Source organism: Brevundimonas nasdae, from assembly GCF_016654005.1.
GTDB classification, from domain to species: domain Bacteria; phylum Pseudomonadota; class Alphaproteobacteria; order Caulobacterales; family Caulobacteraceae; genus Brevundimonas; species Brevundimonas nasdae.
Genome location: NZ_JAEPWN010000001.1, coordinates 390,563 through 505,268, shown reverse-complemented (window position 1 = coordinate 505,268; position 114,706 = coordinate 390,563). Strand labels below are relative to the sequence as shown.

99 protein-coding genes (1 of these 99 only partly in view) are annotated in these 114,706 nt (G+C 65.9%); 50 read left to right on the top strand and 49 right to left on the bottom strand.

The features are described from left to right. From fliG to JKF87_RS02430, 6 genes are all read right to left on the bottom strand, one after another. Nucleotides 1–683, bottom strand: partial view of a flagellar motor switch protein FliG gene (fliG, locus tag JKF87_RS02455; RefSeq protein WP_201096936.1) — the 5' portion only. Its footprint begins 352 nt before the window's first position; only the first 683 of its 1,035 coding nucleotides appear in the window; the start codon lies at nt 681–683; its stop codon lies beyond the left edge, outside the window. Beyond that, entirely contained in the window at nt 683–2,314 is a 1,632-nt protein-coding gene (gene fliF / locus JKF87_RS02450; protein ID WP_201096934.1) for a flagellar basal-body MS-ring/collar protein FliF, read from the bottom strand. Before fliF ends, fliG begins: the two co-directional genes overlap by 1 nt. Nucleotides 2,315–2,486: 172 nt before the next feature. After that, the gene (locus tag JKF87_RS02445) at nt 2,487–3,572 is read right to left on the bottom strand and encodes a Glu/Leu/Phe/Val family dehydrogenase (RefSeq protein ID WP_201096932.1); all 1,086 of its coding nucleotides are present in this window, start codon (nt 3,570–3,572) and stop codon (nt 2,487–2,489) included. 180 nt (nt 3,573–3,752) lie between these two features. After that, on the bottom strand, nt 3,753–4,766 hold the full coding sequence (locus JKF87_RS02440; protein WP_201097237.1) for an alpha/beta fold hydrolase: 1,014 nt from the start codon (nt 4,764–4,766) through the stop codon (nt 3,753–3,755). A 2-nt stretch (nt 4,767–4,768) separates the two neighbouring features. Next, nucleotides 4,769–5,356 carry a uracil-DNA glycosylase family protein gene (locus tag JKF87_RS02435; protein WP_201096930.1) on the bottom strand — a complete coding sequence of 196 codons (588 nt, stop codon included), beginning with the start codon at nt 5,354–5,356 and terminating at the stop codon, nt 4,769–4,771. Then, nucleotides 5,346–5,651 (bottom strand): DUF3253 domain-containing protein, encoded by a 306-nt coding sequence (locus tag JKF87_RS02430; RefSeq protein ID WP_201096928.1) that lies wholly within the window; start codon nt 5,649–5,651, stop codon nt 5,346–5,348. The genes JKF87_RS02435 and JKF87_RS02430 overlap by 11 nt, the downstream gene beginning before the upstream one ends. Before the next feature lie 48 nt (nt 5,652–5,699). Here JKF87_RS02430 and JKF87_RS02425 point away from each other — a divergent pair, with 48 nt between their 5' ends. After that, entirely contained in the window at nt 5,700–6,131 is a 432-nt protein-coding gene (locus JKF87_RS02425) for a PaaI family thioesterase (RefSeq protein ID WP_201096926.1), read from the top strand. A gap of 6 nt (nt 6,132–6,137) precedes the next feature. Here the strand turns inward: JKF87_RS02425 and JKF87_RS02420 are convergent, their stop codons facing one another. The 7 genes from JKF87_RS02420 to JKF87_RS02390 form a co-directional block, all read right to left on the bottom strand. Next, entirely contained in the window at nt 6,138–6,668 is a 531-nt protein-coding gene (locus JKF87_RS02420) for a hypothetical protein (protein ID WP_201096924.1), read from the bottom strand. A 136-nt stretch (nt 6,669–6,804) separates the two neighbouring features. Further along, on the bottom strand, nt 6,805–8,166 hold the full coding sequence (locus JKF87_RS02415; protein ID WP_201096922.1) for a serine hydrolase: 1,362 nt from the start codon (nt 8,164–8,166) through the stop codon (nt 6,805–6,807). Nucleotides 8,167–8,279: 113 nt separating this feature from the next. Continuing rightward, on the bottom strand, nt 8,280–8,720 hold the full coding sequence (locus JKF87_RS02410; protein WP_201096920.1) for an acetyltransferase: 441 nt from the start codon (nt 8,718–8,720) through the stop codon (nt 8,280–8,282). 13 nt (nt 8,721–8,733) lie between these two features. Further along, nucleotides 8,734–9,348, bottom strand: a complete 615-nt coding sequence (locus tag JKF87_RS02405) for a glutathione S-transferase family protein (protein ID WP_201096918.1) — start codon at nt 9,346–9,348, stop codon at nt 8,734–8,736. Between the two features lie 28 nt (nt 9,349–9,376). Then, complete coding sequence (locus JKF87_RS02400; protein WP_201096916.1) at nt 9,377–10,651, bottom strand: NupC/NupG family nucleoside CNT transporter; 1,275 nt, start codon at nt 10,649–10,651, stop codon at nt 9,377–9,379. 77 nt (nt 10,652–10,728) lie between these two features. Further along, entirely contained in the window at nt 10,729–11,157 is a 429-nt protein-coding gene (locus JKF87_RS02395) for a CBS domain-containing protein (protein ID WP_201096913.1), read from the bottom strand. A 136-nt stretch (nt 11,158–11,293) separates the two neighbouring features. Beyond that, complete coding sequence (locus tag JKF87_RS02390) at nt 11,294–11,965, bottom strand: rhomboid family intramembrane serine protease (RefSeq protein WP_236261032.1); 672 nt, start codon at nt 11,963–11,965, stop codon at nt 11,294–11,296. Between the two features lie 120 nt (nt 11,966–12,085). Between JKF87_RS02390 and hfaA the strand changes: the two genes are divergently transcribed. The 3 genes from hfaA to hfaD are packed head-to-tail and all read left to right on the top strand — an operon-like array spanning nt 12,086 to nt 14,725. Continuing rightward, nucleotides 12,086–12,523: a holdfast anchoring protein HfaA gene (hfaA, locus tag JKF87_RS02385; protein WP_201096911.1), complete on the top strand. Its 438-nt coding sequence runs from the start codon at nt 12,086–12,088 to the stop codon at nt 12,521–12,523. Next, nucleotides 12,520–13,533, top strand: a complete 1,014-nt coding sequence (gene hfaB, locus JKF87_RS02380; RefSeq protein ID WP_201096909.1) for a holdfast anchoring protein HfaB — start codon at nt 12,520–12,522, stop codon at nt 13,531–13,533. The genes hfaA and hfaB overlap by 4 nt, the downstream gene beginning before the upstream one ends. Then, nucleotides 13,463–14,725 (top strand): holdfast anchor protein HfaD, encoded by a 1,263-nt coding sequence (gene hfaD / locus JKF87_RS02375; protein ID WP_236261031.1) that lies wholly within the window; start codon nt 13,463–13,465, stop codon nt 14,723–14,725. Before hfaB ends, hfaD begins: the two co-directional genes overlap by 71 nt. Before the next feature lie 12 nt (nt 14,726–14,737). Here hfaD and JKF87_RS02370 read toward each other — a convergent pair whose 3' ends face one another. Then, on the bottom strand, nt 14,738–15,358 hold the full coding sequence (locus tag JKF87_RS02370; RefSeq protein WP_201096907.1) for a DJ-1/PfpI family protein: 621 nt from the start codon (nt 15,356–15,358) through the stop codon (nt 14,738–14,740). Between the two features lie 215 nt (nt 15,359–15,573). On the opposite strand from JKF87_RS02370, the gene JKF87_RS02365 reads away from it, so the two are divergent. Further along, nucleotides 15,574–18,477 (top strand): M16 family metallopeptidase, encoded by a 2,904-nt coding sequence (locus JKF87_RS02365; protein WP_201096905.1) that lies wholly within the window; start codon nt 15,574–15,576, stop codon nt 18,475–18,477. 150 nt (nt 18,478–18,627) lie between these two features. Here the strand turns inward: JKF87_RS02365 and JKF87_RS18210 are convergent, their stop codons facing one another. Continuing rightward, entirely contained in the window at nt 18,628–19,716 is a 1,089-nt protein-coding gene (locus tag JKF87_RS18210; protein WP_236261030.1) for a hypothetical protein, read from the bottom strand. 296 nt (nt 19,717–20,012) lie between these two features. On the opposite strand from JKF87_RS18210, the gene ileS reads away from it, so the two are divergent. The 5 genes from ileS (at nt 20,013) to JKF87_RS02335 (ending at nt 26,220) form a co-directional block, all read left to right on the top strand. Next, the gene (gene ileS / locus JKF87_RS02355; protein ID WP_201096902.1) at nt 20,013–22,943 is read left to right on the top strand and encodes an isoleucine--tRNA ligase; all 2,931 of its coding nucleotides are present in this window, start codon (nt 20,013–20,015) and stop codon (nt 22,941–22,943) included. Nucleotides 22,944–23,230: 287 nt separating this feature from the next. Continuing rightward, nucleotides 23,231–24,499 carry a cation:proton antiporter domain-containing protein gene (locus JKF87_RS02350; protein WP_201096900.1) on the top strand — a complete coding sequence of 423 codons (1,269 nt, stop codon included), beginning with the start codon at nt 23,231–23,233 and terminating at the stop codon, nt 24,497–24,499. A gap of 42 nt (nt 24,500–24,541) precedes the next feature. Next, entirely contained in the window at nt 24,542–24,745 is a 204-nt protein-coding gene (locus JKF87_RS02345) for a DUF2093 domain-containing protein (protein WP_201096898.1), read from the top strand. After that, the gene (locus JKF87_RS02340; protein ID WP_201096896.1) at nt 24,742–25,608 is read left to right on the top strand and encodes a M23 family metallopeptidase; all 867 of its coding nucleotides are present in this window, start codon (nt 24,742–24,744) and stop codon (nt 25,606–25,608) included. The genes JKF87_RS02345 and JKF87_RS02340 overlap by 4 nt, the downstream gene beginning before the upstream one ends. 108 nt (nt 25,609–25,716) lie before the next feature. Further along, complete coding sequence (locus tag JKF87_RS02335) at nt 25,717–26,220, top strand: response regulator (RefSeq protein ID WP_201096894.1); 504 nt, start codon at nt 25,717–25,719, stop codon at nt 26,218–26,220. On the opposite strand, the gene JKF87_RS02330 is transcribed toward JKF87_RS02335, so the two are convergent. Beyond that, complete coding sequence (locus tag JKF87_RS02330; protein WP_370874274.1) at nt 26,169–27,137, bottom strand: lysophospholipid acyltransferase family protein; 969 nt, start codon at nt 27,135–27,137, stop codon at nt 26,169–26,171. The genes JKF87_RS02335 and JKF87_RS02330 overlap by 52 nt on opposite strands. Beyond that, nucleotides 27,127–27,897 (bottom strand): SDR family NAD(P)-dependent oxidoreductase, encoded by a 771-nt coding sequence (locus JKF87_RS02325; protein ID WP_201096892.1) that lies wholly within the window; start codon nt 27,895–27,897, stop codon nt 27,127–27,129. Before JKF87_RS02325 ends, JKF87_RS02330 begins: the two co-directional genes overlap by 11 nt. Before the next feature lie 110 nt (nt 27,898–28,007). Between JKF87_RS02325 and tipF the strand changes: the two genes are divergently transcribed. The 4 genes from tipF to JKF87_RS02305 all read left to right on the top strand — a co-directional run bounded on the left by tipF (nt 28,008) and on the right by JKF87_RS02305 (nt 31,688). After that, entirely contained in the window at nt 28,008–29,282 is a 1,275-nt protein-coding gene (gene tipF, locus JKF87_RS02320) for a flagella assembly cyclic-di-GMP phosphodiesterase TipF (RefSeq protein WP_201096891.1), read from the top strand. A 102-nt stretch (nt 29,283–29,384) separates the two neighbouring features. After that, complete coding sequence (locus JKF87_RS02315) at nt 29,385–30,254, top strand: TIGR01459 family HAD-type hydrolase (RefSeq protein ID WP_201096890.1); 870 nt, start codon at nt 29,385–29,387, stop codon at nt 30,252–30,254. Nucleotides 30,255–30,292: 38 nt separating this feature from the next. Next, nucleotides 30,293–30,754 carry a MaoC family dehydratase gene (locus JKF87_RS02310; protein ID WP_201096889.1) on the top strand — a complete coding sequence of 154 codons (462 nt, stop codon included), beginning with the start codon at nt 30,293–30,295 and terminating at the stop codon, nt 30,752–30,754. A gap of 1 nt (nt 30,755) precedes the next feature. Then, nucleotides 30,756–31,688: a bifunctional riboflavin kinase/FAD synthetase gene (locus tag JKF87_RS02305; protein ID WP_201097227.1), complete on the top strand. Its 933-nt coding sequence runs from the start codon at nt 30,756–30,758 to the stop codon at nt 31,686–31,688. 14 nt (nt 31,689–31,702) lie between these two features. Here the strand turns inward: JKF87_RS02305 and JKF87_RS02300 are convergent, their stop codons facing one another. Further along, entirely contained in the window at nt 31,703–32,230 is a 528-nt protein-coding gene (locus JKF87_RS02300; protein WP_201096888.1) for a gamma carbonic anhydrase family protein, read from the bottom strand. A gap of 307 nt (nt 32,231–32,537) precedes the next feature. On the opposite strand from JKF87_RS02300, the gene JKF87_RS02295 reads away from it, so the two are divergent. Continuing rightward, nucleotides 32,538–33,329: a PhoH family protein gene (locus tag JKF87_RS02295; RefSeq protein WP_201097225.1), complete on the top strand. Its 792-nt coding sequence runs from the start codon at nt 32,538–32,540 to the stop codon at nt 33,327–33,329. 46 nt (nt 33,330–33,375) lie between these two features. Here the strand turns inward: JKF87_RS02295 and JKF87_RS02290 are convergent, their stop codons facing one another. Genes JKF87_RS02290 through cysD form a run of 4 tightly spaced genes read right to left on the bottom strand, consistent with a single transcriptional unit; the run spans nt 33,376 to nt 36,645 of the window. Next, nucleotides 33,376–33,528 (bottom strand): hypothetical protein, encoded by a 153-nt coding sequence (locus tag JKF87_RS02290; protein WP_201096887.1) that lies wholly within the window; start codon nt 33,526–33,528, stop codon nt 33,376–33,378. Next, nucleotides 33,528–33,728, bottom strand: coding sequence for a hypothetical protein (locus tag JKF87_RS02285; RefSeq protein ID WP_201096885.1), 201 nt, complete (start codon nt 33,726–33,728; stop codon nt 33,528–33,530). The genes JKF87_RS02290 and JKF87_RS02285 overlap by 1 nt, the downstream gene beginning before the upstream one ends. A 53-nt stretch (nt 33,729–33,781) precedes the next feature. Continuing rightward, complete coding sequence (gene cysN, locus JKF87_RS02280; protein ID WP_201096883.1) at nt 33,782–35,695, bottom strand: sulfate adenylyltransferase subunit CysN; 1,914 nt, start codon at nt 35,693–35,695, stop codon at nt 33,782–33,784. Beyond that, nucleotides 35,695–36,645, bottom strand: coding sequence for a sulfate adenylyltransferase subunit CysD (gene cysD / locus JKF87_RS02275; protein ID WP_343772981.1), 951 nt, complete (start codon nt 36,643–36,645; stop codon nt 35,695–35,697). Before cysD ends, cysN begins: the two co-directional genes overlap by 1 nt. Nucleotides 36,646–37,136: 491 nt before the next feature. Here cysD and JKF87_RS02270 point away from each other — a divergent pair, with 491 nt between their 5' ends. The 16 genes from JKF87_RS02270 (at nt 37,137) to JKF87_RS02195 (ending at nt 59,510) form a co-directional block, all read left to right on the top strand. Next, nucleotides 37,137–39,398 (top strand): beta-glucosidase family protein, encoded by a 2,262-nt coding sequence (locus JKF87_RS02270; RefSeq protein ID WP_236261029.1) that lies wholly within the window; start codon nt 37,137–37,139, stop codon nt 39,396–39,398. A gap of 70 nt (nt 39,399–39,468) precedes the next feature. After that, nucleotides 39,469–42,612, top strand: coding sequence for a TonB-dependent receptor (locus JKF87_RS02265; RefSeq protein ID WP_201096880.1), 3,144 nt, complete (start codon nt 39,469–39,471; stop codon nt 42,610–42,612). 158 nt (nt 42,613–42,770) lie between these two features. Further along, nucleotides 42,771–44,303, top strand: coding sequence for a tryptophan halogenase family protein (locus JKF87_RS02260; RefSeq protein ID WP_201096879.1), 1,533 nt, complete (start codon nt 42,771–42,773; stop codon nt 44,301–44,303). 67 nt (nt 44,304–44,370) lie between these two features. Then, nucleotides 44,371–45,414 (top strand): LacI family DNA-binding transcriptional regulator, encoded by a 1,044-nt coding sequence (locus JKF87_RS02255; protein WP_275945209.1) that lies wholly within the window; start codon nt 44,371–44,373, stop codon nt 45,412–45,414. A 76-nt stretch (nt 45,415–45,490) separates the two neighbouring features. After that, nucleotides 45,491–46,195, top strand: a complete 705-nt coding sequence (locus tag JKF87_RS02250) for a helix-turn-helix domain-containing protein (protein WP_201096878.1) — start codon at nt 45,491–45,493, stop codon at nt 46,193–46,195. 53 nt (nt 46,196–46,248) lie between these two features. Beyond that, entirely contained in the window at nt 46,249–46,596 is a 348-nt protein-coding gene (locus JKF87_RS02245) for a hypothetical protein (protein WP_201096876.1), read from the top strand. Nucleotides 46,597–46,647: 51 nt separating this feature from the next. Next, nucleotides 46,648–47,118: a hypothetical protein gene (locus JKF87_RS02240; protein WP_201096874.1), complete on the top strand. Its 471-nt coding sequence runs from the start codon at nt 46,648–46,650 to the stop codon at nt 47,116–47,118. Nucleotides 47,119–47,281: 163 nt separating this feature from the next. Next, nucleotides 47,282–47,764, top strand: coding sequence for a hypothetical protein (locus JKF87_RS02235; RefSeq protein ID WP_201096873.1), 483 nt, complete (start codon nt 47,282–47,284; stop codon nt 47,762–47,764). A gap of 102 nt (nt 47,765–47,866) precedes the next feature. Next, a complete protein-coding gene (locus JKF87_RS02230; protein WP_201096872.1) occupies nt 47,867–49,177 on the top strand; it encodes an outer membrane beta-barrel protein in 1,311 nt (436 codons plus the stop codon). Between the two features lie 36 nt (nt 49,178–49,213). Next, the gene (locus JKF87_RS02225; protein WP_201096871.1) at nt 49,214–51,493 is read left to right on the top strand and encodes a GumC family protein; all 2,280 of its coding nucleotides are present in this window, start codon (nt 49,214–49,216) and stop codon (nt 51,491–51,493) included. Between the two features lie 10 nt (nt 51,494–51,503). Next, nucleotides 51,504–52,874, top strand: coding sequence for an O-antigen ligase family protein (locus tag JKF87_RS02220; protein WP_201096870.1), 1,371 nt, complete (start codon nt 51,504–51,506; stop codon nt 52,872–52,874). 92 nt (nt 52,875–52,966) lie between these two features. Further along, nucleotides 52,967–53,617, top strand: coding sequence for a peptide-methionine (S)-S-oxide reductase MsrA (msrA, locus tag JKF87_RS02215; protein ID WP_201096867.1), 651 nt, complete (start codon nt 52,967–52,969; stop codon nt 53,615–53,617). 88 nt (nt 53,618–53,705) lie between these two features. Then, entirely contained in the window at nt 53,706–55,034 is a 1,329-nt protein-coding gene (gene hglS / locus JKF87_RS02210) for a 2-oxoadipate dioxygenase/decarboxylase HglS (RefSeq protein WP_201096865.1), read from the top strand. An 83-nt stretch (nt 55,035–55,117) separates the two neighbouring features. Then, nucleotides 55,118–56,959 carry an acyltransferase family protein gene (locus JKF87_RS02205; protein WP_307417248.1) on the top strand — a complete coding sequence of 614 codons (1,842 nt, stop codon included), beginning with the start codon at nt 55,118–55,120 and terminating at the stop codon, nt 56,957–56,959. 150 nt (nt 56,960–57,109) lie between these two features. Continuing rightward, complete coding sequence (gene mdoH, locus JKF87_RS02200; RefSeq protein WP_201096862.1) at nt 57,110–59,062, top strand: glucans biosynthesis glucosyltransferase MdoH; 1,953 nt, start codon at nt 57,110–57,112, stop codon at nt 59,060–59,062. A 130-nt stretch (nt 59,063–59,192) separates the two neighbouring features. Further along, nucleotides 59,193–59,510: a hypothetical protein gene (locus JKF87_RS02195; RefSeq protein ID WP_201096861.1), complete on the top strand. Its 318-nt coding sequence runs from the start codon at nt 59,193–59,195 to the stop codon at nt 59,508–59,510. Between the two features lie 12 nt (nt 59,511–59,522). On the opposite strand, the gene JKF87_RS02190 is transcribed toward JKF87_RS02195, so the two are convergent. The 4 genes from JKF87_RS02190 to JKF87_RS02175 form a co-directional block, all read right to left on the bottom strand. Beyond that, the gene (locus JKF87_RS02190) at nt 59,523–59,807 is read right to left on the bottom strand and encodes a GNAT family N-acetyltransferase (protein WP_201096860.1); all 285 of its coding nucleotides are present in this window, start codon (nt 59,805–59,807) and stop codon (nt 59,523–59,525) included. Between the two features lie 60 nt (nt 59,808–59,867). Further along, nucleotides 59,868–60,647: a hypothetical protein gene (locus JKF87_RS02185; protein ID WP_201096858.1), complete on the bottom strand. Its 780-nt coding sequence runs from the start codon at nt 60,645–60,647 to the stop codon at nt 59,868–59,870. 88 nt (nt 60,648–60,735) lie between these two features. Next, nucleotides 60,736–61,134 carry a dihydroneopterin aldolase gene (folB, locus tag JKF87_RS02180; protein WP_201096856.1) on the bottom strand — a complete coding sequence of 133 codons (399 nt, stop codon included), beginning with the start codon at nt 61,132–61,134 and terminating at the stop codon, nt 60,736–60,738. A 4-nt stretch (nt 61,135–61,138) separates the two neighbouring features. Continuing rightward, complete coding sequence (locus JKF87_RS02175) at nt 61,139–61,891, bottom strand: SDR family oxidoreductase (RefSeq protein WP_201096853.1); 753 nt, start codon at nt 61,889–61,891, stop codon at nt 61,139–61,141. Nucleotides 61,892–62,045: 154 nt separating this feature from the next. Here JKF87_RS02175 and JKF87_RS02170 point away from each other — a divergent pair, with 154 nt between their 5' ends. Next, complete coding sequence (locus tag JKF87_RS02170) at nt 62,046–62,519, top strand: NUDIX domain-containing protein (RefSeq protein ID WP_201096851.1); 474 nt, start codon at nt 62,046–62,048, stop codon at nt 62,517–62,519. A 48-nt stretch (nt 62,520–62,567) separates the two neighbouring features. After that, nucleotides 62,568–64,475 carry an excinuclease ABC subunit UvrC gene (gene uvrC, locus JKF87_RS02165; RefSeq protein WP_236261028.1) on the top strand — a complete coding sequence of 636 codons (1,908 nt, stop codon included), beginning with the start codon at nt 62,568–62,570 and terminating at the stop codon, nt 64,473–64,475. 6 nt (nt 64,476–64,481) lie between these two features. On the opposite strand, the gene JKF87_RS02160 is transcribed toward uvrC, so the two are convergent. Both JKF87_RS02160 and JKF87_RS02155 read right to left on the bottom strand, forming a co-directional pair. Next, on the bottom strand, nt 64,482–64,868 hold the full coding sequence (locus JKF87_RS02160) for a PIN domain-containing protein (RefSeq protein WP_201096849.1): 387 nt from the start codon (nt 64,866–64,868) through the stop codon (nt 64,482–64,484). Between the two features lie 2 nt (nt 64,869–64,870). Further along, a complete protein-coding gene (locus tag JKF87_RS02155) occupies nt 64,871–65,107 on the bottom strand; it encodes an antitoxin (protein WP_201096847.1) in 237 nt (78 codons plus the stop codon). A gap of 70 nt (nt 65,108–65,177) precedes the next feature. Here JKF87_RS02155 and JKF87_RS02150 point away from each other — a divergent pair, with 70 nt between their 5' ends. Together JKF87_RS02150 and pgsA are read left to right on the top strand one after the other, a co-directional pair. After that, the gene (locus JKF87_RS02150; protein ID WP_201096845.1) at nt 65,178–65,798 is read left to right on the top strand and encodes a carbonic anhydrase; all 621 of its coding nucleotides are present in this window, start codon (nt 65,178–65,180) and stop codon (nt 65,796–65,798) included. 68 nt (nt 65,799–65,866) lie between these two features. Further along, nucleotides 65,867–66,511 carry a CDP-diacylglycerol--glycerol-3-phosphate 3-phosphatidyltransferase gene (gene pgsA, locus JKF87_RS02145; protein ID WP_201096844.1) on the top strand — a complete coding sequence of 215 codons (645 nt, stop codon included), beginning with the start codon at nt 65,867–65,869 and terminating at the stop codon, nt 66,509–66,511. A gap of 11 nt (nt 66,512–66,522) precedes the next feature. On the opposite strand, the gene JKF87_RS02140 is transcribed toward pgsA, so the two are convergent. After that, on the bottom strand, nt 66,523–67,059 hold the full coding sequence (locus JKF87_RS02140; RefSeq protein WP_201096842.1) for a retropepsin-like aspartic protease family protein: 537 nt from the start codon (nt 67,057–67,059) through the stop codon (nt 66,523–66,525). Nucleotides 67,060–67,150: 91 nt separating this feature from the next. Beyond that, nucleotides 67,151–67,366, bottom strand: coding sequence for a DUF1289 domain-containing protein (locus JKF87_RS02135; protein ID WP_201096841.1), 216 nt, complete (start codon nt 67,364–67,366; stop codon nt 67,151–67,153). 157 nt (nt 67,367–67,523) lie between these two features. Here JKF87_RS02135 and JKF87_RS02130 point away from each other — a divergent pair, with 157 nt between their 5' ends. Together JKF87_RS02130 and JKF87_RS02125 are read left to right on the top strand one after the other, a co-directional pair. Next, entirely contained in the window at nt 67,524–67,676 is a 153-nt protein-coding gene (locus JKF87_RS02130; RefSeq protein ID WP_201096840.1) for a hypothetical protein, read from the top strand. Nucleotides 67,677–67,792: 116 nt separating this feature from the next. Then, complete coding sequence (locus tag JKF87_RS02125; RefSeq protein ID WP_201096838.1) at nt 67,793–68,590, top strand: crotonase/enoyl-CoA hydratase family protein; 798 nt, start codon at nt 67,793–67,795, stop codon at nt 68,588–68,590. Here the strand turns inward: JKF87_RS02125 and JKF87_RS02120 are convergent. From JKF87_RS02120 to JKF87_RS02105, 4 genes are all read right to left on the bottom strand, one after another. Beyond that, the gene (locus tag JKF87_RS02120; protein ID WP_201096837.1) at nt 68,579–69,697 is read right to left on the bottom strand and encodes an MFS transporter; all 1,119 of its coding nucleotides are present in this window, start codon (nt 69,695–69,697) and stop codon (nt 68,579–68,581) included. The genes JKF87_RS02125 and JKF87_RS02120 overlap by 12 nt on opposite strands. A gap of 191 nt (nt 69,698–69,888) precedes the next feature. Beyond that, complete coding sequence (locus tag JKF87_RS02115; protein ID WP_201096836.1) at nt 69,889–70,893, bottom strand: HlyD family secretion protein; 1,005 nt, start codon at nt 70,891–70,893, stop codon at nt 69,889–69,891. 35 nt (nt 70,894–70,928) lie between these two features. Further along, nucleotides 70,929–71,684 (bottom strand): ABC transporter ATP-binding protein, encoded by a 756-nt coding sequence (locus JKF87_RS02110; RefSeq protein ID WP_201096835.1) that lies wholly within the window; start codon nt 71,682–71,684, stop codon nt 70,929–70,931. Next, on the bottom strand, nt 71,681–72,853 hold the full coding sequence (locus JKF87_RS02105; RefSeq protein ID WP_201096833.1) for an ABC transporter permease: 1,173 nt from the start codon (nt 72,851–72,853) through the stop codon (nt 71,681–71,683). Before JKF87_RS02105 ends, JKF87_RS02110 begins: the two co-directional genes overlap by 4 nt. A 216-nt stretch (nt 72,854–73,069) precedes the next feature. On the opposite strand from JKF87_RS02105, the gene JKF87_RS02100 reads away from it, so the two are divergent. The 6 genes from JKF87_RS02100 to JKF87_RS02075 all read left to right on the top strand — a co-directional run bounded on the left by JKF87_RS02100 (nt 73,070) and on the right by JKF87_RS02075 (nt 81,630). Continuing rightward, on the top strand, nt 73,070–75,163 hold the full coding sequence (locus JKF87_RS02100; protein WP_201096831.1) for a S46 family peptidase: 2,094 nt from the start codon (nt 73,070–73,072) through the stop codon (nt 75,161–75,163). 273 nt (nt 75,164–75,436) lie between these two features. Beyond that, the gene (locus JKF87_RS02095) at nt 75,437–77,554 is read left to right on the top strand and encodes a S46 family peptidase (RefSeq protein WP_201096829.1); all 2,118 of its coding nucleotides are present in this window, start codon (nt 75,437–75,439) and stop codon (nt 77,552–77,554) included. After that, entirely contained in the window at nt 77,551–78,063 is a 513-nt protein-coding gene (locus JKF87_RS02090) for a GNAT family N-acetyltransferase (RefSeq protein WP_201096828.1), read from the top strand. Before JKF87_RS02095 ends, JKF87_RS02090 begins: the two co-directional genes overlap by 4 nt. Before the next feature lie 202 nt (nt 78,064–78,265). After that, nucleotides 78,266–78,817 (top strand): TetR/AcrR family transcriptional regulator, encoded by a 552-nt coding sequence (locus JKF87_RS02085; protein WP_201096827.1) that lies wholly within the window; start codon nt 78,266–78,268, stop codon nt 78,815–78,817. Continuing rightward, nucleotides 78,817–80,514 (top strand): MFS transporter, encoded by a 1,698-nt coding sequence (locus JKF87_RS02080; protein WP_201096826.1) that lies wholly within the window; start codon nt 78,817–78,819, stop codon nt 80,512–80,514. The genes JKF87_RS02085 and JKF87_RS02080 overlap by 1 nt, the downstream gene beginning before the upstream one ends. A 9-nt stretch (nt 80,515–80,523) precedes the next feature. Next, nucleotides 80,524–81,630, top strand: a complete 1,107-nt coding sequence (locus JKF87_RS02075; RefSeq protein WP_201096825.1) for an HlyD family secretion protein — start codon at nt 80,524–80,526, stop codon at nt 81,628–81,630. Nucleotides 81,631–81,745: 115 nt separating this feature from the next. Here the strand turns inward: JKF87_RS02075 and JKF87_RS02070 are convergent, their stop codons facing one another. From JKF87_RS02070 to JKF87_RS02060, 3 genes are read right to left on the bottom strand one after another with little or no spacing between them, the layout of a single operon-like run. Beyond that, on the bottom strand, nt 81,746–83,179 hold the full coding sequence (locus JKF87_RS02070; protein ID WP_201096824.1) for an efflux transporter outer membrane subunit: 1,434 nt from the start codon (nt 83,177–83,179) through the stop codon (nt 81,746–81,748). Then, the gene (locus JKF87_RS02065; RefSeq protein WP_201096823.1) at nt 83,179–86,439 is read right to left on the bottom strand and encodes an efflux RND transporter permease subunit; all 3,261 of its coding nucleotides are present in this window, start codon (nt 86,437–86,439) and stop codon (nt 83,179–83,181) included. The genes JKF87_RS02070 and JKF87_RS02065 overlap by 1 nt, the downstream gene beginning before the upstream one ends. A 3-nt stretch (nt 86,440–86,442) precedes the next feature. Beyond that, a complete protein-coding gene (locus tag JKF87_RS02060) occupies nt 86,443–87,543 on the bottom strand; it encodes an efflux RND transporter periplasmic adaptor subunit (RefSeq protein ID WP_307417240.1) in 1,101 nt (366 codons plus the stop codon). Nucleotides 87,544–87,835: 292 nt separating this feature from the next. Here JKF87_RS02060 and JKF87_RS02055 point away from each other — a divergent pair, with 292 nt between their 5' ends. Further along, nucleotides 87,836–88,402: a TetR/AcrR family transcriptional regulator gene (locus tag JKF87_RS02055; RefSeq protein WP_236261027.1), complete on the top strand. Its 567-nt coding sequence runs from the start codon at nt 87,836–87,838 to the stop codon at nt 88,400–88,402. Nucleotides 88,403–88,545: 143 nt separating this feature from the next. Here the strand turns inward: JKF87_RS02055 and JKF87_RS02050 are convergent, their stop codons facing one another. Beyond that, nucleotides 88,546–91,350: a TonB-dependent receptor gene (locus JKF87_RS02050; RefSeq protein WP_201096820.1), complete on the bottom strand. Its 2,805-nt coding sequence runs from the start codon at nt 91,348–91,350 to the stop codon at nt 88,546–88,548. Nucleotides 91,351–91,637: 287 nt separating this feature from the next. On the opposite strand from JKF87_RS02050, the gene JKF87_RS02045 reads away from it, so the two are divergent. Then, nucleotides 91,638–93,440 (top strand): alpha-amylase family glycosyl hydrolase, encoded by a 1,803-nt coding sequence (locus JKF87_RS02045; protein ID WP_201096818.1) that lies wholly within the window; start codon nt 91,638–91,640, stop codon nt 93,438–93,440. Then, entirely contained in the window at nt 93,440–95,098 is a 1,659-nt protein-coding gene (locus tag JKF87_RS02040; protein WP_307417237.1) for an alpha-amylase family glycosyl hydrolase, read from the top strand. The genes JKF87_RS02045 and JKF87_RS02040 overlap by 1 nt, the downstream gene beginning before the upstream one ends. Nucleotides 95,099–95,103: 5 nt before the next feature. On the opposite strand, the gene JKF87_RS02035 is transcribed toward JKF87_RS02040, so the two are convergent. Next, nucleotides 95,104–96,129, bottom strand: a complete 1,026-nt coding sequence (locus JKF87_RS02035) for a LacI family DNA-binding transcriptional regulator (RefSeq protein ID WP_201096817.1) — start codon at nt 96,127–96,129, stop codon at nt 95,104–95,106. A 106-nt stretch (nt 96,130–96,235) separates the two neighbouring features. Here JKF87_RS02035 and JKF87_RS02030 point away from each other — a divergent pair, with 106 nt between their 5' ends. From JKF87_RS02030 to JKF87_RS02015, 4 genes are read left to right on the top strand one after another with little or no spacing between them, the layout of a single operon-like run. Beyond that, nucleotides 96,236–98,296, top strand: a complete 2,061-nt coding sequence (locus JKF87_RS02030) for a glycoside hydrolase family 97 protein (protein WP_236261026.1) — start codon at nt 96,236–96,238, stop codon at nt 98,294–98,296. Further along, nucleotides 98,293–99,828, top strand: a complete 1,536-nt coding sequence (locus JKF87_RS02025) for an MFS transporter (protein WP_201096815.1) — start codon at nt 98,293–98,295, stop codon at nt 99,826–99,828. The genes JKF87_RS02030 and JKF87_RS02025 overlap by 4 nt, the downstream gene beginning before the upstream one ends. Further along, complete coding sequence (locus tag JKF87_RS02020; RefSeq protein WP_201096814.1) at nt 99,825–100,763, top strand: alpha/beta hydrolase; 939 nt, start codon at nt 99,825–99,827, stop codon at nt 100,761–100,763. The genes JKF87_RS02025 and JKF87_RS02020 overlap by 4 nt, the downstream gene beginning before the upstream one ends. Before the next feature lie 7 nt (nt 100,764–100,770). Beyond that, nucleotides 100,771–103,140: a glucan 1,4-alpha-glucosidase gene (locus JKF87_RS02015; RefSeq protein ID WP_201096813.1), complete on the top strand. Its 2,370-nt coding sequence runs from the start codon at nt 100,771–100,773 to the stop codon at nt 103,138–103,140. 64 nt (nt 103,141–103,204) lie between these two features. Here JKF87_RS02015 and JKF87_RS02010 read toward each other — a convergent pair whose 3' ends face one another. The 10 genes from JKF87_RS02010 to ilvD all read right to left on the bottom strand — a co-directional run bounded on the left by JKF87_RS02010 (nt 103,205) and on the right by ilvD (nt 114,404). Further along, nucleotides 103,205–103,882, bottom strand: a complete 678-nt coding sequence (locus JKF87_RS02010; protein WP_201096811.1) for a TorF family putative porin — start codon at nt 103,880–103,882, stop codon at nt 103,205–103,207. 93 nt (nt 103,883–103,975) lie between these two features. Continuing rightward, the gene (locus JKF87_RS02005) at nt 103,976–105,319 is read right to left on the bottom strand and encodes an ammonium transporter (protein WP_201096809.1); all 1,344 of its coding nucleotides are present in this window, start codon (nt 105,317–105,319) and stop codon (nt 103,976–103,978) included. Nucleotides 105,320–105,537: 218 nt separating this feature from the next. Further along, a complete protein-coding gene (gene leuB / locus JKF87_RS02000; protein ID WP_201096807.1) occupies nt 105,538–106,644 on the bottom strand; it encodes a 3-isopropylmalate dehydrogenase in 1,107 nt (368 codons plus the stop codon). Continuing rightward, nucleotides 106,644–107,228, bottom strand: coding sequence for a 3-isopropylmalate dehydratase small subunit (gene leuD, locus JKF87_RS01995; RefSeq protein WP_201096805.1), 585 nt, complete (start codon nt 107,226–107,228; stop codon nt 106,644–106,646). Before leuD ends, leuB begins: the two co-directional genes overlap by 1 nt. Further along, nucleotides 107,221–108,636, bottom strand: coding sequence for a 3-isopropylmalate dehydratase large subunit (gene leuC / locus JKF87_RS01990; protein ID WP_201096803.1), 1,416 nt, complete (start codon nt 108,634–108,636; stop codon nt 107,221–107,223). The genes leuD and leuC overlap by 8 nt, the downstream gene beginning before the upstream one ends. After that, nucleotides 108,629–109,588 carry a branched-chain amino acid transaminase gene (locus JKF87_RS01985; RefSeq protein ID WP_201096801.1) on the bottom strand — a complete coding sequence of 320 codons (960 nt, stop codon included), beginning with the start codon at nt 109,586–109,588 and terminating at the stop codon, nt 108,629–108,631. The genes leuC and JKF87_RS01985 overlap by 8 nt, the downstream gene beginning before the upstream one ends. Before the next feature lie 61 nt (nt 109,589–109,649). Beyond that, nucleotides 109,650–109,901 (bottom strand): ACT domain-containing protein, encoded by a 252-nt coding sequence (locus JKF87_RS01980; RefSeq protein ID WP_201096799.1) that lies wholly within the window; start codon nt 109,899–109,901, stop codon nt 109,650–109,652. Further along, nucleotides 109,901–111,628, bottom strand: a complete 1,728-nt coding sequence (gene ilvG / locus JKF87_RS01975; RefSeq protein ID WP_201096797.1) for an acetolactate synthase 2 catalytic subunit — start codon at nt 111,626–111,628, stop codon at nt 109,901–109,903. Before ilvG ends, JKF87_RS01980 begins: the two co-directional genes overlap by 1 nt. A 19-nt stretch (nt 111,629–111,647) precedes the next feature. Continuing rightward, nucleotides 111,648–112,661: a ketol-acid reductoisomerase gene (gene ilvC / locus JKF87_RS01970; protein WP_201096795.1), complete on the bottom strand. Its 1,014-nt coding sequence runs from the start codon at nt 112,659–112,661 to the stop codon at nt 111,648–111,650. Between the two features lie 3 nt (nt 112,662–112,664). Further along, nucleotides 112,665–114,404: a dihydroxy-acid dehydratase gene (gene ilvD / locus JKF87_RS01965; protein WP_201096794.1), complete on the bottom strand. Its 1,740-nt coding sequence runs from the start codon at nt 114,402–114,404 to the stop codon at nt 112,665–112,667. Between the last annotated feature and the right edge of the window lie 302 nt (nt 114,405–114,706).

Below are 114,706 nucleotides of genomic sequence, written 5' to 3'. Positions count from 1 at the left end.
AGCGCGCCGATGAAGCGGGCCTCGGTCTGGCGGTCGAAGTTGTTGAAGATGTCGGCCATCATTTCGTGGCTGTCGCGCTTGGAGGTGCGGGCCAGGTTCGACATGAACTCGTTGCGCAGGGTCTGTTCGATCTTGTCCAGAATCTCGCGCTGCACCGGCTCCATGCGCAGCATCCGCTGCACGCATTCCAGGGCGAAGTCCTCCGGCAGGCTGGTCAACACGCGGGCGGCGTGGTCGGAACGCACCTTGGACAGGATCACCGCCACCGTCTGCGGGTATTCATTCTTCAGATAGTTGGCGAGGACCGCCTCATTCACATTGCCCAGCTTATCCCACATGGTGCGCCCGGCGGGACCGCGGATCTCCTCCATCAGCCCATCGACGCGGTCCTTGGGCAGGAAGGCGGACAGCATCCGCTGCGTCTGGTCATAGCTTCCCATGACCGAGCCGGAGCCCGACAGGCCCGACACAAACTCCAGCATCAGGCTCTCGACCACCTCGGCGCTGACCGTGCCCAGGGTGGACATGGCCTGCGAGACCTCCTTGACCTCTTCGTCGTCCAGCCGCTCCCACAGCGCCGTGTGCTCCTCGCCCAGCGCCAGCAGGATGACGGCCGCCTTTTCAGGCCCCGTCAGCTTCGCGGCGTCATCGACCGCAGCCTTTTTGTTGACCAGCTTCGCCATCAGCCTTCGGACACCCAGCCGCGCAGGATGCTCGTGGCCTCATCAGGATGGCTCTGCACGAAGTCGGCGACCTTCTTGACCGAGGACGCCTTCACCTGACCCTCGATGCGGGCGATGTCGATCTTGTGGTCCATCTCGCTGTGCGACGCCAGATGCGCCAGTTGCGGCTGGCCGTCCGGCCCGACCAGGGTGGTCTGCAGCGCCGTCACCGGCACGCCGTCACCCGCCAGGGCCGGCAGGTTCGAACCGCCGCCCACCGTCTTCAACAGCGGACGCAGAACGAAGAAGATCAGAAGCCCGGCGGTCAGCAGCAGCACCAGCAGCTCGATCCCGCGCATGATGTCGTTCTTGGAGAAGTTGAACATCGACGACGCGCCGTCCAGTCCGCCGCCCAACGCCGGGTCACGGTTGAAGCGGACGTTCAGCACCTCGATCTTGTCGCCGCGCGCTTCGTCCACACCGGCGGCGGCGGCCACCAGCGACTTGATCTGTGCGATCTCCTCGGCGGTGCGCGGCGCATAGGTCGGTTCGCCCTTGCCGTTCGCAGGCGGCGTCCAGCGTCCGTCGACGGCGACCGAGACGGACAGCTTCTTGACCTCGCCCGGCTCGCGCGTGGTCGTCGTTGTGGTGCTGGAGTTCTGGTAGTTGGTGATCTCGGCGTTCTGGCTGGACCGCTCGCCCGTCTGGATCGGATCGCCCGCCCCGCCCGGCATGTTGTTGGCGGCGGACACGGCGCCGTCAGGCTGGGCCTGATTGTTCTGCGACAGCGAACCGTTGGTCGAGGTCGACAGCACGACCTGGCCGTCGGGATCGTACTTCTGCTCTTGAGTGGTCGAACGGCTGCGGTCGATGTCGGCCGACACCTGAACGCGCGCGGCGCCCACGCCGACCACGCCTTCGACGATGTCCTTGATGCGCGCCTGAAGCTGGGCCTCGGTCGTGTTCTTGGTCTCCAGCGCCGAGGCGGACGAGAACTCGTCGCCCTCATTGCCGGCCGCCAGTGTGCGGTTGTTCTGGTCGGCGACCGTGACGCGCTCCGGCTTCAGGTTCGGCACGGACGAGGCCACCAGGTTGCGGATCGCCCGCACCTGATCGCCCGACAGGTCGCGCCCGCCCAGTCCCACCAGAACGGCGGCTGTGGGGTCAGAGGCGGCGGACGAGAACATCTCACGGCGCGGCAGGGTGATGTGGACGCGGGCGGCGGTGATGCCGCGCATCGACATGATGGTGCGCGACAACTCGCCCTGCAGGGCGCGCTGCTCGTTCAACTGCTGCTGGAACTCGGTCTGGCCCAGCACCGACTGGTTGTCGAAGATTTCGTAACCAACCGACCCCGTGGTCACCAGCCCCTTGCCGGCGACCAGCATCCGGGCCTCGCCGACCTGATCGCGGTTGACCATGATGGTCGAGCCGTCGCCCTTGGACGAATATTTGATGTTGGCCTGCTGGAGGGCGGCGGTGATTTCACCCGCTTCGCGCAGATCCAGATTGGAATACAGCAGCGCGTCCGGCGACTGCCCCATCCGCAGCATGACGGCGACCAGCACGGCGGCGACCCCCGCGGCGACGCCGAGCACCGCAGCCAGACGACCGATCCCGAACTTCTGCAACGCCTCGGTGAAACCGCCCACGCGTCCCCGCCCCAAAACTGGCGGGAGACCAACGCAGACCCGCTAGGCAGAAAATGCCGCCCATATGGTAAATGCCGCGTTAAGAGACGGTTACAAAGATCGCCTCAGGCGCCGAACATGCCCCAAACCGCCTTTCCCTCTCCCTGCGGGGAGGGAAAGGCTTCGGCGCGCGTTACGCCGCCTGCTTCAGCTTTTCATCAGCCGCCGCCGCGATGCGGGCTTCGGCGATGGCGTCGGCGATTTCGTGGGTCGGACGGTTTTCGACGGCCGAACGCTCCAGGATCTCGTCGAAGGTTTCGATCAGACGCGACAGCTTCTTCTCGACCCAGGCCGGATCAAAGGCGCCCTTGGTCTGACGAGCGTTCATTTCCGCCGCCACATTGATGATGCCGCCGCCGTTGACGACGTAATCGGGCGCATACAGCACGCCGCGCTCGAACAGGATGCGGCCGATTTCCGGCGTGGCCAGTTGGTTGTTGGCGGCGCCGACCACGGCCTTGGCGGTGATCCGGCCCAGCGTGTGCGGGTTCAGCGTCGCGCCCAGGGCGCACGGCGCATAGATGTCGGCCTTGACGTCATAGATGGCGTCGGGCGCAACGATCTCGGCGCCCGTGCGGGCGGCGACTTCGGCCAGGGTTGCGGTGTTGACGTCGGTCATCACCAGCTTGGCGCCTGCAGCCGCCAGCTTGTCGGCCAGGTATCCGCCGACGTGGCCCACGCCCTGCATGGCGATGGTCAGGCCGGTCAGATCATCCTGTTTGAACAGACGACGCGCGACCGCCAGGGTCGAGCGATAGACGCCCTCAGCCGTCACCGGGCTGGGGTCGCCCGAGGCTTCCGGCCCGTCCTTCAGGCCCAGGACGCGCGAGGTCGTCTTGCGCGCCTCGGCGATGTCGGCGACCGACACGCCCACGTCCTCGGCGGCGTAATAGACGCCGCCCAGCGTATCGACGGCGCGGCCAAAGGCGCGGAACAGCTCAGGCGTCTTCTGAGTGCGGCTGTCGCCGATGATCACCGACTTGCCGCCGCCCATTTCCAGGTCCGCGACCGCGTTCTTGTAGCTCATGCCCTTGGACAGACGCAGCACGTCCTCCAGCGCCTCGGCCGAGGACGCATAGTTCCACATTCGCGTGCCGCCGACGGCTGGGCCGCGTGCGGTGGAGTGAACGGCGACGACCGCCTTCAGGCCGGTTTTCTCGTCGAAGAAGGCGTGAACGCCCTCATGGTTCGCGAACGACGGCGAATCGAACAGTGTCATGCCCATAGCAGGGCCTCCCAGGGTAATATTATTCTTGCCCAGACATTAGGCCTGCAGCGATTAGGCTTCAAGCACGACAATTTCACGGCACAGCCCCACGGCGCGCGATCTCACCCCTGTTGCAGCGCAACAATGCACAGTTTTATCTAAAGAGCGCCGTTCGACGCCCGCGCCGACCAGTCAGCGCGCCCGCTTCTCAAGCTCAGGCAGCACAGGCTGGGCGCCCGACGGTAAGGCGCCTTGCGGGTCGCGCAGGAAGGCGGCCACGTCGCGGTACACCACCTCGGCCTGCAGATCGCGGTTCAGCAGGTGCCAGGCGTCGGGATAAAAGGCCGTCCGCAGCGTCGATCCGGCCGGAACCTGATCCAGCGCGCGCCGCATCGGCCCCTTCTCCACCACCTCGTCATGGGCGCCGTACATCAGGATGGACGGCGTGCGCGACAGACCGACCTTCCGCGACGCGCTCTCCATCAGGTCGACCAGCCCATAGATGGTGTCGAACCGCGTCGACAGCAGGCTCTCAGGATCGCGGCCGTTGCGGTAAAGTTCCAGCCAGTTGGACGAGGCGACGATGCGGCTGGCGATGAAGGACGGCGGCTCCACCGCCACCGGTCCGGCGACCCGCGCGGCGACATTCAGCACCGAACTGTTCAGCCAGCCTTGCGCCGACCATCCCCAGACGCCGGGCGACAGGAAGACCACCCGGTCCGCGTTCGGCGGCCGGTCCGATCCGAACGCCGCCGCCGCCACCGATCCGCCCATGCTTTCGCCCACCACGGCGATCACGGCCTGAGGATAGCGGGCGCGCGCCATTGCGACGGCCTCGCGCACGTCGTCGGTCATCCGCACCTCGCCCGCCCATTCGCCCCGTCCGGGCGCCTGGCCGAAGCCGCGCTGGTCATAGGCCCAGGTCTCGATCCCCTGCTCGGCCCACCACGGCCCAGCCAGCCGGAAAGAGGCCGCATGGTCGTTCATCCCGTGCAGGGCCACGATCACCGCCCACGGCTCTTGATCCTTGGGCGACCACCGCATCAGCGGCAGGCGCGCCCCGTCCGACATCACCAGCGCCCGATCCTCGACGTGAGGCCCGGTGAACCCGGCGGGCGGCGTCAGCGGCGCCTGGATATGCGGCGTGGCGCAGGCGGACAGGGTCAAGGCGACGGCGATCCCGGCCGCAACCGCCAAGGCGCGCATGTTCAAACCAGAATCCCCCGCACCCGCTCTTTCAGATACGGAACAACCTCCGCCTCGAACCACGGGTTCTTTCTCAGCCAGGCCGTATTGCGCCACGACGGGTGCGGCAGCACCAGCACATCCGGCGCATATTCCCGCCACGCACGCACAGTCTCGGTCATGTTCCGCTTCGTCCGGCCCTTCAGCGCCCAGGTCTGGGCATAGCTCCCAACCAGCAGCGTCAGTTCCATGCGCGGCAGCGCATCCATCAACTGCGGTCGCCACAGTTCGGCGCAGCGCGGCGGCGGCGGATAGTCGCCACCCTTGGGCGCCGTCCCCGGATAGCAGAAGGCCTGCGCCGCCACGCCGATGCGGTGATCGGCATAGAAGGTCTCGTAATCCACGCCCATCCAGTCCCGCAGCCGGTCACCCGACGGATCGGTGAACGGCAGGCCGCTCTCATGCACCCGCCGCCCCGGCGCCTGTCCGCAGATCAGCAGACGCGTCTGTGGAAACACCCGGACGACCGGGCGCGGCGTATGCGGCAGCACGCCTGCGCAGGCGCGGCAGGCGCGTATGTCGTTCAGAACCTCTTCGAGGTCAGTCGTCATCACCCTCGTCGACGACGGGCGGGCGGCGGCTCAGGGCCAGCGCCGTTTCCTCTTCGGTCGGCTGGCGCAAGCGCGTCACGCCGCGGAAGTTGTCCGGATCGACCGGCTTGCCCTTCTTGGTGATGGTCAACTGGCCCTGACGCATCAGGTGCAGCGCGACGGCGCGCACCTTGGGCAGCATCCGCTGCCATTGCTCCGGCTGTAGCTCTTTGGCCACTTCGGCAGGCTCGATGCTCTTGCCGGGGCCGATTGCAGCCAGTTTGTTCAAAATTGCGGTTTCGATCGGATCGCTCATTGGGCCTATATGCTGCACTGCACGACCAGAAGTAAGGCCAAGTCTTCCATGCCGAAGAAAATCACCGTCACCGAGGGCGAATTCGCCGGCTGGCAGACCTATGACCTGCACGACACCTTCGACGTGGTGGTCGGGCCCTTCTACGGCAAGCTGGACCCCGACGGTCACATGCGTTGCGCCTTCCGCGCCGAGCAGAAGCACATGAACGCAGGCGGGCGGATGCACGGCGGCTGCCTGATGACCTTCGCCGACATCGCCATGTTCCAGATCGCCTATCAGGAGATGGAGGGCGCATCCGGCGTCACCGTCCAACTGGACAGCACCTTCATCGACGGCGGCTATGTCGGCGAACTGATCGAGGCCACCGGCCAGGTCACCAAAGCCGGCAAGAGTCTGATCTTCGTGCGCGGCCAGATCAACACCGGAGAACGCCTGTTGATGACCTTCTCCGGCGTCATCCGCAAGTTCACGCCGCGCTGATCGCCCTCACCGTCGCGTCTTGAACCCATAGGGCGCGGCAGGCGGGGCGCAGTTCTTCTGCTGGCCGATGCCTTTCAGGAAGGCGCGACGCGCCAGGCCGGCGCGGATGGCGGACTGGACTTCGCGGCTGTGCTGGGCGGCGCCGCTCAGGCGGCGGACCCAACTGCGGAAGGGAATGAAGTCGGTCGCCGTATCGCGCACGGCGTCCAGCGCGGCGCCCGCCGCCTGTTGATCCAGCGCCTCGCCGTCGCCGCTTGTCGGCACGTCGATGTCCGGCCCCAGGGCCTCGTCCAGGCGTGCGATTTCGGCGCCGATAGCGGCGCACCGTCCCAAGCCGGTCACCGCATAGGGCGCGCCCCGCGCCTGCAACAGAACCTCAGGGATTTCCTCGCGCTTCAGGTTCAGGTCTTCCAGCGGCGCCTGCACGGCGTCGCCGACCCCGGCGTTGAAGGTCTGGGTTCCACTGGACAGCGACGTCCCCGCATTACAGGCCGTCAACAGGCCGCACACGGCCACAAGTGCGATAGGTCTAAGCATCCGTCCTCCGATAAGCTGCTGCCTAGTCAAGCTTGGCGGGCGCGAATGGTTCCCCGGATTAAGCACCTTGGCGTGGCGCAGTTTGGCGAAAACGCGTGGCCGCCCGCCCTCTGTGCAGAGGCGGGCGGCGATGGGCCTATTGCCTCGGCGCGGGCATTTCGCGCCCGCCCTGGTGCAGCACCAGCCCCTCGATCCCGCCTGCCGCATTGCGGGTGAAGGTGATCTGGGCGTCGATGGCTTCGACGAAGAAGGCGTCCGTCGTCTCCGGCGTCAGGGCGACCGGCTTCTGCCCCGTTGCCTGCGCCGTCAGCACCCCGTCCGCCACCTTCAGGGTCAGGGCGAAGCCAGGCGCGACCTGATAGACGCCCGAATAGGCCGCCAGCGCATCCGCCGACATCGCCGCCGCCTGCCGCTCATCGGCCAGGGTCACCGCCCCACCCCGCGCCAGGGTCATCAGCTCCCCGCCCAGCTTCAGCGGGGCCGCGCCGTTCAGATTGCCCAGCACCACCACCGTCATCCGGTTCGTGGTGTCATAGGCCAGATAGGTGTTGAACCCGTCGATGGCGCCGGAATGGCTGATGATCGTGTCATCTCCGTCCTTGGCGACCTCCAGACCCAGGGCGTAGTTGTTGCGGTAGGGCGTGGTCAGGATCGCCAGCGACTGCGGCTTCAGCAGCCGCGCGCCGAACAGCCCTTGCTCCCACTTCAACAGGTCATGGGTCGTGGAATAGAGGCCGCCCGCCCCCTGCGGCACGCTCATATCCACATAGGCCGCATTGATCACCCCCTCGCCGCTGGGCGTATAGCCCGAAGCACGGCGTGGCAGGATGACGTCATGGCTGTCGTATCCGCTGTCGCCCATGTTCAGCGGGTGGAACAGGTTCTGCACCACGAAGTCGGCATAGGTCTGGCCGCTGACCCTCTCGATGATGGCCGTCAGCACCACATAGCCGGAGTTGGAATAGGCCCACCCCTCGCCCGGCTGGAACGCCAGCGGCCGGTCCCTGAACCTCGCCATCAGGGCTTCAGCCGTTGTCGGCAGGGTCTTCTTCGCCTCGAAATCCTCCAGCCGCGTATAGTCGGCCAGAGCCGCCGTATGGGTCAGCAGATGGCGCACCGTCATCCGGTCCCATGCGGCTGGCGCATTGGGCAGATAGGTCTTCACCGGCGCATCCAGATCGACCTGCCCGCGCTCGTTCAACAGCATGATGGCCACGGCGGTGAACTGTTTGGTCACAGACCCCAGCCGGAACCTGGTGGCGCTGTCGTTGGGGATCGACCATTCGCGATTAGCCAGCCCATAGCCCCGGTCCAGCAGGATCTGACCGTCGCGCGCCACCAGGACCGAGCCGGAAAACTCATCCTTGTCCGCCGCCGCACGAACAACCTGATCCATCCGCCCCGCATCCTGCGCCAGGACGGGCGTGGCGGTGATGGCGAGCAAACAGAAACCGGCGGCGACCAGACGCAGACCGCCGCAAAAAACAGATTTGGACACTATGGAACCACTGACAGGCGTGATGTTCACGCTATGCGGGGTAGAGGCGCCGGACCGTGCTTACGGATGCTGCGGTCGACCTTATCTTTCTGTAATGAAAGTCGCTTCGTCGCTCAGACCTGCTGATGACGCAGGTGGATCAGCGGATAGGGTCGTCCCTGCCCGTCCAGATCAGAGCGGCCTTTGGCGGCGAACCCCATCCGCTCATAAAAGCCGACCGCCTGGGCATTCTGCGCGTTCACATCGGTCGTCAACTCCGGCTGGCTGGCCAGGGCGTAAGCGACCAGGGCGCGCCCTACGCCCTGCCCCCGGCTGTCGGGATCGATGAACAGGGCCTCCATATGCGACCCGTCCACCAGCATGAAGCCCAGCGGCCGATCGTCGGCATCCACCGCCAGCACCAGAGGCGCGGCGGGCAGGAATCCCTCGACCTCGGCGCCGATGGCGGCCCGGTCCTGCGGGGTCAGGAAGTCATGGGTGGCGTCGACGGCGCGGTTCCAGATTTCAACGACACGGGCGGCGTCGGCAGGTGTTGAAAGACGAATATCAACCATTGATTAACCTTGATCAAGCGCCCGCCTTCGAAGCAGGCCGCGCCTTGCACGCCTGCATCCAGCGCGCCAGATTCTCAAACTCTGCGGGCGGGCGGTATTTGATCAGGTGCCCGAACTCCAGCCCGACCAGGGCCACGATGTCGGCGATGCTGAACCGATCGGCGATGAACTCGCGCTCGGCCAGACGCCGGTCCAGCGTCTTCATGAACTTCTCGGCGCTGCCCAGATTGTACTGCGCCACCTCGGGCTGAGGCGCCTCCAGCGCCGCCAGCGCCGGATGGCTGAACCGCACCCCCATCATCATGGGATTGGCCAGATAGATCTCGCAGCGCCGCATCCACATCTCGATCACCGCCTGCTCACGCGGGTCATTCCCGAACAGGTTCGGCTCGGGATGAAGCGCCTCTAGATAGCGGGCGATGGCGATGGATTCCGAAATGGTCGTCTCGTCGTCCAGCTCCAGCGCGGGCACATGGGGCGCGCCCACCTTGTTGCGGTATTCCGGCTGATAGTGGGCGCCTGACAGCAGATCCAGCTCGACGATCTCGACATCCTCGATCCCCTTCTCGGCCATGACCCAGAGGACGCGACGCGGGTTGGGCGCGCGGTGCGAGGTGTAGAGCTTCATCAGAACGTCTCCGTTGTTTTTAGAAACGCTACTGCCCAAATACCGCCGCTGGCAAGCTTCCGACGACGGCGGCGCTCATCAAAGTAGCCAGGAAGCCCGCGAACAGCGCCTTCCAGATCAGGCTCAACACCTCCTCGCGACGGTCGGGCATCAGCACCGACAGGCCGGTCACAGTGATGCCGACCGAGCCGATGTTGGCGAATCCGCACAGGGCGTAGGTCATCAGCATCCGCGTGCGCTCGCTCATGTCGCCCAGCGGAATCTTGCCAAGTTCGATGAAGGCCTTGAATTCGGTCAGGGTCAGTTTGACGCCCAGCAGCTTGCCGGCCTGCCCCGCCTCCTTGGCGTCCACGCCCGCCAACCAGGCCAGGGGCGTGAACACCACGCCCAGAATCCGCTCTACCGTCAGAGGCTCGCCAAACACCACGAACCCGCTCAGCATCACATTGACCAGGGCCACCAGGGCCACGAACACGATCAGCACCGCCGAGATGTTCAGCACCACCATCAGGCCGTCGGACGTGCCCTTGGAGATGGCGTCGATGGCGCTGTCGTACTTCAGGGCGGAATCATAGCTGATCTTCTGGACCGCCTGCTTGTCGGTCTCGGGCACGATCACCCGCGCCAACAACACCCCGGCGGGGGCCGAAACAATCGAGGCGACCAGCACATGGCCAGCCGCATTGGGCAGGACGTGGGCCAGAATGGTCGCATAGGCCACCATGGTCGAACCGGCGACAGTCGCCAGGCCCACGGTCATCATCAGGAAGATTTCCGATCGGCTCAGCTTGTCCAGATAGGCCTTGATGACGATCGGGCTCTCGATGGTGCCCAGGAAAATATTGGCCGCAACCGCCAGGGCCGACGCCCCGCCCAACCCCATGGTCCGCTGGAACAGGAAACCGAAACCCCGAATCAGCCACTTCAGAATCTTCCAGTGCCAGAACAGCGCCGACAGGGCCGAGATCACCAAAATCAGCGGCAGCACATTGAAGGCGAAGACGAACAGCACGTTCTGGTCCGCCACGGCATAGGGCTGGGCGCCGCCGCCCAGATAGCCGAAGACGAACTGCGTCCCCTCCGCCGTCGCCTTGGCCAGGCCGTCGATGGCGTTGGTCACCGCGTCCAGCACGACGCGCGACCCCGGAATGCCGAACAGCACCAGCACCAGACCGGCCTGAACCAGCACGGCGCCGATCGCCAGCTTCCACGGGAAGACCCGTCTGTTTTCCGAGATCGCCCAGCAGACTGCGACAATGACAACCAGGCCGAACAGGCTCTGGAGGTTCAGAAGACTGAACATCTATGATATCCCTTGCCGGAACCCGCGCCCGGCTGATCGCGCCTTCAACGGCAACAGGCCCGCGCTGGCAAGGGGGTTCAACCCGCCGCGATATAGGTTCTCAGACTTTCCGCCTCCTGGGCGTGTTCAGCGATCTGGCATTTGACCACGTCGCCGATGGAGACCACCCCCGCCAGTCGACCATCAGTCAGCACCGGCAGATGCCGGATGCGGCGGTCAGTCATGCGGTTCATCAGCGCCGACATCTGTTCAGAGGCTTCGGCGTAGATCACCTTTGCGGTCATATAGTTACTGACCGTGCGGGTCAGGGCCGCCGCCCCGTCCGCCGCCACCGCCCTGACGACGTCACGCTCTGAAAACACGCCTGCGATACGGTCCCCGTCGCAGACGACCAGCGCCCCTACGTGCTTCTGCTCCAGTTCATGACAGGCCTCAGCGACCGTCACATCCGGCGTAATGGAAAAAACAGCGTTTCCCTTGGTCTTGAGGATCTCGGCGACAAACATCGCGGCTCCCTTCTCTCTCTGTGTGAAAGAGACGACCGCAGGGCCGGAATGGCGACAGGGCCGCTCAACCGGGATGATCGCTCAGGCGGCGGACGAAATCAAACCGACCCACCCGCCCGGATTGAAAACGCCGCAATCAGGCCGCCTCCTCCTCGATCAGCACGCCGCGCTTGAACAGCCGCCCCAGCGGGCCGATGGCCAGAATTCCGACCACGAACCCGACCGCATGGGCCTCCCAGGCGATCTGCGCGCCTTCGGCGCCGGGCATATAGCCGACCACGCCGGTGAACAGATTGACCGCCATCCAGGCCAGGGACATGGCGATGACCCGTTTGTCGAACAGGGGGCGCACCCGGCCGTGCGCGCCCAGCAGGCGGGTCGCCGCGCCGATCAAGCCGAACACCGCGCCGGACGCCCCCACCATCGGATTGGGCGATCCCCAGTGGATCAGCCCATAGCCCAGGGCCGCCAGCACCCCGCACGACACATAAAACAGCAGAAACACGCTGGGCCCGATCCGATCACCGAACAGACGGGCCACCGGCGCCCCGAACGCCACTGCTGCAACCGCATTCATCAGGGCGTGCGTCCAGTTGGCGTGCAGCAGCATGGAGGTGAACAGGCCGCCCCAGCGGCCCTGCTCCAGATCGGCGGGCGCAAAGGCCATGCTGGCCCCCATGTCAGGCAATTGCTGCTGGAAAAAGAACAACACGGGCATGGAAAGCGCGATCAACAGCACCGGCAATGGCACGTTGAACATCGGCTCATGCGGCTGGGGTGTGTCGAATCGGCTGTTTTGTCGGGCCATATTCACCAAATGCGCGGCGCCCCCGCTCACATCAAGCGGTTCTTAATAACCTTAACGCAGGTTGTGGGCTGGGTCCTGTTCTCGGCCCGAGTTCGACCCCGTGGGTTAGGAGACGTCAGAATGCCCGCCAAGAGGCTGATTCCGATCGCAGCAATGCTGATCGCCGTTCTGTCCCCGACAGTCGCATTGGCCCAGAACTACGGCTCAGCCGGCGCCTCCAGCTTCCAGCAGGGGTACGGCGGCGCGCGCAATGCGACCTCGACCCAGACAACCGGCTCGACGCGCGACGCCAACGGCAACCGCCTGATCGTCGACGGCATCATCCAGTCCGGGGCCTCGTCCTATTCGCGGGAATCGGGCGGAGCCGCCTCGGCCTACGCCGGTGCAGGCGGCGGATCGCGCAACGGCACGACCATCGGCGGCTCAACCGCCATCGGCAACCAGTTGAATGTCGTGGTCCAGGGCCGAAACAACGTGGTCATCGTGAACTCCACCCAGACCAACAACGGCGCCGTCAACGCAGGCACCAGCCTGAATGGAAACATCAACCTGCCATGATCCGCCGCACCCTTATTCGCAGCGTCGCCGGCGCCGCCGCATCCGCCCTGCTGCTGGCAGGCTGTGTCAGCCCGACCGCCGGGCCGTCGGGTCTCTACGCCACGCCTATCGGCAACGCGCCCGTCACGGCAAACCCGACGCCCTATTCGGCGGCCCTGTATTGCCTGGCCGACTATGCGCGTCGCTATAACCTGCCCTCGCCGCGCATGGCCGTAGGACGGATCAGCGACTACACCGGCACCGTCTCGGCTGACGGCGGCCGCCAGATCACCGGCGGCGCATCCCTGATGGCCAACTCGGCCCTGGCCAAGGCCGGCGCCCGCATCGTCGAACGCTACGACACTTCGGTGTCCGAGCTTGAGCTGCGCTACGCCAACAACAAGCTGATCGGCGACAACGCCCCCAACGCCCAGGGACCGGAAGACACCCAATACCGCCGCATCCTGGCTGGTCAGGTTCCGGGCTCCGACTTCTATGTCGTCGGCGGCATCACCGAGGTGAACTACAACATCCGCTCGGCCGGTTTCGACGCCGCCCAGGGCGAGATCGACAGCAAACGCCCAGGTTCGACCCTGTTGAACGGCCGCATCTATGTAATGAACATCGCCATGGACCTGCGTCTGGTCCAGACCTCCACGCTGGAGGTGGTCGATGTCGTCTCCTATCAGAAGCAGATCATCGGCCGTGAAATCTCGGCGGGGGTGTTCGACTTCCTCAGCGGCAACGTCTTCGACATTTCCGCAGGCACCGGCGGCATGGAGCCGACACAACTGGCCGTCCGCGCCCTGGTCGAACGCGCCACGGTCGAGTTCATGGCCAATCTGTACGGCGCCCCTGGCCCCGAAATCTGCCTGAACCCCGCCAATGACCCGCTGCGTGATTCCACGGTCGGACCGACCGGCGGCTTCTATCCAGCCTACCCAACCACGGACACCAACAATGGCCAGACACGCGCCGATCCGTCTCGCTGGCATGATCGCCGCGACGGCGACGTTCGCCGCTCTCGCTAATACAGCGAGCGCACAGGCCGTCCCCACCTGCCCGCCGGAAACGGGCTCGGCCTGCACGAACGATCAGACCCAGAACGGCCGCATCATCGCCGAGGTGAACCTCGACGTGGCGGTCGGCCAATTGAACGTGTCCAACGGCGCGGGCGGCAATGTGCTGATGGGCGGAATCCGCGACACCGCCGGCGCCCTGATCTCGCGCCAGACCCTGACCGCGCCTGTGACGGCCCAGACCAACGCCAACCTCAACGGCGTGACTGACGGCTTCGTCAATTCCGCCACCCAGGCGACCGGCAACTACACCCAGGTCTATACCGAGAAGGCGACCTTTGACGTCAACTCGACCCAGACGGCGACCGGCGACAACGTCAGCGCCCGCACCAATCTGCACGGCCCCACGACCCACATCCTGAAAGGCGGCGAGGTCACATCTGCGGCCAACGCCAACAGCGCCCTGATCGGCGGCCCCTCCGCCGTCCTGACCGGCACGGTCAACCAGCAGAGCCAGACCACCGTCTTCGCCGAGACGGTCGCCGACATTCAATACATCCCCGCGCCGATGGCCTTTGACTCTCAGGCGGCGGCCAACGCGGTCCAGACCAACACCACCGGCGCCTCGCACCAGAACCTGACGGTCAATCAGGTCAACAATCCCTCGACGGTAGAAGCCCGCACCGACATCTATGTCGACAACGGCTGGAACCTGGCCGCCCGCGCCCAGGCCAACGCCAACCGCGCCGCGCTCTATAACGCCGGCGGCTCCATGCTGGCCCGCACCAACCAGACCAACGAAGGCCGCGTCATCGCCGACGCCCGCGCCCAGACCAATCTGCAGGGCCAGACCGCCGTCCACGCCCGCGCCGTCGCCAACGAAGTCATCGCCGGCAACAACGACATCTACCTGAAGCTGGACAACACCCAGATCAACTCGGGCGGCGTCGAGGCCACGGCGACCTACGTTGGCGTCAAGGGCTACGACAGCTATGTCAGCTCGGACGCCATCGGCAACAGCGTGACGGGCTACGCGTGCTCCAACTGCGGCGGCGAGATCAACTTCAACAACAATCAGGTCAACAACGGCGCGGTGACGGCGACCACCAACGTCAACATCGCCCAGCCGAACCGCAACGTCGCCGTCGGCGCCAACGCCATCGGCAACTCGGCGACCTTCTTCATCTCCGGCTCAGGCAACTAGGGCCAGACCCGGTCAGGCTGCGACGGGCGACCTGACCGGCAGAAACGGCGTCACCGCCCCCAGCGCACCCTCGACATAGGCGGCCTTCTCGCCCACCGGGGCGACATAGTGGATGGCCTCCTCGGCGTCCTTGACCGAGCCCAGCCGCGCGATGATCCAGGCGGCCAGATATTGCGAAGCCATGCAGCCGCCCGCCGTCGCCACATTGCCGTGCGCCACGAACGGCGCGTCCAGCACATCCACCCCGGCCTCGATCACCCACGGCTTGGTCGTCAGATCCGTGCAGGCGGGCAGGTTTCCGACCAGACCCAGCCTGGCCAGCATCAGCGTGCCGGAACATTGCGCCCCGATGATCTGACGCGTCGGGTCCAGCCGGATCTGGGCCATCAGGCCCGCATCCGCCGCCAGTTCGCGCGTCTTGATCCCGCTGCCGATCAGCACCGCATCGGCGGTGGCTGCGAACTCCAGCGGCTGCTGACGCTGGATCGTGACGCCGTTCATGGAGGTCACTTCCGGCGTCGGCGACGTGATCTGCGCCTGCCAGCCCTTGGCCTTCATCCGGTTCAGAATCCCTGCCGCAATGAAGGAATCCAGCTCGTTGAATCCGTCAAAGGTCAGAACCGCGATCTGCACGTCGGTCTCCTGCAAGCCAGCAACACCGGCCGTCTCGCCGACCGTCCGGCGACCCTATCACAGGGGTTGCGGCCACGCTTGGCCTTATGGCCTGACGCCCGCCAAAGCCCCTTGCGTCAAAAGGGACGAACGCGCGATCCGCCTTGCTCCGCCCCCGCCCCTGCCCTAGTGCGGATTCATCGCCTCATCTGAGGTTGCAGATTCTGGAGCGGCTCATGCGTTCTGCGCGTCATCTTCTACTTGTTGCGGCGTCCAGCGTCGCTCTCGCCACGGGACTGGCGGCTGGGGCCGGAGCCGGTCACGCCTTCGCCCAGTCGACGCGCGCCCCCGCCGCCTCTTCCGCAGCCGCAGTCCAGCCGTCCTCGCCCTGGGCCCAGGCCGCCAGCGACATTCCCGCCGACGCCGCCGTCCGCTTCGGCCAACTGCCCAACGGCATGCGCTACGCCCTTCTGAAGAACGCCACCCCGCCCAATCAGGCCTCGTTCCGGCTGCGCATCGCGGCCGGTTCGCTGATGGAGCGCGACGACCAACAGGGTCTGGCCCACTTCATGGAGCACATGGCCTTCAACGGCACCAAGGACATCCCCGAAACCGAGATGCTGCGCATCCTGGAGCGGCTGGGCCTGGCCTTCGGCGCCGACACCAACGCCTTCACCAGCTTCGACCAGACCGCCTATGTGCTGGAGTTGCCCAACACCCAGGATGAAACGGTCGACACCTCGCTGCATGTGATGCGCGAAATGATGTCCGACGCCCTGATGAACGAGGCCGACATCGATTCCGAGCGCGGTGTCATCGTCGGCGAAGAACGCACCCGCAACTCGCCGCAGCTGCGCGTGCTGAAGACCCAGCTGGGCCTGCTGGCGCCCGGCCAGCGCCTGTCGCAACGCCTGCCGATCGGCGACCTGAACATCATCCGCACCGCGCCGCGCCAGTTGTTCGTCGACTTCTACGACGCCTATTACCGCCCCTCGCGCGCCACCTTCATCGCCGTCGGCGACTTTGATCTGGACGCGATGGAGGGCAAGATCCGCAACGCCTTCGCCTCCTGGACGCCCAAGGCGTCGGATGGCCCCCAGCCGGATCTGGGCGTGGTCGCCCCGCGCCAGCCGGAAACCAGCATCATCGTGGAACCCGGCATCCAGTCCTCGATCCAGTTGAACTGGATCAAGACGCCCGACCTGTCGCCCGACACCGCCGCCAAACGTTCCGAGGCCCTGCGCCGCAACCTGGGTCTGGCCGTGCTGAACCGCCGTCTGGGCGAGATGGCGCGCGAGGACAACCCGCCCTTCGTCGGCGCGGGCGCCAGCTACCAGTCCCTGTTCCGCAGTCTGGACGCAGGAACCCTGGCCGTCGCCTTCAACCCCGGCGAATGGAAGCGCGCCCTGGACGCCGCCGAGCAGGAAAGCCGCCGTCTGGCCCAGTTCGGCGTCACCGAGGCGGAGCTTCAGCGCGAGATCACCGACGCCCGCACCGGCCTGCAGAACGCCGTCGCCACCGCCGCCACCCGTTCGACCCCCGCCCTGGCCAACAGCCTGCTGGGCGCCGTCAACGACGACCGCGTGTTCAACTCGCCCCAGACCTCGCTTGACCTGTTCGAACAGGCCGTGCGCGGCCTGACCGCCGATCAGGTCAACGCCGCCGTGCGCCCTGTCTTCGAGGGTCAGGGTCCGTTGCTGCTCTTCTCCAGCCCCGTCGAGGTCGAGGGTGGTGAGGCCGCCGTCACCGCCGCACTTCAGGCGTCGCGTCAGGTTCCGGTCACCGCCCGCGCCGAACAGGCCGCGCTGGAATGGCCCTACACCAACTTCGGCGCCGCCGCCGTCCCGGCGTCGCGCACCGAGGTCGCCGATCTGGGTGCAACCCTGGTCCGCTTCCCGAACGGCACGCTGCTGAACATCAAGCCGACCAAGTTCCGCGAGAACCAGATCGTCATCAGCGCCTCGACCGGCATTGGCGAACTGGGTCTGCCCGCCGATCGCCTCTCGCCCCTTTCGATGGCCTCAACCGTCATGGGTCCGGGCGGCACGGGCAAGCTCAGCGTCGATGAACTGACCCGCGTGCTCAGCGGCAAGGTCTTCAGCGCCAATGTCGCCCAGGGCGGCGATTCCTACACCTTCACCGGCGCCACCCGCCCCGAAGACCTGCAGCTGCAGATGCAGCTTCTCGCCGCCTATCTGACCGATCCCGGCCTGCGCGCCGCCCCGTTCGAACAGACCAAGGCCATGTTCCCGCAGATCCTGGCCCAGCTGGACGCCACCCCCCGCGGCGTCTTCCAGCGTGATGGTTCGGGCCTGCTGGCCTCAGGCGACAAGCGCGAGGTCACCCCGACCGCAGCCGAGATCGCGGCCATGAAGATCGAGGACATCCGCACGGGCGTCCACGCCGCCCTGGCCCACGGCCCGGTCGAGATCACGGTCGTCGGCGACGTCGATGTGGACCAGGTGATCGCCGCCGTCGGCTCGACCTTCGCGGCCCTGCCGGATCGCGGACCGGCGCCTGCGCCCCTGCCCGGTTCGGCTGAACGCCGCTTCCCCGCGCCGACCGCAACCCCCGTGCGTCTGACCCACAGCGGTCCTGCGGAGCAGGCCCTGGCCTTCATCGCCTGGCCCACGACGGACCAGATCAACGACCGCACCACCGCGCGTCAACTGAGCATCCTGTCCGACGTGCTGCAGCTGCGTCTGAACGAGGACATCCGCGAGAAACAGGGTCTGGCCTATTCGCCGGGCTCCAGCTCGACCACCTCGGACGTCTTCCCCGGCTATGGCTATGTGTCCGTGTCGGCCGAGGTCGCCCCGGAAAACCTGAGCAAGCTGTTCACGGCCGTAGACGCCATCGCCGCCGATCTGCGTGACAAGCCGGTCAGCGAAGACGAACTGAACCGCGCCCGCCGCCCGGCGGTCGAGCGTCTGCGCCGCAGCATGGCCGACAACACCTACTGGCTGATCCAGCTGTCCGAGGCCCAGTCCAATCCCGCGTCACTGGACCAGACCCGCAGCCAGATCGCCACGGTCGAGGCGGTCACCGCCGCCGATCTGCAACGCCTGGCCAATGAATACCTGAAGCCCACGACCGCCTGGCGCGCCGAGATCGTCTCCGACAAGGCCCCCACGCAATAAGGACGCCTCAGTAAGCCTCAGGCCATAAGAAAAGGCCCCGGTTCAATCGTGAACCGGGGCCAGTCTTCAGGATCATCGACGGAGAGCCGATGGTCTTATCTTCTCATCCCGCGCCTGATCGGCGCCTGAACGAGCCTGTCAGGCTTTCGTTCAGAACACCCGGCCGCCGACGCCGCCGTCCAGGGTGATCGTGCCGGTGATGACGCCAGCGCTCTGAACCTGTTCCTCGCGGTATTCGGTGTATTCCTCCTCACGATACATCGTCAGGATCTTCACGCCCGCGCCATAGCGGCGCAGCAGGGAACGCTCGTTGCAGTCGCGCTCTGGCTTTTCGGGACGGCAGACCAGCTGGCCGCCCTCGCCGAACCACAGGGATTCATGCTTGCGGCAGGTCAGGGTCGTGCCGTTGTCGAAGCTGATGTTTCCATCATAGTCGGCGATCGTGGCCTGCAGCCACGTCCCCGCCAGGCAGCGATACAGTTCGCCATTATAGTCTTCACCGATCTCGCGATCCGGGCGCACCTGCGACGCCGGGTGCGGAATTTGACGGTCGTCGATGCAGACGGCCTGGATCACCACGCGCCGCATTTCGCGGCGGAAGGCGGTGAAGGGCGTGCGCACCGTCTGGGCGATCACGCCCTCGACAGCCAGCCCCTGGATCGTCGTCGGATAGGGCTGATCCACCGACACATAGGCCGACCCGCCACCGCCGCCCAGGCCGTTCGAACCCATCCAGCTGTGCGCATTTACGGCGCTGCGCGAACCGGCGCGCAGATAGTTGGAGCTGGCGTTGGAATTCGAGTTGCCGTTGTTGTTGACGTTCACATTGACGTTGATGTTCTGGTTCTGGTTCCAGTTATTGTTCTGATTCCAATTGTTGTTGTTATTCCAGTTGTTATTGTTGTTCCAATTGCCGCCGTGACCGGGCCAGCCCGGCTTGCCGGGGCCTCCGGGACCGCAACCGCCGCCGCCGCCATTGCCGCAGCCGGGACCACCGGGTCCGCCCGGACCGCCAGGCGTTCCGGGATTACAGCCGCCATTGCCGCCGCCACCGCCGCATCCATTGCCGCCGCCGTTTCCGCCGCCACCGCCGCAACCCGCACCGCCGCCGCTGCCACAGCCGGGAGGCGGCGGGGGCGTGCAGCCGGTCGTGCATTGCGCAAACGCCGCGCCTGCCGTCGCCGACAGGAACACGCCTGCCGCCAGACCCAGCATCCAACTTCTCATCCGCAGCCGCATTGGCGGGACTCCTGAACGAAATTCTCGTCGATGCGGCGAGCGCCGACCGATCCAGCGTTCACCAAAACATCAAAAGCCTTTCGTTTCCGTTGATGCATCGCGGGGTTCGGGATGGCGCGATGCCGCATCTGTCTGCTAGACCGACCTCATAATGATCGTCCGCGTCTCCATTCGCCTGATTTCGATTAGCCGCCCGGCGTAGCGCTTCTGGGCCGTCTGGCCCCGTGCACGCCGGGATTGACCGCCCCAGGGCGAACGAAGACAGCGACCGACAACCCACGACGCCGAGACTTTTGATGGCTGACGCCCCCCAGACCGACACCGACACCGCTTCCGGCCGCGACTATCGCGACACCGTCTTCCTGCCGGAGACGCCCTTCCCCATGCGCGGCGGCCTGCCGCAAAAGGAGCCTTTGATCCTTGAGCAGTGGGGCGACCTCTATGGAACCCTGCGCGCCGAGCGTCAGAAGCAGAACGCCCCCCTGTACGTGCTGCACGACGGCCCGCCCTATGCGAACGGCGACATCCACATCGGCCACTCCTTGAACAAGACGCTGAAGGATTTCGTGGTCCGCAGCCGTTTTCTGCTGGGCTACGACGTCGACTACGTCCCCGGCTGGGACTGCCACGGCCTGCCGATCGAGTGGAAGATCGAGGAGCAGTTCCGCGCCAAGGGCCGCCGCAAGGACGAGGTCTCCAAGGAAGAATTTCGCAAGGCCTGCCGTGAATACGCCGGCAAATACATCGACACCCAGCGTGACCAGTTCAAACGCCTGGGCATCACCGGCGATTTCGAAAACCGCTACGCCACCATGGACTTCAAGTCCGAGGCGGCCATCGTCGCCGAGTTCCACAAGTTCAAGAATTCGGGCCAGCTGTATCGCGGCTCCAAGCCCGTCATGTGGTCGCCGGTCGAGCGCACGGCCCTGGCTGACGCCGAGATCGAGTACCACGACCACGTCAGCCCCACGATCTGGGTCAAGTTCCCGGTCACCGGCGTCTCGGACGACCATCCCGACGACCTGCTCAGCTTCCGCTCGGGCAATCCGGCCATCGTCATCTGGACGACCACGCCCTGGACCATCCCGGCCAACCGCGCCATCTCCTACGGGCCCGAGATCGCCTATGGCCTGTATGAGGTCACCGCGATGGAGGAAGGGCTTGAGTTCGCGCCCTGGGCCAAGCCGGGCGACCGCCTGATCCTGGCCGACAAGCTGGCCGAAGACGTCTTCAAAGCCGCCAAGATCACCGCCTGGACGCGGGTCTATGACATCAATCCGTCCGGTCTCGTCGCCGCCCACCCGCTGGCGGCGCTGGACAGCGGCTACGGCTTCTCCGTGCCCCTGCTGGCGGGCGACCACGTCACCGACGACGCCGGCACCGGCTTTGTCCACACCGCGCCCGGCCACGGCGCCGACGACTTCGAGGTCTGGAAGGCCCACGGCCATCACGAGGTGCCCGACACCGTCGATCCCGACGGCGCCTATTACGAGCACGTTCCCCTGTTCGCCGGCCTCAAGGTGCTGGAGACCGAGGGCAAGAAGACCGGCAAGTTCGGCCCCGCCAACGGCGCGGTGATGGAAAAGCTGATCGAGGCGGGCAACCTTCTGGCGCGCGGCCGGATGGAGCACTCCTATCCGCACTCGTGGCGCTCCAAGGCCCCGATCATCTTCCGCAACACCCCCCAATGGTTCATCCGCATGGACGAGCCGCTGAAGACGGGCGAAACCCTGCGCGACACGGCGCTGAAGGCCATCGACGACACCGCCTTCCACCCCGCCTCGGGCCGCAACCGCATCCGTTCGATGGTCGAGGGCCGCCCTGACTGGCTGGTCAGCCGCCAGCGCGCCTGGGGCACGCCGCTGGCCATGTATATGGACAAGCAGACCGGCCAGCCCCTGCATGACGACGAGGTCGACGCCCGCATCGTCTCCGCCATCGCCGAACACGGCGCCGACATCTGGTTCACCGCGCCGGACAGCGACTTCCTGGGCGGCCACGACGCCGACCGCTACGAGAAGATCGAGGACATCCTGGATGTCTGGTTCGACTCTGGCTCGACCCACGCCTTCACCCTGGACCCGCGCCTGCCCGAGCAAGGCTACACCGGCGACCGCCCCTCGCACTGGCCCGCCGACCTCTATCTGGAAGGGTCGGACCAGCACCGCGGCTGGTTCCAGTCGTCCCTGCTTGAGGGCTGCGGCACGCGCGGCCGCGCCCCGTTCAAGGCCGTCCTGACCCACGGCTTCACCCTGGACGAGAACGGCGAGAAACAGTCCAAGTCGCGTGGCAACACCACCGATCCCCTGGTGGTCATCAAGGAATCCGGCGCAGACATCCTGCGTCTGTGGGTGGCCCTGGTCGACTATTCCGACGACCAGCGCATCGGCAAACAGATCCTGCAGACCACGGTCGACGCCTATCGCAAGTTGCGCAACACCGTCCGCTATCTGCTGGGCGCACTGGCCGGTTTCGACGAGGCCGAGCGCCTGACCGACTACGACCAGTTCCCGCCGCTGGAGAAGTTCATCCTTCACCGCCTGCACGAACTGGATGCCCATGTGCGTCAGGCTTACGCCGAATATCGGTTCCAGGACGTGGTCCGCCCGGTGCTGGAGTTCTGCTCTGGCGATCTGTCGGCCCTGTATTTCGACATCCGCAAGGACGCCCTCTACTGCGACCGTCCCGACAGCATCCGTCGTCGCGCCGCCCGCACCGTGATGGACGAAGTGTTCAGCCGCTTGACCGCCTGGCTGGCCCCGCTGACGCCCTTCACCATGGAAGAAGCCTGGACCACCCGCTTCCCCGATGCAGGCACCAACTGCGCCCGCGTCATCCCCGACACCCCGGCGGAATGGAGCAATCCCGCTGAGGCGGAGCGTTGGGCCGCGATCAACACGGTCCTCGAAGTGGTCAATGAATCGCTGGAAGCCGCCCGCCGTGAAAAGCTGATCGGCGGCGCTCTCGACGCCTGGCCGACTGTCACCGGCCCCGCCTCGGTCTTCGCGCCGTTCGAGGGTCTGGATGCAGCCGAAATCTTCCGCACCTCGGGCGCCGAACTGGTCGAGGGCGGCGACGCCGTCACCGTCGCGGTCAAGACCGCCGACCACCCGAAATGCGCCCGCTCCTGGCGCCGCGTCCCCGACGTCGGCTCCGACCCCGCCTACCCCGACCTCTCGGCCCGCGACGCTGACGCCGTGAAGTTCTGGGACCAGACGCACGCCTGACGGCTTCCTTCTCCCGTCGCGGGGAAGGCATCTGGCGTAATGACACTGAAAGGGGGCCGGTCACGCGATGACCGGCCCTCTTTTCAATTCCGACCCGCCTTGTCTTTCGTCACTCCGGGCGAAGGCCCGGCGCCCCCAGCCTAGCCCTCCGTTCCTTCGCGGCAACAGCCGCGAAGCTAAAGGCAATTTCGGGTCAATCGCGACATATCGTCGCCTTGCCAATCCGCGGGCTCAACCCCAACTGCAAAGCCGTATTCAACCGATCCGTCCCCTCGACAGGAGCTGCGATGCCGCATGCCGACAGCCTGATTCTCACCCTGGTCGGGGGCTTCGTCCTGGCCTTTGCGTTCGGCATGTTGGCTCATCGGCTGCGGTTATCTCCTCTCGTCGGCTATCTGGTTGCAGGCGTCGTCGTCGGCCCTTTCACCGGCGGTTTCGTCGCCGACACCACGCTTGCGCCCCAACTGGCAGAGATCGGCGTCATCCTGCTGATGTTCGGGGTCGGGCTGCATTTCTCACCCAAGGATCTGATGCAGGTCCGCAAGGTCGCCATACCTGGCGCCCTGGTCCAGATCACCGCCGCCACCGTGCTGGGCTGGGCGCTGGGCCGGTTCGTGCTGGGGCTGGGCGACCGCGAAGCCCTGCTGATGGGTTTCGCCCTGTCGGTCGCCTCCACCGTGGTGCTGCTGCGCGCGCTGGAGGAGCGCAAACAGGTCAAGAACGAGGTCGGACGCATCGCCGTCGGCTGGCTGATCGTCGAGGACCTGGTCATCGTCATCGCCCTGGTCATGCTGCCCATGCTGATCGTCCCGGCTGGCGGCCAGACGGACCTGGCGGCCATGGGGGTCAATATCGGCTGGACCCTGCTGAAGGTCGTGCTGTTCGTCGCCGTCATGCTGGTGGTCGGCGGAAAGGTCATGCCCTGGCTGCTGATCCGCATCGCCCACACCAAGTCGCGTGAGCTGTTCACCCTGGGCGTCCTGGCCATCGCCCTGGGCATCGCCTGGGTCGCCTACTGGCTGTTCCACTCCTTCGCCCTGGGCGCCTTCCTGGCGGGTCTGGTGATGAACGCCTCGCCGCTGGGCCACAACGCCGCCGAACGGTCCCTGCCGCTGCGCGACGCCTTCGCGGTTCTGTTCTTCGTCTCTGTGGGCATGCTGTTCGATCCGATGATCGTGGTGCGCCAGCCGTGGGGCGTGCTGGGCGTGTTGGGCATCGTCATCGTCGGCAAGTCGCTGGCCGCCCTGGTCATCACCAAGGTGTTCAAGCTGGATCGGTCGTCCGGCTTCACCGTCGCCGCCGCCCTGGCCCAGATCGGCGAGTTCTCCTTCATCCTGGCGGCGTTGGGCGTCAGCATGGGCGCCATGAGCCGCGGCACCCATGATCTGATCCTGGCCGCGTCCCTGTTGTCGATCTCGCTGAATCCGTTCGTCTTCCTGCTGGCCGACCGGTTGGGCGGCAAGCCCAAGCCGCCCGCCTCGACCTCGGGCTCGCCTCCAGGCAAGCCGATCGGCGCAGACGGCCCGGTGACCGATGCGGTCAGCAGCCCGGCCTGACGGCCTATTCACGACCGGCCCGCGCGCGGCTATCATGCAGGCATGGACATGACCGCTTCTGAACCTGCGACGGTGCACTACGGCGACGGCGAGTTCGCCGTGCTCAAGCCGGGACGTTTCGTCCGCTGCGCCGTCACCGACCGGCCCATCCCGCTGGAGCTTCTGCGTTACTGGAGCCCCACCCGGCAGGAGGCCTACTACAGCCCGGCCGAGTTCATCGCGCGGATGCAACAGGCCGCCGCATGATCGCCGGGCGCCGCGCCCTTCTGCTCGGCGTCGGCGCGACACTGGTCACGCCTGACCTTCTGGGCGGCCCCGCCCAGGCCCAGGGTCCGCTGCAGATGACGCTGAACGGCGCCTGGCGTCAGGGCGGCTTTGTCTATGGCCGCACCGCGCCGCGCGCCCTGATCTTCGTCGATGGCGAGGCCCTGACCACCGCCTCCATCAACGGCCTGTTCGTCATCGGCTTCGACCGCGACGCCACGGGCGATGTGGTGATCGAGGCCCGCGCCGACGGCCAGTCGGTTCGCCGCACGATCACCGCCGCGCCCCATGCCTTCCCCTCGACCAGCATCAACGGCCTGCCGCCCTCCACCGTCGATCCGACCGATCCGGCCCTGCTGGCCCTGATCCGCGAACAAGTCGCCCTGAAGACCGAAGGCTTCGCCAGCCGTGTGGACAGCGACGACTTCAAGAACGGCTTCGTCTGGCCGCTGGAAACCTATCGGATCACCAGCCAGTGGGGATCGCAGCGAGTGCTGAACGGCACGCCCGCGCGCCCGCACTACGGCGTGGACATGGCCGCACCCACGGGGACCGTCATCCGCGCGCCCGCCGACGGCAAGGTCAGCTTCAGCCGCTCGGGCATGCATTTCGAAGGCGGCATGACCCTGATCGACCACGGCCAGGGCCTGATCACCTGCTATCTGCATCAGTCGCGGCTGGACGTGACGGCGGGCCAGTCCGTCAAGCGCGGCGACGCCATCGGCCGCATCGGCATGACGGGCCGCGCCACCGGCCCGCACCTGTGCTGGCGCATGAAATGGCGGGACCGCAACATGGATCCGTCACTGATGGTCGGCGCACGGGCGCCGGAACGGCTGGCCTGAAAATCCTGCGCTGAGGGACGCGAATAAAGCCGACGCGCGGCGCCTGGACCGCCTTGCGATAGCAGGGATATCGACCTAGCTTTCGACGCGCATTCCAGTCGGGGGCAGATGCCGCATCTTCAGTCGCTCAGCGTTCTGCTCGTGGATGACAATCCGCACATGTGTGCGATCACCACCGCCGTGCTGTATTCGTTCGGCATCCGCAATGTGCTGGAAAGCCATGACGGGGCCAAGGCTCTTGCGCTGCTGGACCAGCATCCCGTCGACATCGCCATCGTCGATTTCAACATGGCGCCGATGGACGGGGTCGCCTTCACCCGCCACGTCCGCACCAGTCCGGCCAGCCCCAACATCTATCTGCCGATCATCATGATGACCGGCCATTCCGAAAAGGCGCGCGTGTTCGAGGCGCGCGACGCAGGCGTGACCGAGTTCCTGACCAAGCCGATCATGGCAAAGACCATGCTGGACCGCATCAGCGCCGTGATCCTGAAGCCCCGTCTGTTCGTCCAGGCGGAAACCTACACCGGCCCATGCCGTCGCCGCCGCGACGCAGAGGGCTACGCCGGCCCGTTCCGCAGGTCCGGCGACGTGGCGCGGTCCAGGGCCTGATAGACGCTGTCGGGCCAACGCTTGTGGACCCAGAACCAGTCTTCAGGCGTCTCGCGCACCCGGTCCTCGACAAAACGATTGGCGGCCTGGATCCCGGCCAGGACATCCGCAGCCTTGTCGTCGGTGTGGCTGACCGTGATCGGCTCATGCGCCGTGACCCGGAACCGCGCGCCCGACAGACGCACCACCGACAGCGGCTGCATCACCGTGTCGAACTTCAGCGCCAGCCGCGCTGCGCCGGGAGAAGCGTTCACCGGTTGGTCGAAGAACTGCACCTCCGGCCCCTGATTGTACTTCTGATCGACCAGCAGCGCGATGGAATCGCCGCGCTTCATCCCCGCCATCAGGTCACGCGTCCCGTCGCCCTTGGGCGCGAACAGGCGGATGCCATACCGCTCGCGGCTCTGGCGGATCAGGGCGTCGACATACGGATTGTTCGCAGCGCGATAGGTCACCTGACACGGCAGGCCGGACGCCATTATGACCGCCGCCATCACCTCGAAATTGGCCAGATGGCCCGAGATCAACACCGCCGGCTTGCCGCCGTCGCGCAGGGCGTGCAGCCGCTCCATCCCGACCACCTCGACCCGCCCGCCTTCCGGCGTCAGCTGATCCATCACCGCCAGTTCGGCGAAGGTCCGCCCCGTGCGGTCCCATTGCTCGTGCGCCAGGCGATCACGCTCGGCGGCGGGCATGGCGGGAAAGGCGATCCGCAGATTGCGCATCACCGTCTTCTGGGTGCCTGTCAGCGGCCCCAGCGTGCGAAGCAGCCAGCCGCCCAGGGCCGAGGCGCGCTCGACGCCCAGCAGGCGCAGGAAACCGAACAACGCCCGGAAGCCGAAGGCCTCCAGACGCCAGATCAGATCCTGTCGCAGGTCTTTTGCGCCGCCGCTCTTGGGGCTCTTCTCACCAGGCAATCGTCAATCCACCGTCCACCACAAGGGTCTGGCCGGTCACATAGGCCGACGCAGGACTGCACAGATAGACCGCCGTGCCCGCGATTTCATCCGGCTGGCCGATCCTTTTCAGCGGCGCCGGCTCGGTGACCGTCTTCAGCAGCTCGGGATTCTCCCACAGGTATTTGGCGAAATCGGTCTGCACCAACCCAGGCGCGATGCAGTTGACCCGCACGTTCGACGGCCCCCACTCCACCGCCAGGTTGCGCACCAGCTGCATGTCTGCGGCCTTGGAGATATTGTAGGCCCCGATCAGGGCGTTGCCGCGAAGCCCCCCGATGGACGAGATCACCAGGATGGCGCCGTCCTTGCGCTCCACCATCTGCGGGGCGACCATCTGGATCAGCCAGTGGTTCGAGATGACGTTATTCTGCAGTATCTTCTCGAACTGATCATCGGCGATACCGGCCATCGGTCCGGCATAGGGATTGGTCGCGGCGTTGCATACCAGAATGTCGATCTTGCCAAAGGCGCGGTTCGTCTCGTCGACCAGCCGCTGCAGCTCTTCTTTCGAGGCGATGTTGGCGGGCACGGCGATGGCGCGTCCTTGGCCGTATTTGGCGTTGATCTCGGCGGCGACCTCGTCGCACGGCCCGGCCTTGCGCGAGGAGATGACGACCTGGGCGCCGTGTTCGGCCAGCCGTTCGGCGATGGCCTTGCCGATCCCGCGCGACGATCCGGTGATGATCGCGACCTTGCCGGTCAGATCGAACAGTTCCATTTTCCACATCCCCAGGTTTGCGGCGGGTTATTTATCAACCCGCTCTAGCCGAAAGTCTCTGATACCCTGATACTCACGCGATTCCATCCGGGAGTGGCTAAAGCCAGCCGATGCGCACCCTAACGACAGGTTTTCTGTACTTCGCCTACCTTTTCCTGGGTCTGACCGTGGGCGCCTTCCTGTGGCGCGCGGAGCTGGGCGTCGGTGCGGGCGTGGCTGGAGCCCTAGGCGCGCTGGGTTTGCTGGGCGCCTTCCACGGCATTGTGACCGGCATTTCCGAACGCCGCCTCCTGAAGAAGGAAATCCATCAGGTCCGCGAGGCGCACCGCCTGCTGGCCGATGCGATGGAGTCGACGCAAGGCGCCCTGACCGAACTGGCCCAGGCCATCGAGAGCGGGGCTCTGTCGGGCGCCGACGAACTGACCGGCGAAGTGCGGATGCTGGAAAGTCTGGTCCAGCAGATGAGCGAAAGCATCGACCAGCGCCTGTCCGCCGCCCCGACCATCGGTCTGGACACCTTCGAGGGCCGTCGTCAGGCCCAGTCGAACGTCCTGCTGCAGACCATCCATGAGGCCCTGGCCGAGAACCGCGCCGACCTCTACCTGCAGCCCGTTGTCTCCCTGCCCCAGCGCCGCACCATCTTCTACGAAAGCTTCACCCGTCTGCGTGACGCCTCTGACCGGGTCATGATGCCGGCGGAATACTTGTCTCTGGCCGAGGGCGAGGGTCTGGTTCCCGCCATCGACAATCTGCTGCTGTTCCGCTGCGCCCAGATCGTGCGCCGTCTGGCCCGTCAGGACCGCAAGGTCGGCGTCTTCTGCAATGTGGCCCTCAGTTCGCTGGGCGACGACGCCTTCTTCCCGCGCTTCCTCGACTTCCTCAGCGAGAACCGCGACCTGAACCAGGCCCTAATCTTCGAACTGGGTCAGGCCACCTTCGATGCGCGGGGCGCCATCGAGGCCCGCAACATGGCCAAGCTGGCCGACCTCGGCTACCGCTTCTCGCTGGACAAGGTGCAGACGCTGGACCTGGACTTCGCCGATCTGCAACGCGCCGACGTCAAGTTCATCAAGGTGTCCGCCGACCTGCTGATCGAACAGTTGCTGGACCTGGACGGCGGCGCGCCTCTGCAGTCCATGCCTGACATCCAGGCCGCCGATTTCGCCGCCCTGACCCGCCGCTACGGCGTCGAGGTCATCGCCGAAAAGGTCGAGACGGAGCGTCAGGTCGTCGACATCCTCGAACTGGATGTGGCCATGGGCCAGGGCCATCTGTTCGGCGAACCCCGCGCCATCAAGGAGCAGGTTCTGGCCGAAACCGACCCGCCGGCCGAGTTCCTGCGCTCCACCCTGCGCAGCGCCGAGCAGCGTCGGCGCGTTCACTAATCCGCACACGGTCGCTTCTGACCATCTGTCCCACGCCTGCATCGCAGAAACGCCGTATCGAACGCGGTTGACGCGCCGTCATGCGCCCCATAGGTCCGGGGCATGACCCTTCCCCACGCCCTGCCTCACCTCGGCGACGTCGCCGCCGACTACGACATTCTGCTCTGTGACGTATGGGGCGTGATCCACAACGGCCGCGAAAGCTGGGCTGGTCCGTGCGAGGCCCTGGCTCGTTTCAACCGCGAGGGCGGCCATGTCGTCCTGATCTCCAACTCGCCGCGCCCGGCCTCGGACGTGATCGCGCAACTGGATGGCCTGGGCGTGCCGCGTGAAAGCTGGAAGGCCTTCGTCACCTCGGGCGACGCCACCCGCGCCGAACTGGCCAAGCGCGCCCCCGGCCCGGCCTGGATCGTCGGCCCGGAACGCGACGGCGCCCTTTACGAAGGTCTGGGGCTTGAGCGCGCGCCCAGCGCCGCCGAGGCCGCCTTCATCTCCGTCACCGGCCCGGTCGACGACACGGTCGAAACGCCGGAAGACTATCGCGAGCGTCTGGCTGTCGGCGCCGAGCGTGGGCTGGAGCTGATCTGCGCCAACCCCGACCGCGTCGTGCAACGCGGCGACAAGCTGATCTATTGCGGCGGCGCTCTGGCCGACCTGTATGAATCCCAGGGCGGGCGCGTCGTCATGGCGGGCAAGCCCTATTCCCCCATCTATGATCTGGCGATCAAAGAGGCGGAGAAACTGCTGGGCCGCGCGGTGGACCGTTCACGCGTCCTGTGCATCGGCGACGGCGTGGTCACCGACGTCATGGGCGCCAACGCCCAGGCGCTGGACTGCCTGTTCATCGCCCAGGGCATCCACGGCGACCAGGCCAAGGGCGAGGACGGCGCGCTGGATCCCGCGCGTGCGGGCGCCCTGCTGAAGGCGGAAACGACCTATGCGCGATACGCCGCGCTAGAACTGAACTGGTAAGGCTCGCCATTTTGTCGCACCGCAGCTAAAGCCTCCCAATGGTCGAACTCGTTCAGCAACATCCCTCCGGCGGCTATATCCTGGAGGAACTTCACGTCGGCATGGCCGCCGAGAAGATCGTCGTCGCCACCGAACAGCGCATCCAGCTGTTCGCCGAGGCGTCCGATGACTTCAACCCGGTCCATCTGGACGAAGGTTTCGCGTCCAAGACCGCCTATCGCGGACGGATCGCGCATGGGCTGCTCAGCGCCTCGTTCGGCTCAGCGGTGGTCGGCACCATCCTGCCCGGCGCGGGCTCCATCTATATTTCCCAGACCCTGGCCTTCCACCAACCGGTGCGGATCGACGATGAGGTCCGCATCGTCATCACCGTGATCGAGGTAGAGTCGGAAAGCGCGCGCGTGAAGCTGAGTTGCGAGGGCTTCGTCAACGGCGTCATGATCATGGACGGTGTCGCGGTGGTCCGCGTGCCGCGCCGCCGCAAGCCGTCCCAACGCTGAGATGCAGATCGTCCGCGACTGGCGCGGCCTGCCTGACGCCCTGAAGGGTGCAGCGGTCGCAGTCGGCGCCTTTGACGGCGTTCACCGGGGCCATCAGGCCGTCATCGCGGGCGCCAAGGCGGCGGCTGAACGTCTGGGCGCGCCGCTGGGCGTGGTCAGTTTCGATCCCCATCCGCGCCGCTGGTTCCAGCCCGACGCCGCCCCGTTCGGCCTGATGACCGCCGACCAGATGGCCGAGGCCCTGGGGCCTCTGGGCGTGGACATCCTGTATCTGCTGCCCTTCGATGCCGAGATGGCGGGCATGAGCGATTCCGGCTTCGCCGAGCGCGTGCTGGCCCAGGGTCTGGGCATCCGTCACGCGGGCGTCGGCTTCGACTTCACCTTCGGCAAGGGCCGGTCGGGATCGCCCGAGGCCCTGCGGACCTATGGCGAGCGTCTGGGCTTCACCGTTTCGGTCGCTGAACGACTGGACGACGCCGACGGCCTGAAACTGTCGTCCAGCGCCGTGCGCGAAGCCTTGAAGGCGGGCGACATGGCCCGCGCCGCCGCCATCCTGGGCCGCCCCTTCGCCATTCGCGGCGAGGTGATCCACGGCGACAAGCGCGGCCGCACCATCGGCGTGCCGACCGCAAATATCGAACTGAACGGCTATATGCGCCCCGCCTACGGGGTTTACGCCGTCCGCACCCGCCTGCCGGACGGCCGCGTCATCGACGGCGTCGCCAGCCTGGGCGTGCGGCCCATGTATGCGCTGGAGACGCCGCTGCTGGAGGTCTGGCTGTTCGACTTCGACGAAGAAATCTACGGCCAGACGGTCGACACGCAGCTGATCGCCTGGCTGCGCGGCGAAGAGAAGTTCGACGGGCTTGAGGCGTTGAAGGTCCAGATCGACGCCGACGCCAAGGCGGCGCGGGCGGCGTTGGCGAACGCCTGACCCGGCTTTCCGGCTTAAACCGCCCTCAACCCCGCCGCGTACCGCTTCCAGTTCTGGACATAGTGGTCCGCCGACATCTTCAGCACGGCGACATGGTCGGGATCGCGTTCGCGCACCACCTTGCCCGGCTGTCCCATCACCAGACTGTTGTCGGGGATGATCTTGCCCTCGGTGATCAGGGCGTTGGCGCCGATGATGCAGTTCCTGCCGATCTTCGCCCCGTTCAGCACCACCGCCCCAATGCCGATCAGGCTGTAGTCCCCGACCTCGCAGCCGTGCAGCATGGCCTGATGCCCGACCGTCACACCGCGCCCCAGCGTCAGCGGCGAACCGGGGTCGGTGTGCAGCACGGCCCCGTCCTGAACATTGCTGTCCGGCCCCAGGATGATCGGATCATTGTCCCCGCGCAGCACCGCGCCGAACCAGACGCTGGCGTTTTCTTGAAGAATCACGTGACCTATCACCGAAGCATTCGGCGCGATCCAGTATTCCCCCTCGGGCGGAAGCTGAGGACTATTGTCGTCAAGTGCGTAAACAGTCATCCGTTCACCGATCATCTCATTAAAATGGGGGCTTTAAGCCCTCGTAAACCACGTTAGCATCAAACTGTTGATGCGATTCGGGAGCCGCTATTCGCCCCCGGATCCGAAGCCGGATCAAGCCCGGTCCGGTCAGTAGTCGGGGCTTTCGCGTGGCGCGTTGGGATCCTGGTTCGGTTGTTCGGCGGCGGGTTCATCCCGTTTCTGACGGCCCTGCTGTCGATCCGGGCGGTTGCCGTGCGGGCCGCGATCCTCTCCTCCCCAAGACCATCCAAGGCGGAACCCGTGTGGGTCCGCCTTTTTTCATGCCCTGGAGGCGTCCATGACCAAGCGTGCGGCAATGAAGCGTCAGTCCCGTGAAAGCGGAATCCTGGATTCGCGTGACTTCATCGAAGAGTCGAAAGTTCGCCGGCTCCATACGCCCAATAACTCGCGGTCAGGGTGGTCGCCCCATCCGTCGAACGACGACCGGGACCAGGGCTATCTCAAGACGCTGAAGCCGAAGTCGGAAGGCCAGACCGAACTGATGCAGGCCATCGACGCGCACAATCTGGTCATGGCGCTGGGGCCTGCAGGCACGGGCAAGACCTATCTGGCGGTAGCCAAGGCGGTCGAGGCGCTGGAGGCGGGCAAGGTCGGCCGCATCGTCCTGTCCCGCCCCGCTGTAGAGGCCGGGGAATCCATCGGCTTCCTGCCCGGCGACATGGAGGACAAGCTGGCCCCCTATCTTCGCCCGCTCTACGACGCACTGTCGGACCGGCTGTCGATGAAACGGGTCAAGGCGCTGATGGCCGAAGGCCTGATCGAGATCGCCCCCATCGGCTATATGCGCGGCCGCACCCTGAACAACGCCTTCATCGTCGTGGATGAGGCCCAAAACTGCACCTACGTCCAACTGAAGATGCTGCTGACCCGCCTGGGCTGGCACTCGACCATGGTGGTGACCGGCGACCCGCAGCAGTCCGACCTGCTGCCGGGCATTTCGGGGCTGTCGGACATCTCGGCGCGGTTGGAAGCGGTGGACGACATCGCCGTGGTGCGCCTGGCCGAACGCGACATCGTGCGTCACCCCCTGGTCGCCTCGATGATCGGGGTGCTCTGATCCTCAAGCGTCGCCCGATGGCCCATACCGTCGGGCGACAGTCTTGCTACAGACCTGCCGCAGGGCCGTCCGCCTCGTCCGGTTCGCCGTCGGCGTCCTTGTCGACAAAATGGGTCGGCGGGCTGACGGGATGAAACAGCAGGGCCAGCAACCCGCCGAGGATCAGCAGCGCCAGCAACGCGGTTCCCGGGCCGACCATCACGAACCACCCAGTCGCGCGACGATGTCCGGGTCGCGTTCCGAAGCCGCCACCTCTGTGTCAAAGAGACGTTCCGCCTGCTCCAGATCGGCGAACCGCCGCTCGTCTGATCCGCGCAGACTGGTCAGGACATAGGCGCCGTCGCCCTCCTGCTGCAGGACCACGCCGCTGCGGGCGTGAAGAACGCGAACCTCGGTCATCAGCTGTTTCCTCTGATGACCCAACGCGCGATCCGGCGATTGGCGCCGCCGTCTCAGATGGCGAAGTCTTCGGGCGGCTCTCGCCCTTCCAGCCAGCCCACGATGCGTTCAGCGGCCTGTTCCGGGGTCATGGAGGTGGTGTCCACTACGATCTCGGGGGTTTCCGGCGCCTCGTACGGACTGTCGATGCCGGTGAAGTTCTTCAGCTCTCCCGTCCGCGCCTTGCGGTACAGGCCCTTCACATCGCGCGCTTCGGCGACATGCAGCGGGGTGTCGACGTGGACCTCGACGAACTCGCCGTCATTCACCAACGCCCGCGCTAGCGCTCGCTCGGCCCGGAACGGCGAGATGAAGCTGACCAGAACGATCAGCCCTGCATCCACCATCAGCCTGGCCACCTCGGCGACACGGCGGATGTTTTCGACCCGATCCTCCTCGGTGAAGCCCAGGTCGCGGTTCAGCCCGTGGCGGACATTGTCGCCGTCCAGCAGATAGGTGTGGCGTCCATCGGCGTGCAGCCGCTTCTCCACCAGATCGGCAATGGTCGATTTGCCGGCGCCGGACAGGCCGGTCAGCCAGATCACCCTGCCCTTCTGGTTCTTGATCGCGGCGCGCGAGGCCTTGTCGACCGACTGGGCCTGCCAGTGGATGTTGTGGGCGCGGCGCAGGGCGAAATGCAGCATCCCCGCCGCCACCGTGCGGTTCGAAATCCGGTCGATCAGGATGAAGCCGCCCAGATCCTTGTTGGCGCCGTAAGGCTCGAACGCGACCGGCGCATCCAGCGACAGGTTGCAGACGCCGATCTCGTTCAGCTCCAGCCGCTTGGCGGGCTGCTGCTCCAGCGTATTGACGTTCAGCCTGTGCTTGGGTTCGGTGATGGTCGCGCCGACCAGCCGCGCGCCCAGCTTCAGCAGATAGGGACGGCCCGGCAGCATGGCCTCGTCGTCCATCCAGACCAGTGTCGCCTCGAACTGATCAGCGGCCTCGGGCGGGGCGTCGGCCGCGGCCAGGACATCACCGCGCGAAATGTCGATCTCGTCGGCCAGGGCCAGGGTGATCGACTGGCCCGCAACCGCGTACGACAGATCACCGTCAGCGGTGACGATGCGGGTGACGCGCGAGGTCTTGCCCGACGGCAGAACGCGCACAGGATCGCCGGGCCGCACGGTTCCCGCCGCGATCTGGCCCGAGAAGCCCCGAAAATCCAGATTGGGCCGATTGACCCACTGCACCGGCAGTCGGAACGGATCGGCCGACAGTTCGTCCCCGACCTCCAGCCCCTCCAGCAAGGCCATCAGCGGCGGACCGTCATACCAGGGCGCCCGCGCGGTCGGTTCGGTGATGTTGTCGCCGCGCAGCGCCGACATGGGGATGGCGTGGAAATCACTCACGCCCAGCCGGGCGGCGAAGTCGCGGTACTCGGCCAGGATTTCGTCGAACCGGGCCTGGGACCAGCCGATCAGATCCATCTTGTTCACCGCCAGCACGATGTGCCGGATGCCCAGAAGGCTGACCAGATAGGAATGGCGTTTCGTCTGGGTCAGAACGCCCCGCCGCGCGTCGATCAGGATGACGGCGGCGTCGGCGGTCGAGGCGCCGGTGGCCATGTTTCGGGTGTATTGCTCGTGCCCCGGCGTATCGGCGACGATGAACTTACGCGTCTCGGTCGAAAAGAAGCGATAGGCCACGTCGATGGTGATGCCCTGCTCCCGCTCCGCCGCCAGCCCATCGACCAAAAGGGCGAAGTCGATGTCGCCGCCCTGGGTGCCGACACGGCGGCTGTCCGCCTCCAGCGCCGCCATTTGATCCTCGAAGATCATCTTGGAATCATAGAGAAGCCGCCCGATCAGGGTGGACTTGCCGTCATCCACGCTGCCGCAGGTGATGAAGCGCAGCAGGCTCTTGTGCTGGTGAACGTCCAGATAGGCGTCGATGTCGCGGGCGATCAGGTCGGACTGGTGCGCCATCAGAAATAGCCCTCGCGCTTCTTCTTCTCCATCGAGGCCGACTGGTCGTGGTCGATCACCCGGCCCTGACGCTCGGACGTGGTGGTCAACAGCATTTCCTGAATGATCTGCGGCACGGTCGCCGCCGTGCTCTCCACCGCCCCGGTCAGGGGGTAGCAGCCCAGGGTGCGGAACCGGACCGAGCGCATCTGCGGCGTCTCCCCCGGACGCAGAGGAAACCGGTCGTCATCGACCATGATCAGGGCGCCGTCACGCTCGACCACCCGCCGTTCAGCGGCCAGGTACAGGGGCACGATCGGGATCTGCTCCAGATGGATGTATTGCCACACATCCAGTTCGGTCCAGTTGGAGATCGGAAAGACGCGGATGCTTTCACCGGGGCGTTTGCGGGTGTTGTACAGCCGCCAAAGCTCGGGCCGCTGGCTCTTGGGGTCCCAGCCCTGCTCGGCGGTGCGGAACGAGAAGATGCGCTCCTTGGCGCGGGACTTCTCCTCGTCGCGCCGGGCGCCGCCGAAGGCCGCGTCGAACCCATGCAGAGCCAGCGCCTGTTTCAGTCCTTGCGTCTTCCACAGGTCCGTATGCAGGGCCGAACCGTGGTCGAACGGATTGACGCCGCGCGCGACGGCCTCCGGGTTCTGATGCACCAGAAGCTCGACGCCCAATTCGGCCGCCATGCGGGCGCGCATCTCGTACATGGCGCGGAACTTCCACATCGTATCGACATGCAGCAGCGGGAACGGCGGACGAGACGGATAGAAGGCCTTCTTCGCCAGATGCAGCATCACCGCCGAATCCTTGCCGATCGAATACAGCATGACCGGACGCTCGGCCTCGGCCGCCACCTCGCGCATGATGTGGATCGCCTCCGCCTCCAGACGTTGGAGATGCGTCAGGCGTTGGCTCGTCACGGCGGGTTCGGGGCGTGTCTTCAGAAGCAGGGATGCAGCCACGGTTTTCACTCTCGTCTGAGAGCGACCTCACACGTCAGAGCGGTGAACGGCGCAAGCGATGGATACTGCATGCGCGGCTTAGATTTCATGTCCGTCGCCCTAGGCGTCGCCCCTCATCCGCTATCGCAGCGCACAATGTCCACATCACAGGGGTTGAAACGACATGTGATTGTGAACGTTTCCAAACGTGACGCGAACAAGGCGGTTTTGTGTTGTGAACGCTCTCAAACCATGCTTATTTCCGATCATGAGAAGGCGGAGACCTTCCATTTTGAGGGAGCGAAAGTGATCGGCAGCCCACGCGGGTGCCGACGTTGGCTGCAAGCAGCCCTTTTCTCTTGAGTGACTGTTCAGCTCCGTTCGCGGAGGAACTGAAGGATGCAAGACGATGACCGACCGGTTTTCGTCAACGCTCTCGCTCGCCCTCTGACCGACTGGTGTGTGTTATCGCAAAGTCACTGTCGGGGGTCGCCTGAATGTTTAAAAAATCCATGCTCATCAGCACGTTCGCCCTTGTCATGGCGGCAGGCCTGAGCGCCCCCCATGGCGCGTCGGCGGACACCGCCGCCCCTGAAACCGCTGCGCCAAATCCCCAGGCCATCGCTGCACGCGCTACCGCCCTGGTCGGCCAGATGACGCGCGACGAGAAACTGCAGCTGATCCACGGCTATTTCCCGCCCTTCGCCGACCGCACGCCCGGCGCCCCCGTCGCCGACATGATTCCGTCCGCTGGCCACATCCCCGGCATCCCCCGCCTGGGCATTCCCGACCTGCGCGAGTCAGACGCCAGCCTGGGCGTCGCCAACCAGGTCGAACAACGCAAGGGCGACGTCGCCACCGCCCTGCCCTCCAGCCTGACCACCGCCGCCTCATTCGATCCTGAAATCGCCTATGCAGGCGGCGTCATGATCGGCGGCGAGGCGCGCGCCAAGACGTTCAACGTGCTGCTTGCGGGCGGCGTGAACCTGACCCGCGACCCTTGGGCGGGCCGGAATTTCGAATATCTGGGCGAAGACCCGCTGCTGGCCGGCATTCTGGTCGGCGACCACATCCGCGGCGTCCAGTCGAACAACATCGTCGCCACCATCAAACATTTCGCCTTCAACTCTCAGGAGACGGGGCGAATGATCATGGACGCCCGTCTGGACGAGGCCGCGCTGCGTGAAAGCGACCTTCTGGCCTTCCAGATCGGGATCGAGCGCGGCCATCCCGGCTCGGTCATGTGCGCCTACAACAAGATCAACGGCGACTGGGCCTGCGAGAACGACTTCCTGCTGAACCATGTGCTGAAGGGCGACTGGAAGTACGACGGCTGGGTCATGTCCGACTGGGGCGCCGTCCATTCGACCGAAAAGGCTGCGCTGGCGGGTCTGGATCAGGCGTCCGGTCAGGAACTGGACCGCGCCCTCTATTTCGACGCCCCATTCCGTGAAGCTCTGGACGCGGGCCGCATTCCCGAAGCCCGCCTGGACGACATGGCGCATCGCGTCGTGGTCGGCCTGATCAAGGGCGGCGTGCTGGATGCGCCGGTCGTGAAGACCGAACAGCCCATCGACTACGCCGCCAACGCCGAGGTCGCGCAACGCGCCGCCGAGGCCGGCATCGTCCTGCTGCGTAACGAAGGCGGCTTGCTGCCTCTGGCCAAGACCGCGCAGAAGATCGTGCTGATCGGCGGCCATGCCGATGTCGGCGTCCTGTCGGGCGGCGGCTCGTCTCAGGTGCGTTCGGTCGGCGGTGCGCCGGTCGAAATCCCGCTGACCTCGGGTGCGGCGGCGTCGTTCGCGCGCATCACCTGGCATGCCTCGTCGCCGTTGAACGCCATCCGCGCCCTGTCGCCCAACGCCACCGTCACCTACATCGACGGCAAGGACGCCGCGGCCGCAGCAGCAGCCGCCCGCAGCGCGGACCTGGCCATCGTCTTCGCGACCCAGTGGACGACTGAGGCCGAGGACGTCGAGAACCTGTCCCTGCCTGACAATCAGGACACCCTGATCGACGCCGTGACCGGCGCCAACCGCAAGACCGTCGTGGTGCTGGAGACGGGCGGTCCGGTGCTGATGCCCTGGCTGAACAAGACCCCTGCCGTCATCCAGGCCTGGTATCCGGGCCAGCGCGGCGGCGAAGCCATCGCCCGCATCCTGTTCGGCGACGTCAACCCGTCCGGCCGCCTGCCGATCACCTTCCCGGCCTCCGCCGACCAACCGCCGCGTCCTGTCGTGCCAGGTCTGGCCGAGCTTCAGGCCGTTGACGCCGCCGCCGCCGCCAACCCCGGCGCCCCGCAGGTCGAAGGATTGAAGCCGTTCACCGTCGAATATCCGGAGGGCGCCGATGTCGGTTACCGCTGGTACGCGCGTCAGGGTCTGAAACCCCTGTTCCCGTTCGGCCATGGCCTCAGCTACACCCGCTTCGCCTATTCCAACCTGACGACGTCGACCACTGACGGCCTGACCGTCAGCGTGGACGTGACCAACACCGGCTCGCGCGCCGGGGCCGAGGTTCCCCAGCTGTATGTCGCGCCTGCGAACGCCGCCAACCCGCGTCGCCTGGCCGCCTTCGCCAAGGTGACGCTGCAGCCGGGCGAGACGCGCCGGGTCACCCTGCACGCCGAACCGCGCATCCTGGCCAACTACGACACGGCCCTGCCCGGCTGGCGCATCGCCCAGGGCGATTACCGCATCAGCGTGGCGCGTGACGCCGCCGACACGGGGCTGCACGCCGACGTCCAACTTTCCGGGTCGACCATCAGACCTTGAACCCAAAGCCGCATAACAAACCGCGGCGCCACGAGGAGGGATAACCAAAATGAGAATTCACAAGAGGCCCATGTTGGCCGCCTTGCTGGCCAGTTCGGCGCTCGTCGCGCCGGCCTACGCCCAGACCGCTGATCAGGACGCGACCGAGGTCGGCGAAATCGTCGTCACCGGCATCCGGGCGTCCCAGGCCAAGTCGATCGACATCAAGCGCAACGAAACTGCGCTTGTCGACGCCATCTCGGCTGAAGACATCGGCAAGCTGCCCGACGTCACCGTCGCCGACGCCCTTCAGCGCGTCGCGGGCATTCAGATCCAGCGGAATGCTGGTGAAGGCTCGACCGTCAATATCCGCGGTCTGCCGCAAGTCATCACCCTGCTGAACGGCGAACAGTATCTGGCACCCGGCAACCTGGGCAGCGCCCAGCCGAACCTGAACGACGTGCCGTCGCAGCTGATGAACTCGATCGTCGTCTTCAAGTCGCAGGACGTCCGCAACGCCCTGTCCGGCATCTCTGGCACCATCGACCTGCGCACACGTCGTCCGATGGACTTCAAACGTGGCGCCACTGTCTACACGGCAGCAGAATATCAAACCGGGGATCGCACGGCGGAGAGTGACTATCTACTGAACGGTTTGCTGAACTGGCGCGGCGACCGCTTCGGCGCCATGCTATCGGGCGTCGTCAGCAACTCGAATCTGGGCAACAACTACTCCGGCATCAGCCAGGGCGTCCTGATCGGCAACAACGACTGGAACGGCCCGAACGATCCACCGTCGCCGAACTGGCTGTCGCCTCATGGCTATGACAGCTTCAGTCGTGTGGTCGAGCGCGACCGCTACAGCCTGAACGGCGCCTTCCAGTATGATATCGAAGACGGCATCCGCCTGACGGGCGAAGTCTTCTATACGCACCAGAAGGAATACAATCGCGCTGCGGGTCTGAACATCTCCAATCGCTGGCAAGGCCCCAAGTGGACCACGCCGACCCAGTTCACCGAAACGGGCGTGAAAGGGACCAACGGCTCGCCCTGGCTGAACGTCAGTGAGTACGACCTCGACGTCTGGTGGATGAACTCCTTCACCGTCAACCGCGTGACAGAGAACGAGTCGACCAACTTCAATTTGGAACTGGATTACGACAAGGGCGGTCCTTTCACCTTCAACGCTCGCGCCATCAAGGCCAACGCCTCACTGCTCAGCATGAACGGACAAGTGCAGGGCGACCTGTCGAACTGGCAGTATTCGCCGGACCGACAGTTCACTCTGTTCCGGCAGGAAGGCGACCGCACGCGGGGCACCTTCTATCCGTCCTCCATCGCCAGCCAGTATCCGGCATCCCAATACTCGAACGGCGTGATCGGCTCTCAGGGCGGCCGTTACATCAACCCCAACCCGCTGGGCGTCGGCGAAGATCCGATGGTCCATATCAACGTGGGCGGCGACAAGTTGGTCTGGAGCGGTTTCGACCGAAATATCACGGGCGGCCTCGGCAATGTGCCGTTGAGCGACTACATGTCGAACCTCGACAGCTACACTGTCGGCGCCTATTCGTCGGAAGGTAACCAACGCAATGAGTCCGACCTGACGGTCGTTCGTTTCGACGGTTCGTACGAGTTCCAGCAGGCGCCGGCCTTTGGCTTCCTGACACGCGTGGACGCTGGCATCCGCCACAGCGCACGTGAAGTGAAGATCACCAACTTCCACCTATTCTCGAACTTCTACGCCGGACAGGGCGATGGAAATCAAGAGGGCTGCGCCGCCCAGTGGAAGGCCATCGATGTGGTGATGGACAGTACTCAGTGCCGATCGGGCGAGTTCGTCTCCAATCCCAGCTTTGACCCCAGCAAGGCGATCGCTTCGACCCCCGGGATCTGCACCGGCGGCGCCGTGGCCAACGCTCCAACCTGTTTCCAGGGCTATACGGTCAATCGTCCTTCGCTGCTGAAGTCGAACAACAACACCTACTTCCTGTCCGACTACGGCTCGATCACCGGCGGCCTGCCCGGCGTGTGGGTGGCCAATCCGCGTGACTTCGACGATGTCGTCGCTTTCCAGAACCGCGTCTTCGGCAACGCCTTCGAAGTCATTGTTCCCGGAAATTCTTATGACGTCGATCTCTACGAAGACGCCGCATACGTGAACGGCGTGATCGAGTACGGCAAATTGCACGGCGACGTCGGCGTGCGCATGGTTCGCACCGAACTGCGGGCGCGTCAGAATCTGACCGGTGATGTGCGCGCCTACGGCGACACCAACTTCGATGTCGGCGACACGATCTCCAGCCGCAGCTATACGGACTGGCTGCCCACGGCGAACCTGGCTTACCACTTCAGCGACAAGCTTCGTCTGCGAGCCGCCTTCGCCAAAACGATGATTCCTTTGGATTTGGGCAACTACGGCGGCGGCGTGACGATCGCCACCGCCGACTCGGCCGGCCCGACGCCGGACGATCCGACAGCGTCTCCCGTGGGCGTTCGTCGCGTCACCGGCGCGACGCTAGGCGGCACGGTTGATCTGGACCCTTGGCGGTCAACCAACTACGATGTGGCGCTGGAGTACTATTACGGCCCCGCGACGATGTTCAACATCGCCGCATTCCGCTTGAACATCGACAGCTTCGTCACTCGCGCCGACATTCCCAACAGCGGTTCGTATGCAGACGGTGACGGCATTGTTCGCCGCCTCGTCAACGTCAATCGTCCCATCCAAGGCGCCGGGGGCGAACTGCAAGGCATCGAAATCGGCGCCAAGCTTGGTCTGTCGGACTTCATTGACACGCCCATCTGGTCCGATTTCGGTTTCGATGGCAGCTTCACCTTCTCGGACAGCAAGCAGTCTGGCCATACGTTAACGGGCGAAAACCTGCCCTTCCCGGACAACTCCAAATACTCGTTCAACGCCGCCATCTGGTATCAGGGCGACCGTCTGCAGGCACGTGTCGCGTACAACTACCGCACGCCGCGTCTGTCGGGCACATTTGGAGACGCCAATAGCGACCATGGCGCCATCGCGGTCTATCAGGACACAGCCCAGTATGTGGACGCGAACATCACCTATGATGTGAACGACATGGTCACGATCTACGCCAACGGATCGAACATCTTCGGCGAAATCGAGGAATACTACCTGGAGTTCGAGAAGGGCCAGAAACAGTTCCACAGCCGCAACCAGTTCGAACCCCGTTACTCGATCGGCATTCGTGCGCGCTTCTAAGTCTCTTTCCTGAGCAACTGGCCGGCGATGACTTCTGTTGTCGCCGGCCTCTTTTTTCGCCTACCAAGACTATCGAGGGCATGACGGCGACGCCGCCGGAATGCCTGACATCCCAAAGTTTCTCTTGGTCCGTTAACGGACCAATATGTGAGGCCGTCATGGACCCGTCCCGTCGCCCCCTGAAGAAAATCTGCATCGTCGGCGGAGGCTCCGCAGGCTGGATCGCGGCTGCGGCCCTTTCACATCAGTTCCGTGGCCGGATGGCCGAGATTGAACTGGTCGAGTCAGACGACATCGGCATCGTTGGGGTGGGGGAATCCACCATCCCCCCCTTCCTGCAGATGCTGGCCCGCCTAGGCATCAATGAACAGGATTTTCTGAAAGAGGTTCAGGGCAGCTTCAAACTGGGCATTCTGTTCAAGGACTGGAAGTTGAAGGGTGAGGATTACATCCATCCCTTCGGCCGTTTCTCCGAGATCATCGGCGGCGAGGACTTCTATCAGGTCTGGCTGCGCGCGCGCGCCGAAGGCTATGGTGGTGAACTGCAGGACTTTGTTCCCGCCTCTGGCATGATCCGCAACGACCGTTTCATGCTGCCGTTCAAGGCGCCCCGCACCCCCATCGCCGACGCCTCCTACGCCGTCCACATCGACGCCAGGAAGATGGCCCGCTACCTGCGCCGCTTCGCCGAAGCCCGCGGCGTCGTCCGCACCGAGGGCATGGTGGACCGGGTGGCTCAAAGGCCCGATGGCTTCGTCGAGGCCGTGGTTTTGAAAGACGGGCGGCGGATCGAGGCAGATTTCTTCATCGACTGCACCGGCTTTCGCGCACTGTTGATCAGCAAGACGCTGGGCGTCGGCTATCATGATTGGTCGCCTTGGCTCCTCTGCAACCGCGCCGTCGCTCTGCAGGTCACCAACCCCACCCCGCCAGGCCCCTACACCCTGGCCCACGCCCAGGACGCGGGCTGGTGCTGGCGTATTCCACTGCAGCAGCGCAGTGGCGTCGGATATGTCTTCTGTGACCGCTACTGCAGCGATGACGAGGCCCTGGCCACCCTGTTGAAACAGGCCGATGGCGAGCCCGTCGTCGATCCCTGGATCATCCCCTTCAAGACTGGCATGCGTGAGAAGCTATGGGACAAAAACGTCCTGTCGCTGGGTCTTGCGGGCGGCTTCATCGAGCCGTTGGAATCCACGGCCCTGCACCTGATCTACCGGGGAATGGACCTGTTCCTGCGCTTCCTGCCCGACGCCGACTGCGATCCGAACCTGATCACCGAATACAATAGGCGCATGACTGAGGACTATGAGGAAATCCGCGATTTCGTCATCATGCACTATGCGATGACCCAGCGAGACGACAATGCTTTCTGGCGCGAAATCCGCGCCATGAAGATGCCGGAAAGTCTAAGCAGCAAGATCGAACTGTTCAAGGTCAACGGCACGGTGCGCGAAGGCGTAGACCTGATGTTCAGGAATCTGGCGTGGCAATCGGTGCTGGAAGGCATGGGCGTGCGGCCGCGCGTCTATCATCCGCTGACGGACCGTGTTCCGTTCGAGGGGGTTCCTCACCATCTTGATCAGGCCGCCAGCGCGGTCGTCCGGGCCATCCAGGCCCTGCCAACGCACGGCGACTTCCTGCGCGACCACTGCACGGCGCCGTCGCCGGAATGGCTGGCGCCCGTGTAGGATGCGATCCGACTTTCGTACGGTGAAGACCGGCTCTATGTAGAGCTGGAAATAAGGAAGCTGTCGTTTGCGCCGAGCGGTTACAATCAAACACGTCGCTGCAGAGGCTGGCGTGTCGCTTCAGACCGTCTCTCGGGTGATGAACAAGGAGCCGAACGTGCGTCCGGTCGTGCAGGAGCGCGTTCTGGCCGCCGTGGCCAAGCTCGGTTACGTGCCCAGCCTGGCGGCGCGGCGCATGGGCGGCTCGCGCTCCTTCCTGCTGATGGCGCTGAACGACAAGGAACGCACCATCGAGGGCTGGCGCTCGGGCGAAGGCACGGACTGGGTCGACCAGATGCTGATGGGCGGCATGTTGAAGTGCGAGACGCACGGCTATCGCATGATCTTTGAACTGGTCGACACCGGGTCCGAACATGTCGAACGTGAAGTGACGGCGGCCATTTCGGCCCTGCACCCTGACGGCGTGATCCTGACGCCGCCGCACTCCGACAACCCCGTCATCACGGGCCTGCTGTCCAAGCTGGGCCTGCCCTTCGCCCGCATCGGCTCTGTGGCCACGGGCGACGGCTTCTCGATCTCGATGGACGACGGCAAGGCGGCCGAGTTCGCCACTCGCCGCCTGCTGGAGTTGGGCCATACCCGCGTCGCCTTCATCACCGGCAGCGACCAGTATGTGCTCAGCGGCGCCCGGCTGGATGGCTATCGCGAGGCGATGAGGTCGTCCATTGGCGGACTTGATGAAGCCCTGATCGGACGCGGCGACTTCAGCTATGAGTCCGCAGTCGACGCTATGGAGACCCTGCTGGCCCTGCCCTCGCCGCCCACCGCCGTCGTCGCCAGCAACGACCGCATGGCGCTGGCCGCCCTGCGCACCGCCGAGAAGCACGGCCTGTCCGTGCCGCAAGACCTGTCTGTGATCAGCTTCGACAATACGCCCCTGGCCAGGTTCGCCGACATGTCGTCTGTAGTTCAGCCTATCGCCGAAATGACCTCGACAGCCGCTGACCTGCTGATCCGGTTCAAGAGCGGCGTCCCCGACCTTCCCGACAGCAGCGTGGTCGCCTTCGACTTTGTCGAACGCGGATCGACCGCTTCAAGATGCGCGGGCTGAATCAGACCCATGCCACCGAATCGAGCTTTGCCGTCAGGGGTGGACGCCGCCCCTGAGAAGGCATTAACCTTTTAAAATGACGCCGCTTGCCGAAAACAAGCCAGGACCCGCCAACCTGCTGACCGATCGCGAGCGCGAAGTGATGGCCTATGTCGCCGCCCACTATCGCAGCAAGCAGATCGCCCGGCTCACCGGCAAGGCGCCCAAGACGATCGACGCCCAGGTCGCCAGCGCCTGCAGGAAGCTGGGCGTCGCATCCCGTGACGAGGCCGTGCGGCTGCTGCTTGATGAAGGCGCGCTCCAGCCCATGGGGGAAAATCCCTATAGGGAATCAGACGCAATAGGCGCGGACATGATTGTCGGCTTTCCTCCACCTGTTCACGTGGAGGGAACAAATGACGATGACAGACCACGCTCGGCAACCGATCTCGCCGGACGACCTGATGCCCCCGATGACCTACGGCGACTTCCAGAAGGCTCTGGAGCTGGTGGCGTCGGGACGTACGCACCGGAACATGATCCCGTTCCTGGTGTCCGCCCTGCAACAACAGGCGCCCTTTCTGTCCGGACAGATGTTGATGTTCGAGATCCTGTGCTCGGCGTCCTGCCTGTCAGACCTGCCGAAGAGACCGCTCCACAGTTAAGCCCTGTCGGTCGCCCGTTTCTGCGACTACTGACAGCCGTCGGCATCGCGCTTGGACTGGCGATCATCGTGCCTGCGGCGCTTTACGGCGCAGTCTCCTTGCAGAGACTCGTCCAGTCGATCCAAGCGCAGCCCTGAATCCCGTCAAAATTCAACCTCAGCAAACCGCCGTCGCGCGGTGGAGCCCCCTCATGTCCGATCAACTGCAGGCCGCAGCCCGCGTGGCCGCCATCATCAATGAAGCCGAACGCGCGATGGATGACGCGATGTCGCGCGCCTCGCTTCTCGTCGCCGAACTGCCGCAGCTGCAAATTCAGGCCGGCGTGAACGGCGCCTGGGCTCAACCCGCCGTCGCCTCTGTCTGCTCCGCACTGACCGACATGACCACGGCGCGCGGCTCCCTGATTGAGGCGCACCGAAGCCTGTCGGCGGTGCAGCGCAAACTGGGCATCACGGTCGCCGAGATTCCAGGCAACTCGAAGGAACGCCCGACAAGACCCACAGCCGAAACTGAAAACATCGTCCAACTGCGCGCCTGACGCCTTTACCGTTCCCACCCGCTTGTTCATGGTGGCCTAGGGAGGGTCGCCATGGACCTGCTGCAGGCGCTCGCCACGCTCTATCAAATCCTCGGCTTTTTCGCGGGCTTCATCGTCATCGGCCTCGCACTGGTTCTGGGCGGGCCGCCGCACCGCGCCTGTGCAATCATCGCATTGTTTGACGCACTTGGCCTGTACGTCCTGATGTCTGCTTTGGATTTAGATCAGGTGGACTGGATGGTCCAGGTTCGGTCGATCCTCGTCTTTCTGGCGTACGGCCTGGTTGTCTTCCGCTGGAGCGACCGCTGGCTTGTCCTTCTGATGGGGCTTCAAGGCTTCGCCGTCCTCATGCATCTGTCCAACCTGCTCGACGACAGCATCCACGCGTCCACCACCAGCCTGCTGCTTAATGCCACAGGGTGGTTGATGCTGATCTTGCTAGCAACAGCCTCAGTCGCCCACGCCTTTCAACGAAGTGACGCAAAACGCAGTTACAGGAACATCGACCCGTCAATACCTTAGGCTTTGACAAGGTTAATGAATGCGGCTTCAGACAAGCTGAACCGTTTCCTTTTCGCAACAGCAAAAAACATCACCGCCAAGCTCTTTGAATAACGCTGGCATTAAGCTAGACGGTTCGGGCATAGTGCACACACTAACTTAACCACCTATCGGAGGGGCTACCATGTACAAGTCCGTTCTTATCGCTGCAGCCATGCGCGCATTTGCGCTGGCGGCTGGCACGGCTGTCGTGGCCGTTCCCGCCATGGCCGTCGCACAAGATCAGGTCGCGGCGCTGAGCACTGCAATCCAGGCTGCGGTCGTCCAGGCCCAAGCCAACGCCGCCGCTCAAGGTCTTTCGGCCGAACAAACCCAGGCTGCTGTTGAAGCCGCCATCCAGCAAACCATCGCCGTCAGCGGTGCAAGCCCCGCGACAGCTACGGCTGCTCTGGGCGCTGCCCGCGCCGCACTGGCCGCTTCGGGCGCCCTGTCGCCGGCCGCCGCTGCAGCCGTCGGCTCGGTTCAATCCCAAGTTTCGACAGCCGCGAACCCGACCGGCGCTGCTGCAGCTTCGGGCGGCGCCGTCGGCGGCGCTCCGCTTGGCGCTCCGCCTTCGGCGGGCGGCGGCGGCGGCGGCGGCTCGGACTATCGTCCGCCCAACAACTAATCTGTGTCGGGCCGGATTCGACATCCGGCCCGATCCTTAATTCAAGCTGCATATGAAACGAGCCGATTCGCTTGGCTCGCCCTATAAGATTTAGAGGTTACCATGTCCGTGATGCGGAAAGGGCTGGCGCTTGTCGCGGCCGTGACCACGATTGCCCCCGCCGGCATGGCTTCGGCGCAATCGTCCAACAGCGCACTTCGCGCCGCCTTGGCTCAGTCGGGAGATCTGTTCGCCCGTGACCGTGCAGTCGCTGTGCGTGACCGCGCTCACCCCGAATATGAAGCTCTCGGCCTGCCGGCCGGCGCCTTCACCGTCTTCCCGCGCCTTCAGGCCGACGTCGAGTTCAACGACAACGTCTACGCCACCGAAAACGGCGCTGTGGACGACATTATTTTCCGCGTTAAGCCTGAACTGGCTGTGGAATCCGGCTGGTCCCGCCACTTCCTTCAGGCCTATGTGCGCGGCGATTTCAGCCGCTATTCGGATTACGGCACTGAAGACACCAACAACTGGGGCATCGGCTCCTCGGGTCGGGTGGATATCAATCGCGCCGCCAATATCGCCTTCGGCGCCGACTATGCGGAGCTGACGGAGCCCCGCACCTCGTCGAACACCCCGGTCGCCAGTGCAAAGCCGATCGAATATGACCTGACGCAGGCCTTCATCGCAGCCACGCGCGTCACTGGCCGTCTGAAGCTGTCGGGTCGCGGTGATTTCCGCTCGTTCGACTATCGCAATGGTGAAACCCTTTCGGGCGCCGTCATTGACCAGACCAACCGCGACCGTGACGTCTCGAGCCTGTCGGGCCGCGTCGATTACGCTTTCAGCCCCGCGACCGCCTTCTTCGTGCAGGTCACTGGCAATGACAGAAGCTACAAGGTCGCTTCGACCCCAACCGATCCGAACCGCGACTCCTCGGGATATGAAGCTCTGGTCGGCGTCAACTTCGAAGTCGGCGCCGTCGCCCGCGGCGAGCTCGCCGTCGGCTACATCAGCCAAGAGTATGACAGCGCCGCCTTCAGCAACATCGACGGCTTCGGCGCCCGCGCCCAAGTGCAGTGGTTCCCCACGGAACTGACGACCTTCACGGTCACCGGTTCGCGCACCATCGAAGATTCCGGCATTGTCGGCTCGGGCGGCTATCTGTCGAACGGCGTGGGCCTGGCTGTGGATCATGAACTGCTGCGCAACGTGATCCTGAGCGCCAACACCAACTTCAGCCGCGACGAGTACAACGGCATCGATCGCGATGACGACCGGTTCAGCATCGCTGCGGGCGGCACCTATCTGCTGAATCGCAACCTGGGCGTCAGCGTCACCGCCAGCCACCTGAAGCAGTCCTCGGACGGCGCCAACGCGGGCGTGAAGTACAACGTGAACCGCGTCATGCTCTCCTTGGTCTCACAGTTCTAAGCGTAAGGCTGTCATTTCCGACAGCATGGTCTCCTCATGAATCAGATTTTCGACGCGCGCTCGGCACAAGCCGGTTCACGGGGCGAGCCTTCGGGTGAATGGGGAGAGGGAGGCGGCTGGTCCGCCTCCCTCGGCCAGGCGATTGATCTTCATCGCCTGATCGCCGTCTTCCGCCGTCGGTTGAAGCTGTTTCTGGCTGTCGCCATTCTGGTGATGGTGGCGACCATCGTCGTCACGGTTCAGGCGACGCCGCTCTACACCGCCACCGCCAATCTGATGATCGACACCCGCAAGGCTCAAGTTGTCGATTCTGCAGCGGTGCTTTCCGGCCTGTCGGCGGACTCCAGCGTCGTCGACACCGAAGTCGAAATCCTGAAATCCCGCCAGTTGGCTGAGCGCGTCGTCGACACGCTGAAACTGCAGGACGATCCCGAATTCAACAATGCGCTGGGCAACCCGGGCCCGATCAAGTCGGTCATCGGCGGCATCGGCGTCCTGTTCGGCGCAGCCGCCCCTGACGCGGCCCGCGACCGTCTCGACGCTGTCGCCGCGCAGAAGGAGAAGGAACAGGTCGTTGATGCGGTGCTGAAGCGCCTGAGCATCCGCCGCGCCGGTCTGACCTATGTGATGAACGTCGGCTTCGCGTCGGAAGACCCGGCCAAGGCTGCGCGCATCGCCAACACCTTCGCCGATCGTTATCTTCTGGAGCAGTTGGAAGCCAAGTTCGACGCCACCCGTCAGGCCAACGTCTGGCTGAACGATCGCCTCGGCGAACTGCGCGTTGAAGTGCAACAGGCCGATGCGGCTGTGGCCCAGTACCGCGCCGCCAACAACCTGTTGAGCTCGCAAGGCGCCACCCTGACCGAGCAGGAAATCTCGACCTACAACCAACAACTGGCCACCGTCCGCGCCCAGCAGGCTGAAGAGGAAGCCCGTCTGCGCACTGCACGGGGTCAGCTGGCCGCCGGTTCGACCGGCGAAGACGTCGGTGAAGCCCTGGGCTCCCAGGTCGTGCAGCAACTGCGCGCGCGCCGCGCCGAGGTTTCGGGCCGGGTCGCCGACCTGTCCAGCCGCTATGGCCCCCGCCACCCCGACATGCTGCGCGCCCAACGCGAACTGGCCGATATCGACAGCCAGATCCAGGCCGAGATCCAACGCATCATCTCCAACCTGGAAGCCCGCGTTCAGGTGGCCCGTGAACGCACCAGCTCCATGGCGTCCAGCCTGGGCGGCGCCCGCGGCACCCTGGCCGCCAACAACGCGGCCGGCGTCCGTCTGTCGGAACTGGAGCGCAACGCCCAGTCCGTCCAGACCCTGTACCAGAGCTTCCTGGACCGCTTCAAAGAGACCAGCGCCTCGGAAGGCATCGAACAGTCCGACGCCCGCGTCGTGTCGCGCGCCAAGATCCCGACCAAGCCGTCTTCGCCCAACATCCCGCTGAACCTGGCCCTGGGCTTTGTGCTGGCCATCGGCGGCGGTCTGGCAGGCGTGGTCCTGGCTGAAATGCTCGACTCGGGCCTGACCACGGCCGAGGACGTGGAGCGCAAGCTGGGCCTGCCGAACCTCGGCTCGGTGCCGATGATGTCTTCGGTCGCCGATCCGGTGGACCGCGACGAAACCCCGGTCGACTATGTCCTCAAGAAGCCGCTGTCCGGTTTCGCGGAGTCGGTCCGCGCCCTGCGCGCCTCGATCCTGTATTCGCGCGTCGGCAAGCAGACCAAGGTCATCACCATGACCTCCGCCCTGCCCGCTGAAGGCAAGACCACGACCTCGGTCTGTCTAGCGCGCGTCGCCGCCCAGTCGGGCGCCCGCGTGGTTCTGGTCGACTGCGACCTGCGTCGCCGCAACGTCAACCGACTGCTGGGCGTCGAGCCTGAGAAGGGCCTGATCGAGGTTCTGAACCGCAGCGCCACCCTGGACCAGGCTCTGCTGCTGGACGAACCGTCCGGCGCCTATGTCCTGCCGCTGGCCAAGAACAGCTTCACGCCCAAGGACGTGTTCGGCTCCGAGGCCATGACCCAGTTGATCGCAACCCTGCGTGAAAGCTTCGACCTGGTCATCCTGGACACCGCGCCGGTTCTGGCCGTCGCCGACACCCGCGTTCTGGCCTCGCGTTCGGATGCGACCGTGGTTCTGGCCCGCTGGCGCAAGACGCCTGAAAAGGCCATCGCGAACGCCCTGAAACTGCTTGAGCAATCCGGCGCCCACGTCTCGGGTCTGGCCCTGACGCAGGTCGATATGAATGCCCAGGCCCGCTACGGCTACGGCGACTCCGGCTACTATTATTCCGAATATAAGAAGTACTACGCCTCCTGAGGCGGACTGAATGTCTGAGACCTCACATCGTCGTCGTCGCCGTTCCACGGCGTTTGCCGGGCCGTCCTCTAAGGGCGGCCCGGAGCGCGTTGATTGGCGCAGTCGCATCGTGCTGGGCGTCGTCCCAGCCCTGCTGTTCGCGGCCCACCTGACCTTTGGCGCCAACCATGTCGCCGCGGCCCAGTGGCTGAGCGTGGTGCTGGGCCTGTTGCTGGTTGCGGCTTTGGCCGCGCCGCCTGCGCGCATCGGGCTTTTTGACCTGAAGCCGGTCTGGCCGCTGGCCGTTCTGTTCCTGATCACACTGGGCGTGGCGGCCTGGAGCCTGACGCCATTCACGCCCGGCGGACCTCATCCGATCTGGGCCTGGGCGGACATGGCCGGATCGTCGACCGTGAACCGGTCGGCGACCATTCTCGAAATGACCAAGCTGGTGGGCCTGGGCTGCGTCTTCGTCCTGGGTTGTCTGCAAGGCGCCCGGTCGGACCGGGCGCGCGCAACGGTCGATGTTCTGCTGGCGCTCGGCGCCGTCTATGCGGCCATAGCCTTGCTGAGCTTCCTGTCCGGGGGGCAGATCATGGCGGGCGGGCGTCTGTCGGGCGGCTTCCTCAGCGCCAACAGCGGCGCCTCGGTCTTCGGCATTCTAACCGTCATCGGTCTGGCCAATCTGCTGCGCCGCTGGCGTCAGGCCAAGGGCACGGACGTCATGAAACAACTGGGCGAAGTGGCTGTGCCGCTGGCCTATGTCCTGCTGTTCGTCACCTGTGTGGTGCTAACGGCTTCGCGCATGGGCGTGGCGGCGACCGTCGTCGCGGCGGGCGTGCTGCTGCTGTGGGACATGATCGAGAACAAGGGCCGCCGTCTGCCGGTGCTGATCAGCGGCGCCGTGCTGCTGGTCGTCGGCGCCGTTCTGCTGCTTGGCGGCAATGATCTGTTGTGGTCGCGTTTCGATGCTCTGGATCGCGACACTCTGGTGCGGACCAGCATCTTCACCGCCCACTGGCAGGCCTTCCTGGATTCGCCGCTGTTCGGATACGGCCTGGGCACGTTCAACGACGTGAACAGCCAGATCATGACGGCGGAGAACTACAAGGATCTCTGGCTGATCCGCGCGACCCACAACCTCTATATCCAGTGGCTGGAAGAGGCAGGCATTGTCGGGGCCACGCCGATGTTCCTGCTGATCGGGGTTATCATCGCCGTAGGCGTCTGGCGCACGGGCAAGGTCCGCAAGGGCCAGACGACGGCGCGCGGTCTGGTCGCCGCCAGCCTGGTGGTGCTGATCCACGGCACGACAGACTACGCCTTGCAGACGCCGTCCATCGCGGCCTTCTGGGCCTTCCTGCTGGGTCTTCAGTTCGCCTTCGGCCAAAGCCGCGCCTGACAAAGGTCGCGGCGAACGCCTTCTCCCGCTGGGCAAGTCGATCCGACGTCCCCATATGGGCGCTGAAGACGATTGCCGAAAAGGAACGCTCCATGCTGTTCACCAAGACCGCCGAACTGCCGACGCCGGAAACCGCCCTGCCCGGCCGCGCCACGCCGCTGCATACGGACGAGGTGCATTTCGTCACGGGCCGCCCGCTGAAGGGCCCACACCCCGAGGGGTTCCAGACCGCCCTCTTCGGCATGGGCTGTTTCTGGGGAGTCGAGCGAATCTTCTGGAACCTGCCCGGCGTCTGGGTCACCTCGGTCGGCTATTCTGGCGGCATCACGCCCAACCCGACATATGAAGAAACCTGCACAGGACGCACGGGCCATACGGAGGTGGTTCAGGTCGTGTTTGATCCGAAGGCGACCTCATATGCCGAACTGCTGAAGGCCTTCTGGGAGAACCACGACCCGACCCAGGGCATGCGCCAGGGCAATGACATCGGCACCACCTATCGCTCGGCCATCTACACCCTGAACGACGAACAGCAGCGTGAGGCCGAGGCGTCGCGCGACGCCTATCAGACCGCTCTGACCAAGGCGGGGCGCGGCGTCATCACCACCGAGATCGAACCCGCCGGCGTCTATTATTTCGCCGAGGACTATCATCAGGGCTATCTGGCCAAGAACCCCAATGGCTATTGCGGCATTGGCGGCACCGGCGTGGTCTGCCCCCTCGGCGTCGGCGTTCAGGCCTAACCGCGTCCGACAAAACGCCCCAGGTCGCCGGGTTTCGCCCGGCGACCTGCCGGGGTAGGGATGGGTCAAAACACCAAGGGAGCCGTCCATGTCCGCCTTCGTCCATCCTGACGAAATCCGCAGCCGTTTCTCGGCCGCCCTGTCGGCCATGTACCGCGCCGAGGTGCCCCAATACGGCGACCTGCTGACCCTGGTGGCGGACATCAACGCCCAGACGCTGAAGACCGACACCGCCAACGCCGACCGGCTGGCGGCGTCAGGCGAACTGGCGCGCCTGTCGCAGGAACGGCACGGCGCCATCCGCGTCGGCACGGCGGACGAACTGGCCACCATCGCCCGCGCCTTTGCAGTCATGGGGATGGAGCCTGTCAGCTATTACAACCTCGCACCCGCTGGCGTGCCGGTTCACTCCACCGCCTTCCGGCCTGTCGATCCGGCCGCCCTGGCGCGCAATCCGTTCCGGGTTTTCACGTCCCTGCTTCGGCTGGAGCTGATCGAGGACGAAGCCCTGCGTGAAGAGGCCGCGGCGACCCTGGCGCGGCGCGACATCTTCACCCCCGGCGCGCGCGAACTGATCGACACGGCGGAACGGATGGGCGGCCTGGACGAGGCGCAGACAGATCTGTTCGTCGCCGAACTGCTGGAGACCTTCCGCTGGCACGCCCAGGCCACCGTCAGCGCGGAAACCTATGAGCGTCTGGTCGCCGCCCACCGCCTGATCGCCGACGTCGTCAGCTTCAAGGGCCCGCACATCAACCACCTGACGCCGCGCACGCTGGACATCGACGCCGCGCAGGCCGCCATGCCCGCGCGCGGCATCACGCCCAAGGAGACCATCGAAGGTCCGCCTGCCCGCGAATGCCCCATCCTGCTGCGCCAGACCAGTTTCAAGGCGCTGCAGGAGCCGATCACCTTCCCGTCCGACGCCGGCGCCGTGGCAGGCGCGCACACCGCCCGCTTCGGCGAGATCGAACAGCGCGGCTGCGCCCTGACCCCGACAGGCCGCGCCCTGTATGACGAAGCCCTGGCCAATAAGGACTTCTCCGCCCTGCCCGACGACTGGACCGCCATGCGTCGCGAAGGCCTGGGCTGGTTCCGCTATCGCGCGACGCCGCAGGGTCTGGCCGCGCGGGCCGAGACCGATGATCTGGAAGCCCTGATCGACCTGGGCCACGTCGTCGCCGAACCCATCACCTATGAGGACTTCCTGCCCGTCAGCGCAGCGGGCATCTTCCAGTCCAATCTGGGAGCTGAGGCGCGGGCGTCCGCCTATGCCGTCGATCCGGCCAAGGCCGATTTTGAAAAGGCGCTGGGACGGCCGGTCCAGGACGAGATGGCGCTGTATCAGGCCGCGCAGGACGCCTCGATCGCCGCCACCCTGACCGCCCTCGGCCTTGCGCAACCTGAAGCCGTTTGAGCGGCAAGCCACAACCCAGACCGGCTCAAGCGAGACCATTCGCCCGCTTGCTTGACCGTACGGAGCGGATCATAGACGCGCCCGTGACCTCGTCTTCCGCCCCGTCTGCGCGTCGCTATGATCTGGACTGGATCCGCGTAAGCGCCTTCGCCCTGCTGATCCTGTATCACGTCGGCCTGGTGTACGGCGTCTATGGCTGGCACGTGCACAGCGCCCACACCTTCGAGTGGATGCGCGAGGCGATCCTGATCACCAACCCATGGCGGCTGACGCTGCTGTTTCTGGTGTCCGGCGCGGCCCTGCGGTTCATGACCCTACGCCGAACGCCGCGTGAGGTGACCCGCGCCCGGTTCGCCCGTCTGGTCCCGCCCTTGCTGTTCGGCACGGTGGCGCTGGTGCCGCTGCAGTCGTGGATCGAGGCGCGCGACAAGGCGAACTGGCCCGGCGGCATGGACGGCTATCTGGACTGGATGGCGCGTGAGTTCAGTTGGCGCGGCCTGATGGACGGCGTTCCGGTCAACCATCTGTGGTTCATCGTCTATATCGCCGCCTACAGCGCGGTGACGATCCTGCTGTGGCGCCAACCCGGCCTGATCCCGCGCATCGGCGACTGGCTGGAGCAGCATCTGCGGGGCTGGCGCGTGCTGGTTCTGCCGATCCTCTATCTGATCTTCATCCGCATCGCCCTGTTCCCCTATTTCGGCCTGACCAACACCCTGACGGTGGACTGGTACAATCACGCCCTGTCGCTGGTCGCCTTCATCTTCGGCTTCGCCATCGTGGGCCGCGAGAGCATCTGGCGCGACATGGAGCGGCTGCGCTGGGTCAGCGTGGCCCTGGCCGCCGTCGCCCTGCCGATCATGATGGCCCAGGTCTGGCATCCGGGCGGGCGGGCCTTCTGGGGCGTGCCCAAGGCCATCGTCTATGGCATCGACCAATGGGCGGTGATCACCGCCATCCTGGGCTTTGGCAGCCTGTATCTGCGCGACAGGTCCAGCCCGGTGCTGAAGTATCTGACCGAGGCCACCTTCCCCCTGTATCTGGCGCACCAGACGGTTCTGGTGATCGCGGTCTGGATCATCCGCCCGGCCAATCTGTCGGCGCCGGTGGAGCTTCTGTCGCTGGTGCTGATCACCTTCCTGGGCAGTCTGGCCATCTATGAGGTGGTCAAGCGCATCCCCTTCATCCGGCCGCTGTGGGGGCTGAAGCCGCTGGACGACAAGCCCTGGCCCATCGACCTGCGGCCAGAGGCCAGGACGCCCTATCGTCGTCGTCGGCATCTGCTGGGCGTCGGGGTGGCAGCCCCCGTGATCGCCCTGCTGGTCGTCGTGGTCGCCATCGCCGCCTATCCCGACTTCAACAACGCCACCCAGTATCTGAGCGAACTGGGCGGGGCCACGGCGCGCAAGCCGATGATCTTCAACGCCGGCCTGTTCGCAGCCGGTATCATGGCGGCTCTGGCGGGGATCGGTTTCGGCCTGACCATCTATGCTTTGACGCGCGCACGCATCCCCGCCGCCGTCATCGCCATCGTCTTCATTCTGGCGGGCGCAGGCCTGTCGCTGTCGACCCTCTATCCATGGCCGGACCCGCGCCACATGGTCATCAACCTGGGTCTGGGCATCCAGTTGGCGCCCCTGCTGCTTCTGTGGGGCCTGGCCGCGCGAAACGACCTGACGCGGTTGAAGATCTTCCTGGCCGTGACCTTCGTCCTGATGGCCATCTTGACCGTCATGACCAAGCATCTGGTCTTCCCCGGCACGGTCAATGACGCCAATGTCGGGTGGTGGGAGCGAATCTACGCCATTGTCCTAGTATGCTGGGTGGGGGTCGCGGCCTGGGTTCTGGAGCGAAAATTGCGACAACTCGCCATCGAAGCGCCGCTTGACGGCCTTCACGAGGCCGTGATCGCAAATCCGCGGTAGGAATCCACGCTTTTTTTCGCTCAGATCAACATCGCGTGATTGAAAATCGCGCGAATGTGATCGACTATAGGCGAAGTCGCTGCAGTGCAGCATTCCGCGTCGCCCCGCCTTCCGGACGACGAATGGTCATCAGGGGGCATCTTGAACGGCATGACCAAGCTGTCTATCCGCGCTGTCGAACACGCCGACATCCAGAAGACGATCGCACCCTGGGCCTGGCTGCCTGACGAAGCCCCCCTGGAGATGCCGCGCCAGTCGCTGACGGACACGACCGCCTCGGCGGGATCGGTCACGCCGGTCACCTCGCCGCGCAACATCGCCATGCGCCGCCTTATGCTGCTGGCCGGAACCCTGTTCATGGCCGGTCTGTCGGCCATCGCCCCCTTCTATCTGTATGCGCGTGAAGGCTGGGACGGCACCGAGATGCTGGCCTTCGGCATCTTCATGGTGCTGATCACCGCCATCTCCTGCTGGTTCGTCAGCGGCCTGATGGGTTTGGTCGTCATGCTGCGCGGCAAGGACCAGGCCGACCTGATGTTCGCCGCCCACCCGCAGACGCCGCGCACCCGCACCGCCCTGCTGATGCCGCTGTACAACGAAGACGCCCGCGCCTCGTTTGCGCGCCTGGCCCAGATCGACGCCTCGCTGGCGCGCCTCGGCGCATCGGCCGCCTTCGACATCTTCGTGCTGAGCGACTCGACCAAGGAAGAGGCCATCACCGCCGAACTGTCGGTGTTCCAGTCCTTCCGCATGAACGCGGGGTCCAAGGCCTTCTATCGCCGCCGCACCGACAATGCCGAACGCAAGGTCGGCAACCTGTCGGAATGGATCCGCCGCTTCGGCGCCGCCTATGAGAACATGATCGTTCTGGACGCCGACAGCACCATGGCGGGCGAAACCCTGCTGCGCATGGTTGACGCCATGGAGCGCAACCCCGGCGTCGGCATGATCCAGACCGCACCGGTCATCATCAAGGCCCGCACCATCTTCGCCCGCGTGTCGCAGTACAGCGTGCGCCTGTACGGTCGCGTCGCCGCCGCAGGTCTAGCCTACTGGACCGGTTCGGAATCCAGCTACTGGGGCCATAACGCCATCATCCGCACGCGCGCCTTCGCAGCCTGCTGCGGCCTGCCGTCGCTCAAGGGCAAGAAGCCCTTCGGCGGCCATATCCTGAGCCATGACGTGGTCGAGGCCGCCCTGATCCGCCGCGCGGGCTGGGCCGTCCACGTCACCGCCGCCCTGGACGGATCGTGGGAGGAGACCCCGCCCTCGATCACCGACTTCATCCGTCGCGATCACCGCTGGTTCCAGGGCAACCTGCAGCACCTGGGCCTGATCGGCGCCAAGGGCCTGTCGCCCATGAGCCGCCTGCAGCTGGTGATGGGCTGCATGGCCTATCTGTCGTCGCCCCTGTGGCTGGCGTCGTTGATGGTCGGCCTGTTCATCCAGATGTTCTATCCGGTGGACTGGACCAGCTTCTTCTACATCCTGAACCCGCAGTTCACGCCTTTCATGCTGGCGTCCTTCCTGTCGGGCGTGCTGCTGATCGGGCCCAAGTTCATGGGCGCCGCACTGGTGCTGAGCCGCCCGGCCGAACGCCGCGCCTTCGGCGGACGCCGCGCCATCGCCAAGGGCATGGCCGCCGAGATCGCCCTGTCGGCCATCCTGGCCCCCATACTGATGGTCGCCAACACCAAGGCCTTCATCCAGATCCTGTCCGGCCACGACGCCGGCTGGACCGCCCAGCAGCGTGAGGCCGACGGCCTGGCCTGGTCCGACGCCTTCCGCGCCATGCGCTGGCAGATGGCCGCCGGCGTGGCCTTCATCATTCCGCTGTGCGTCCGCCCCGACCTGGCGACCTGGTTCGCCCCCATCGTCCTGCCGCTGCTGCTGGCTGCGCCGATCTCAGTGTGGACCTCGCGCGTGCGCTCGGGCGACAGGCTGGCGGCCAAGGGCTTCCTGGTGACCCCGGCTCAGGACGGCGTCAGCGTCAATCCGGCCGTGCTGCACACGCCCCGCTCGCCCCTGCGCGCTGTCGCGGGCGGCGTCCTGGCCCCCGTCGTCGCCCCGGCGATGGTCCCGGCCCGCGCGCCTGAACTGTAAAAAGGTCGCCAAACCGGTGAAAAACGATGCGTCGCGGCCACAGAGCGGACACAACCGTTAAACCGCCGCTCGACGGCGCGCGCGGGAACACGCACCTTGTCAGGGCTCGCGATTAGAAGGAGCCGATTCCATGACTAAGAAGACCGGATCAGACGCCAAGCCCGACCTTCGCCTGGTCGGAACCGAAGCCGCCATCTACGACCTCATGCGCGCGCCTGAGACGACGGGCGAACGCGTCAAACGCCTGCAGCTTGAAGCTCATGCCCTGGCTTTGGAAGAGATCGAACAGCTGGAGCGCCTGCTGCTTCAGGCTGCCGAAAAGGCCAAGGAAATCGCTGGCGGCGGCGACGCCTATCCGGTCGGCGCCCGTGAGATCGCCTCGCGCATCGCCGCCGACTTGCCGACGCGGGCCGAGACCATCAAGACCATCGTCAACCGCATCGGCTGACGATCTGCGCCCTCAGGCCAGCACGTCGTCATAGTCCGGGTGGCGCTTGTGCCAGGCCACGGCGTAGCTGCAGCGCGGGAACAGCATCAGCCCCTTCTCGCGGGCGTATTCCGCCATCGACTGCATGAACTTGGCCGCCGCGCCTGAACCGCGCAGCCCCTGCTCCGCCTCGACGTGCAGGATCATGCGGGCGCCGCCGCGAACGGCGTAGTCCGCCCAAACCTTGCCCGCGCCCGCATCCCCGTCGAAATCCTGCTCGAAGCGGTTCTCGATCGCATCGTCCTTGAACTGACCCATGATGAACTCCTTCGAGCCATCAACAGACGGGGCGGAGGGACGTTCCATCGGGCGGGTGCGTCAGAACAGCAGGGTGCGCGGATTGGCGACGGGCTTGCCGTCCTTCAGCTTCCAGACGCCGGAGGCCCCGCGCGCCAGCACCCACAGCGCCAGCAGAAACAGGACGAAAACCCCGACATTGACGACCACCAGCAGGGCGCCGACCACCGCCGTCACCGCCGCGATCCACAGGGTGCGCTGCTGATAGATGAAATGGCTCCGCGCCAGGGCGTCGTCCGACGCCCGCCGGACCGTCACCGCCAGCAGAGCCAGAACCGCAGAGGCGCCGAAGGTCGGCACCGCCAGAAGGATCAGCACATAGATGGCGTACAGGCCCATGGGCGCAGCCGGGGCGGACGCCTTGCGCTCCGCCTGTTCTTCACGCGCCAGCGCCTCACGCATCGCCGCGACCGGCGCTGCCGACGGAACCGGGCGGTCCGGCTGAAACTGGGTCTGAGGTTCGGTCTGGGCGCGCGCCCGACGCTTACGATCCGCCGAGAACCGCGTCTCCAGCGGCGCGCCGAAGGTTTCCGTCCGGTCGAACGGCCCCGGCTCCAGCGGCTCAACCGGTTCCGCGAAGGCCGGGGTCAGGGGCGCAGGCTCAGGCGGATCAAACAGGTCCGGCTCCCGCTCATCGACCGGGTCGTCGGTCGGCGTGAACACGGGGGTGATGATGGCGTCAGACTGCGCCTCACGCGGTCGGCCCGCCAAGGCGCGCGGCGATGCAAAGCCGACCAGATCATCCAGATCCTGATCGTGGTTTACGCCCGCTGGGCCTTTCGGATCGCCGGGTTCGGCCATGGGTATCGAACGCTTTCTCACGCCGCTCGCGGCTGGGATTCGCAAGCGACAATGGCCGGGTCGCGGGCCAGGCGCAACCGATCAGACGTTAGCGAGACAGCACGATCTCACAGCCCGGCGCGATCACGGCCTGCAAAGCGCCCGGCTTTTCGATCCGCACGGTCGCCTTCTGGACCCGCCGATCGTCCAGACAGGCCCGCGCCAGACGTTCGGCGAAGGTTTCGACCAGGCCGATATGGCCCTCGGCGGCGATGGCGCGGGCCGCATTGGCCACGGTTTCATAGTTGATGGTGTCGCCCAGCCGCTCGATGGGTTTGGGCTCCAGCTCCAGCGACACGTCGATGACCAGGCGCTGAAGACGCCCCTGCTCGTGGTCATAGACGCCGATCCCGGCCTCGACCTCCAACCCGCGCACAAAGACGCTCAGGCGTTCGTAACGCAGCGGCTCATCCGCCGGAAACGGCGACACCGACGACGACTGGACCACGCGGCTACTCCTGGATGTCGGGGGTGCGCCAGGCCAGATGCTGGCCCCCGTCGACGGCGATCATCTGGCCCGTCACCATGCGGGCGTCAATGAGCCACAGCACGGCGTCGGCGACCGCCTCGGGACTGCCGGGGGTTTCCAGCAGGGTGCCGCGCGCTTCGGCGGCGAATTCTTCGGGCGTCTGGTGGATCGACGGCAGGGTCGGCCCCGGCCCCACCCCATTGACGCGGATGCCCGGCGCCAGCGCCTGGGCCAGGGTCTGGGTCGCCCACCAAAGGCCGTTGCGAGACAGGCTGTAGGAGAAGAAGCGCGGGTCCGGCTTCAGCACCTTCTGGTCCAGCAGATTGATGATGACGCCTTGGCTCGTCTGCGCGGCGAAGGTTTCCGCCAGCACCAGGGGCGCCCGCAGATTGGTCTCGACATGGGTGTCCCAGCTTTCGCGGGTCAGGCCGCCGATCCGGTCGTCCTGAAACACCGAGGCGTTGTTGACCAGAACCGTCACCGGCCCCAGCGCCGCATTGGCGGCGGGGATCAGGCCGCGCACGCGGGCCTCGTCCTTCAGGTCGGCCTGCAGCAGACAGGCGCGACGTCCCATGGCCACAATCTCGTCGGCCAGGGACTGGGCCTCGTCGCCCGAGGCATGGTGGTGGATCGCCACGTCGAAGCCGGCCTTTGCCAGCGTCAGGCAGATCGTTCTTCCGATCCTGCGCGCCCCGCCCGTGACCAGCGCGACGCCCCGCAGCGACGGTTCAGTCAACCCGACCGAACTCGAAATAGTTGATGGCCGCGAAGACGGCGATGAAGGCGAAGATGATGCCGAGAGCCAGCATGGGATGCTCCTGTTCGTTCCACCCCGATTAAAGCGGAGCGGCGCGCTGTTCAAGCCGCGATAACCCCGTCATGCTCGCCTCATGACCACCTGGCGCCGGCACGTCGAACCCTTCACCCGCCCGCTGTTCTTCGCCTGGTCCCGGCTGACGCGGGGCAAGACGCTGGGCGTGCGGGGCGTGGCGGTGGATGGCGAGGGGCGCGTGCTGCTGGTCAAACACACTTATCTGGCGGGCTGGTGGCTGCCGGGCGGCGGGGTGGACAGGGGCGAAACGACCCAGGCCGCCGTGGTGCGTGAACTGCGTGAGGAAGGCGGACTGATCGCACGCGGACAGCCGGTGCTGTTGTCCATCCATTCCAACGAGCGCTTCTTTCCCGGCGATCATGTCGTCGTCTTCCGCATCGACACTTTCGACATGGGCGAGCGAACCAGTCATGGCGAGATCGCCGAGATCGGCTGGTTCCATCCCGACGCCCTGCCCGAGGACACTCACCGGGCCACGCGGGCGCGGATCGAGGAGATCTTCAACGGACGGCCCGCCGACGTCCTGTGGTGACCGGCTTCTCAATCGCGTCTGTGAGCGGGCGCGCCTATATAGGGCGCGATGATTTCGAGCGATCCCCCGATTCCTGACACCACGACCGCTGAAGCGGCGCATCCGCAAGCCGCGCCTCTGGCCGCCGCCGCCCTGATCGCGGACGAGGCCCGGCGCGCGCCGGACAAGCCGGGCGTCTATCGCATGTATGGCGAGGACGGCTCGTGCCTGTACGTCGGCAAGGCCAAGTCGCTGAAGAAGCGCATCATCCAGTATGCCCAAGGCCGCTTCCACACCCAGCGCATCGGCCTGATGGTGTCGCAGACCCGGTCGATGGAGTTGGTGGTCACGGCGTCCGAGACCGAGGCCCTGCTGCTGGAATCCAACTTCATCAAGAAGCTGAAGCCGCGCTTCAACGTCCTGCTTCGCGACGACAAATCCTTCGCCGAACTGATGATCCGCAGCGACCATCGCGCCCCGCAGATCAGGAAACATCGCGGCGCCCATACGACGCCGGGCCAGTATTTCGGCCCCTTCGCCTCGACCTGGGCCGTGAACCGGACGCTGAACACATTGCAGAAGGCCTTCCTGCTGCGATCATGCTCGGACAGTGTCTATGAGACCCGCACGCGGCCCTGCATGCTGCACCAGATCAAGCGCTGCTCGGCACCCTGCACGGGCCTTATCTCGCTGGAGGACTACGGCGAACTGGTCACCGAGGCCGAGGCCTTCCTGCGCGGCAAGTCGCGCGCCGTCATCAGCCGCCTGTCCGGCGAAATGCAGGCGGCGTCGGACGAGATGGACTTTGAACAGGCCGCCCGCGTGCGCGACCGCATTCGCGCGCTGTCGGCCATTTCGATGGAGAACTCGGTCAGCGCCGACAGCGTGGCGGAAGGCGACGTCTTCGCCCTGCACACCGACGGCGGACAGGCCTGCGTGCAGGTCTTCTTCTATCGCGCGGGCCAGAACTGGGGCGGGCGGGCCTATTTCCCGCGCGTGGACAAGACTGACACGGACCCGGAGATTCTGGCCGCCTTCCTGGGCCAGTTCTATGAGGACAAGCCGATCCCGCGCCTGATCCTGTCCAACGTCCGCCCGCATGAGTTGGAGCTGCTGGAGGAGGCCTTCTCGATGAAGGCGGAGCGCAAGATCGAGATCGTGCGGCCCCAACGCGGCGAGAAGCTGGCGCTGGTCGACCACGCCCTGACCAATGCGCGCGAGGCTTTGGGACGTCGTCTGGCCGAAAGCTCGGCCCAGGGCAAAATCCTGGACGAGGTGTGCGAGGCCTTCGGTCTGGACGCCCGGCCCGAGCGGATCGAAATCTACGACAACGCCCATATCCAGGGGACAAATGCTGTGGGCGGCATGGTGGTGGCGGGACCGGACGGCTTCCAGAAATCCCAGTACCGCAAGTTCAACATCCGCGGCGAAGACCTGACGCCCGGCGACGACTACGGCATGATGCGCGAGGTGATGCGCCGCCGCTTCGCCCGTCTGGTCAAGGACGAGGAGGAAGGCGAGGACGCCGTCCGTCCCGACCTGCTGCTGATCGACGGCGGCGCGGGGCAGTTGGCCGAGGTTCTGGCTGTGATGGCCGAGATGGGCGTCGACGACATCGCCGTGGTCGGCGTGGCCAAGGGGCCGGATCGCGATGCGGGGATGGAGAAGTTCTTCATGCCCGGCAAGCCCCCCTTCATGCTGCCGCTGAAGTCGCCCGCCCTCTATTATCTGCAGCGGCTGCGTGACGAAGCCCACCGTTTCGCCAACGGCGCCCACGCTAAGCGCCGCTCGATGGACATCAAGAAGAACCCGCTGGACGAGATCGAAGGCGTCGGCCCCGGCCGCAAGAAGGCCCTGCTGCACGCCTTCGGATCGGCCAAGGGCGTGGGTCGCGCCTCTGTGTCCGATCTGATCAAGGTGGACGGCATCAGCCAGCCCCTGGCCGAACGCATCCACGCCTTCTTCCGCAAGAGCTGACCGCCCTCACCACTCCAGCAGGGTCAGCCCCGGAACATCGCGGAAATCATCGCCGTTGCGCGTGACCAGAACCGCTCCCGCCACCAGGGCCTGGGCCGCGATCATCCGATCAAGCACCTTGCGGCGCGAGAAGCCGCAGGCCGCGATGATCTGGCGATAGGCCAGGGCCTCCGCCGAACCAAATGGAAGCACCGGCACGACGTCCAGCAACGCGTCCAGTCGGCGCGCCCGATCCTGAGCATCGCGATCTGGGCGGACAAGGCCAGCCTCCAGTTCGATCCGACTGACGACCGACAGCAAGAGCGGAGGCGCCAGGGCGTCCACGCGCGCGTCGATCTCATCGTCGCCGTCCCGCAGGTGAATGGCGACATTGGTGTCGAGCAGATAGGCCACGTTTAAAGGCCGGACCGATCGGGGATTTCGACCTCTTCGCGCACGCCGATGCTGGACGGCTTGGGCAGGCTGCGCAGCTTGGCCAGCATCTCCTTCACGGATTTTCTCTTGGGTGAGATCGTCACCACATCGCCCTTGCGCTCGATCTCGACCTCGACGCCGGGACCGAACGAAATCTCCTTGGGCAGGCGTACGGCGTCGCTATTGCCGCTGCGGAAGGTTCGGCTGGTCACAGTCATGAGGCGCTCCTTTCGTATATACGCGTATACACGATTTCTTGCCGCCGCCCAAGGCGCTAGAGAATGCCGCATGAGCGCATCCGAAGACGAACTGACCGCCGGCTATCACCGCTTCCGCGCCGAGCATTGGCCTGCCGCCCACGCGGAGTATGAGGCGCTGGTCAAGGGCCAGAAACCGCACACCCTGATCGTGGCCTGTTCCGACAGCCGCGCCGACCCGGCCCTGATCTTCGACGCCAAGCCGGGCGAACTGTTCGTGGTCCGCAACGTGGCCAATCTTGTGCCGCCCTATGAGCCCGACGGCCTGCTGCACGGCGTATCGGCGGCGCTGGAGTTCGGGGTCAAGGTTCTGAACGTGCGCCGCATCGTGGTCATGGGCCACGCCCACTGCGGCGGGGTCAACGCCATGCTGAACGGTGCGCCCGACAACTGCGCGGACTTTGTCGCCCCCTGGGTGGCGCAGGGCACGCCGGTCGTGCGCCATGTCGCCGAAACCGTCGATGCGCACGAAGTGGAGCGCGCAGCGGAAGAGGCCATCGTGCGCCTGTCGATCCGCAATCTGCGCACCTTCCCCTGGATCGCCGAACGTGAGGCGGCAGGCGACCTGACGCTCAGCGGCCTGCATTTCGGCATCGCCGACGGCGTGCTGCGCGCCCTGACGGACAAGCCCAGGTTTGAACCCCTGGCCTGAACAATGGCCTGAACATTGGCCTGATCGCCGAACCATGCGACACCCGGCGGGTTGCAACGGACATGACGATGAGCACCGGCCACCATATTAATCCGATCCCGAACATCCTGACGGGCATCCGACTGTTCGCCGGGGTGGTGATGTTCGCCATGCTGGCGGGCGCGGCGCCCGGCGCGCTGGACGCCTGGCTGTCGCCGGACACCCAGTTGCAGTTCGGCGTCTGGGCCTTCTGGATCTTCGTCATCGCCGCCTCGACCGACTGGGTCGACGGCTTCCTGGCGCGGCGCTGGAACTCGACCACGCGCTGGGGCGCAATTCTGGACCCCATCGCCGACAAGGTTCTGATCACCGGCGCCATTCTGGGCGTGCTGGCGTCCGGCTCTCTGCCCGGCATCGCCCTGCCCTGCGGCCTGATCCTGTTCCGCGAGTTTGCAGTTTCGGCCCTGCGCGAAACCATGGCGGGCCGCATCGAACTGCCCGTGACCCTGGCGGCCAAGTGGAAGACCACGGTTCAGATGGTGGCGCTGGCGGCGCTGCAACTGACCCTGTTGTGGAGCGGTTTCGGCCTGCAGAACGAGGACGGCTCGCCCCTGTCGTGGCAACCGGCGTTTGAAACCTTTGCGGTCTTCCTGATCTGGTTCGCCGCCGTGATCACTCTGTGGACCGGCTGGCAGTATTTCCGCGAAGCCCGCCGTCAGATGCAGGATCTTTAGGGCCAGAACGCCTAAGGCCTGAGCGTCAGACCCGCCGGGGTGGCTTCGAACGCCGACAGCCGCCCCAGGTAGCTCATGCCCAGCAGCGAATAGGACAGGCCGTCTTCGAACACGAGGGCCTGAACCTTGTCGATCCGCGCGCCCGACACGGACACCGAAGACAGCTCGATCGGGGCCGCGCGCACCATGCCCGACGCCGTCTGAACCTTGCCGGTGAAGTCTGAAGGGGCCGGGTTAACGCCCAGACGCCGGGCGTCCTCACGCGTCAGGGCCACCAGACTAGCGCCTGTGTCCACCAGCACGCGCACCGCATGGCCGTCGATGCGGGCCTGGGCCCAGTAGTGGCCGTCGGCCGCGCGCATGACCTGTGCAGGATGGCCTGTCGCCGGTTCCAAAACCGTGCCCTGAACCTGGACGACCGGGATCGGGGCCGACGCCGCCAGCGCCTCTCCGCCGCCTTCGAGGTGACGAATGACCAGGGCCGTGCTGAACGCGGCGAGCAAGGCCCCGCTGAGAACGGCTGCAGACTGGAAATCGACACGGATCATCAAAGGCGCTGTGGCTGCATCGCAAGACGCGACATCGCCGTTCTAGGCGCCCGAGGTTGGGATGCCGTGAAGCGACTTGGCTGATGAAACCTTAAAGCTTGGACGGATCGACCTGCGAGCGCCGCGACGGCAGGTCCGCCATGACCGCCGCCCGTTCATCATCCGTCAGCGCGCGCCATCCGGCGATCTCTTTCAACGTCCGAAAACAGCCCAGACACAGGCCGCTTTCGCCATCGACAGCGCACACCATCACGCAGGGCGTGGCGATCGCCTTGGGCGGCGCAGGGCGGGCGGCGGGCTCGGTCATCGTGACACTGTCACAAAATTTACTCCGAATGCTGAGCGATAAATTTGCATTTTTTGTGAAACTGACTATCTTGGGTTCTGACGCGAAACGACTGAGGGTGGAATCCCCATTGGTACGACGTGTCTCTTTTCATCGTTCTGCGAAAGGAGACGCCAAGATGAACGATAAGGAGCGTAACCTCCAACACGCCATGATGTCCTTCGCCCTGTGGGGCGGGATGCTGGTGAACACGCGGCAGATGCCGTCCAACTCCAATCGGGTGGTCAGCCATCCGTCCAACTTCGTACCCTATACGATCAAGAAACGCTGACGGCCTGAAGGGCTGACAGCCAGGAAGCCCCGGTCTTATCCGGGGCTTTTGCAATTCCGGGCTTGCGTGACGCGACGGCGCTGGCCGATGACGGCTCCCAGACACGGAGACGACGCATGGGCCTGATCGCTGAAGACAGACAGGGCGACATCCTGATCTGGACCCTGGACCGCGAGGCGCGCCTGAACGCCCTGCCCGACATGACGGATGGCGATGAGTTCGCCGACGCCTGCGCCCGCGCCAACGCCGATCCATCCGTAAAATGCGTGGTCCTGACCGGGGCCGGTCGGGCCTTTTCCGCGGGCGGCGACCTGACGGCCATGCGCGACAGGCGCGACCTGTTCGAAGGATCGGGCGCCGAGATCCGCGTCCGCTATCGCCGTATCGTCCATCGCATCGTGCGGTCGCTGTATGATCTGGAAATGCCGCTGGTGTCGGCGGTGAACGGCCCCGCCATGGGTCTGGGCTGCGGCATCGCCACCACCGCCGACATCCGCATCGCCTCGGACCGCGCCAGCTTCGGCGTGCCGTTCCTCAAGCTGGGCATCATTCCCGGCGACGGCGGGGCATGGCGACTGCCGCGCGATGTGGGATACGCCCGCGCGGCGGAAATGCTGTTCACCGGCCGCAGCATCGACGCCGAGACGGCCGAGCGCTGGGGGCTGGTCAACCGCGTCGTGCCGCATGAGCGGTTGATGCAGGAAACCCTGACCACCGCCGCCCAGATCGCCGCCCAGCCGTCCCAGGCCCTGCGCATGGCCAAGACCCTGATGCGGCAGGGGCGCGACCAGACGTTCGAGCAGATCCTGGAGCTTTCGGCCGCCATGCAGGCCATCGCCCACCTGACCGAAGACCATCAGGAAGGCGTCGCCGCCGTGCTGGAGAAACGTCCCGGCGATTTCTCAGGCCGGTGACACGTCGCGGAAGCTGAAGCTAAGCGCGAACATGCCAAGGCAGATCGCACTGCTGAGCGCCAGCGCCACGCCCGGCGAGACATTCAGGGCCAGGGCATAGACGGCGGGGGCCGCCGCCTGGACGTAGCGGGCAGGCGTCAGGATCAGCGCCTGCCGCATCCCGTACCGCTCAGCTCCGAAAACCTTCAACGGCAGAGCGCCGGAGGCCACGGACAGGAACCCGTTGGCCAAGCCCTGCCCCACCGCCGCCAAGGGCGCCCCGACTGCACCGAGCAGGACCGCCAGCAGGGCCCCTGCCGGGTGGAACAGTGTGGCCAGCCGCGCCGTCAGGATCGGGTGCGAGCGGTGCAGCACAGTGATGTCCAGCAGGCGCACGGCCATGGCGCTGGCCGCCATCAGACCCGCCGCCCAGGCTGCGCGCTCCACCGTCATGCCCAGATCGACCAGCAGGCGCGGCAGGTGCGCCGCCATGGCCGAGGCCACCGCCCAGGCCCCGGCGAAGAAGATCGCCATGCGGATCATGGTAGGGCTCCAGCGTATCGCCGACACATCAACCGCCGCCTTCATCTGCCCCTTGTGCTGGGGCAGAACCGTCAGGGCGATCGGCAGGCAGACGAACAGATGCAGGGCCGCCCAGAAGCCGAACACGGCCCGCCAGCCCGCTAGGTCCAGCACCTCGCGGCTGATCGGCCAGCCCAGCGCCCCGCCCAAGGCGCCCAGCAGGGACACCGCCGCAATCGCCCGCCGCGCGCCCTGCCCCTGCATCTCGACCAGAACGGCGAATGCCGTGCCGTATAGACCCGCCCCCATGCCCACGCCCAGCAGCACGACGCCGAGGCACAGAACCAGAGGCTGCGGCGCGGCGGCCATCATCAGAAGGGCAAACGCGAAGGCCAGGTTCGATCCCGCCAGCACCCGCGCCCCGCCGACACGCTCAATCGCCTGGCCCGCATAGGGCGTCAGGACGGCGGAGACCAGAAAGGCGCCGGAAAGCGCCAGAAACACCGGTCCTGTGCCGATCCCCAGCGCCGCCGCCGCAGGATCGGCCATGACGCCCAGAAGATAATAGCTGGAGGCGAAGGCCACTGCCTGGCCCAGGCCAAGCACGAGAACAATCATACGAACAGAAGACATCGCCCGGAGATGCCGCAGGCCGCGCCGCGCGGAAATCGAGTTTCAGGGCCGCGCCCTGTGCGAAAAACTCACAGGCTGATGATCCCCGGCCTCACACAGCAAAAGAAAAGGCGGCCGGGGTCGCGCCCAGCCGCCTCTTCTGTCTTCAGGCCGTCAGACCCGGCTTATTGCGAACGCATCGCCTGGGCCGGGCCGACGCCGGTCGTCGCCTGGCGCTTGGCGCCCGCCGTCTCGCCGGGCTTCATAAACTTGACCAGAACCCGCTGGCCGATCAGCAGCGGCGCATCGCCAGCCGAGGCCACGACCTCGACCACGCGCTCGTCGGTGCGTTGCGACGGATCGTCGGAAGCCAGCTTGCGGGCGCCGAATACCGCCGCGCGGCGCAGCACCGTGCCGATGTAGATCTTGCTGGAATCGCCCTCGGGGCTGATCTCGACCGCCTGACCGTCGGTCAGGTTCGGCAGGTCGCTTTCAACCACTTCGGCGCGGACGATGCGCGGGGCGTCCGGCTCCAGGTCGAACATGGTCGAGACGTTCAGGGTCGAGGCGCCCGCGCCGGGGTTGGCGTAACGGCGAACGATCCGGCCGGCGCTGGGCGCGCGGATGACCGTCAGCTCCTGATTATAGCGAGCCTGATCCAGTTGGGCGCGCGCCGTCTGGACCGCCGCCACCTGCGAACCCATGCGGGCCTGGGCCGTGGCCACGGCGTCCGCCGCCTGATCGACACGCTGGGCGGCGACGAAGTTGGTGGCGGCCAGACGCTGCAGACGCTCCTGCTCGCGCTGGGCGGTGCGGATGTCGACGCGGATCTGGTTCAACTGGCTTTCGGCCTGGGCCACGGCGGCGGCGGCGCTCTGCACGGCCAGACGCGGTTCATCGTCTTCCTGACGGGCCAGGATCTGGCCTGCGGTGACGCGTTCGCCTTCCTGGACCAGCACCTCACGGACGATGCCGCCGCGACGGGCTGCGATCTGGATGATGCCGCCCTCGACATCGACCTTGCCGTTTGCGATGGCCGCATAGGGGCTCTCGACCTTGGTGGCGGCGGCCTTGGCCTGCTCTTCCTTCTTGGTCTTGGCGGCGGACTGGAACAGCATGAAGCCGACCCCCAGCACGATCACCAGCAGCAGGCCGAACCATGTGCGTTTTTTCTTCAGGAAGCCGGGCATTGGGCGTTTCGTCCTAAGGGGTTCAGTCGTGTTGTTCAGTGCGACGCCAGGATGGCGTTCGGATCGGGAATGCGGCGTTGGTCATCAAGGATCTTGCCGTCCTCGATGTGGATGACCCGGTCAGCCCAGGCCTCCAGGCGCGGGTCGTGGGTCACGCAGATAACGGCGGCGCCGTGTTCGGTGGCGGCGCGGCGCAGCAGCTTGATCACCACCTGACCGTTCTCGCCGTCCAGGGCCGAGGTCGGTTCATCGGCGAACAGGATCTTGGGATCCTTGGCCAGGGCGCGGGCGATGGCGACGCGCTGCTTCTCACCACCCGACAGGGCCGCGGGGCGCAGGTGCAGGCGGTGGCCCAAACCCACTTCCTCCAGGGCGATCGTGGCCCGCTTCTTCGCCTGACCGGACGTCAGTCCCTGGAACTTCAGCACCGTCTCGACCTGCTGCAAGGCGGTCAGGGCCGGGAACAGGTTGAATCCCTGGAAGATGAAGCCGCAGTTATCCAGCCGGAACTTGTCGATCCGCCCGGTGGACAGGCGCCACAGGTCATCGACGTCCAGAATGTCGACGCGCCCCTCTTCGGGCTTCAGCAGACCGGACAGGGCGGCGATCAGGGTCGATTTGCCCGACCCCGACGGTCCCATGACCATGGTCAGGTCGCCGTGCCGCGCATCGAAATCGACGCCTTTCAGCACCTCGACCCAGGACTTGCCGGACTTGAAGCGCTTGACCACGCCGTTGGCTTCGATGGCGAAGTCGCCGTGCTTGCCGTGGACTTTCGTGTGAATGCTCATCGCAGCAGGTCCGCCGGTTGGCTGTTCTTGAGAATGCCCAGCGACAGCAGGCCCGACACCATGGCGATGGCGATCAGACCGATGCCGACCGCCAGCAGCAGAGAGAACGGCAGGGCGATGATCACGGCGAACGACAGGGCGAACAACGACAGCAGCCAGGTCAGCAGGATGGCGGCTGCGACCCCGACGCAGCCGACCCAGAAGCTCAGCTCCACCACGATCCGGCGCAGGCTTCCCATGCCGACGCCCAGGGCGCGCAGAGAGGCGAACTCCTTGATGTTGGCCATGATCGCCCCGCGCAGCGTCTGCCAGGTGATGGCCACGCCGATGATGACGCCCAGCACCACGCAGCCGCCGATGATGATGACCAGAATCCCCTCCTCGAACATCGAGGCGGCATTGGCGTCGGCCAGCTGTTGACGCGTCCAGGCCTTCCACTGGCCGTTGCCCATGGCGTTCAGCTGCGCCACAACGACGGGCGCGCGCGCCGGGTCCTTTATGCGGATCATCAGCGGACCGACACGCGGGCCTTCGAAGGCCTCGCCCAGCATCCGCAGGCTGTCGCGCGACATGACGATCGTGGGTTGCATCATATTGGGATAGCCGCGCAGGACGCCCACAACCGTCACGGTCTTGCCGTTGAACAGGGCCTTGTCGCCCAGTTTCACACCCAGCGGGGTCAGCGCCGTCTCGTCGATCGCGACGGTAAACGGCTGGCGCAGCGCCTCGACCAGCTCGGAAGAGTAGTCCTTGGGAATCGTGACCGATCCCGGCGCGGTGTCGATGATATTGACCAGCACCTGCTTCTGGCGCGGCGCGCCCTGACGCGCACGGTCGGCCGCCGACGCCGTGGGGTCCACGGTCTTGATGTTCTGGAAATTGCCGCCGGACAGATCCAGCGTCTTGATCTCGACCACCTCAGGATGATTGTAGGCAAGCGGGATGAACCGCTTGGGCATGCCCATCGGGCCGCCGAACAGGGCCTTAGCGCCCGGCTGCATGATGTAAATGTCCGCGCTCGACCGTTCGATCGCGGCAGTAAAGCCCTTGCCGATGCCGATGAAGACACCGGTCATGGCCAGGACCAGCAGGCCCGACAGGGCCAGCGCCATGACCGCCGCCATATAGCGGCGCCACTCGAAAAGCAGCGTTGAAAGCGCAAGCGACATGTTCGTCGATAAACCCCTGGTACGTCCGTCTATCTGACGGCGCGCCACCCTGTGGCCAAGTTAAATCGGGGTAAGGGTTTGGGGCGCCGCGCCGTTGCTTCGCGTAAAACGTGCGATTAAGGCGGCACAGGTCGCTTTGCGTCGCCCCCTTTATGGCGCTAGTTACAGAATAACACATGGGACAAAAACGTCCCGCCCCCCGGGAGACTATCCATCATGTCCTTGCCTTCACTTCGCCTCACCGCCTCGCTGGCCGCCCTTGGCGCCGCGACCGCTGTCCTGTCGGCCCCCGCCTCGCCTGCAAAGGCCGACGAAGGCATGTGGACGTTCGACAACTTCCCCATCGCGACGGTGAACCAGAAGTACGGCACCAACATCGACCAGGCCTGGCTGGACCGCGTGCGCAACGCCGCCGTTCGCCTGCAGGGCTGCTCGGCTTCGCTGGTGTCGGGCGAAGGCCTGATCCTGACCAACCACCACTGCGTCGTGTCGTGCGTGCAGGACCTGTCCACGGCCCAGAACGACTACGTCAAGAACGGCTGGATGCCCGCCACCCGTGAAGACGAAAAGAAATGCCCCGGCCAGACGGCTGAAATCCTGACCGACATCGTCGATGTGACCGCCCGCGTCACCGGTGCCGGCGCCGGTCTTGAAGGCGCCGCCTTCGTCCAGGCCCGCGCCGCCGAGATCGACAAGATTCAGAAGGAGACCTGCGGCGACGACCAGAAGCTGACCTGCCAGGTCATCAGCTTCTACCGCGGCGGCCAATACAAGCTGTACAAGTTCCGCAAGTATGACGACGTGCGTCTGGTCTTCGCGCCCGAGTTCCAGGCGGCCTTCTTCGGCGGCGACCCGGACAACTTCAACTTCCCGCGCTACGCCCTGGATGCCGGTTTCCTGCGCATCTACGAGGACGGCAAGCCCGTCGCCACGCCGAACCACCTGACCTGGAACGCCAATGCGCCCAAGGAAGGCGACGTGACCTTCGTGGCGGGCAACCCCGGCTCGACCTCGCGCCTGCTGACCATGGCGCAGTTGGACGTGCTGCGTGACCAGCAGATGCCGCTGACGCTGATCCAGTCGTCGGAACTGCGCGGCCGCCTGATCGAATACGCCACCACCGGCGAAGAGCCCAAGCGCGTGACCGTCGATCCGCTGTTCGGCCTGGAGAACAGCTTCAAGGTCTTCTACGGCCAGCAGGGGGCCCTGACCGACCCGGCCTTCATGGCCACCAAGCGTCGCGAAGAACAGGAGCTGCGCCAGCGCGTCGCCGCCGACCCGACCCTGGCCGCCAGCATCGGCGATCCGTGGGCCGATCTGGAGCGCATCTCCGCCACCCAGCGCGATCTGTTCCTGCCCTACCGCCAGCTGGAATCGGCCGCCGGTCAGCGTTCGTCGCTTTACGGCTATGCCCGTTCCATCGTGCGCGCCTCCAAGGAACGCGCCAAGCCGGTGGCGGAGCGCCGCGCCGGTTATTCGGACGCCGACATCGCGTCTCTGGGCCGCCGCCTGGCGACCGAGACCCCGATCTCGACCGACCTGGAGAAGATCTTCATCGACTTCTGGCTGTCCAAGACCCGCGAATACCTGACCGTCGACAACACCGAGGTTAAGGCCCTGCTGGGCACGGAAAGCCCTGAACAGGTCGCCGCCCGTCTGGTCGACGGCACGCGCCTGGCCGACCCGGCCTTCCGCGCCCAGGCCCTGGCCATGACGCCGGAGCAACTGGCCGCGTCGGGCGACCCGCTGATCAAGTTCGTGCTGGACAACGACAACGCCGCACAGGCCATCCGCACCCAGTGGGAGGCCGCTGTCTCGGGCCCGACCAGCCGTGCGGGCGAAAAGATCGCCCAGGCCCGCTTCGCCGTTTACGGCACCAACCTGTATCCCGACGCGACCTTCTCGCTTCGCCTGTCCTATGGTCAGGTCAAGGGGTGGACCTATCGCGGCGTGACCGTGACGCCCTTCACGGAGATTGGCGGCCTTTATCAGCGCAACACCGGCGCCGAGCCGTTCAACGCCGCAACCGACTGGCTGGCCGCCGAGAACAAGGTCAACAAGTCGACCGTCTATGACTTCGTCTCGACCAACGACATCATCGGCGGCAACTCGGGCTCGCCCGTGATCAACGCCAAGGGTGAAGTCATCGGCGCGGCCTTCGACGGCAACATCCACTCGCTGGGCGGCAGCTTCGGCTACGACCCCGAACTGAACCGCACGGTGACGGTCTCGACCGCCGCCATCACCGAGGCCCTGCGCAACGTCTACAACCAGCCGCGCCTGCTGCGCGAACTGGGCGTTCGTCGGTAAAGACTGACCCGCCTCTCCCTCCCCATTTCATGGGGAGGGAGACCGCGTAGCGGTGGAAGGGGGCGACGCAAACGTCAGCCGTGGAGGCGCCCCCTCCGTCTCGTCGGCTTCGCCGCCGATCCACCTCCCCATCGCTGCGCGACAGGGAGGAAAGTACGCCCCCGTCTGACGCATCGCCCTGCTAGGCTCCTCTCGTCCTTCCAGCCGATTTCAGACTATTCAGACGAATTGGACTCTGTTTTTCCTAGCCAGGGTCTGAACTAGGAGTTCTCCATGCGTCATCTGCTCATTGCCTCCGTCGCGGTTCTGGCCTTCGCCGCCGCCACCTCCGTTCGCGCTGAGGAGGGCATGTGGACCTATGACAACTTCCCCATCGCCCGCGCCAATCAGACGCTGGGCACGAACATCGACCAGGCCTGGCTGGACAAGGTGCGTCTGTCGTCGGTGAAGTTCGGCGGATGTTCGGCGGGCATCGTCTCGGGCCAGGGCCTGGTGATGACCAACAACCACTGCGTGGCCACCTGCGTCGCCAACCTGTCCACGCCCCAGCTTCAGTACGGCGAGACCGGCTTTACGCCCAAGAGCCGCGAGGAAGAGTTGAAATGCCCCGGCGCCACCGCCGAGGTCCTGACCGACATCACCGACGTCACCGCCCGGATGCACAAGGCAGGCGAAGGCCTTGACGGACAGGCCTTCAGCCAGGCGCGAGAGGCCGAGGCCGGACGCATCGAAACCGAAGCCTGCGGCAATGATCCCAAGATCCGCTGTCAGGTCGTCAGCCTTTACCGGGGCGGCCAGTTCAAACTCTACAAGTTCCGCAAATATTCCGACGTCCGTCTGGCCTGGGCGCCGGAAGACCGCGCCGCGACCTTCGGCGGCGACCTGGACAACTTCTCCTTCCCGCGCTTCGCCATCGATGCGGCCTTCATCCGCCTGTATGAAGACAACAAGCCGGTCGAGACGCCCGTCCACTTCGCCTGGAACCCCAACAGGCCGACCGAGGGCGAGCCCGTCTTCGTCACCGGCAACCCCGGCGCCACCCAGCGCCTGCTGACCCAAGCCCAGCTGATGACCATCCGCGACGTGGTCCTGCCGATGGACCAGCTGATCGCGTCGGAACTGCGCGGCCGTCTGATCCGCTATTCGGAAGAAGGCGCCGATCAGGCCTTCATCGCCATGGACCCCATCGTCGGCGTTGAGAACACCTACAAGCGCGGCCTGGGCCGGATGCGCGCCCTGACCGATCCCGCCTTCATGGATCAACTGGCCGGTCAGGAGACCGCCTTCCACCGTCAGGTCGCCGAGAGCGAAGCCCTGTCGGCCCAGGTCGGCGACCCGTGGGCCACGCTGGCGGCGATCCAGCCCGTCGCCCGCGAGATGTACGCCCCGATGGCGCTGCTGGAAGGCGGCACCGGCATGGGCACGACCTCGGTGGCGGGCGGCTCTCAGTTGTTCCAGTGGGCGCGGGTCATCGTGCGCGGCGCCCAGGAGCGCGCCAAGCCGTCGGACCAGCGTCTGAGCGAATATGCCGACAGCCGCCTGCCCGCGGCTCAATCCGGCCTGTTCGCCGAACGCCCGACCTATCCGGAACTGGAGCAGATCCGTCTGGAATGGTGGCTGTCCAAGACCCGCGAATGGCTGACCGTCGACAGCCCCCACGTCCGCGTCCTGCTGGGTCGCGAAAGCCCCGAACAGCTGTCGTCCCGCGTCGTCAGCGGCACCAGGCTGGCGGACCCCGCCGTGCGCCGCGCCCTGTGGGAGGGCGGTCTCGCCGCCGTTCAGGCCTCCGACGATCCGTTGATCAAATACGTCCTGTCGATCGACGAAGACGCCCGCGCCGTCCGCACCGAATGGCGCAACAAGGTCGACGCCCCGACCGCCCGCGCGTCCGAACAACTGGCCGCCGCCCGCTTCGCCGTCTATGGCGACGCCGTCTATCCGGACGCCACCGGCACCCTGCGCCTGACCTATGGCCGCGTCGAAGGCACAGATGTTCCGGGCCAACGCATTCCCGCCTTCACCACCTTCGCCGGACTGTGGGACCGCGCCACGGGCGCAGAGCCGTTCAACGTGGCGCCCAAGCTGCTGGCCGCCAAGGACCGGATCGACCCCAATGCGGTGATGAACATGGCGGTGTCGTCCGACACCATCGGCGGCTCGTCCGGTTCGCCCGCCGTCAACGCCAAGGGCGAGATCATCGGCGCCAACTTCGACTCCACCGTCCTGACCCAGCGCAACGCCTATGGCTATGACCGCAACGTCAATCGCAGCGTCATCGTCACCACCCAGGCCGTGACCACCGCTCTGCGCGACGTGTACGGCATGGACCATCTGGTTCAGGAACTGGGCGCGGCGACGAACCAGACCCCGGCCCGGAGAGCCCGTCGTTGAGCCCAGTCGTCTTTCGGGCGGCGACCGCCGATGATGTCGCCGCCCTTCGCCCCCTGATCGAACGCGCCTATCGCGGCGACAGCGCCAAGGCGGGCTGGACGCACGAGGCGGATTTCCTCTCGGGCGAACGCACCAGCATCGAGGAACTGTCCGCGGTCATCGCCGATCCTGAGCGCGTCATCTTGATGGCCTATCGCGACGGGACCCTGATCGGCTGCGTGCAGGTCGCCCGATCCGCTGACGACCTCGGCTATCTGGGCATGTTGACCGTTGATCCGGCGTTGCAGGCCAGCGGCGTCGGTCGTCAGCTTCTGGCCGCCGCCGAGGCCGAGGCGATCCGCCGTTTCAACGCCCGGCGAATGGAGATGACCGTCATCCAGCGCCGCGCCGAACTGATCGCCTGGTACGAGCGACGCGGCTATGTCCGCACCGGGGAGCAACGTCCCTTCCCGCTTGATCCGCCACGGCCCGAACTGGCGTTCGTGGTGCTGGAAAAGGCGCTTCCCTAGCCCCTTCTCCCGGTGGGAGAGGGCGGCCCGCAGGGCCGGATGAGGGTCTGCTGACGGGCCAGATGGCCCGGTCGTCCCTCACCCTTCGGGCCGGAACGACGGCTGCGCCGCCTTGTCCTCAAGCCCTCTCCCGGCGGGAGCGAGAGCGCCACAAAATGGCCCCTTGCAAAACGGACACGGATGTCCACTTAAGCGCGTCACCATGTCGCGCCCCATCCGAAAAGACGCCGCCAACAACCGAGCCGCCCTGCTGAAGGCGGCGCGGGAACTGCTGTCCGAACAGGGGCTGGATGTGCCGCTGGATCTGATTGCAGAGCGGGCGGGCGTCGGGCGCGGCACCCTTTACCGCCATTTCGCAGACCGCACCGAACTGGCCCTGGCCGTGCTGATCGACGGGATCGACGACCTGGACGCCCGCACCCGCGCCCGAGGCGAAGCGCCCGAGGTCTTCTTCTGGTTTGTCGAGGAGCTGGCCGATCTGGTCATGCGCAATGCAGGTTGGTCGGATGTTCTGCGGAACGTCCGTTCGCCAGACGCGCTTACGCCATTGCGGCAACGCTTGACCGAGGCGGGCGCCGGGCCCCTGGCGCGCGCACAGGCGGCGGGATTGGTGCGGAAGGATCTGGGGCCGATGGACTTGCGTCTGATCGCCACTCTGCTGGGTTCAGGCTTTCAGGGCGCCGACGAGGCTGAACGCCGCGCGGTCTCGGCCCGCACCCGCCTGATTGTGCTGAACGGGTTGAAGGCGCGCTGATGGCCCCCAACAACTGGCATCTGCCCTGGGAACAGTATGTCGAGACGCTGAAGCCGCACGAGCGGCCGATGATGCCCGGCTCGCCCGCCACCCCGGACCACAGCTGGCCCACGCGGATCATGTACGCCGTCACCGGTCTGATGGTCGCCACGGTCGGCAGCCTGGGCAATGGCGCGATCACAGCCAATGTTCAGAATCTGCAAGGCTCGCTGGGCATCACCGTGACCGAGGCCGCCTGGCTGCCGGTCGTCTTCGTCATGACCAACGCCTGCATGAACCTGATCCTGGTCAAGTTCCGCATGCAGTACGGCCTGCGTCTGTTCACCCAGATCTTCCTGGGCGCCTTCGTGCTGGTGTGCGCGGCCCACCTGTTCGTCGACAACTATCAGTCCACCCTGCTGGTGCGCGCCATTGCGGGCATGGCGGGGGCTGGTCTCAGCAGCCTGGGCTTCCTCTATCTGATCCAGGCGTTTCCGGCGGCGCACCGGCTGAAGGGGCTGATCATCGGCATCGGCCTGACCAGTTTCGCCGTGCCCATCGCCCGACTGATCATGCCCGGCCTGCTGCAACTGGGCGATTGGCGCGCCTTCTATCTGTACGAACTGGGCATGTGCCTGATCGCCTGGGGCGCGGTGCAGGTGGTCAAGCTGCCGCCGTCCGAGAAGATGCGCGTCTTCGACCGGCTGGACTTCGTCACCTTCGCCCTGTTCGCGCCGGGGGTGGCCCTGCTGTGCGCCGTGCTGGGCCTGGGCCGCATCGTCTGGTGGACCGAGGCGCCGTGGCTGGGCTGGGCCATGATCGGGGCCATCGTCCTGCTGACCGCCGCCTTTGTGGTCGAGTACAACCGCGCCAATCCTCTGATCAACATCCGCTGGCTGACCGGCGCGGACATGCTGCGGCTGTTCGGGGCGATTCTGCTGATCCGCATGGTGCTGTCGGAACAGACCTCCGGCGCCGTGGGCTTTTTGACAGTAGTCGGCCTGGGGCCGGATCAGTTGATGGGCCTGTTCGGGGTCATCCTGGCGGCCATGGTCGCGGGCACCGCCGTCAGCGCCTTCACCCTGAACATGGAGAAGCTGAACAAGCCCATCGCCATCGCTCTGGGCCTGATCGCCATCGGCGCCTTCATGGACAGCCACTCGACCCTGCTGACCCGCCCGGCCCAGCTTTATGTCAGCCAGGCCCTGATCGCCTTCGCCTCGGCCATGTTCATCGGCCCCGCCCTGATGCAGGGCGTGGTCAAGGTGCTGACCCAGGGCAAGCAGAACCTGATCAGCTTCATCGTCATGTTCAGCGTGCTGCAGAACGTGGGCGGTCTGGCGGGCAGCGCCCTGACCGGATCGCTGCAGATCATCCGCGAGAAGTTCCACTCCAACCAACTGGCCGCCGACATCACCAGCATGGACCCGCAGGTGGTCCTGCGCCTGCGCCAGCTGTCGGGCGCCTATTCGTCCACCATCACCGACCCCGCCCTGTTGAATGCAGAAGGCGCCGCCCTGCTCAGCCGCCAGGTGACGCAGCAGGCCAATGTCCTGGCCTATAACGACGTCTTCCTGATCATCTCCATGCTGGCCGCGATCGGCTGCGTTTGGGTCACCATCACCCATCTGCGCCCCCGCTGGAAAGCCAAGCGAGACGCCCAACGCGCCGCCCAACAGGCGCCCGATTCCTCCGCCGTCGCCTCCGCCGTCGATTGAGACTGACCCATGACCGACACCGCCCCCGCCGCCCCCGCCGCAGCACCCGCACCGCAAGCCCCTCCGGCCGCCCCGCCGCCTGAGCCGAAGAAGCGCGTGCTGTGGACCGTGGTCGCCGCCTGCGTCGCCGCCCTGGGCGTGCTGGTCGTGCTGTTCGCCTGGCAGCTTCCGCCCTTCACCGGCCATGTCCAGCGCACGGACAACGCCTATGTGCGCGGCCAGGTCACCCTGATCAGCCCCCAGGTCAGCGGCTATGTGGTCGATGTGCCGGTCAAGGATTTCCAGACCGTCCAGGCTGGTCAGTTGCTGGCCCAGGTCGATGACCGCACCTACAGCCAGCGGGTCGAACAGGCGACCGCCACCCTGCACGCCGCAGAGGCCGCGCTGGCCAACTCGGCCCAGTCACAGGCCTCGGCCCGCGGCTCGGTCGCCCAATACGCCGCCACCATCGCAGGCGCAGAGGCCAATCTGGCCAAGGCCCAGGCCGACGCCAACCGCGCCCGAACCCTGAAGGCTGGCGGCTGGGTGTCCCAGGCCAATGTCGATGTCGCCGAGGCCGCCTTACGCAGCGCCCAGGCCCAGGTCGCCCAGGCCCGCGCCCAACGCGGCATCGCCGAAACCAGCGTGGAGTCCGCCGTGGTCAGCCGCGACAGTCTGGCCGCCCAGGTCGAGAACGCCCGCGCCGCCGTGCGTCTGGCTCAGATCGATCTGGCCAACACCCGCATCGTCGCTCCCCGCGCGGGCCGTCTGGGCGAGGTGGGCGTGCGCCAGGGCCAGTATGTCACCGCGGGCACCCAGCTGATGGGTCTGGTGCCCGACACCATCTGGGTCACGGCCAATATGAAAGAGACGCAGATGCGGAACATCCGCGTCGGCCAGCCGGTCGAGCTGAAGGTGGACGCCCTGGGCGGTCAGGCCCTGCGCGGCCGTGTCGAACGCATCGCCCCCGCCGCCGGCAGCGAGTTCAGCGTCATCCGCCCCGACAACGCCACCGGCAACTTCACCAAGGTCGCCCAGCGCATCCCCGTCCGCATCCGCATCGAACCCGGCCAGGACGCCGCCCAACGTCTGGCGCCGGGCATGTCGGTCGTGGCGCGGATCGATACGGGGGCGTGATCCGCCCCTCCCCCCGTCCGTTGCAGCGCGCAAAAAGAAAAGGGCGGCTCGTCTAAGAGCCGCCCTTTGTTTGTTTCCAGAACCGTCCCCTAAAAGACGACCGGCAAGGCTGATCTCAGCTCTCGGCCTGCCAACCGCCAGCCAGCGCCTTGAACAGGGCGATCTGGTAGGTGGTCACCAGGGCGTCCGACTGAGCAAGAGCAGCGTCGGCGGCGGCCTGGGTGCGCTGGGCGTCCAGCACCGTCAGGAAGTTGTCGGCGCCGGCGTTGAACCGTTGTTGCGACAGGGCGGCGGCGCGGGCCGCCTGGTCACGCGCCTCGGTCAGGGCCGCACGGCGGTCCAGTTCGTTGGCGTAGTTGCTCAGCGCCGTTTCCGTCTCCTGCAGGGCCGTCAGGACCGTCTGGTCGAAGGTGGCCAGGGCCGCATCCGAACGGGCGTCAGCCGCCTTGATCTGGGCGCGGGCCGCGAACACGTTAGGGAACGACCAGCTGATCAGCGGGCCGAAGCTGAAGCGATAGTTCTGGCTGTCGCCCAGCCCGTTGGATTCCAGCGCCGTGGAGCCGAACGATCCGCCCAGGCTGATGCGCGGGAAGAGGTTGGCGGTGGCCACGTTCACGCGGGCGGCGGCGGCCGCCAGATTGGCCTCGGCCTGACGCACGTCGGGACGACGCGCCAAGAGGGCCGCGCCATCGCCGACCGGGATGGCCTGGTTCAGCTGGGGCGGACGCACGCAGGCGGCTGCGGTCTGATCGACCTCGGCCGGGGTGCGTCCGGTCAGGGTCGCCAGACGGAACAGAGCCTCGGCGCGCGCCGCACGCAGGGTCGGCAGGGTCGCCGCGGTCTGGGCCACGGCTGCACGGGCGCGGGCCACGTCCAGACCCGTGCCAGCGCCTGAATCCAGCAGCGTCTGGGTCAGGCTGCCGGTGTTGCGCTGCAGCTCCAACGTCCGCTCCGCCACCGCGATCTGGGCGTTGGCCGAGCAGGTGTCGGCATAGGCCCGTGCGGTTTCGGCGGCCACCGTCACCTGAACCGCGGCCAGGGCGGCTTCGGCCGCGCGGGCGTCGGCGCGGGCGGCGCGGACAGTCGATTCCACGCGTCCGAACAGATCGACTTCGTAGCTGGCTGAAAGGCCCGCATCATAGGTGTCGATCTCCGGCGCCTTCTGCCCGTCGGGCAGACCGACGACCGTGGCGGCCGAGGCGCGGCTGCGCTGAACCTGGGCGCTGGTCGTCGTGGTCGGGAAGCGGCCCACGCGGGCCTCCGACAGCGACGCCCGAACCGCGCGCAGGTTGGCGAAGGCGGCCTCCAGCTGGTGGTTCTCGGCGAAGGCCTGACGGATCAGGCCGTCCAGCGTCGGGTCATCGTACAGTCGCCACCAGTCGTCGCGCGCCTGAGCGGTCGAGACGGTGGGGCTGGTCGAGCCGACGAAGGCGCCTGCGCCCGTGATGGGCAGGTCGGCGACCGGCGCCTTTGGCCCGATCGCGCAGGCTGCAAGAAGGGCGCTGGCGGCTGCGGCGGTCAGGAACGAGAGGGTCTTGTTGCGGGTCATCAGTGATCCCCTCCCCGGCCGGTGACGGGCGCAGGCGCGTCAGGGTCGGTCAGGCTGGATGGTTCGTCATACTGGACGGTCTTGGTCGGCGTCGGCTTGTGGGACTGCGGCAGTTTGGCAGAGAGCCACCGCGTGACGACATAGAAGACCGGCGTGAAGATCAGACCGAAGAAGGTCACCCCGAGCATGCCCGAGAAGACGGACGTGCCCAGCGATTGCCGCATCTCGGCCCCCGGACCCGTCGCCAGCATCAGCGGCACGACGCCAAGGATGAAGGCGAACGAGGTCATCAGGATCGGGCGCAGACGGCTGCGGGCGGCGTGCACGGCCGCATCGAAGCGGTTCATGCCGTCTTCCTCTTCCGCCTGCTTGGCGAACTCGACGATCAGGATGGCGTTCTTGGCCGCAAGCGCGATCAGAACCACCAGACCGATCTGGACCAGGATGTTGTTGTCCAGGCCTCTCAGGTTCACCCCGATGATGGCTGCGAGCAGACACATCGGCACGATCAGAATGACCGCCAGCGGCATGGTGAAGGCTTCATACTGAGCCGCCAGCACCAGGAAGACGAACACCACAGCCATCAGGAAGATGACAGTCGCGCCCGAACCCGCGGCCTTCTGTTGGTAGGCCAGGCCGGTCCATTCGTAGGTGAAGCCCTGCGGCAGCGTTTGAGCCGCCATCTGCTCCATGATCGCCAGCGCCTGGCCGGACGACACGCCTGCCGCGCCATTACCCTGAAGCTCGGAGGCCGGGTACAGGTTGTAGCGCACGATCCGCGACGGACCGGAATCATTGACCAGATTGGCCACGGATCCGATCGGCACCATCGCCCCCGAGGAAGACCGGGTCTTCAGGTTGGCGATGTCGGCGATGTCGTCGCGGTACTGAGGCTCAGCCTGCGCGGTCACCCGGAAGGTGCGGCCCAGCATGTTGAAGTCGTTGACGTAGGACGAACCCAGATAGACGCCCAGGGTGTTGAAGACGTCGCCAGGCTGCACGCCCATCATCAACGCCTTGTCACGATCGACGTCGGCGGTGATCCGGGGCGAACCGGTGTTGTAGGTCGAGAAGACCTGGTTCACTTCGGTCGGCTTCTGCGCGGCGGCGCCCATCATGGCGAAGGTGGCGCCCTCAAGCGCGCGGTATCCCGCGCCCGAGGTGTCCTGGATCATCATGGTGAAGCCGTTGCCGTTGCCCAGGCCCTGAACGGCCGGGGGCGCGATGACGAAGATCTGCGCGTCCTCGATCGAACCGGTGGCCTGGGTGATGGCGCCGGCCAGGGCGGTCGCGGCCTGCTCCTTCGTACGATCCGCGAACGGATCAAGACGAACGAAGATGGTCGCGGCGTTGGAGCCGAACGAGAAGCTGGAGCCGTCAAGGCCTGCGAAGGCGATGGCGCCATTTACGCCCTTGGTGCCGCGGATGATGTCGCTGGCGCGGGTCATCACGGCTTCAGTACGGTCCAGCGAAGCGCCGGCGGGCAGTTGGATGACGCCGATCAGGAAGCCCTGATCCTGCTCGGGAATGAAGCCCGAGGGCGTGTCGACCAGACGCCAGGCGGTCAGGCCCAGCAGACCGGCATAGACGATCAGAACCAGACCGACCGTGCGCACCAGGCGCGCAGTCAGACGGCCATAGCGGTCCGACAGCCAGTCGAAGCCCTCGTTGAACTTACGACCGGCCCAGCCGCCGTAATACATGACCGAGCCCCACAGACCCGGCTTGCGGGCGTGTTCGTCATGCTCGACGTGCGGCTTCAACAGCAGGGCGGCCAGGGCCGGCGACAGCGTCAGAGACACGAACAGCGAAATGACCGAGGCCGAGGCGATGACCACCGCGAACTGGCGATAGAAGATGCCCGGAATGCCCGGAACGAACATGGTCGGGATGAACACCGAGATCAGCACCAGACCGATGGCGATCAGGGCGCCCGACACTTCCTTCATGGAGCGATAGGCGGCTTCCTTGGGCGTCAGCCCCTCCCGGATCGCCCGCTCCACGTTTTCAACGACGACGATGGCGTCATCGACCACGATCCCCACGGCTAGAACCAGGGCGAACAGCGACAGGGAGTTGATCGAATAACCCAGCGCCAGCTGCACCGCGAAGGTGCCGACCAGAGCGACGGGAATGGCGATGATGGGAATGATCGCCGCGCGCCAGGTCTGAAGGAAGACCATGATGACGATGACGACCAGGATGACGGCTTCGAACAGGGTGTGTTCAACCGACTCCACCGACGCAGCCACGAACTCAGTCGGGTTGTAGGGGATCGAGACGTCCATGCCCGCAGGCAGGTCTTTCTTGATCGCTTCGACTTCCTTCAGCACCCGGTCGGCGGTGCCCAGCGCGTTGGCGCCGGGTTGCTGGACGATGGCCAGACCAACGCCGCGCTTGCCGTCGAAGAAGCCGCGAATGCCGTAGTCCTGGGCGCCCAGCTCGATGCGGGCGACGTCACGCAGATAGGTCACGCGACCTTCGGCGTCCGTCTTCAGGACGACATTGGCGAACTGGTCGGGATCGGTCAGACGACCCTGAACCTGCACCGGCAGCTGGAAGGCTGCGGCGTTGGTCGGGAACGGCGGCTGGCCGATGGAGCCGGCGGCCGCCTGGACGTTCTGGGCGCGAAGGGCGGCGACGATGTCGGGGCCGGTCAGACCGCGCTCGGCCGCCTTGGCCGGATCGATCCAGATGCGCATCGAATAGTTGCCGCCGCCGAACACCTGGACAGCGCCCACGCCTTCAAGGCGCAGCAGGCGGTCCCGCAGCGTCGAGTTGGCGTAGTTGCCGACGTAGTCGTTATCCAGCGTGCCGTCGGGCGAGGTCAGCCCCAGGATCATCAGGAAGCCGCTCTCGGCCTTGTTGACCACGATGCCGGTCTGGCGAACCGCGTCAGGCAGGCGCGGCTCAGCCAGGGCGACCCGGTTCTGGACCAGCACCTGCGCGGCGTCGAGGTCCGTGCCGGGCTGGAAGGTGACGGTGATGGCCACCGACCCGTCCGATGTGGACGAGGAGGTGATGTAGAGCATTTTCTCGACGCCGTTCACCTCCTGCTCGATGGGAGCAGCGACGGTCTCGGCCAGGGTCTCGGCCGAGGCGCCAGGATAGGCGGCGTTGATGGTGATCGTCGGCGGCGCGATCTCCGGATACTGCGACAGCGGCAGAAGCGGATAGGCGAATATGCCGATGATGGAGATCACCACCGCGATCACGGCCGCGAATATCGGCCGGTCGATGAAGAAGCGGGATATGTTCATGGCTTAGTCGCCGGTGGACAGGCTGTTGGCGAACGAGGCGCTGGAGGCCGGGGCCGCTTGGGTGACGGGAACGACGGCGGGCTTTTCAGCCACAGGGGCGATGCGGCCATCTTTGGCCGTGACCTTGGAGCCCGGCTGGGCGGCGCGTTGCAGACCGGCGATGATCACGCGGTCCGTCGGGGCCAGGCCCGACTTGACGACGCGCAGTCCCTGAACGATCGGGCCCAGCTGGACCTCCTTGTTCGTGACCGAGCCGTCGGCGGCGACCACGGCGACCGTGCGGCGCGCCTGATCCGTGCCGATGGCCGAATCCGGCACCAGCAGGGCGTCATAGGACGAAGCGCCCGCGACCTGGGCCCGGCCGAACATGCCCGGACGCAGGAAACCGTCGCCGTTCGGCACGATGGCGCGCAGCCGGATGACGCCCGAGGCCGTGTTCACGGCGTTGTCCGAGAAGTCCAGGCGGCCGGTGTGGCCGAAGCTGCTCTCGTCCTGCAGGCGGATGCGGACTGTCGCGCCCTCATTGGACGCGCCTTCACGCAGATACTTCAGCAGGACCGCTTCCGAGCCGTCAAAGACGAAGTGGATCGGACCGCCCGAGATGATGGTGGTCAGAACATCGCCCGCCGAGGAGCCGCCTGCGACCAGGTTGCCCGGATCGACGCGACGGTCGGACACACGGCCCGAGGTCGGGGCGGTGATGCGGGTGTATTCCAGGTTCAGTTGCGCCGTGCGGGTCGCCGCGTTCGCCGCAGCCAGATTGGCCTGAGCGGCGTCGACCGCCGCCTTGTTGGCGTCGTACTCGGCCTTGGACACGGCCTGCGAGGCCAGCAGCGTCTCGCTGCGGGCCAGGTTGGCGCGGGCTAGGGTCAGCTGCGACTGCATCTGGGCGACCTGGGCCTGAGCCTGGGCCAGGGCGGCCTGGGCCGGGCGCGGGTCCAGGGTGAACAGCAGTTGCCCCTTCTGGACCATCTGGCCATCGCGGAAATGCACCGCCTGCACATAGCCGCCGACGCGCGCGCGGACCTCGACGGCCTCAACCGCCTCGAAACGACCGGTGAATTCATCCCAGTCCACCACCTTCTGCTGAAGGGGCGTCGCCACTGTGACTGGAGGGGCGCCTGGCCCTTGCTGCTCCGCCTTGGGGGAACATCCATAAAGCGCGCCCGTCGCCAAGACGGACACGGCGGCAATCTTAAGCCCGCGCATCTGCGCATTCTCCCTGATCGGAGGTAAATCCCAGTCGTGCGGACATAGGCCGATGGGGAGTCGGCCTTGTCAACGCGTGGTGACTTAATGAGAGAGCGGGCAACGCTTGTCAACAGGCGTTGACAAAGCCATATGGGAGTTACGGTTATTACATCCGCCCTTTCTTAGTGGAGTTTTGAGAGCCTTGTTGTGCACCGGCCCCCGCCCGAGAAACGCCGCAGCGACGCGTACGGCCATTCTCGACGCCGCGCGTGAACGGTTCGCCGCCGACAGCTATGATGATGTCGGAATGCGCGACATCGCGCGTGACGTCGGCGTCGATGCTGCGTTGATCAGTCGATATTTCGGCTCCAAGGACGAACTCTTCCTCGCCGCGCTGGACAGCTGCGGCGACGGCAGCCAGCTGATGCAGGGCGACAAGGCCGACTTCGGACGCCGTGTGTCGCACGAGATCGTCTATGAGCCCAAGAAGGCCGAAAAGCTTAAAGCCATGTCCATCATGCTGCGCTCGGTCGGGTCGGCGCGGGCGGCGGAAATGGTTCAGAACACCTGCGCGGCCCGCTTCTTCGGCCCGCTGGAGGAATGGATCGGCGGCGAAAACGCCGTCGTACGCGCCCGTCTGCTGGCCGGTTTCCTGATGGGCATGTCCGTCAGCCGCGAACTGGGCGGCGGCCAGTTCAGCCTGACCCCGGACGAAGCCGAAGAGATGCGCCAACGCCTTGAGGTCATTCTGCAGAACCTCATCGAAGGCTGACCGCCAGGCCTGTCGATCAAAGGGCGCGGAGCGAAGGCTCCGCGCCCTTTTTCATGCCCGCGCGCCACCCCGTCGGCTCCAGACCAGGCGCAAAAAAGGCCGCTTCGGAAACGAAGCGGCCCAAGTTGCTCAGAGGGAAAAAATCAGAAGCGGTAGTTCAGACCCACCGCATAGGTGCGGCCATAGCTCTGGTAGTCGATGGTCCGGCGCTCATCGCCGTTCTCGAAGGTCTTGAACGGCTCGTCCGTCAGGTTGTTGACCTGCGCCAGGATCGACAGACCCTGCAGCGGGCCCGACTGGAACTCGTAGCCGATCTGGGCGTCGACGATGGTTTCTTCGCCGACCGAACGCAGGGTGCGGCCGTTGCCGAAGCCGGCGACTTCACCCAGGTAGTCCGAGCGGTAGCGGGCGGAAACGCGCGTCTGGAAGCCGTAGCGCTCATAATAGAGCGTGCCGTTCAGAACAGTTTCCGACAGGCCCGGCATGGTGGTCGGCGGATTGGCCGGATCAGGCTGGACCTTGCTGTCCGTGACCGAGGCGCTGAACAGACCCCCGAAGCCTTCAAGCGCCGGATGGAAAATGCTGAACGGCGCCGAGACCGAGAACTCCAGCCCCTTGATCCAGCCGCCATTGCCGTTCTCGGGAGTGGTGAGAATACCCTCGTTGATCTTAGGTACCTCAATCCCCGTCGGATAACCGGTGAAGTCGAAGATGCGATTGTAGGTGTAAACGTAGCTTTCGAGGTTCTTGTAGAAACCGGCCAGCGAGACATAGCCCTTGCGATTGGCGAAATACTTCTCGACCGACAAGTCTACTACGTCGGCAATGAAAGGCTTCAGCAGGGGGTTTCCGCCGCCGCCGCTCCACGGTGAGTTCTGCTCAGGCGTCGCATTTTCATTGTTGTTGCCCGGATTGAACGAGAAGTTCCGCGAGGCGCGCATGTCGTCCATCCGCGGGCGCGCCAGGGTGCGGGCGACCGAGAAGCGGGCGAACAGGTCGTCGCTGACTTCCAGGATGAAGTTCGAGCTGGGCAGGATCTCCAGATAGTCGACGCCGCCGCGAACGTTCGCCACTGCGGCGACGCCTTCGCTGAGCTGCTGAGCCTCAAAGCCGCTGCTCGACTGTTCCGTATAGACGAACTGCATGCCGACGTTGCCGGTCAGGGCGCGGCCGAACAGGTTGTGGTCGATGTTGGCGCGGACGTAGGCGGTCGAGACCTTTTCCGTCACGCCCCAGTTGCCGGCGGCGACGTCGGCGTTCGGGTTGCGCAGCTTGTTCAGCGCGCCGCTGTTGACCAGGGCCAGAGCGTCGTAGCTGATCACCTCCGAAATACCCAGATAGCCCAGGTCGGTCGGGGCCAGCAGGAACTGCGAACCGATGGTCAGGTCGCCGCCGCCCGGCACGGCCAGATAATACTGGTCGTTGACGAAGCTCTTGGTGCGTTCCGAATAGTTGAAGCCGAAGTCGATCGACTTGAACGGGCTCTGGTGCAGTTCACGACGCGCCGTCAGGCGGACAGCCTTGATCTCGTCCTCGATGCTCGGCGTGTTCATGTAACCGGCCTGACCGCCAGGGATCACGTCCCCGCCCCAGCCCTGCGGGCTGGTGATCTTGATCAGGTTCGGGTCAGCATAGTTGAGCTGGCTGGTGAAGCGGGTCACGCCGTCGCCGGTCAGTTGGAAGCCCATGGTGTCCAGGGCGCCGTTGATGTTGCGGCCCGTACCGGCGTTGGTCTCCAGAATGATGTCGTTGCGCTCGACCTTGGAGTAGTTGACGTCCAGACCCAGGGTCCAGTCGTCATTGGCCACGAACTCGGTGTTCCAGCCGACGGCGGTGATGGTGCTGTCGCGCTTGTTCAGGTCGTTGCGGACAACGCCCTTGATGTTGTCCCAGGTGCCCGCGACGATCATGCCGTTGTCGACGGTGTAGCCCGGACGCAGCGACGGACCGGGGCGGCAGACGTCGGGCGTGGCGACGTTGCCGACAGCGTCGCAAGCTCCATCAGCAGATTGGGCGCTTCCACCCCACGCCAGCGGGAACTCGATGCCGCGCAGGACCTGGGTGTTCTTGAACTTGGAATAGAAGGCGTCGATCGTGGAGTGGATGCGGTCGTTGGGGCGCCATTCCAGCACGCCCATATAGCCGTCACGCTCCAGTTCGCTGGACATGACATAGGGCTTCACGCCGCCCGTCAGCAGATTGCCGTCGCTGTATTCCGGATAGCCCCAGGCGTTGAAGCGCTCGGACTGATAGGGCGACGACATGTGGGCGTAACCCAGGGCCACGCCGATGGTGCCGTCAGCGAACTGGTCGATGTAGGACAGGGTATAGCGGTCGCCCTTGTCGGTCGTGCCCGAGTTCAGGGCGCCGATGTCGTTCCACTCATGGCGGTAGTTGGCGACCATGGCGCGACGGCCGTAGGCCAGCGGGCGAACCGTGCGCAGATCGACCGTGCCGGCCAGACCCTGGCCGACCAGGGCCGCATCCGGCGTCTTATAGACGACGACGCTGTTCAGCAGTTCGGAAGGAAACTGGTCGAACTCGACACCCCGGTTGTCGCCGGTGGTGACCAGTTCACGGCCGTTCAGCAGGGCCGTGGTGAAATCGGGGCCAAGGCCGCGGATCGAGATCTGCTGGCTGCGGCCGTCAAGGCGCTGCATCGTCACGCCAGGCAGGCGCGCCAGGGATTCAGCGATCGACACGTCCGGCAGCTTGCCGATGTCTTCAGCCGAAATGACTTCGACGATCGAGGTGTTCGCGGCCTTGGCGGCGATCGAGGCCTCGATGGAGCGACGGATGCCGGTGACGACGACATCGCCGACGTCGGTCGTCTGGTCGCTTTGTGCAGGCGCTGTCTGCGCCTGTGCGGAGCCGACCGCCATCAGAGCCGCCGCGCCGAATGCGACCCCCGACAGCAAACGCGTGCGGCGATTGATACCTTGAAGCATGATCATCCTCCCTATGGGCTGATCGCGGTTCTAAATGCCGCGACCTAACGCCACGCAAAAATATGCAAATCTCAGACAATGTTGCAAGCCGTTAATGTAGGAACCCCATTTGCGTCTTCATTCATGACCGTGTTTTGCCGAAATATCGCAGCCGAACAGCGACACATTGCCGCCTTGCCGCTGCAGCGCACCATTTCGCACCACATTGACACCGGCGGCTCAGGCTGCAAAATCTTGCAAATCGACTTGGAAGGCTTTGCACTTTCCAGGCGTACGGGAGGACGAGAATGACCATCAGACGTTCCAGAAAAGCCGCACTGGCCGCCGCAGCAGCGCTTGCGACCCTGCTCAGCGCCGCTCCAACCCAGGCCCAGACGCGCACTGACGCCGCCTCGGCCGTGCGCCAGCGCCTGCCGCAGGATGAGGTGATCTACTTCCTGCTGGTCGACCGGTTCGCCAATGGCGACGTCTCAAACGACCACGGGGGCTATGCCGCCGAGCGGCTGAAAAGCGGCTTTGACCCGTCTGACACGGATTTTTACCACGGCGGCGATCTGGCCGGCCTGATCCAGCGGCTGGACTATATCCAGGGTCTGGGCGCGACGGCGGTCTGGCTGGCCCCCATCTTCAAGAACAAGCCCGTACAGTCGCGCGCCGGCTACACCGGCGCCGCCCACCACGGCTACTGGATCACGGACTTCACCGCCGTTGACCCGCACTTCGGCGACGACGCCACGATGCACGCCCTGGTCGAGGCGGCCCATGCGCGCGGCATGAAGGTCTATCTGGACATCGTCACCAACCACACGGCCGACGTGATCCAATATCGCGAATGCCCCGAAAACGACTGCGTCTATCGCAGCCGGGCCGACTATCCCTACACGCGCCGCGGCGGCGTGAACGGCGCCCCGATCAACGAAGGTTTCGACGGCCGCGACTTCTCGCGCCTGACCCGCCCGGACTACGCCTACACCCCCTACGTCCCCGCCGGTGAGGAGAACGTCAAGGTTCCCGCCTGGCTGAACGATCCGATTCACTACCACAATCGCGGCGAGAGCACGTTTGCAGGCGAAAGCTCGCTGGACGGTGATTTCGCCGGGCTGGACGACCTGTTCACCGAAGATCCGGTGGTCGTGCAGGGCATGATCGACATCTTCGGCGGCTGGATCGACAAATACGGCATCGACGGCTACCGCATCGACACCGCCCGTCACGTGAACCCCGAGTTCTGGCAGGCCTTCATCCCCGCGATGCTGGAGCGGGCCAAGGCCAAGGGCATTCCCAACTTCCACATCTTCGGCGAAGTCTTCGACGCCGATCCCGCCACCCTGGCGCGGTTCACCAAGGACGACAGCTTCCCCGCCGTCCTGGACTTCGGCTTCCAGAAGCAGGCTGTGGATGTGGCGTCCGGCAAGAGCGGAACGGACGCCCTGGCGCGCCTGTTCGAGGCCGACGCCGTCTATGCCGACGGGCGCGACACCGCCGCCATCCTGCCAACCTTCCTGGGCAACCACGACATGGGCCGTGCGGCCTATTTCATCAAGGAAGCCAACCCGGACGCGAGCGACGCGGAACTGCTGGCGCGGGTCAAGCTGGCGCACGCCCTGATGATGTTCAGCCGCGGCGTGCCGACCCTGTATTACGGCGACGAACAGGGTTTTGCGGGCGCGGGCGGCTACGGCAACTCGCGTCAGGACATGTTCGACAGCCAGACGCCGATCTACGCGGCCGAAACCCCTATCGGCGGACGCCAGCCGGCCTATTCCACTGACGCGCCCCTGTATCGCGCCATCGCCGAAATGGGCCGCATCCGCGCCGCCGAGCCCACACTGCGTCGCGGCCGTCAGGTCACGCGCGCCTATGGCGACAAGCCGGGCCTGTTCGCCATTTCGCGCATGGGCGACGACGGCGCAGAGGTGCTGGTCGTGTTCAACACCTCCACCGCCCCGATCTCGGCCCAGGTCGAGGTCGAGCCCGGCTCGCTGAACTGGCGCAGCCTGCGCGGCCAGTGCGCGCCCAAGGCGTCCGCACCCGCCAGCTATGGCGTCACCGTCCCTCCCCTCGACTATCTCATCTGCAAGAGCGCCTAGTGAACCACCATTCCACAGACCTCGTCGAAATCTCCCGGACGACGGCCAAGACGCGCGAATGGTGGCGCGGCGCGATCCTGTATCAGGTCTATCCGCGCAGCTTTGCGGACTCCAACAACGACGGGGTCGGCGACCTGAAGGGCATCACGGACCACCTGGACCACATCGCGTCTCTGGGCGTGGACGGCGTGTGGCTGTCGCCGTTCTTCAAGTCGCCGATGAAGGATTTCGGCTATGACGTCTCGGACTATTGCGACGTCGATCCGATCTTCGGGAACCTGGCTGATTTCGACGCCCTGGCCACGCGCGCCAAGGCTCTGGGCCTGAAGGTCGTCATCGATCAAGTCTTCTCGCACACCTCGGACGAACACGACTGGTTCCTGGACAGCCGCTCTAGCCGCAACAGCAGACACGCCGACTGGTACGTCTGGGCCGACGCCAAGCCGGACGGCTCGCCGCCGTCGAACTGGCAGTCGGTGTTCGGCGGCCCCGCATGGACCTGGGACGCACGCCGCGGCCAGTACTACATGCACAACTTCCTCAGCTCGCAGCCCCAGCTGAACGTGCGCAATCCCGAGGTTCAGGTCGCCCTGATCGCCGCCGCCCGTTTCTGGCTGGATCGCGGCGTGGACGGCTTCCGTCTGGACGCCATCAATTTCGCCATCCACGACCCCAGCCTGCGCGACAATCCGCCGATCAACGATGGTCGCAAGCGCACCCGTCCGTTCGACTTTCAGGACAAGATCTACAACCAGTCCCACCCCGAGATCATCGGCTTCCTGAACCGCATCCGCGACCTGACGGACAGCTATGATGGGCGGTTCACGGTGGCGGAGGTCGGCGGCGACCACGCCGACCGTGAGATGAAGGAATTCACTGCGGGCGATGATCGTCTGCACTCGGCCTACGGCTTCCTCTACCTCTATGCGGATGCGCTGAAGGCCGAGCTGATCGGCATTGGCGACAGCATGTGGCCCGATCAGCAGGGCGAGGGCTGGCCCTCGTGGACCTTCTCGAACCACGATGCGCCGCGCGCCGTGTCGCGCTGGGCAGAGGGCCGCGACGAGAAGGCCTTCGCCGAGATGGCGCTGCTGCTGCTGATGTGCCTGCGCGGCAATGTCTTCGTCTATCAGGGCGAGGAGCTGGGGCTGCCGCAGGCCCATGTGCCGTTCGAGCGGCTGGTCGATCCCGAGGCCATCGCCAACTGGCCCCAGACGCTGGGCCGCGACGGCGCGCGCACGCCGATTCCCTGGGTCGCCTCGGCGCCCAACGCAGGCTTCTCGACGGTCGAACCCTGGCTGCCGGTCGATCCGCGCCACCTCGCGATGGCCGTCGACGCCCAGGAAGCCGATCCAAAATCGACCCTGCATGTCGCGCGCCGCATCATCGGCCTGCGCAAGCGTCATCCCGCCCTGCGTCTGGGCGGGTTGGAGCTGGTGGACGGCCCGCAGGGCCTTCTGATGTTCGAACGCTTCGAGCGTGGCGGCGCCGACGGCGAACGCCTGCTGTGCGTGTTCAATCTGGGCCACGAGGCTGTCGAGTGGACGCCGCCCGCAGGCGCGCGCCGCATCGAAGCCATCAACTGGACCGAAGCCGACGGCGCCCGACTGGCCCCGTTGACCGGCCTGCTGTTCGCCCTGCCGACCGAGGCGACGTGACGATGTCAGCCGCCGCAGGTCTCGCGCACGATCAATTCGGTCGGCACCCGTTCCGAGCGGCCGACACCGGCGCCGAGATCGCCTCCGCCGTGGTCCAGCAGCTTGGACACCATCAGCCGTCCGGCCTTCATGGTGTCCTGGGCGATGGTGGACAGGGCCGGGCGCGAGTAGCGGCTGAAGGGCACATTGTCGAAGCCGATGACCGAGACCTTGCCCGGCACGTCGACGCCGGCGTGCAGCAGGGCCCGCACGGCGCCCAGGGCGATCTGGTCAGACGCGGCGACAATGCCGTCGAAGTCCACGCCGCGCCGGATCAGGGCGTCCACCGCAGCCTCCGCGGATTCGACCTCGAAATGGGCCGGAACGATCAGGTCTGGCGCAACCGCCAGGCCCGCCTGCCCCAGAGCATCCAGATAGCCGCGATGCCGCTGCATGGCCTCGGGCGGATCAAGATCGCCCAGGAAGACGATGCGCTGACGCCCCAGACGCGCCAGGTGCAGGGTCGCGCGACGGCCGCCGAAGGTGTTGTCGGAGCCGATGGAGCAGTAGTCCTGCTCGGGCAGTTCGGCGCCCCAGACGACGAACCGATGATCGGCGTCGACCAGGCGGTTGAAGGCCGAATGCAGGCTGGACTGGCCCAGGAAGATCACTCCGTCAGCCCGGCTGGTGTTCAGGGCCGCCGACAGTTCTTCGTAGTTGGCGGGCGAGATGTGGCTCATCAGCAGGTCGCAGCCGCGTTCGCGCGCCGCCTCGCCCACACCGGCCAGAAGCTCCAGGAAGAAGGGGTCGCTCAGACGCCCTTCCCGTCCCTGCGGACGCGGCACGACCAGGGCGATGGTGCCCTGTGCGCCGATGGGCCCGGCAGGCATGTGGCGGCGGAACGGATAGTCATGCTCCTTGGCCAGCTTCCAGATCAGCTGTTTGGTGCGGTCATTGACGGCGGGGCTGTCATTCAGGGCGCGGGAGGCTGTGGCGATGGACACGCCCGCCAGGCGCGCGATGTCTTCCAGTCGGGTGGTCTTGCGGCTCAAGGTCGCGGGTCCTCACAGCAGCCTGTTGCGGCTGCAAACTTTTCTGCAAATATTTCAGCCACCGTTCGCGGCGGTTGGCAAGAGGCGGCGTAACGGAGTTCCCATGATGCAACGCAGATCCTTCCTGGCCCTTGGCGGGGCCTCCCTTCTGGCGTTCGGCGCCACCGGCGTTCGCGCACAGACCTCGCCCACCCACGCCCGCGCCTCGTCGCCCGGCGGCGTGCTGACGGTCGAGGCCTTCACCGACAATGACGGGCGTCCGATGTACGCCGTCCTGCGTCAGGGCCGGGTCGTGGTCGCGCCGTCCAAGCTGGGCTTCCTGCTGACCGACGCCCCCGCCATCGAACGCGGCCTGGCCGTCACGGCGGGTCAGCCCGTCACTGTCGACGACACCTGGGAGCAGCCGTGGGGCGAGCGCCGCTTCATCCGCAACCACTACAACGAATGGCGCGTCAGCTATGTCGAGACCGGCGCCCTGGGCCGCCGCGTCGACGTGGTCTTCCGCCTGTATGACGACGGTCTGGGCTTCCGCTACGAGTTCCCCGACCAGCCCGCGCTGAAGACCGTCCGAATCGGCTCGGAGATCACCGAGTTCAATCTGGCCGAAAACGGCGAGGCCCTGTGGTGCCCTGCCTGGGAATGGAACCGCGAGGAATATCTCTACAGCCGCACGCCGATCGACGCTGTCGGCAGCGCTCAGACGCCGATGACGGTCAAGGGCCAGTCCGGGCTGCACGTCTCGATCCACGAAGCGGCCTGCATCGACTATGCGGGCATGAACCTGCGCCGCTCCGAGGGCACCGGCTTCCGCGCCCAGCTGACGCCCGGCCTGACCAACGCCGCCGTGGTGCGGACTGCGCCGTTCAACACCCCGTGGCGCACGCTGCAGATTTCGGACAGCCCTGCAGGCCTGATCGATTCCAGCCTGATCCTGAACCTGAACGAGCCCAACAAGCTGGGCGACGTCAGCTGGTTCAAGCCGATGAAATACGTCGGGGTCTGGTGGGAGATGCACCTGGAGCTGAAGAGCTGGGCGTCCGGCCCCAACCACGGCGCCACCACCGAGAACACGATCAAGCACATCGACTTCGCGGCCAAGCACGGCTTCGGCGGGGTTCTGGTCGAGGGCTGGAACAAGGGCTGGGACGGCCAGTGGTTCGCCAACGGCTCGGACTTCAGCTTCACCGAAGCCTATCCTGACTTCGACATCGACGCGGTCTGCGCCTACGCCCGCTCCAAGGGCGTGCAGCTGATCGGCCACCACGAAACGGGCGGCAACGCCTTCCACTACGAACAGCAGCTTGAGCCCGCGATGGCGCTGTATGAGCGTCTGGGCGTCCATTCGGTGAAGACCGGCTATGTCGCCGACGCCCAGGGCGCGCGCGTGGCTGGACCGGACGGCCAGTCGGTCATGGCGTGGCACGAAAGCCAGGCGATGGCTCAGCACCACATGCGGGTGATCGAGGTCGGCGCCCGCCACAAGGTCGCCGTCAACGCGCACGAGCCGTTCAAGGACACCGGCCTGCGCCGCACCTATCCCAACATGATCAGCCGCGAAGGCCAGCGCGGGATGGAATATTCGGCCTGGGGCAACCCCGGCAATCCGCCCGAGCACGAAGCCAATCTTGTCTTCACCCGCCTGCTGGCCGGACCGATGGACTATACGCCGGGCATCTTCGGCATGGAGACGCGCAGCCCCGGCGGCGTGCAGACGACCTGGGCCAAGCAGTTGGCGTTGTATGTCGTCATCTACAGCCCCATCCAGATGGCGGCGGACCTGCTGGTCAACTACGAGGCCAACCCCGGCCCGTTCCAGTTCATCAAGGACGTGCCGTGCGACTGGTCTGAAAGCCGCACCCTGGCCGCCGAGCTTGGCGACTATGTCGTCACCGTGCGCAAGGACCGCGCATCCGACGTCTGGGCCCTGGGCGCCGTGACCGACGAACACCCGCGCGTTCTGAGCGCCAGCCTGGACTTCCTGGACGCCGGCCGCCGCTACCGCGCCGAAATCTATCGTGACGGGCCGGACGCCGACTACAAGGGCAAGCGCGAGGACATCATCATCGAGCAGCGCAACGTCACCTCGGCGGACACGCTGACGCTGGCCCTGGCCCCCGGCGGCGGCCAGGCCATCCGCTTCGTGCCGATCGGACGCGCCCGCAGATGAGCAAGGTGACGCCCGGACCACTCCACGCCATCCGCCCGCGCCTGTCCGGCCTGGCGATCTGGAACATGTGCGTCGGCTTCTTCGGCATCCAGATCGGATTTGGACTGCAGAACGCCAACACCAGCCGGATCTTCCAGACCCTGGGCGCCGAGGTGGATTCGCTGGCGATCCTTTGGATCGCGGCGCCGCTGACCGGCCTGTTGATCCAACCGATCATCGGCCATTTCAGCGACAAGACGTGGACGCGGTTCGGGCGTCGTCGCCCCTATTTCCTGGTCGGGGCGATCCTGACCACCCTGGCGCTGATCGCCATGCCCAACAGCCCCAGCCTGTGGTTCGCCGCGGCCATGCTGTGGATCATGGACGCCTCGATCAACATCACGATGGAGCCGTTCCGCGCCTTCGTCGGCGACAACCTGCCGGAAGAGCAGCGCACCACCGGCTATGCGATGCAGAGCTTCTTCATCGGCGCGGGCGCCGTGTTCGCCTCGGTCCTGCCGTGGCTGCTGTCGAACGTGTTCGGCGTTGTCTCCACGGCGGCGGAAGGCGTGGTGCCCCTGTCGGTCAAGATCGCCTTCTACGTCGGCGCCGTCGGCCTGTTCTCGGCGGTGCTGTGGACCGTCCTATCGACCAAGGAATACACCCCCGAACAGATCGCGGCCTTCGAGCGCGCCAGACAGGCGTCGCTGGGCCTCCAGGCCGAGGACGGCCCTGAGGCGCCGGCCCGCACCATTCAGGGCTGGATGACGTCCGGCCTGATCTGCGGCGTGCTGGGCCTGTTGGGCTTCGTCCTGATCACGGCGCTGAATCTGGAGAAGGAGCTGCTGATCCTGGCGGGCTTCTTCGCGGGCTTTGGCCTGTTGCAGATCGCGGTGGGCATGATGCAGCGCCGCAGCATCACCAATGCGGTGACCGAAATCGTCAACGACATCTTCCGCATGCCCGACACCATGCGCGGCCTGGCGGTGGTGCAGTTCTTCACCTGGTTCGCCCTGTTCGCCATGTGGATCTACACCACGGCGGCGGTGACCAGCGTCCACTACGGCGCGACCAGCACGACCTCGCGCGCCTATGCCGAAGGGGCCGACTGGGTCGGGGTCCTGTTCGGCGTCTATAATGGCGTGGCGGCCCTGGCGGCCTTCACCCTGCCGGTCCTGGCCAAGCGCATCGGCCGCAAGGCGACCCACGCCCTGATGCTGTTGCTCGGCGCGCTGGGCCTGTTCGGCATCTTCGCCATTCGCGATCCAGGCCTGCTGTGGCTGCCGATGATCGGCGTCGGCTTCGCCTGGGCCTCGGTCGTGTCCATGCCGTACGCCATCCTGTCAGCGGCGGTGCCGGACCGGAAAATGGGCGTCTATATGGGCGTCTTCAACATCTTCATCGTTGTGCCGCAGCTGCTGGCGGCGACGGTTCTGGGCCTGATCCTGAAGACCCTGTTCGGCGGCCAGGCCATCTGGGCCCTGGTGCTGGGCGCGATCTCGTTCGTTCTGGCGGCAGGCAGCGCCCTGCTGGTGAAGGAACACCGCGCATGAACCGCCGCACCCTGCTGGCTCTGGGCGCCGCCCTGCCCTTCGCCGGCCCCGCATTCGCCGAAGCGCCCAAGGCCGGGCGTCTGGTGCTGCATGAGGCTGTCGCTTCGGCCCATGTGAAGTCGCGCAACGTCGGGGTCTGGCTGCCGCCCGGATATGAGGCGTCCGACACCCGTTATCCTGTCCTCTACATGCATGACGGGCAGAATCTGTTCGACGCCGCGACCGCCAACTTCGGCGAATGGGGCGTGGACGAGCATCTGGACCGCCTGATCGCCAGCGGCCAGGTGCGCGCGCCCATTGTCGTTGGCGTCTGGAACACCGACCTGCGCCTGCGCGAATACCTGCCTGCCGACCTGATCGACGCCCTGCCCGCCGACATGCGCGACGAGGTGCAGGCCATCTACGGCGGGCCGTCCCTGTCCGAAGCCTACATCCGCTTCCTGGTCGAGGAGCTGAAGCCGCTCATCGACCGGACCTATCGCACCCTGACCGGACCAGCGGACACGACGATCAGCGGCTCCAGCATGGGCGGGCTGATCTCGCTGCAGGCGGTGATGAAGCGGCCCGACGTCTTCTCCGCCGCCGCCTGTCTGTCGACCCACTGGCCGTTGAAGGTCGATGGGCTGGAAGACGGTCCGGCCCTTCAGTCCTGGCGCGAACGTCTGGTCGCCGCCTGGACAGGTGTGATCGCAGCAGGCCTGCCTGCCGCCGGATCGCATCGCTTCTATTTCGACCGGGGCGATGAAACCCTCGATCAGTTCTACGGCGAGTTCCAGACCCGCATTGATCAGGTCTTCCGCGCTCGCGGCTATGACGCCGACCATTTCCGCAGCCTGGTCTTCCCCGGCGCGCAACACACCGAAGCCTCATGGAACAGCCGCCTGGATGTTCCCCTGACCTTCCTTCTTTCCCCTCGCCCCACGCAAACCTCGTGAGGATCCTATGCGTACAATGAAACTTCTCTGCCTGACCGGCGCGGCCAGTCTGGCCCTGTCCACTGTCGCCGCCGCCCAGTCTGTGGCGCCCGGCGCGCCCGGCATTGCGCCGAACTGGTCCACTGCGGCCAAGACCGGCGCCGGCGCCTCCTATGAGGCCTATGTCGATGGTCAGTACCGTGACGGCGGCCCGACCGGCGCCGTGTCCAAGGTCTGGTTCTCGATCGCCGACGGCGTCCTGACCGAGACCATGTACGGCCTGATCCACGAGGCGCAGATCAAGGCGCTGCGCTTCGCCGTGGTCACCCCGCAAGGTCTGGCGCTGGAAGGCCCGGACACGACCGAACGCACCGAATACCTGCACACCGATGCAGAAGGCCGCCCCCTGTCGCCCGCCTATCGCGTCACCACGCGCGACAAGAACGGCCGCTTCGAAATCCAGAAGCAGATCTTCACCGACCCGGACCGCAACGCCCTGGTTCTGCGCGTCACCATCAAGTCGCTGACCGGCCAGGCCACGCCCTATCTGCTGCTTGAGCCGCACATCGCCAACACCGGCATCAATGACCGCGGCGTGGTCACGCGCCAGGCCTTCCACGCCTGGGAAGGCGACACCCATCTGGTGCTGAAGCCCAGCCAGCCGTTCACCGCCGCTAGCGTCGGCTTCGTCGGCGTGTCCGACGGCCTGACCGACCTCAAGGACGGCAAGATGGACTGGACCTACGCCTCGACGGGCGATGAGTCCGGCAACACCATGATGACCGGCGCCCTGCCGTCGTTGCGTCGCGGCCAGACCCTGACACGCGACTTCGTCATCGGCTTCGGCGACAGCGAAGCGGCGGCCCAGGCGGCGGCTGACGGCTCGTTCGCCACCGGCCTTGACGAAGTCCTGGCCCGCTTCAACGGCGAAGGCGACCGCGTGGGCTGGGAGGACTATATCGCCTCCCTGACCGAACTGCCGCGCCTGGCCGCCCAGTCCACCGACGGCGGCAAGCTGGCCTACGCCTCGGCCCTGATGCTGAAGGTGCAGGAAGACCGCACCCACGCGGGCGCCCTGATCGCCTCGCTGTCCAACCCGTGGGGCGACACGGTGGACGCGTCCAAGTCCTCGACCGGCTACAAGGCCGTCTGGCCGCGCGACTTCTATCAGGTGGCGATGGCCCTGGCCGCGATGGGCGACAAGGAAACGCCGCTGGCCGCCTTCAACTATCTGCCGCAGGTGCAGGTCGGACCGAACACGCCCGGCAACACCGGCGTCGGCGGCTGGTTCCTGCAGAAGACCCACGTCGACGGCGAACTGGAATGGGTTGCGGTCCAGCTTGATCAGACGGCCATGCCGATCATGCTGGGCTATCGCCTGTGGAAGATGGGCTGGCTGTCCGACGCCCAGATGACCCAGCACTATAACGCCATGCTGAAGCCTGCCGCCGACTTCCTGGTCGATGGCGGCAAGGTCGGCCTGTTGTGGAACGACGCCGAGATCAAGCCGCCCTTCACCCAGCAGGAACGCTGGGAAGAGCAGCAGGGCTATTCGCCGTCCAGCACCGCCGCCGTCATCGCCGGCCTGACCGTCGCGGCGGAAATGGCGCGGGCTTCGGGCGACGCGACGGGTGCGGCCCGCTATCAGGCCGCCGCCGACGACTACGCCTCCAAGATCGAGGCCACGATGTTCACGACCAACGGGGACTTCGGCGACGGCCGCTACTTCATCCGCATCACGCAGAATGCGAACCCGAACGACAAGGGGCCGATGGGCGTCGCCAATGGTCAGGTCGCCGCCCCTGAAGACCGCATCATCGACGGCGGCTTCCTGGAGTTGGTCCGCTATGGCGTGCGTCGCGCCGACGATCCGCACATCCTGTCCACCCTGCCCGTCTATGACGACCAGTCGCTGGAGCCGCTGTACCGCGTGCGCTACGACTTCGGTCCTGAAGGCGACAAGACGCCGGGCTGGCGCCGTTACGGCGTCGATGGCTACGGCGAAGACTGGCAGACGGGCGCCAACTACGGCGTCGGCGGCGAGATGAGCCCCGGCCAGCGCGGCCGGGTCTGGCCCTTCTTCACCGGCGAACGCGGACACTATGAACTGGCCCGCGCCAGCGTGAACGGCACGCCGTCCGCCGCCGACATCGCCGCCATCCGCCAGACCTATGTCCGGGGCATGGAGCGTTTCGCCAACGACGGCCTGATGTTGGCGGAACAGGTGTGGGACGGCGTCGGCAACCCGACGAGCCGCGACTACAAGCTGGGTCAGAACACGGACTCGGCCACGCCGCTGGCCTGGACCCATGCCGAGTACCTGAAGCTGCTTCGCTCGCTGGCGGACGGCAAGGTCTGGGACAACTACGAGCCGGTCCAAAGCCGCTACGCTCGATAATAAAAAAGCCCCCCGATCCGCCAGGATCGGGGGGCTTTCCTTATCTGCCTGACGGCTCAGCCGATCAGAAGGCCGCCTTCAGGGACACGACGAACGCGTCGTCATAGCCGCTCAGGTTCGTGTCGTAATAGCGCAGGTCCAGACCCAGCTTATCGGTCAGGGCATAGGTCCCGCCCAGGTTCCACGTCGTATAGTCGGAGCCCGGATCGAAGGTCTGACGGCCGACGGCGCCCGACACCGCGATCTTGTCCGAAACCGTGTAGGCGGCGGTCAGCTCGGCATAGAGGCTTTCGTTCTCAACGCCCCAACTGTCGGGCGAATAGTACAGGGTCGCCCCCACCGTCGCCGGACCAAAGGCCCGCGAGGCGCCGACCTTGACCTCATAGTTGTTGTAGCTGACGCCGCTGGGCGCCCCGACATAGCTGTAGGCGATGACGCCGACATCCCAGGCGAAACCCGCCGCCTCTGTCCTGTATCCCCCGTACAGGTCGATTTCCGCGTCGGTGCCATCCTTGAAATCGACATTCGACGCCCAGGCCCCGGCGTAGAAGCCCCCTTCGGTGGCGAAGTCCAATCCGCCCTGAACTGCGAACTTTTCGTCCGTCTGGGTCAGGCCGCGAAACACATAGTTGTTGGTTGCGCCGATGTTGAACGCGACATCACCGGCCAAGGCAGGCGCTGCGCCCATCAGGGCGAAGGCGGCCGAAACGGCCGAGGCCGCAAACAAGACATGAGCTCTCATAATCGTATCCCCTCGATTTGATTGAAGCTGTGATTTCCGCATGGAGCGGAAGATGATCGGGCGCGGGATTGGGAGCCGCGCCCGATTGCAGTCTCAGTGGTCCAGCACTTCGCCGTGCAGCGAGGTGTCCAGACCGGCCGCCTCTTCGGCCTCGCTGACGCGAAGGCCGGTCGTGTACTTGCAGATCAGCAGGATGATGAAGGTGCCGACCGCGCTGTAGAGAATGGTCCAGAACAGACCCAGCGCCTGGGCGCCGATGTTGGCGCCTTCGGACGCGCTGTTGATCGCCGTAGTGGCGAACACGCCCGTCAGCAAGGCGCCGACCAGGCCCCCTGCGCCGTGGATGCCGAAGGCGTCCAGCGAGTCGTCATAACGCAGCAGCTTCTTGATCCAGACCGACGAGGCGTAGCAGACGACGCCGCAGATCAGGCCGATCAGAACCGCGCCCTTCGGATCGACGAAGCCTGCGGCCGGCGTGATGCCGACCAGGCCTGCGACCACGCCCGACAACATGCCGATCAGCGAGATCTTCTTCTTCTCGATGACTTCGATCACCTTCCAGGCCAGGGCCGCAGCCGCAGCCGCCAGAAGCGTGTTGATCAGGGCGACGCCCATCAGGGCGTTGGCGGCGCCTGCCGACCCGGCGTTGAAGCCGATCCAGCCGACCAGCAGCAGGCTGGCGCCAATCAGGGTCAGAACCGGGTTGTGCGCGGTGATCGGCTCAACCCCATAGCCCTTGCGACGGCCCAGGAAGATAGCACAGACCAGACCCGCGACGCCTGAGTTGACGTGGACGACGGCGCCGCCTGCAAAGTCCAGAACGCCCGCGCCGCCCAGGAAGCCCCCGCCCCAGACCCAGTGACAGATGGGGGCGTAGATCAGCAGCGACCACAAGGCGGTGAACAGCAGCAGGGCCGAGTATTTGAACCGCTCGGCGAAGGCGCCGGTAATCAGGGCGGGCGTGATGATGGCGAAGGTCAGCTGGAACGAAATCCAGAGAAACTCTGGAATGCCCGGCAGCAGCTTGTTGGCCGTTTCGAGCGTCACGCCATTCAGGAACAGCATGTCCAGATTGCCGACGAACTTCTGCAGCGTCGGGTCTGCGTTGGCGCCGAAGGCGATGCTGTATCCGGCGATGAACCAGACCAGGGTCACGACCGAGAAGACGCCGACCGACTGTGTGATGGTGGCGATGACGTTTTTGCGCCGCACCATGCCGCCGTAGAACAGCGCCAGACCGGGGAGGGTCATCAGCAGAACCAGGGCGGTGGAGACGCCAAGCCAGGCTGTGCCGGCGCCGTCTAATTCAAGCGCCGTCTGATGACCCAGCAGCGCAGGGACGGCGGCCTGCGCTTCAGCCGCGCCTGCGGCTAGAAATACAAGTGAAGACAGGAGGAGCGCGGCTCCTCCCCGGAGACGGTTTCCAACATGCGACATCAACTGGTACCCCCTTTGCAATCTCGCAATTGCGAAGGTGCTACCGCAATTGCGAACTGCGCAAGGGGGCATGACGTAAACGGCGCAATTTTCTTGCACCCGTCATCAGTAAAATTAAAGAGATCGCACAATCATGCGATTATGCGATCTCTTCTCGATATTTTGTGGCGCCAATAGCCGCGCTTGAGGGTCAGAAATTCGGCCCTCGTTCGCCGCCTTTACGCCCAGTGCATCTGCACCCGATGCGCCGCCGCCCAGTGGATGGCGCGCAGAGCGTCGATGACGGCGTCCGCAGCGGCCCGCGTCCCCAGTTCGCCGCCCAGATCAGCGGTGACGGCGCCTGACGCCAGCACGGCGGCGACGGCGCCTTCGATGGCGTCCGCCTCGTCTTCCAGCTTCAGGCTGTGGCGCAGCAGCAGGGCCGCCGACAGGATGCCGCCGATCGGATTGGCCAGGTCCTGCCCGGCGATGTCCGGCGCCGACCCGTGGATCGGTTCGAACAGGCCCGGCCCTTCCGTACCCAGCGAGGCCGACGGCAGCAGGCCGATGGAGCCGCCCAGAACCGAAATCTCGTCCGACAGGATGTCGCCGAACATATTCTCGGTCAGGATGACGTCATATTCGCGCGGCTTGCGGATCAGGTGCATGGCCATGGAGTCGACCAGGGCGTGCTCCAGGGTGATCTCGGGGTATTCCTCTGCGTGGATGCGGGTCACGACCTCGCGCCACAGGCGGCTGGTCTCCATCACATTGGCCTTGTCGACCGAGGTGACCTTGCCGCGACGCTGCTGGGCGGTCTGGAAGGCGGCGCGGGCGACGCGCTCGATCTCCACCACCGTATATTCGCACAGGTCCGTGGCGCCCTTTTCGTCGCGCGTCTTCTTGCCGAAATAGACGCCGCCGGTCAGTTCGCGGAAGACGATCAGATCGACGCCTTCGACGATCTCCTTCTTCAGCGGCGAACGGTGCGCCAGGACGGGCGAAACCTGCAGCGGACGCAGGTTGGCGAACAGGCCCATCGCCTTGCGGATGGCCAGCAGACCTTCCTCGGGACGGCGCTTGCCGCCATCCCACTTGGGTCCGCCGACAGCGCCCAGGAATACGGCGTCAGCGGCCAGGCAGGCCTCGCGCGTCGCATCCGGCAGAGGGTCGCCCGTGGCGTCGATGGCCGCGCCGCCGATCAGGTGTTCGGAGAAGTTGAAGACGTGGCCGTAGAAGTCGCCGATGACCGACAGCACGCTGCGCGCGGCGCTGGTCACTTCGGGGCCGACGCCGTCGCCGGGCAGCAGGACGACATTATAGGTCTTGGGGGCGGCGTTGGTCATCAGATGGTCTCTCTCGAACGCTCGAACGCTTCGATCTCAGGCAGGTTTGATTGCAGCCAGCCCAGGGTGTCCACCCCGTCCAGCAGGCACTGACGGGCGAAGGATTCGACCCCGAACGGCACGGGCAGCGCATTGCCGCGCCGGATCTCGTTCGCCTGAAGGTCGATCGTCACGGGCTGATCCGGCTGCGACGCCAGATCGTCCCAAACCGCCTGACTGACCACGATGGGCAGCAGGCCGTTTTTCAGCGCATTCGATGTAAAAATGTCAGCAATCTCGGTCGAGATCACCGCCCGGAACCCATAGTCGTACAGGGCCCAGGGCGCATGTTCGCGCGACGAGCCGCAGGCGAAATTCTTTCCGGCCAGCAGGATGCGATGCTCAGCCGGGTCGATGCGGTTCAGGATGGCCTCGGGCTTTTCCGATCCATCGCCCTCATAGCGCCAGTCATAGAAGGCCGCCTTGCCCAGCCCCTCGCGGGTCGTGGTGGTCAGGAAGCGGGCCGGGATGATCTGGTCAGTGTCGATATTGGCCTGGCTGAGCGTGACCGTCCTCGACGTCAAAACCTGGAACGGCTCAGACATTTTGCGCTCCTATCGTCTCACGCAGGAAGACGCGCGGGTCGGTCAGCACGCCCGCCACCGCCGTCGCCGCCGCCGTGGCGGGGCTGGCCAGAATGGTGCGAGCGTCCTTGCCCTGACGCCCTTCGAAATTGCGGTTGGAGGTCGAGACGGCCAGTTGCCCCGGCGCCACCACATCGCCGTTCATGGCGATGCACATCGAACAGCCGGGAATGCGCCATTCGGCCCCGGCGGCGATGAAGACCTCGTGCAGACCTTCGGCCTCGGCGTCGCGACGCACAGCCTCCGAACCGGGCACCACCAGCATCCGCAGGCCCGGCTTCACCTTGCGGCCGCGCAGCACCTCGGCGGCGGCGCGCAGGTCAGGCAGACGGCCATTGGTGCAGGAGCCGATGAAGACCACGTCCACCGGCTGGTTGGTCGTCGCCTCGCCTGCGGTGAAGCCCATATAGGCGATGGCCTTGCGGTCGGAATCCGACTGGGGCTGCGGCACCGGCGAACCGATGGGCGCGCCTGCGTCCGGGGTCGTGCCCCAGGTCGCCATCGGACGGATGGCCGCGCCGTCCAACACGACCTCCTTGTCGAAGACCGCGCCGGGATCGGTCGCCAGCGTCAGCCACTCAGCCGCCGCCGCCTCATAATCCGCCGGGACATTCTTGCGTCCGCGCAGCCAGTCGATGGTCGTCTGGTCGGGGGCGATCATGCCCGCACGCGCACCGGCCTCGATGGACATGTTGCACAGGGTCATGCGCCCTTCCATGTCCAGCGACCGCACCGCCTCGCCCGCATATTCTATGACATAGCCGGTGCCGCCGCCGAACCCGATGGCGGCGATGACGGCCAGGGCGACATCCTTGCCCGACACACCGGGCTGCAGTCGCCCGGTCACGGTCACGCGCATGGACCTGGCCTTGCGCTGCAACAGGCACTGCGTCGCCAGCACATGGCCGACTTCCGAGGTGCCGATGCCGAAGGCCAGCGCACCGAAGGCGCCGTGCGTCGCCGTGTGGCTGTCGCCGCAGACGACCGTCATGCCCGGTTGGGTCAGGCCCAGTTCCGGCCCCATGACGTGGACCACGCCGCGATCATCAGAATCCCAACCGGCCAGACGCACCCCGTGGGCGGCGCAGTTGCGCTCCAGCGTGTGCACCTGGGCCTCGGCCTGGGCGGTGACATAGGGCTTCAGGCCGTTCAGCCCCGCAGGCAGGGTCGGGGTCGAGTGGTCCAGGGTCGCATAGGTGCGGTCGGGGCGACGCACCTTCAGGCCGCGCGCCTCGATCTCGCTGAACGCCTGCGGGCTGGTGACTTCGTGGACCAGGTGCAGGTCGATATACAGAACCCCCGGCGTCTCGGCCGTTTCCGACCGCACGACGTGGGCGTCCCAGACCTTGTCGAACAGGGTCTTAGGCATATTCAGGCGTCCGTTTCTCTGCGGGCGCGTCAATCGGCTCCAGCCAGCCGAAGGTGTCCGGCGTCTCGCCCGTGAACAGGCCGCGGAAAGCGTTGTTGATCGCTTTGGTCACCGGGCCAGGCCCTGCGGCCCGGGTGGTGATGCCGTCGACCGAACGCACCGGCGTGATCTCTGCGGCGGTGCCGGTCATGAAGATTTCGTCGGCCAGGTACAGGGCTTCGCGCGGCATGGCCTGTTCGATGACCTCATACCCTTGGGCCTTGGCCAGCTTGATGACGCTGTCGCGCGTAATGCCCATCAGGATGGAGTTGGCAGCGGGCGGGGTCATGACCTTTCCGTCCTTGACCACGAACAGGTTCTCGCCCGCCCCTTCGGACAGACGCCCATCGACGCCCAGGGCGATGCCTTCGCCAAAGCCGCCAACGCGGGCCTCACGGCCGATCAGATATGAGGACAGGTAGTTGCCGCCTGCCTTGGCCGCCGACGGCGTAGTGTTCGGCGCGGTGCGGTTCCAGCTGGAGACGCAGGCGTCCACGCCCTTCTCCAGCGCCTCTTCGCCCAGATAGGCGCCCCAGGTGAAGGCGGCGATGGCGATGTCGACGTTCATGTTCTGCGGCTGTGGCGTCACGCCCATGCCGCACTGGCCCAGGAAGGCGATGGGGCGGATATAGGCCGAACGCAGCCCCTCGGTCCGCACCACCAGATTGCAGGCTTCGACCAGCTCGTCCTCAGTGTAGGGCAGTTGGATATGATAGATGCGGGCGCTGTCGAACAGGCGGCGGACGTGCTCGCGCAGGCGGAAGCCGCGCGGGCCGTTGGGCGTGTCATAGACGCGGATGCCTTCGAACACCGAGGTGCCGTAATGGAGCGCATGGCTCATGACGTGGATCTTGGCGTCGGCCCACGGCGTCAGTTCGCCATTGACCCAGATGTTCTCAGCCAGCGGCTGCATGCACGTCTTCCTTCTTACTTCTTGGGTTGGCGCTCGATGAAGGAGCGCCGCGAGGCCGCGATCAGGCGGCCTCGGACTGGATCATGTCGTTGCCGATGCGGCGAGCGCCGAACAGGCGGTCGATCTGGCGGCCCAGATTGTCCGTGCTGCGGGCGGCGTCGCGGCTGCGGACCGTCAGGGCGATGCGGCGGAAGTCGCCTTCATCGGCCATGTTGATGCCGTCGATGTGGAACCCACGGCGCTCCACCAGACCGATGAGACGCTGAAGCGAGCCGTCGGCCCGGTCGATCTGGATGTGGATGGTGTCAGTCATCACAGTTCTCCTTCAGCGGTTGCAGCATGCATCATCTGCGCGTTGTTCTTGCCCGGCGGCACCAGCGGCCAGACGTTTTCGGCGGGATCGATAATGACGTGGGCCAGGATCGGTCCCTCGGCGGCCAGCAGCCGCTCCAGGCCCGCCGTCACCTGATCGCGGCGTTCAATGCGGAAGGCCTCGATGCCGAAGGCTTCGGCGACCTTCACGAAGTCCGGGTTGTCGGACAGGTCGACCTCGGAGAAGTTCCGCTCGAAAAAGAACTCCTGCCACTGGCGCACCATGCCCAGGCGAGAATTGTCCAGCAGCAGGATCTTCAGGGGAATATTGAAGCGGTTGACCGTGGCCAGTTCCTGAATGTTCATCATCACGCCGCCGTCGCCCGTGATGGTCACGACCACGGCGTCCGGCTCGGCCAGCTTGGCGCCGATGCCCGCAGGCAGGCCAAAGCCCATCGAACCCAGACCGCCCGAGGTGATGTGCGCTTCAGGACGCGAGAATTCACAGTGCTGGGCGACCCACATCTGATGCTGGCCGACGTCGCAGGCGGCGATGAAGCCCGGACCAGCCAGGCGCGACAGTTCGTTCAGCAGAGCCGGCGCATAAACCTTGTCGCCCGGCGCGTCATAGCGGACTTGCGTCTCGGCGGAGCGCGCGCGCCACTGATCGGCCCAGGCCGAAACCTCGATGGCGGGACCATCGGCCAGACGCCGGTTCAGCGCCTCCAGATTGGGCTTCAGATCGCCGACGACGCCGACAGCGACGGAACGCAGCTTGCCGATCTCGGACGGATCAATGTCGAAATGGATGACGCCGGCCTCGGGCGCGAACTCGGCCAGCTTGCCGGTGGCGCGGTCATCGAACCGGGCGCCGACGACGATCAGCAGGTCCGAGCCCTGAACCGCCTCGTTGGCGGCAGGCGTGCCGTGCATGCCCAGCATGCCCAGATAATTGTCCTGCCCCGTCGGGATCGAGCCCAGGGCGTTCAGGGTCGAAACCTGCGGAATGCCGGTCAGGGCCGCGAACTCCCGAACCGCCTCGACCGCGCCCGAGATCTTGGCGCCGCCGCCGACGTACAGGACCGGACGACGCGCAGCCCGGATGGCGGCCTCGGCCTCGGCGATGACCGAAGGTTCGGCGACGGCGATCTCGTTGGGCAGATGCAGGCCGCGCGGCTCGCTGGTCAATTCGAACTGAACATCCTTGGGCAGGTCGATCAGGACCGGCCCCGGACGGCCCGAACGGGCGATATGGAAGGCCTCCTGGATGATCGCCGGAATGTCGGCGGCGTGACGGACCAGGTAGGAGTGTTTCACCAGCGGCAGGGTGACGCCCAGGATGTCGACTTCCTGGAACGAGTCCGTGCCCATGACACCCTGGGCGACATTGCCGGTGATGCAGACCATCGGAACGGAATCCAGCATGGCGTTGGCGATGCCGGTGACCAGATTGGTCGCGCCCGGTCCCGAGGTCGCCATGCAGACCCCGACCTTGCCGCTGACCCGTGCGTAGGAGTCAGCGGCGAAGGCGGCGCCCTGTTCGTGGCGGCACAGATAGTGCTGCAGCTTGGAACCGGCCAGGGCGTCATAGATGGGCATGATCGCCCCCCCCGGATAACCGAACACCACCTCTACGCCCAACTGCTCCAGGGTGGAGACCAGCAGGCGGGCGCCGGACTGGGCGGCCTCGGCAGAGGGTTTGAAGGCGACGGCGGTCATCTGGGTCATCCGGTCTTTAGGTCTGGGCTCAGGCCGCTTCGGACTTGGGCGTGTTCAGCCAGGCCATGCGTTCACGCAGACGCGCGCCGACCTGTTCGATCTGGCTTTCGCGGTCCGCCTTCAGCCAGGCTTCGTACTGCGGCTTGCCGGCCTCGTTTTCGGCGATCCAGTTGCGCGCGAAGGTGCCGTCCTGGATCTCGTCCAGAATGGTCTTCATGCGGGCCTTGGTTTCTTCGGTGACGACGCGCGGGCCGCTGGCGACGGCGCCGTACTTGGCCGTTTCCGAGATGAAGTGGTGCATCTTGGAGATGCCGCCTTCGTAGAACAGGTCCACGATCAGCTTCAGCTCATGCAGGCATTCGAAATAGGCGATCTCGGGCTGGTAGCCGGCCTCGACCAGGGTGTTGAAGCCCTGGATGACCAGTTCCTTGGCGCCGCCGCACAGAACGGCCTGTTCGCCGAACAGGTCGGTCTCGGTCTCTTCGCGGAAGGTGGTCTCCAGCAGGCCGCCGGTCGCGCCGCCGTTGCCCTTGGCGTAGCCCATGGCGCGGTCGCGCGCCTTGCCCGTGACGTCCTTTTCGATGGCGAACAGCGACGGCACGCCGCGACCGCGCTGGAACTCGCGGCGGACCAGATCGCCCGGGCCCTTCGGCGCGACCAGGATGACATCCATGTCGGGGCGCGGCGTGATGCGCTCATAGATGATCGAGAAGCCATGGGCGAACAGCAGGGCCGAGCCTTCCTTGGCGTTCGGTTCGATGACGTCGCGATAGACTTCACCCTGGATCATGTCCGGGGTCAGGATGGCGATGATGTCCGCGCCCTTGACGGCTTCAGCCGGTTCGGCGGTCGGCAGGCCGTCGGCGGTGGCGTGCTTCCAGCCCGTGCCGCCTTCGCGGACGCCGACGATCACGTCATGGCCGCTGTCGCGGAGGTTCTGGGCGTGGGCGCGGCCTTGCGAGCCATAGCCGATGATGGCGATGCGCTGACCGGCGATGGCGCCCGGCTTGATGTCGTCGTTGGTGTAGATGGTGATGGCCATGGGTCAGGCGTCCTGAGCAGCGGGTTTTTTGCTTGATGCCGGGATTTGAGCCGGCGGCGGGTTGGGAATGGTGACTGCGCCTTGGGCCGCCGAGGCGACAGAGGCGCGGTACTTGGCGAAAACACCTCGCGCCGGACGAACTACGTGGGGCGTAAAGCCCGCCCGGCGCGTCGCCAGATCGACATTGACGTCGATCCGGCGGTTGGTGACGTCGATGGTGATGCGGTCACCATCGCGAATGAGTGCAATCGGTCCGCCGACAGCGGCTTCCGGCGAAACATGCCCGGCGACGAAGCCGTAGCTGGCGCCCGAGAAGCGACCGTCCGTCAGCAGGGCGACGTTGTCGATCTTGCGGCCCTTTAAGGCGGCGGTGACCTGCAGCATCTCGCGCATGCCGGGACCGCCCTTGGGCCCTTCGTAGCGGATGATGATGACATCGCCTTCGCCGACCGTGCCGTCCTGAACAGCGTGGAAGGCGTCCTCCTCGCTGTCGAAGACGCAGGCCGGGCCTTCGAAGACATCGACCTTGTGGCCGGTCAGCTTGATGACCGCGCCTTCGGGGGCGACATCGCCATAGATGACGGCGTAGCTGCCGCGCGCCATGACCGGGGCGTCGAAGCTGGTGACAACCAGTTGGCCCGGAGCCTCCTCGGCGTCAGCGGCTTCTTCGAACAGGCTGCGGCCGGTGACGGTCGGGGTGTCGACGATCTTGCCCGCCTCAGCCATGCGTTGCGTGACCAGACGCGTGCCGCCCGCCGCGAACAGGTGCGAGGCCAGGAACCGGCCGCCCGGCTTCAGGTCGCAGATGACCGGCGCCTCGATGCAGGCCTGGTGGCAGTCCTCCACGCCGAAATCGACACCCGCCTCGGCGGCGATGGCCGTCAGGTGCATGACCGCATTGGTCGATCCGCCCGAGGCGGAGACCGCGACGGCGGCGTTCTTCAGGCTGGCCTTGGTGATGTATTTGCGGGCGTTGTCGCCAGCCAGAACACGCTCGACGATGATGCGGCCGCAACGCTCGCCTTCCGCGCCCTTGTTCGGATCGACGGCCGGAACATCGTTGGCGCCCATCGGGCTGATGCCCATGACCGACAAGGCCATGGCCATGGTGTTGGCGGTGAACTGGCCGCCGCAGGCGCCGGCGCCGGGGCAGACCGCGCTTTCGACCGCCTTCAGGCCTGCGTCGTCCAGCGTGCCCGCCGAATGCGCGCCGATGGCCTCGAACACTTCCTGAACCGAGACTTCCTTGGTGCCGATGACGCCCGGCAGGATGGTGCCGCCGTAATAGACCAGGCCGGGGATATCCATCCGCGCCAGGGCCATGGCCGCCGCCGGGATCGTCTTGTCGCAACCGACGATGCAGACAACGCCGTCCAACTGGTGCCCCTCGATGGCCAGTTCGATGGAGTCGGCGACGACTTCGCGGCTGATCAGCGAGGCCTTCATGCCCGGCGTGCCCATCGAGATGCCGTCGGTGACGACGATGGTGTTGAAATCGACCGGATAGCCGCCCGCCGCGATGACGCCTGCGCGCACGTCCTTGGCCAGGCGGTCCAGGTGCATGTTGCACGGGGTGACCGTCGACCAGGTGTTGACGATGCCGATCATCGGCTTGTCGAAGTCGGCGTCCTGCATGCCTGCGGCGCGCAGATAGGACCGCGCCGCCGCCCGGTTGGGGCCAGCCGTGACCGAGGCGCTGCGCGCGTTCGGCTTCCTGGGTTCAGAGGTAGAATCTTGCGTCATCGGTCCAGTTCATTTCGAACCACCAAGCACGAAAAACCCCGCTTCCTTTCGGTAGCGGGGTGGTGCCGGGCGATCCTGAGTGCGTTTAGGTCAGGTCGCGTGCATCCACGCCGCTTGCGTAAGCAGGCCAATAAGTACGGTGAGAATGAGTACGAGTCGGGCGTCGAACACCGTCGGCGCGCGAGCGACCGCCACCGCCTTCGCGGTGCGTCCCTTCATCATTGCGCGCGTCATTGTGGCCACGGGTGGCTCCCTGTTCTGACGGCAAGAAACCACACCGGCCGGTACGGCGCAACCCGCTT

What these genes read in the sequence shown, in the direction of transcription:
- hfaD (WP_236261031.1), top strand. Translation starts at nt 13,463, where the DNA reads ATGGCCAGACACGCGCCGATCCGTCTCGCTGGCATGATCGCCGCGACG.
- JKF87_RS02085 (WP_201096827.1), top strand. Translation starts at nt 78,266, where the DNA reads ATGTCGCGCCCCATCCGAAAAGACGCCGCCAACAACCGAGCCGCCCTG.
- hfaA (WP_201096911.1), top strand. Translation starts at nt 12,086, where the DNA reads ATGCCCGCCAAGAGGCTGATTCCGATCGCAGCAATGCTGATCGCCGTT.
- JKF87_RS02075 (WP_201096825.1), top strand. Translation starts at nt 80,524, where the DNA reads ATGACCGACACCGCCCCCGCCGCCCCCGCCGCAGCACCCGCACCGCAA.
- ilvC (WP_201096795.1), bottom strand. Translation starts at nt 112,661, where the DNA reads ATGGCCATCACCATCTACACCAACGACGACATCAAGCCGGGCGCCATC.
- JKF87_RS02230 (WP_201096872.1), top strand. Translation starts at nt 47,867, where the DNA reads ATGTCCGTGATGCGGAAAGGGCTGGCGCTTGTCGCGGCCGTGACCACG.
- leuD (WP_201096805.1), bottom strand. Translation starts at nt 107,228, where the DNA reads ATGTCTGAGCCGTTCCAGGTTTTGACGTCGAGGACGGTCACGCTCAGC.
- JKF87_RS02440 (WP_201097237.1), bottom strand. Translation starts at nt 4,766, where the DNA reads ATGCGCGCCTTGGCGGTTGCGGCCGGGATCGCCGTCGCCTTGACCCTG.
- pgsA (WP_201096844.1), top strand. Translation starts at nt 65,867, where the DNA reads ATGAGCACCGGCCACCATATTAATCCGATCCCGAACATCCTGACGGGC.
- JKF87_RS02005 (WP_201096809.1), bottom strand. Translation starts at nt 105,319, where the DNA reads ATGTCGCATGTTGGAAACCGTCTCCGGGGAGGAGCCGCGCTCCTCCTG.
- JKF87_RS01985 (WP_201096801.1), bottom strand. Translation starts at nt 109,588, where the DNA reads ATGCAGCCGCTGGCTGAGAACATCTGGGTCAATGGCGAACTGACGCCG.
- cysN (WP_201096883.1), bottom strand. Translation starts at nt 35,695, where the DNA reads ATGGCGCACCAGTCCGACCTGATCGCCCGCGACATCGACGCCTATCTG.
- JKF87_RS02115 (WP_201096836.1), bottom strand. Translation starts at nt 70,893, where the DNA reads ATGCCCGGCTTCCTGAAGAAAAAACGCACATGGTTCGGCCTGCTGCTG.
- JKF87_RS02025 (WP_201096815.1), top strand. Translation starts at nt 98,293, where the DNA reads ATGAGCAAGGTGACGCCCGGACCACTCCACGCCATCCGCCCGCGCCTG.
- JKF87_RS18210 (WP_236261030.1), bottom strand. Translation starts at nt 19,716, where the DNA reads ATGCGGCTGCGGATGAGAAGTTGGATGCTGGGTCTGGCGGCAGGCGTG.
- JKF87_RS02150 (WP_201096845.1), top strand. Translation starts at nt 65,178, where the DNA reads ATGAGCGCATCCGAAGACGAACTGACCGCCGGCTATCACCGCTTCCGC.
- JKF87_RS02430 (WP_201096928.1), bottom strand. Translation starts at nt 5,651, where the DNA reads ATGAGCGATCCGATCGAAACCGCAATTTTGAACAAACTGGCTGCAATC.
- JKF87_RS02155 (WP_201096847.1), bottom strand. Translation starts at nt 65,107, where the DNA reads ATGACTGTGACCAGCCGAACCTTCCGCAGCGGCAATAGCGACGCCGTA.
- JKF87_RS02340 (WP_201096896.1), top strand. Translation starts at nt 24,742, where the DNA reads ATGATCGCCGGGCGCCGCGCCCTTCTGCTCGGCGTCGGCGCGACACTG.
- JKF87_RS02270 (WP_236261029.1), top strand. Translation starts at nt 37,137, where the DNA reads ATGCTCATCAGCACGTTCGCCCTTGTCATGGCGGCAGGCCTGAGCGCC.
- JKF87_RS02010 (WP_201096811.1), bottom strand. Translation starts at nt 103,882, where the DNA reads ATGAGAGCTCATGTCTTGTTTGCGGCCTCGGCCGTTTCGGCCGCCTTC.
- JKF87_RS02110 (WP_201096835.1), bottom strand. Translation starts at nt 71,684, where the DNA reads ATGAGCATTCACACGAAAGTCCACGGCAAGCACGGCGACTTCGCCATC.
- JKF87_RS02445 (WP_201096932.1), bottom strand. Translation starts at nt 3,572, where the DNA reads ATGACACTGTTCGATTCGCCGTCGTTCGCGAACCATGAGGGCGTTCAC.
- JKF87_RS02190 (WP_201096860.1), bottom strand. Translation starts at nt 59,807, where the DNA reads ATGGGTCAGTTCAAGGACGATGCGATCGAGAACCGCTTCGAGCAGGAT.
- JKF87_RS02050 (WP_201096820.1), bottom strand. Translation starts at nt 91,350, where the DNA reads ATGCTTCAAGGTATCAATCGCCGCACGCGTTTGCTGTCGGGGGTCGCA.
- hglS (WP_201096865.1), top strand. Translation starts at nt 53,706, where the DNA reads ATGTCCGCCTTCGTCCATCCTGACGAAATCCGCAGCCGTTTCTCGGCC.
- JKF87_RS02030 (WP_236261026.1), top strand. Translation starts at nt 96,236, where the DNA reads ATGCAACGCAGATCCTTCCTGGCCCTTGGCGGGGCCTCCCTTCTGGCG.
- tipF (WP_201096891.1), top strand. Translation starts at nt 28,008, where the DNA reads ATGCGCACCCTAACGACAGGTTTTCTGTACTTCGCCTACCTTTTCCTG.
- JKF87_RS02260 (WP_201096879.1), top strand. Translation starts at nt 42,771, where the DNA reads ATGGACCCGTCCCGTCGCCCCCTGAAGAAAATCTGCATCGTCGGCGGA.
- JKF87_RS02095 (WP_201096829.1), top strand. Translation starts at nt 75,437, where the DNA reads ATGCGTCATCTGCTCATTGCCTCCGTCGCGGTTCTGGCCTTCGCCGCC.
- JKF87_RS02195 (WP_201096861.1), top strand. Translation starts at nt 59,193, where the DNA reads ATGACTAAGAAGACCGGATCAGACGCCAAGCCCGACCTTCGCCTGGTC.
- JKF87_RS02135 (WP_201096841.1), bottom strand. Translation starts at nt 67,366, where the DNA reads ATGACCGAGCCCGCCGCCCGCCCTGCGCCGCCCAAGGCGATCGCCACG.
- JKF87_RS02100 (WP_201096831.1), top strand. Translation starts at nt 73,070, where the DNA reads ATGTCCTTGCCTTCACTTCGCCTCACCGCCTCGCTGGCCGCCCTTGGC.
- JKF87_RS02185 (WP_201096858.1), bottom strand. Translation starts at nt 60,647, where the DNA reads ATGGCCGAACCCGGCGATCCGAAAGGCCCAGCGGGCGTAAACCACGAT.
- JKF87_RS02015 (WP_201096813.1), top strand. Translation starts at nt 100,771, where the DNA reads ATGCGTACAATGAAACTTCTCTGCCTGACCGGCGCGGCCAGTCTGGCC.
- JKF87_RS02170 (WP_201096851.1), top strand. Translation starts at nt 62,046, where the DNA reads ATGACCACCTGGCGCCGGCACGTCGAACCCTTCACCCGCCCGCTGTTC.
- JKF87_RS02345 (WP_201096898.1), top strand. Translation starts at nt 24,542, where the DNA reads ATGGACATGACCGCTTCTGAACCTGCGACGGTGCACTACGGCGACGGC.
- leuB (WP_201096807.1), bottom strand. Translation starts at nt 106,644, where the DNA reads ATGACCAACGCCGCCCCCAAGACCTATAATGTCGTCCTGCTGCCCGGC.
- JKF87_RS02410 (WP_201096920.1), bottom strand. Translation starts at nt 8,720, where the DNA reads ATGGTTGATATTCGTCTTTCAACACCTGCCGACGCCGCCCGTGTCGTT.
- JKF87_RS02130 (WP_201096840.1), top strand. Translation starts at nt 67,524, where the DNA reads ATGAACGATAAGGAGCGTAACCTCCAACACGCCATGATGTCCTTCGCC.
- JKF87_RS02225 (WP_201096871.1), top strand. Translation starts at nt 49,214, where the DNA reads ATGAATCAGATTTTCGACGCGCGCTCGGCACAAGCCGGTTCACGGGGC.
- JKF87_RS02105 (WP_201096833.1), bottom strand. Translation starts at nt 72,853, where the DNA reads ATGTCGCTTGCGCTTTCAACGCTGCTTTTCGAGTGGCGCCGCTATATG.
- JKF87_RS02265 (WP_201096880.1), top strand. Translation starts at nt 39,469, where the DNA reads ATGTTGGCCGCCTTGCTGGCCAGTTCGGCGCTCGTCGCGCCGGCCTAC.
- leuC (WP_201096803.1), bottom strand. Translation starts at nt 108,636, where the DNA reads ATGCCTAAGACCCTGTTCGACAAGGTCTGGGACGCCCACGTCGTGCGG.
- JKF87_RS02310 (WP_201096889.1), top strand. Translation starts at nt 30,293, where the DNA reads ATGGTCGAACTCGTTCAGCAACATCCCTCCGGCGGCTATATCCTGGAG.
- JKF87_RS02425 (WP_201096926.1), top strand. Translation starts at nt 5,700, where the DNA reads ATGCCGAAGAAAATCACCGTCACCGAGGGCGAATTCGCCGGCTGGCAG.
- JKF87_RS02080 (WP_201096826.1), top strand. Translation starts at nt 78,817, where the DNA reads ATGGCCCCCAACAACTGGCATCTGCCCTGGGAACAGTATGTCGAGACG.
- JKF87_RS02435 (WP_201096930.1), bottom strand. Translation starts at nt 5,356, where the DNA reads ATGACGACTGACCTCGAAGAGGTTCTGAACGACATACGCGCCTGCCGC.
- JKF87_RS02350 (WP_201096900.1), top strand. Translation starts at nt 23,231, where the DNA reads ATGCCGCATGCCGACAGCCTGATTCTCACCCTGGTCGGGGGCTTCGTC.
- JKF87_RS02065 (WP_201096823.1), bottom strand. Translation starts at nt 86,439, where the DNA reads ATGAACATATCCCGCTTCTTCATCGACCGGCCGATATTCGCGGCCGTG.
- JKF87_RS02125 (WP_201096838.1), top strand. Translation starts at nt 67,793, where the DNA reads ATGGGCCTGATCGCTGAAGACAGACAGGGCGACATCCTGATCTGGACC.
- JKF87_RS02305 (WP_201097227.1), top strand. Translation starts at nt 30,756, where the DNA reads ATGCAGATCGTCCGCGACTGGCGCGGCCTGCCTGACGCCCTGAAGGGT.
- JKF87_RS02240 (WP_201096874.1), top strand. Translation starts at nt 46,648, where the DNA reads ATGGACCTGCTGCAGGCGCTCGCCACGCTCTATCAAATCCTCGGCTTT.
- JKF87_RS02245 (WP_201096876.1), top strand. Translation starts at nt 46,249, where the DNA reads ATGTCCGATCAACTGCAGGCCGCAGCCCGCGTGGCCGCCATCATCAAT.
- JKF87_RS02290 (WP_201096887.1), bottom strand. Translation starts at nt 33,528, where the DNA reads ATGGTCGGCCCGGGAACCGCGTTGCTGGCGCTGCTGATCCTCGGCGGG.
- JKF87_RS02325 (WP_201096892.1), bottom strand. Translation starts at nt 27,897, where the DNA reads ATGGAACTGTTCGATCTGACCGGCAAGGTCGCGATCATCACCGGATCG.
- JKF87_RS02395 (WP_201096913.1), bottom strand. Translation starts at nt 11,157, where the DNA reads ATGTTTGTCGCCGAGATCCTCAAGACCAAGGGAAACGCTGTTTTTTCC.
- msrA (WP_201096867.1), top strand. Translation starts at nt 52,967, where the DNA reads ATGCTGTTCACCAAGACCGCCGAACTGCCGACGCCGGAAACCGCCCTG.
- ileS (WP_201096902.1), top strand. Translation starts at nt 20,013, where the DNA reads ATGGCTGACGCCCCCCAGACCGACACCGACACCGCTTCCGGCCGCGAC.
- JKF87_RS02365 (WP_201096905.1), top strand. Translation starts at nt 15,574, where the DNA reads ATGCGTTCTGCGCGTCATCTTCTACTTGTTGCGGCGTCCAGCGTCGCT.
- JKF87_RS02045 (WP_201096818.1), top strand. Translation starts at nt 91,638, where the DNA reads ATGACCATCAGACGTTCCAGAAAAGCCGCACTGGCCGCCGCAGCAGCG.
- hfaB (WP_201096909.1), top strand. Translation starts at nt 12,520, where the DNA reads ATGATCCGCCGCACCCTTATTCGCAGCGTCGCCGGCGCCGCCGCATCC.
- JKF87_RS02250 (WP_201096878.1), top strand. Translation starts at nt 45,491, where the DNA reads ATGACGCCGCTTGCCGAAAACAAGCCAGGACCCGCCAACCTGCTGACC.
- JKF87_RS02220 (WP_201096870.1), top strand. Translation starts at nt 51,504, where the DNA reads ATGTCTGAGACCTCACATCGTCGTCGTCGCCGTTCCACGGCGTTTGCC.
- JKF87_RS02315 (WP_201096890.1), top strand. Translation starts at nt 29,385, where the DNA reads ATGACCCTTCCCCACGCCCTGCCTCACCTCGGCGACGTCGCCGCCGAC.
- JKF87_RS01980 (WP_201096799.1), bottom strand. Translation starts at nt 109,901, where the DNA reads ATGACTGACACCATCCACATCCAGATCGACCGGGCCGACGGCTCGCTT.
- uvrC (WP_236261028.1), top strand. Translation starts at nt 62,568, where the DNA reads ATGATTTCGAGCGATCCCCCGATTCCTGACACCACGACCGCTGAAGCG.
- JKF87_RS02405 (WP_201096918.1), bottom strand. Translation starts at nt 9,348, where the DNA reads ATGAAGCTCTACACCTCGCACCGCGCGCCCAACCCGCGTCGCGTCCTC.
- JKF87_RS02390 (WP_236261032.1), bottom strand. Translation starts at nt 11,965, where the DNA reads ATGGCCCGACAAAACAGCCGATTCGACACACCCCAGCCGCATGAGCCG.
- JKF87_RS02335 (WP_201096894.1), top strand. Translation starts at nt 25,717, where the DNA reads ATGCCGCATCTTCAGTCGCTCAGCGTTCTGCTCGTGGATGACAATCCG.
- ilvG (WP_201096797.1), bottom strand. Translation starts at nt 111,628, where the DNA reads ATGACCCAGATGACCGCCGTCGCCTTCAAACCCTCTGCCGAGGCCGCC.
- JKF87_RS02020 (WP_201096814.1), top strand. Translation starts at nt 99,825, where the DNA reads ATGAACCGCCGCACCCTGCTGGCTCTGGGCGCCGCCCTGCCCTTCGCC.
- JKF87_RS02420 (WP_201096924.1), bottom strand. Translation starts at nt 6,668, where the DNA reads ATGCTTAGACCTATCGCACTTGTGGCCGTGTGCGGCCTGTTGACGGCC.
- JKF87_RS02300 (WP_201096888.1), bottom strand. Translation starts at nt 32,230, where the DNA reads ATGACTGTTTACGCACTTGACGACAATAGTCCTCAGCTTCCGCCCGAG.
- ilvD (WP_201096794.1), bottom strand. Translation starts at nt 114,404, where the DNA reads ATGACGCAAGATTCTACCTCTGAACCCAGGAAGCCGAACGCGCGCAGC.
- JKF87_RS02285 (WP_201096885.1), bottom strand. Translation starts at nt 33,728, where the DNA reads ATGACCGAGGTTCGCGTTCTTCACGCCCGCAGCGGCGTGGTCCTGCAG.
- JKF87_RS02400 (WP_201096916.1), bottom strand. Translation starts at nt 10,651, where the DNA reads ATGTTCAGTCTTCTGAACCTCCAGAGCCTGTTCGGCCTGGTTGTCATT.
- mdoH (WP_201096862.1), top strand. Translation starts at nt 57,110, where the DNA reads ATGACCAAGCTGTCTATCCGCGCTGTCGAACACGCCGACATCCAGAAG.
- JKF87_RS02235 (WP_201096873.1), top strand. Translation starts at nt 47,282, where the DNA reads ATGTACAAGTCCGTTCTTATCGCTGCAGCCATGCGCGCATTTGCGCTG.
- JKF87_RS02070 (WP_201096824.1), bottom strand. Translation starts at nt 83,179, where the DNA reads ATGACCCGCAACAAGACCCTCTCGTTCCTGACCGCCGCAGCCGCCAGC.
- JKF87_RS02140 (WP_201096842.1), bottom strand. Translation starts at nt 67,059, where the DNA reads ATGATCCGTGTCGATTTCCAGTCTGCAGCCGTTCTCAGCGGGGCCTTG.